Consider the following 114,911-nt stretch of genomic DNA (forward strand, 5'->3'; position numbering starts at 1 on the left):
ACGAAATCGAGATCGGTGGAGAACTGGCCGCGGAAGTCGATATCGCGAAGGCCGCCGAGATTGTGGAAGATGAACCATTCCGCCTTGGTGGCGCGCAGGATTTCCACCTGATCGTGCTGGAAACGCGCCGTCGCGAAGGCGAGGAAGCGGTGATAGTCCTGCACATGTCCTGGGCTCGGGAAGGTCGGGCCGAACTCGATGGGAAGCACGACCTGACCGAAATCGTCATAGGCCGTCGCCCAGAAATCGCCGCCCCAGGCGAAATTGAGCTTGTCGATCGTCCCGTATTTATCGGCGAGAAAGGCCTGGAACTCCGAAAGTGTCGCCGGGGAGAAGGATTCCGGCATGCTGGTATTCAGCTCGTTGTCGGTCTGCCAGCCAATGACATGCGGATTGTCCCGATAGTGCTCCGCCATCGCCTTGGTAATGCGCTTGCTGTGCTCGCGGAACACCGGGCTTGCGGTATCGGCATGCTGGCGCGAGCCATGGCTCATCGTCCGGCCGTTGCCATCGACGCGAAGGATTTCGGGATGGGCGGCCGTCAGCCAGCGCGGCGGCGTCGCCGTCGGGGTGCACACGATGGTGTCGATGCCATGACGCGCCAGCACGGCGATTGCACGGTCGAAAAGATCGAAATCGAAGGTGCCGAGCTTTGGCTCGAAGAGATGCCATGCGAACTCACCGAGACGCGCGACATTGAAGCCGGCCTCGGCCATGCGCTTGGCATCGCGCTCCCAATAGCTCTCGTCGACATGTTCCGGATAATGCGGCGCGCCCACAAGAAACCTGTCGGTCTTGATGGTCCGCCATACGGAAAGGTCGTTCTTACTGCTCTTCACTGACACGGTATCAGGCTCCTGAACTGTTATTTGTCGAGAATTGGCTTGCGGACGGTGATGGTCCGCTCGTCCTGGGTGGAAAACAGGTAGATCTCGCGCGGGTCGATGCTGAGGCTGACCGATGCATCGGCATTGATGCCGGCGACATGGCCAACCTGCACGGTGATGTTGCCGGTGCCGCTTTCGGAACTGACACATTGCAGCTCGCCGGCATCGATATAGAGGATGGTCTCGCGACCCAGATGCTCGACAAGACCGACACGGCCGGCAATCGCCGCACCGGCCGGCCGAGCATCCGCGACCGCGATATTCTCCGGCCGGATACCGAGCGTCAGCTTTGCACCCTTCTCGACCGACGAACCGGCCGCCAATTCGACGGCTACGGGCGCCAGACCCGGGGCGGAAACCGTAGCCGAATTTCCTGTGACCTGATCGACCGTGACGGGAAAGAAGTTCATCCGCGGCGCGCCAAGGAAGCCGGCAACGAAGAGGTTGGTCGGGTTGCGATAGAGCTCCAGCGGCGAGCCCACCTGCTCGATGAGGCCGCGATTGAGAACGACGATGCGGCTCGCCATCGTCATGGCTTCGACCTGATCGTGGGTCACATAGACCATGGTCGCTCCGAGTTCGGCATGCAAGCCGCTCAACTCGACACGCATCTGCGTGCGAAGTGCCGCATCCAGATTGGACAGCGGTTCGTCGAACAGGAAGACATCCGGCGAGCGGGTGATGGCGCGGCCGATCGCGACACGCTGGCGCTGGCCGCCGGAAAGCTGTTTCGGCCGCTTGTCGAGCTGATCGGTTATCCTGAGGATCTTCGCGGCGCGTGCCACGGCGGCATCGATCTCCGCCTTCGGCCTTTTTGCCATGCGCAGACCGAAACCCATATTCTCGGCGACCGTCATATGCGGGTAGAGCGCGTAGGACTGGAACACCATGGCGATGCCGCGATCGCCGGGCTCGGCCGTGCTGACATCGCGGCCGTTGATCATGATCTGGCCGGAAGAGATCGTTTCCAGCCCGGCGATCGACTTCAGCAGCGTGGACTTGCCGCAGCCTGATGGTCCGACCATGACGATGAATTCACCCTGCTCGACCGAGAGATCGATGCCGCGCAGCGCATGATAGGCGCCGTAATTCTTGTTGACGTGACGAAGTTCGAGACTGGTCATGCTTCAGGGCTCTCAAGGAATGGATTGGCATGAGGAACGGCGGCGGGGATGGCGGACAGATCGCTCATCCCTTCACCGCGCCCATGGTGAGACCGGCGATGAAATGCCGTTGCATGAGGAAGAACATCACGACCGGAGGCACCGCGACGACGATCGTGCCGGCAGAAATCAGGTTCCAGGCCGAAACCCATTCGCCGCGCAGATTGGCAAGCCCAGCCGTCACCGGCTTCACCGTATCGCTGACCGTCAGCACCACGGCCCAGAAATAGTCGTTCCAGACGAAGGTGAAGATCAGGATGGCGAGGGCGGCCAGTGCCGGCCGCACCAGGGGTACCACCACGTGAATGAGCGTCTGGAAGGGCGTCGCGCCCTCCGCCCTCGCCGCCTGGAACAACTCGTCCGGCAGAGCGGCAATGAAATTGCGCATGAATAGCGTCGCAAAGCCCGTCTGGAAGGCGATGTGGAAAATGACCAGCGCTGCCGTGGTGTCGTAGAGGCCGATACGCACCATCAGGTCGCGCACGGGGATCATCATGATCTGATAGGGCAGGAAATTGCCGCCGACGAACAGGGCGAAAACCAGCATGTTGCCGCGAAAGCGATAGCGCGCCAGGACGAAGCCGGCGAGCGTGCTCAGGATCAGCACGCCGATGACGGCGGGTATGGTGATCGTCAGGCTATTGAGGAAATAGCGCGCCATCGGTGTCTGGGTGAAGACGGAGGTGTAATTATCCACCAGGCCGAATTGCGTCGGCCAGCCCCAGAGATTGCCGCCCATCACATCCTGCGTCGAGCGGAACGACGTCAGGATGATGGCAAAGAGCGGGCACAGCCAGAGGATCAGGATGGCGAGCACGGCGATGAAATAGAAGCGGCGACGCCAGATGGCATCTTCAGGGATCGGGCGCGGATACATCAGGCCCCTCTTTCTTCGATGCGAACGATGCGCGTGAGATACCAGACGATGAACACCGCCATGATCACGAACAGGACCGAGGCGATCGCCGCGCCATAGCCGAAGCGATAGGAGAAGATCGACTGTTCGAACATCTGGTAGGCCAGCACTTCGGAGGAGCCGAAGGGGCCGCCCTGCGTCATGACCGAGACCATGTCGAAGGATCGAAGCGCGCCGACGACGGTGACCGCAATGGCGATGAAGGTGACCTGTGTCAGCTGCGGCAGGACGATATGGCGCAACATGTTCCAGCCTCTTGCACCGTCGACCCGTCCGGCTCCGATCAACTCCTCGCTGAGGCTGTTGAGACCGGCGAGATAGAGCACCATGCAGAAGGCGATCTGCGGCCAGAGCGCTGCGATGACGATCGCAAAGGTGACGAAGTGCTCGTCGGAGAGAACCGCCGGCGCGGCCGCGCCGAAAAAGCCGAAGATCAGGGCGAGCAATCCGAGTTGCGGTGTATAGACCCAGGTAAAGACGACGCCGACAGCGACCGAGGCGAGCACCAGCGGAATGAAGAAGAGCGACTTCATCAGCCGCATGCCGCGGATCTTCTGATTGACGAGCAGTGCGATCGCCAGCCCGATGGGCGGCGCCGCCATGAACATGACCAGCCAGATCACATTGTTCTTCAGCGAGACGTAGAATTGCGGGTCGTTGAACAGCTCGACATAATTGCCGAAGCCGATCCAGACCATCGGGCTGAAGCCGTCCCAATCGTGCAAGCTGATCCAGAGGCTTTCCACAGCCGACCACAGGATCACGACGGAGAAGAGAACGGCCGCGGGCAAAATCAGCAAAGTCGGGGTGAGCCACCAGCGATGGCGGCGCCAGAACGTCATCATTTTGTTCTCTTTCGGTATGGGGAGGCGGAGCAACGGCCCCGCCTCCCGGTCGCTGGGAGGAAGGCTAGATCTTGTAGATACGCTTACGCGTACCCTCGAGCCGCTGCAGAATGGCGTTGCGCCGTTCGGGCTTTGCCATGAATTCCTGGAAGCCGACGAGCCCGGCCTGGGCCATGTCGGGATCGCTGTCGCGGTCGTAATATTGCGATGTGCCCTGCACCGTCTTCAGCGCCTCGACTGCGGCATTGACCAGCGGGTCCTTGCTTGGCGGCAGGTCGTTGCGCGGCGGCACGTTGCCGCCGGGTACCAGATAAGGGCCGAGATTTTCGGGGCGATAGAAATAGGCGAGGAACTCGCGCGCGCCCTGCTTGTTCTTGGCATTGGCCGGGATATGCACCGAATTCAGCGAAAATTCCTCGAAACGGCCGACCTTCGGATCGATCGTCGGGAAGGGCGCGAATGCGAGCTGATCGAGATCCTCCTTCGGAAAGGTGGAGCGCACGAAAGCGCCGAGATTCATCATGCCCGCCTTCTTCTGCGACAGCAGAGCACCCGCCTCCTGCCAGCCGAACGAGGTGTTGTTCGGCGTGAAGAAATCCTGCTTGATCAGGGTCTCCCAATTGTCGAATACCGGCTTCAGCGCCGGGTCGAGATAGCTCATCTCGCCATTCATCAGCGCCATGTGCTTGTCGAGACCGTTGATGCGCAGGTTCATCTGGTCGAACCAACCGGCCGCCGGCCACAATTCCTTTGTGCCCATGGCGATCGGCGTCAGGTTGGCGCTCTTGCACTTGGCGCCGAAAGCCAGGAAATCATCCCAACTCGTCGGAACCGTCGCTCCAAGCTGACTAAAGACATCCTTGCGGTAGAACATGCCCCAAAGCGTGCCGCCGGTCGGCAGCCCATACTGCTTGCCGTCGACGGTAACTGAGCCCGCGGCCGGGCCGAGCACGTCCTTGTATTTCTCCTTTTCGAAGAGATCGGAGATATCATCGAACAGGCCGCGCTTGACGAAGGCGCGCATGCGGTTTCCCGAAAACCAGAAGCAGATATCGGGCGCGCCGGCGACCAGATAGTTGCGGATCGCCGTTTTGTGCGCCTCGTGATCCATGTTGTTGACCACGACCTTGACGCCGGCCTGCTTGCCGAAATCGTCGGCGATCTTGCGCAGGATCGCCAATGCATCGGCGTTGTTTTCGTCCGAAATGATGTTGACGTCCTGGGCCTGCGCGATGGCGGGCATCGGAAAACCGGTGAGCGCTGCGACGGACGCCGCCCCTGCACCCTTCAAAAAGACACGCCGGCTCGCCGGCCTTCCAAGCAAATTGAAAGTCATTTGAAACTCCTCCCGTTGTGACGTCCACCCTCACCCCTGCTCAGCCAGCCGTACGAACACGCGGCGGGCGCCCCTCCTGCCCTCCCACGCACGGTCGCAACAAACCTGCCGCGGCAATGCATTTGCATCGCCCGGAACTTTCGGTTCGAGAAACCTTGTCCTATTGCTGACTTCTTCGTGCTTGCGCACGAGCCGGATGTTGATCGACGGGTGAAGTTATGCATAAGTCTGAAACGGACGCAATAATTAATTTACAAAATTAAGAAAGAGAAATCGTGAAACTGAAAGGCGACCAGAGCACGTCGCGAGCCCTGAACCGGCGGCTCATCCTGAACCTTCTGAGGCAGGAGGGGCCGAAAAGCCGCGCCGAAATAGCGACGATCACCGGTCTTAGCCCGGCCGCCGTCACCTTCGTCATTGCCGATCTGATCGAGGAAGGACACGTCACCGAAGGCAAGGCGGTGGCCGGGCTTTCGGGCCGGCGGCCCATACCCGTCGAGATCAACTACACCAACGGGTTGGCGATCGGCTTCAAGCTGATGGTCGGCTCCGTGGAATGCGTCGTGACCGATCTGGCAACCAACCCGCTTGCCTCCTGTCGACTGACCCTTATCGATAACGAGCCGGAGAATGTAGCGAAGACGCTGGCCGAAGCCGTGCCCATGCTCGTTGAAGCCGCAGGGCGCCCGCAAGCGCGACTGGCAGGAGTCGGTATTTCCGTGCCCGGTGTCATCGACAACGGTCAGGCCATCTGCGTGCGCAGCTTTCGTTTCAAATGGAACAACGTGCCCCTCGCATCGATGGTGGCGCAAAGGGTCAAGGTGCCCGTCTGGCTCGAGGACGATACGAACGCCTATGCCATCGCCCAACAGCTTTTCGGCCTCGGGCGGCAATATCGCGATATGGCCGTCCTCGCCATCGGTGTCGGCATCAGCTGCGCGCTGATCGTCGATGGAAAGCTCTACCGGGGTGCCCATGGCGCGGCCGGTAAATTCGGCCACACCTTGCATGAGGAGAACGGGCGGCTTTGCGAATGCGGCAAGCGCGGTTGCCTGATGGCCTATTATTCGGAGCCTGCCATGCTGCGCACCTGGCGCGAGGCGACCAGGCGTGACGACAGCCAAAACCTCTCCGATATGCTGGAGGCCGCCAGAGCCGGCGATGCAGAGGTCAGCAGGATCCTTGGCGAGGCAGGTGCCGGGATCGGCAAGGCGCTTGCCAACCTCGTCAACATCACCGACCCTGAGGTGATCGTTGTTGGAGGCGAGGCGGTTTCATTCGGCGATGCTCTTTTCGACCCTCTGAAATCAAGCATGGCTGCCCGCACCTTTTTTGCCTCACCACCGCTGCTGCCCGATTGGGAAGACAATTCCTGGGCACGTGGTGCAGCCGCCCTCGTCACCCAGAAATTCTTCGACTTCGAGACATCCGGCGGGACGATGGGGAGCAGTGACGCTGACACGACCACGTCGGCGGCATAGAAAACGGTGATCGCCGCCATGCTTGCTGGCAACAGAAAGCGAGCACGCACCCCCAACGGTTCGGTCTTGCATCGCCAGCCCTTTCACGCGACAAACGCCAGATGAGCGCCCCTACAGTCCATCCCTTCGCCTTCGACCCCACCTACGGCATGCAGCTAAAGCAGTTGCTGGCCATCATGCCGCCGGAGGCGCCTGTTGGTTTCGACGATTTCTGGCGGAAGCGCTACAGCGCGGCAATTGCCGTCGATCCGCAACCGAAGCTTCGCCGCAGTAAATTGCGCCATGACAACTGGCACGTCTTCAACGTCAGCTACACATCGACAGGCTCGTTTCAAATCAACGGCTGGCTTCTCATTCCCCGCCAAGGCCAGGTGCGGCGCGGCCTTGTCGTCGGACATGGCTATGGCGGGAGAGACCAGCCCGATCTTGATCTGCCGCTGGAGGAGACAGCGGTGCTGTTCCCCTGTTTCCGCGGCCTGTCCCTCAGTGCCTGCCCGCAACTTCCACCGGATGCGGCCGAACACGTCCTCAGCGGTATCGAAAATCGCGATACCTATGTCATCGGCGGCTGCGTCGAAGATCTCTGGCTCGCCGTATCGACACTTGAGACACTCTATCCCTGGATTGCCGGTCAAATCGGCTACAGCGGCATCAGCTTCGGCGGCGGCATCGGGGCTCTGGCAATTCCCTTCGATGCGCGCATCGACAGCGGCCATCTGGTCGTCCCGACCTTCGGGCATCGGCAGCTTTGGCTGACGCTGCCAACGGTCGGCAGCGCCCAGTCCGTCCAGGCCTATCAGGAGAAGCATGGAAGCGTGTTCGAGACTTTGCGTTTCTTCGATGCAGCAATCGCTGCAAGCCGCATCAACGTGCCGATGCTCGTAGCCCCTGCCCTTTTCGATCCCGCCGTGGCGCCGCCCTGCCAGTTCGCCGTCGCAAATGCGCTACAGAAATTTAACGAAATATTCATTCTGGATGCCGGCCATTTCGACTATGCTGGCATGGACGAGCAGAATGCACGTCTGCGTGACAAGGTGGGGCGACTTTTCAAGGTGTCATGAACCGGGAATATCTGCGCTGGTACAGCCCACGGCTGGATCGAGACATGGAGCTGCTGGTCTTCGGCCATGCCGGCGCCAAAGTGCTGATGTTTCCCACGAGGGATGGACGTTTCTGGCAATATGAGCAGATCGGGATCGTTGCCAGCCTTGCGGAAAAATTGAACGCCGGACATCTGCAGCTCTACTGCATCGAAGGGCTCGCCATGGAAACCTTCTATGGTTCCCATCGGCATCCGGCCGAGCGCATCCGCCGGCATGGGGCATACGAGGACTATATACTCAACGAAGTTCTGCCGCTTATGGCGCAAAAGAACCCGCATGAATGCACCATCGTCCATGGCTGCAGCCTCGGCGCCTTCCAGGCTGCCAGCCTGGTCTTCCGCTACCCTCACCTCTTCCGCAAGCTCGTCGCTTTTTCCGGTCGTTATGACCTGACGATGCAAATCGAATCCTTCGGCGATCTGTTCGACGGCTATTATGACGACGACATCTACTTTCATACGCCGACGCATTTCCTGCCGGGGCTGAATTGTGATTGGCAGCTGGAAAAGCTGCGACAGGTCGATATCGTCTTGACGATCGGCGATGCCGATCCTTTCCTGGACAACAATCGCCATTTGAGCCGGCTTCTGGCTGACAAGCAGGTCAGCCATCGATTGCATGTTTGGGACGGACGCGCGCACCGTGCCGGCGCGTGGCGCCGGATGGCACCGCTCTACATTTGAGCACGGCCCCCCAAGGCTTGATCAGCAATTGCTGTGAATGAACCTAGATCAGACCAACGGGGATGGGTCTGATCACCTTGCGCGCGCCATAGTCACGCTCATGCGATTTGCGGTGCTGTTGCTCGTGGCTTGTGGAGAAGTCGATAAGAATGCGCTCCACCATGCCATCCGGATAGGTTCCGGTGTCGTCGGTCTCTACCTCCGACTGTGCAGTGACGATCTTCAAATTCATCTCGATTCCTCCGGCTTGGCACGGAAACCCTTGATTCCATGGTTTGTTCCACTAGTATCCGCACAATTGTTAAAAAATTAACTACGTCCGTTAATCAAATCGGGCGCTGCGGTATCGAACTTGAACGGCTCGCCGGATTGGAACATTGTTGCAATCTTGGCGTTCAATCTCCAACTGGATTGGAGGGCTTGATGTATCGATCCAAATCGCCCAGCACACGGCGCCGGTTGCAGCCGCCAATGCAATTCTCATCGACTTCGACCTCTTTCGGTTCCAGATCCTGTTAGGGATTCCGGCCGCGCCTTTGCATGCCTTCGATCAATCACTGTCAAATCGGCGGATAGACTGGAGCAGATCATGGCCATTCTCATAACATCGATCATTCTGGCGCTTATCGGGCTCGCGCTCGGCGGCGGCGGGCTTTGGCTTGTGCTGCTCGGCGGCAGCTTCTTCTACCTTCTCGCCGGCATCGCCTTTCTCGCGACGGCGATTTTGCTCTCCATGCGCAAGGTGGCCGCGCTCTGGCTCTATGCGATTTTCGTAATCGCCGCGCTTGGCTGGGCCATATGGGAGGTGGGGTTCGACTGGTGGCAGCTCGGTCCGCGCGGCGGACTGATCATCCTGATCGGACTATGGCTGCTGACACCATGGATCCGGCGCCCACTGGGGTTTCGCAGCCTTGATGGTGTCCACTATGGGGCCAATCCCTGGCCGCTCGCGATACCCCTGATCATCGCCGTTCTCATTGCAGTTTATTCCATGACGACCGACCCTCACGACCTCTCAGGCGATCTGCCGACGACGGTTGTGGCGAACGCTCCCGTGGGAGGCAATGTGCCGAATGGCGAATGGCATCAATATGGCCGCACATCTTTCGGCCAGCGCTATTCGCCGCTCGACCAGATCAATGCGCGGAATGTCGCCACCCTCAAGGAAGTGTGGCGTTACCAGACCGGCGACGTGAAACGCCCGGACGATATTGGCGAGACAACCTATCAGGTCACGCCGCTCAAGGTCGGCGACACGCTGTTCCTGTGCACGCCGCACAGCCTGGCGATTGCGATCGATGCCAAGGACGGCAAGGAAAAATGGCGTTACGATGCGAATGCCGGGATGAACCCCAATCGTCAGCATCAGACCTGCCGCGGCGTCTCCTACTATCACGACAAGACCGTCACCGCCGGAGCGCCTTGCGCCGACCGCGTCTACCTGCCGACCTCCGACGCCCGGCTGATCGCCCTTGACGCAGCCAATGGCAAGGTCTGCCCGAGCTTCGCCGATCAGGGCACGCTCCATCTCGAAACCGGCATGAAATACAATCCGGCCGGTTACTACTATTCCACATCGCCGCCCGTCATCGTCGCAGACAAGATCATCATCGGCGGCGCGGTCAACGACAACTATTCGACGCAGGAGCAATCCGGCGTCATCCGCGCCTTCGACGCCAGGACCGGCGCACTGCTCTGGAACTGGGATTCGGGCAACCCCGACCAAACGGCACCCCTGCCCGCCGGGCAGACCTATACCACCAATTCGCCGAACAGCTGGTCGATCTCCAGTGCCGATGAAGCGCTCGGCATGGTCTATATCCCGCTTGGCAACCAAACGCCCGATCAGCTGGGCATGGGACGCAGCGCCAATGTCGAGCGCTTCTCCTCATCGATGGTCGCGCTGGACATCAACACGGGCCAGCTCAAATGGGTGCAACAATTCGTCCATCACGATCTCTGGGACATGGACGTACCGGCGCAGCCCGTGCTCTTCGACCTGACAAAGGCCGATGGCTCCGTGATCCCCGCGCTCGTCGCCTCGACCAAACAGGGCGATCTATACGTCCTCGATCGTCGCACTGGCGCTGCGATCATTCCCTTTAAGGAAATCCCCGCGCCTGGCGGCACCATTCCGGAGGATCACGCCTCTCCAACGCAGCCGATCTCGGATCTGACCTTTTCGCCGCCTCCATTGCAGGAAAAGGATATGTGGGGCGTCTCGCTGTTCGATCAGCTTGCCTGCCGCATTTCCTTCCATCGACATCAGTATGAAGGTCGATACACGCCCCCGTCGCTGCGTGGCTCCATCATCTATCCCGGCAATTTCGGCACTTTCAACTGGGGCAGCGTCGCCGTCGACCCGGAACGCCAAATCATGTTCGGCATGCCGACGTACCTGGCCTTCACGTCGCGGCTCGTGCCGCGCGCCGAGATCCCGCCGAAGGGAGCGGGGGACAAGGGCAGCGAGCAGGGCTTGAACCGCAACGAAGGCTCTCCTTACGGCGTCTATATGGGGCCGTTTCTCGGGCCACTCGGCATTCCCTGCCAGGCGCCGCCCTGGGGCTACGTCGCCGGCGTCGACCTGAAGACCGGCAAGATCGCCTACAAGCACAAGAACGGCACCATCTACGACATGACGCCGCTGCCGCTGCCCATCAAGGTCGGCGTTCCCGGTATCGGCGGACCGATCGTCACCAAGGGCGGCGTTGCTTTCCTGGCTGCGGCCGTGGACGATTATCTGCGGGCCTACGACGTGACAAGCGGCAAGCAGCTCTGGCAGGCGCGCCTGCCGGCGGGCGGCCAGGCAACGCCGATGACCTACACCGCCAGCGACAATAAACAATATGTCGTCATGGTGGCCGGTGGTCATGGCTCCGTCGGCACCAAGCCGGGCGACTACGTCATCGGCTACACCCTGCCATGAGTTGACCTTGAAACGGGCGGGCCTGCTCGCCCCCTTTCACCTGAAGCTTGCAGTCAGTTCTTCGAAGAGCGGACGCGGCTCGACGTGCCATTGCCTTCGGAACTCGCAGGGGGCTCCTCCCATCCGAAGACGCTACGGCCGCCATAGGACGAAGATCTGTCGAATTCGCCGGCGATGATCTCCTTGAGATCGGGTCCGGTGACATATCGCTCCAGAACTCGGGACTGATCGTCCAGGCGCTTCAGCGCAGCCAGTTCTTCGTCGCGCCCAAGACGCCCCTTCTTCACCGCGGATTTCATCACGCTGATCGTCTCGTCATAGACCTTCAACGGAACTGGAAAAGGATGCCGATCCTTGCCGCCATGGGCGAGCGAAAAGCGTGCCGGATCGGAGAAGCGGCACGGTGCGCCATGAACGACTTCGGCGACCATCGCCAATGCCTTCACCGTCCGTGCGCCAACGCCAGGCGTCAACAGCAGCTCCTCGAAATCCACTGGACCGCGATCGGCAGCCGCCGCGAGATTTCCATGCAAACGCCGCATGTTCACATCCTCCTGGCGCACGTCGTGATGTGCGGGCATGATGAGATGCGGCAACATCGGTTGCGCATCGTGTTTTCTACTTGCTGGAGCTTGTCCTTCCAGCGCATTGAATTCACGGATAATTTTATCTGGACCCAGTGAAGTGAGGAGATCCAGTTGCCCATTGCGGGAGCGCTCGGCGCGACGATCGGCAAGATTGATGATCTCACCCTGCTCCCTTCCCTCGATTGCCGCATGGGGAGAATCGAGAAAGCTCGTTAGCCCTTCGGACAGCCAGTGATACCGGCGCGCCTGGCGCCGATCGCCGTTCATTCCCTGCTGGACAACAACCCATTTGCCGTCGTCCGCCACGATGAACCCGTGCAGATAGAGATCAAAGCCATCCTGCAAGGCCGCACTATCGACTTTTGCAATCAATCGGCTGGTGGTGGCAAGCGATGTGCCGTCGATGCCCACGCGATCGCCGATATCAACCAATTCACCCGGCGTCTTCCGTGAATGCGAGCCGCGGCCGCCGCAGACATGGATCCCAAGCTCGCCGGAAAGCGGTGTCAGGCCGCGTTTCAACGCGCCGAGGACGCTGGTCGTGATGCCGGAGGAATGCCAGTCCATGCCCATGACAGCGCCGAAGGACTGGAACCAGAAGGGATTGGCGAGCCGGCGGAACAACTCATCGCGTCCGTAATGCTGCACGATCGCCTCGGTGATCACGGCGCCCAGGCGCGTCATCCGGTCTCCCAGCCAGCGCGGCACGCGGCCGCCATGCAAGGGAAGATCAGCCTTTCCAGTTCTGTGTGCCAAGTTCATCACCCACGATCTTCGGAAAGCTGAATGTAGTGCGAACGGCCGATTTGCGCCATCCGCACCGTCTTTTATCGAGCCCCACCGGATCCGGGACCGCCTTGCCCGACGAGCGTCAATCGTGGGCGGGATCTTCCCCTGATTATTGACAGTCAGATGGCACTCAAGAGCGATTGCGCAGCAGATAGGAGCGCATTGCCGTAATGCCTTCATCGATATTGGAGCGGCCGAAACCTATGCGGAATCGATCGTTCGGCGTCGAGTTGAGATCCGAGCGGTAAAGGCTGGCGGGCAACAGCAGCACGCCGGACCGTTCCACCAGATCATGCGCAAAATTCTCCACGCCGTCCGTCCCCTTGTAGCGCGGATAGCAGACGCAGCCGCCATCGGGCGTGTACCAATCGAACAGATCCTCGAACTCGGCAAACAGCGCCTTCAACTTTACCAGATTGGAGGCGATCAGCCGGTTGTTGCGGTCGAGGATCTTGTCGGCATTGAGCAAGGCGATTTTCGCCAGGCTTTCGCTCGGGCCGGCATTGCAGATGGAGAGATAGTGTTTCATCCGCTCCATCTTCGAAATCACCCCGTGATCGCGGCAGGCGATCCAGCCGATGCGCAGGCCCGGCAGTCCATAGGCTTTCGACATCACGCCCAGCGACAGGCCCCGCTCATAGGCGTCGGCCGCCGCCGGCAATACCGGTTTGCCTTCAACGGTCAGGCCGCGATAGACTTCGTCGCTGAAGAGCCAGATGCCATGCCGGCGGCAGAGATCCACCAGCGCATCGAACCGCTCCCTTTCAAGGACCTTGCCTGTGGGATTGTGCGGGAAATTGATCGAAATCAGCTTGGTATTCGGCCGGATTGCCGCGCTGACCGCGTCGATATCGAGCGACCAGCCGTCATGCGGATCAAGCGCCACGGCAGAGACGTCGCAGATGCTCAACGGTATCGTTTCGGACGATTGGTAATTGGGTGTCACGACGATCGCATGGTCGCCCTTTTCGAGAAGCGCATGCATGGCGATGTAGATGCCCTCCTCCGCTCCGGCGAAGCAAAGGATATCCGCTCGCTGCATCTGCAGATGCAGGCCGGCGATGATGTCGCGCAGTGCCGGATCACCGAAGGTCTCCGTATAGCCAAGCCATAGGTTCTCATGAGTTTGTCGCTGCTCCGGCGTCGCCATATCAAGCAGCTCCGCCATCGTCATACTCTGCGCGTCGGAGGCGGTCATGTGATAGCGCGCGCTGAACTCCCACCTCGAAAAATAGGTCTCGAGCTTGAAATCTGGCAGCAGCGGCATGGTGCATTTCTCCCACATCTATGGTGACCGGTACCGGTTGGCACCAACTCCCTACGGCCGCAAAACTAGAAGCGAGTTGACAAATTGTCAAATACAGAGTTTTTGTCTATTCCCTTAGCTGGAGTGCAGCGATGCCAGGAAAGACAGCCTCGAACATGCATGGATCGACTGCAAGCGAGGACATTATGGTCTTCGCGCCCATTGCCGAGGCGGTGGCGACCTTGCTCAAGCCACATGCAGAAGTCGTCATCCACGATCTGAGAACGCAGACGATCGCCTATATCGCCAACAACCTGTCGCGGCGCGAAGTCGGCGGCTCGTCGCTTGCAGAGTTGAAAGATATTGGGTCTTTGGGCGCAGATGTCATCGGTCCTTATCGGAAGACGAATTTCGACGGGCGCCAACTCAAGTCCATCACCTCAGTGCTGCGGAACACGGCCGGCGAGCCGTTCGGACTGCTATGCATCAATTTCGATATAGCACCGATCGAAGCGGCACGGGACGCGCTGAACCTCCTGGCGGCATTTCAGGGTGCCGGGGCGCAGCCATCCGCGCTTTTCCGCGCCGATTGGCAGGAGACGGTCAATGCCGCGATCGCGGATTTTCTCGGTGAACGGGGGCTGGCCGCCTCCGCACTCGCCAGGGAAGACCACGCCGCCCTCGTCGAGATGCTGGAACAGGAGGGCTACTTTTCCATCCGCAATCTGGTCCCCTATCTCGCCCGGTTGCTCGGCATTTCACGGGCAACCGTCTACAAGCATCTGCGCGAGGCTCGACAAAAGAAGCTGCAGACGACGAACGCCTGAGGCGCCTGTGGCGCTCGGTGGCCGAACGGTGATGGCGAACTCAGGCCGATGCGGAGATTGGAGCAAAATCGCTCATCGCGCCGGAAAAGGACTTCGGTAGGGGCGAGGCATAGGAGCTGCGTTTGCTGGTTGAGAGGCCGAGTGAAACGAGCGCTTCGGCCTGTTTGACCGCCGCGGCCACGCCGTCCACCACCGGGACGCCGTAGATCTCCTGCAATTCCCGCGCAAGATCCGTCATGCCGGCACAGCCGAGCACGATCGCCTCCGCACCGTCATCGGTGAGCGCGCGTTCGATTTCCGCCCGTAATTTTCCGATCGCGCCGGAAGACGCATTCTCAAGTTCCAGAACCGGGATATCGGAAGCGCGCACCCTGGCGCGACCACCCATGCCATAACGCTGGACGAGGTTATCGATCAGGATCCGCGACCGCTCCAGCGTGGTCACCACGCTGAATCGTTGCGCCAGGAAAGCAGCCGTTGCGACGGCCGATTCGCAGAGCCCGACAACCGGAACATCGCAAAACATGCGTGCCGCCTCGAGGCCGGTATCATCGAAACAGCAGATGATCGCGGCATCGTAGCCTGCGGCCTGCCGTTCCTTCAGTTCGCGCAGCAGGCCGGGCACGGCAAGGGCTCCATCATAATAGCCTTCGATGGAGGCCGGCCCCATCTGCGAGGTGGCGGCGATGATTTCGGTGCCAGAGGCTGCGACCGCGCGGGCCGCTATCGCCGCCTTTTCGGTCATGGAGGCGGTCGTATTCGGATTGATAAGCAATAGGCGCATGATCTCAGCTCTTCTTGGCCTGACGGCGGCCAAGCATGGTCATAATTGCGAGCGCCAGGAGAATGATGGTGAAGGAGAAGAGCGTCGTCACCGTTCCGAGCGCATAGAGCACCGGCGTCGTGACGTTCGTCGTCATCCCGTAGATTTCGAGGGGCAAAGTGTTGTAGGTGCCCGACGTCATCAAAGTACGGGCGAATTCGTCATAGGACAGCGTGAAGCCGAACAGGCCGACGCCGATCAGGCTCGGCGCGATCATCGGCAGCACGACATGGCGGAAGGTCTGCCACGACGTGGCGCCCAGGTCCCGCGCAGCTTCTTCATATGCTGGCGAGAAGCGGTTGAAGACGGCGAACATGATCAGCACGCCGAAGGGCAAGGTCCAGGTCAGATGCGCGCCGAAGGCCGAGGAATACCAGGCGGGGGCAAGACCGCCCTGCTGGAAGACCACGCCGATGCCGAGCGAGATGATGATCGACGGCACCACGAGGCTCGCGACCGTGGCATAGAACAGAAATGTCGATCCGCGGAACCGGCGGCGAAAAGCAAGGCCTGCCAACAGCGAGACGACGACGGTCACGATCATCACCATGATGCCGAGGATCAGGGATCGCTGGAACGAGGCGCCGAAATCGCCGACCGCCTGCTTCTCGAAGAGATTGGCGAACCAATGCAGCGACACCCCGTTCAACGGAAAGGTCAGGCCGCCATCGGGCCCCTGGAAGGACAGGATGACGATCGCCGACAGCGGGCCGTAAAGGAACAGCACGAAAATGGTGAAGAAGATCGCCAGGACATAAAATTCCAGGCTGCGCTTTTCGTGGTTCATCTCAAAGCTCCTTGCGGATATCGACGATGCGCAGGATGGCGGCAACCATCAGCAGCACGACGACGAGTAGGACCACGGCATTGGCGGCCGCAGCCGGATATTGCAGCAGCGACATCTGGTTCTTCATCATCAGGGCGATGGACGCGCTCTGGCCGCCGGACATCACCTGCACGGTCGAAAAATCCGCCATGACGAGGGTGACGACGAAGATGCTGCCGATCGCCATGCCAGGCTTGGCAAGCGGGATCACCACGTTCCACAGCACCTGCCATCCGCTGGCTCCGGCGTCGCGAGCGGCCTCGAACAGCGAGCGATCGATGCGCATCAGCGTGTTGAAGATCGGCGTCACCATGAACAGCGTATAGAGGTGCACCATGGCCAGCACGACGGCGAAATCCGAATAGAGCAGCCATTCGATCGGCTTCGGTATGAGGCCCAGCTCGATCAACGTCGAATTGACCAGCCCGTTGCGCCCGAGCACCGGGATCCACGAGATCATGCGGATGATGTTCGATGTCATGAACGGCACGGTGCAGACGAGAAAGAGGATCATCTGGGTCGATGTGCGGCGGATGTGGAAAGCGAGGAAATACGCGACCCAGAAGCCGATGAATAGTGTCAGGCCCCAGACAATGACGGTGAATTTCAATGTGTTGAGGTAGGTTTTCCAAGTAACCCATGAACCTAGCGTGTCGGTGTAGTTCGTGGTCAGGAAGGCGGGATAGAGGCCGGCGAAATCATAGTCCCAGAAACTGACCACGCCGATCATCGCGATCGGCAACAGGAAGAAGAAGCCGAGGATCAGAAAGAGCGGCGTTGCCTGGAGATAGGAAACGAGCCCCAGGGGCACGCGAAAGCTGCGCCCTGATTTTACTGTTGCTTGGTCCGTTTCTGATGAAGCGATCGTCGCCATGGCCCGGTTTCTCCGTTAGCGGCTTCCTCCCCCCAACTTGGGCGGGGAGAGGATTTGATGGGTAGAGGCGGTACCGATTAGGCCGCGATGAATTCGTTCCAGCGGCGGACCATGTAGCGGTCTTCGTCCATGACCGAGTTCCAGCAAGCAACCGCACCCATGCGGGCCTCGAAGGAACCGCCGTCGCGAACGGCGCCGGCCTTCTCCATGACCTTGCCTTCCGGAGACAGAATATCGCCCTGCGCCGGCTTGCCTTCGATCCAGTAGCCCCATTCGTCGGCCGACATGAAGCCCTTGGCGGTTTCCATGCAGGCGGAATAGTAGCCCTGGCGGTTGAGGTAGCCGCCGACCCAGCCGGACGTGTACCAGTTGATGTATTCATAGGCGGCGTCGAGCTGCGCGCCCTTCAGATGCGAGGCGAGGCCGAGACCGCCGCCCCAGGCGCGATAGCCTTCCTTGAGCGGCTGGAAGGTGCAGGCGATGCCCTTCGAGCGAACGGCAGCGACAGCCGGCGACCACATCGACTGGATGACGACTTCGCCTGAGGCCATCAGGTTGACGCTTTCGTCGAAGGACTTCCAGAACGCGCGGAACTGGCCTTCACCCTTGGTTTTGATCAGGAAATCGATCGTCTTGTCGATTTCCGCCTTCGTCATGTTGCCCTTGTTGGCATATTTGATCTTGCCGGCGGCTTCCATGATCATTGCGGCATCCATGATGCCGATCGACGGGATGTTGAGGATGGCGGTCTTGCCCTTGAAGGCCGGGTCGAGAATGTCGGCCCAGCTGGTGATCGGACGGCCTGTCAAGTCGGGACGAATGCCGAGCGTGTCGGCGTTATAGATGGTCGGAACCATCGTCATCCACTGCGTCGGCTCCTTGGCGAATTTCTTGGAACCCTGGCCTTCGACGAAGCCGACCGTGTGCGGCGCCGTGCCCTGAGCGATGACGCTGTCCGGCTTCAGCTTGCCGTTGATAAAGAGCGGTACGATCTTGTCGTAATATTTCAGCTTCTTGACATCCATCGGCTGCAGGACGCCGACCGGGAACACCTTCTTGGCGATCCAGTATTCGATGTCGGCGATGTCGTAGCTGTTCGGCTGCGTGACGGCGCGCTGGGCAGCAGCGTCGGAATCGGTCGCGGTCATCTCCAGCGTGATGCCGAGATCAGCCTTGCACTTCTCGGCGATGGCATTGATGTTCGAAACGCCGGTGCCGAACTGGCGCAGCGTGATGTTCGACTGCGCCCAGATGGTCGGAAAGCCGGTGATGAGGCCGGAGCCTGCGATGGCGCCGGCGGCAGCCGCGCCGGTCTTCAGCAATGAACGGCGGGAAATGCCCTTTGCTGCCTTGGTAGTCTTCGTTTCAGTGGTCATGTCAGTTCCCCTTTTGTGATGCTCAGGATTCATGCGGAAATGCGACCGAGGAGGATGGCATCCTCCATGCCCCAACTCAGAGAGACGGCATCGCCGACCGATAGGAATTTGGCGGCGCTATCGTCGTTGCTTGCGATAACGGTGAAATCGTCGCTGCCGGCGCCGATGACGGTGATCTTCACCGTCGCGCCGCGGTATTCGATGTTGGAGACGACGCCATTGAAGCCGAGGCCCTTTTCGGCGGATTGCGAAAGGCGGACGCGATCGGTGCGGATACCGAAGTCGACCGGCTCTCCGACCTGGCGACCGGCGCCCCGCACGGAAAAGCTTTGTCCTTCCGGCGCGGTCATGGTGATGATGCCGTCATCGCTCGCCGTCACCCGGCCGGACAGCACATTGTGGTCGCCCATGAAGCGCGCAACGAAGGCAGTCGCGGGACGCTCGAAAACCTCTCGCGGCGAAGCCGCCTGCTCGATGCGACCGTCGTTCATGATGACCATGATGTCGGCAAGCGCCATCGCCTCTTCCTGGCTGTGCGTGACATGGACGAAGGTGATGCCCAGCGTCTTCTGCAGCTTTTTCAGCTCGGCGCGCATGCGAATCTTCAGGAACGGATCGAGCGCCGACAAGGGCTCGTCCAGCAGCAACGCCTCGGGATCGGTGATCAGGGCGCGAGCGAGCGCCACGCGCTGTTGCTGGCCGCCCGAAAGCTGAGCCGGACGGCGGGTCGCATAGGCTTCCATCTGCATGAGCTTCAGCATTTCGAGCGCCTTGGCGCGACGCTCCTCCTTGGCGACACCTTTCATCTTCAGGCTGAAGGCGACGTTGTCGATGAGATCGAGATGCGGAAACAGCGCGTAGGACTGGAACATCATCGCCGTGCCGCGCTTGGCAGGCGGAAAATCGGTGACGACGATATTTCCCAGCCGGACATCGCCCGACGAAATGCTTTCATGCCCCGCGATCATGCGCAGGGTCGATGTCTTGCCGCAGCCGGACGGGCCGAGAAAGCAGCAATAAGACCCTGCCGGTATTTTGAGGCTGATCGCATGCACCGCCGTCGTCGTACCGTAGACCTTCGAAACGGACGCTATATCTATCTCTGCCGCTTTCGACATCATCTTCCCCTTTTGTCTGGGAAAGACAGTGCATCAATCGTGCCAGTTTTGCTGCGCCGCACTAACTGTTTGCGATCTTTGTATTTTTATAGAGATCTAAAATAAACACCCTTCACGAGGCAATCGACCGTCTGCACATGAAATAGGCTATTGTCCTCGATAAGTGCAGATAATTGTATACGATTTGACTTTATTTATGCATCAAATTCCGTTTAACTTTTGCAGCAAACCACGATATCATTTCTCCGATAATCAGGTATGCGATTTCATGAATTCTCAAGCAGACGCGCTGCAGGCGCCCGGCGACTCCACGGAAAACGGTGCACAACAGATCCGCGATGCCCTTCGCGAGGCAATCGTCGAGCGCAGACTCTCGCCCGGTACGAAACTATCCGAGAGCGATGTGGGCAGCCTGTTCAATGTCAGCCGCACACTGGCGCGCGCCGCCCTGCAGGCTCTTTCCTATGAGGGTCTCGTCAGCGTCGAGAAGAACAGAGGTGCCTTTGTCGCGTACCCTTCCCCCGATGAGGCCAGACAGATCTTCGCGGCTCGCCGTCTGGTGGAGCCCGGCATTCTCAAATCTGCGGCCGAACGTATCACGCCGGCTCAGCTCAAGCACCTGAGGCAGCTCCTCATGGAAGAAGGGCGGCTGATGAGCGAGCGTGGTCAATCCGCTCGTCGCGCCGAGATCAAGGCATCAGGCGATTTCCATCTGATGCTGGCTTCGATTTCCGGCAACCTCATCATGCAGCGTTTCATGGAAGAGCTGGTCGCGCGCTCCTCGCTGGTGATCGCACTCTACGGCCAGTCGAGCGCCTCGAGCTGTGGCCATGCTGAACATGGCGACATCATCACCGCGCTCGAGCGCAAGGATATCGATACGGCCTGTCATCTGATGCTTCATCATATCGCGCATATCGAAGCCGATCTCGATCTGCGCGAGCGCAAGAGTTTTGGCCTGAAGGAAGCCTTCGAGCGCTAAGGGGTCGCCCATATCGGAGCGGCATCCGAACGATTGAGTTTCAGCAGTGAAGGAGAAAGATTTGAGCGCGATCGAGACGCTTTTTACCCGAGCCAAGCTCGCCGACGGCGCGATAAAGGACATCGGCGTTACTGACGGACGCATCGTTTCGATCGAGCCGGCAGGATCGGCAGTCACAGCGGGCGAGATCGTCGAACTCGAAGGCGCGTTGGTCGTTCCCGGTTTTGTCGAGGGACATATCCATCTCGATACAAGTTTTTATGGCGACGCCTGGATACCGCACAAGCCCTGCACCAATGGCTTCGACGTCCACGAACGCGTCGCATTTCAGGCTGAGAACATGGCGCAGGCAGCGCCCATGGACGTGCGGGCGAGGAACCAGCTCGACCTCTGCATCGCCAATGGCAGCACGCATATGCGCAGCCATGTCATGGTCGACGGCTCCGTTGGGCTGAAATCGCTCGAAACCGTGCTCGCCGTGCGTGAGGAATATCGCGGACTGATCGATATCCAGCTTGTCGCCTTCCCGCAAAGCGGCATTCTGAAGAGCCCCGGCACGCCGCAACTCATGGACGAAGCGGTCGCGATGGGTGCCGACCTCGTCGGCGGCCTTGATCCGGCAAGCTTCGACCGCGATGTCGAGAAGCATCTCGACGTCGTTTTCGGTATTGCCGAAAAGCATGGCGTCGATGTCGATATTCACCTCCATGATGGCGGCACGCTCGGCCTGTTCACCATCGAGCAGATCTGCGCCCGCACGCACGCCCTTTCCATGGGCGGACATGTCGCCGTCAGCCATGCCTATGGCCTCGGTGATCTCTCAAGCGAGGCGGCAAAGCGCGCCGCTACTCTCATTGCCGAGAGCGGCGTTTCCATCATGACCAATGCGCCGGGCAATCACGCCTTCCCGCCAGTCGCCGTACTTCGCGCAGCAGGCGTTACCGTCTTCAGCGGCAGCGACAACATTCGTGACTCCTGGTGGCCCTATGGCGATGGCGATATGCTCGGACGCGCGATGATGATCGGCTATCGCTCCGGCTTCTATACCGATGACGAGCTGAGAGCCGCCTTCGACATCGTTACCGAAAGCGGTGCCAAGGCGCTGCGCCTTGAAGACTATGGCTTGCGCGTCGGCGCGAAAGCCGATTTTGTGACGTTGAAGGCCGAGCATGTGCCCGAGGCGGTCGTCGCGGTTCCGAAAGGGCGTTGCGTTTACAAGGCCGGCAAGCTCGTCGCCAGAGACGGTGCCGTCCTGCGGAACTGACAAAGCACCGGCATTCAGCTTGCGAAAATAAGGTAGCCCGATGCTCGACCTGGTGATTTCTAATGTTCGTATCGCCAACCGCGAGGGCTGCTTCGACATCGGCATCAGGGACGGCAGGATTGCCGCAATCGAACATGCCTTGGCAACCGATGCACCGCGGCAGGATATGTGCGGCTGCCTCGCCTTTGGCGGCTTCGTCGATAGCCATATCCATCTCGACAAGGCCTGCATTCTCGATCGCTGCCTGATATGCGAGGGAACGCTGGAGGAAGCGGTCCGTGAGACTGCCAAAGCAAAAGCCGGCTTCACAACCGAGGACGTCTACGCACGCGCGGCCCGTGTCGTCGAAAATGCCATCCTGAACGGTACGACAGCGATGCGGACCTTCGTGGAGGTCGACCCTCGTGCCGGCTTTCGTTCGCTGGACGCGATCAGGCAGATCAGGCGCTCCTATGCCTGGGCGATCGATATTCAGATCTGTGCCTTTGCCCAGGAGGGCCTTACGAACGAGCCTGAAACGACGGACATGCTGGATCGCGCGCTCACCGACGGGGCGGATCTCATCGGCGGCTGTCCCTATACCGATCCCGATCCCCAGGCTCATATCACCAGGATTTTCGATCTGGCCGAGCGCCATGGTGTCGACGTCGATTTCCATCTCGATTTCGATCTCAATCCGTCAGGCTCCGCGATCCCGGCGGTCGTGGCGGAAACCAAGCGGCGGGGCTATGGCGGCCGTGTTTCCATTGGCCATGCGACCAAGCTTTCGGCCATGTCGACACAGGCGGCTAGCGAGCTTGCCGCGCATCTTGCCGATGCCGGGATAGCCGTGACGGTGCTACCAGCAACGGATCTCTTCCTGCTCGGCCGTGACAGGGATCATCTTATCCCGCGCGGCCTCGCTCCGGCGATGCTGCTTACGGGCAGCGGCGTCACCGTGACGGCGGCGACAAACAATGTTCTCAATCCCTTCACTCCTTACGGCGACGCCTCGCTTGGCCGCATGGCCAATCTCTTCGCTAATGTGGCGCAGCTCTCGCGGGATGAAGATATCGGCAGGGCATTCGACATGGTTACGGTCAATGCCGCCCTCCTGATGCGACGCAACTATGGTCTGGAACCGGGCGCAACCGCGGATATAGTAGTAGCGGACGCTGCCGATCCACTATCGATGATCCGAGAAATCCGCCAGCCCATAGCCGGCTGGAAGAACGGCAAGCAGACGTTCGTACGGCCGCAGCCGCGCCTGTTGCGTCCTGCAAGCTAGGCCACGAATGGGGCCTCACCCGCCTATCGCTTCAACTCCCGCTCGAATTTCTCGATCTGCTGCAAGACCCATGGATCGTCGGCGGAATACTGAATCGTCTCGGCCTCCAGCCGCCGCTGGCGACGACGCCTAATCCAGTCGATGAAAGCGAGAAGCAGCCGCATGCGTATATCCAAGTCTTTCAGTATCTGCGAGGCCCGACAACCAGGCGTAAGCCGCAAGGAAGTCGGGCCTCGACAACCGCAAGGCGTTGCGGCAACTATCTATTTGCCCGCGCCTAAATGAACGGTAGCTGAACACATTTACACGGAAAGATGGTTTTCTTCTCGGCCTTCGCATCCATAGGGAAGCTCGACGAGCTACAACCTATGCTCTGAAGAAGCCAAAAGCAGCCGGCATCAGCGACATGGTTCAGGGATGAAAAGCTTTTTTATGCGAGCGTACCGCTATTGCCCAATCTGACCTAGCCGAGCAGAATGACCACCGATAAACAACGCCACGTCGCTTCCGATTTCCCCGGAGCGGCACAAGCTTGGCCTCGCCTTTGCGAGGCCTTTTTCTTTTTGGCAGAGATGTTGCTACCGGCGCGGCTCGCCGCCCGGTGCATAGACCGTGTCCTGTTCGAAACGGAAGACGGCGCCGCAGCGGCAACGCATCATATGCTTGCGCGGGTCGGGCGACGGCCGTTCGGTGGAGAAACCGCGGGGCATCTCATCGATCTTGAAATCGCGGCTGGGTGCCCGACGGTTGTCGGTCTCGGAAACCTCGGCAAAACCGGCGTGCCCGCATCTCGCACATTCCAGCTTCCGTGAATATCGATCTCGCGCGGCCATTCTCTTCCAACTCGGGGACTCACATTGGGCCCTTTCTATCAGCGCTATCAGCACTCTTGAAGACCGCGCGATCTCGCTGTCCCGCCTTCTTCCAATCGATCCGGTCAATCTTGATGCCGAACACAGAAAAATTCGGCTTACCGGAAAAAGAGATTGACCTGATGGCAGATGTCAGACCAATTTATCGACCCATGATCAAGACGATGCTCACACCCCTTCCCTCCATCGACCGGACGCAGCAAGTCATCGACGCGCTGTCGACCTTCATCGAGTCGTCGAAACTCCGAGCGGGCGACCGGTTGCCCACGGAGCGCGAGTTGATGGCGGCGCTTTCCGTTGGGCGCTCGACCATCCGGGAGGTGCTCACCTATTTCCAGGCTCTGGGTGTCATGGAAACCCGCAAGGGCAGCGGCACCTATCTGCTGAAGCCTGTTTCCAAGGGCACCATCCACATGCCCCTGTCGCTCGACCCGCCGCATCTGCGCGATGCTCTGCTGCAGACGCTGGAGGTTCGTCGCGGCATCGAATGCGAGGCCGGCATGGTGGCGGCCAGGAAACGCACCGTCGAGGACATCGTCATCATCGAGCAGAAGCTTAACGAGATGGAACGCGTCCACATGGCCAAGGGCACGTCTGGACCTGAGGATCTCGCCTTTCACCTGGCAGTCTACGACGCCACGCACAATCCGTTGTTCAAGCAACTGCTCGAACAGATGCGCGAAACCTTCGAGCGCTTCTGGTCTCATCCATTCGACCGGCAGGACTTCGCCCGCCGATCCTTTCCCTTTCACCGCACCCTGTTCAACGCGATCGTCGACCAGGATCCCGAAGCGGCGCGCGCCGAAACACTGAGAATTCTCGACGTCGTCGAGGAAGACATCAAGGAAATGTCCAAATGACTGACGGGCTAGAGCCGTTCGATCTTGCGTCCCTCATAACAGCCCACGACGAAGGCAATTTCGCCGAGGCCGTGGTGCCGCCGATCTTTCAGACATCGTTGTTCACCTTCTCCAGCTATGACGAGATGATCGCCTCCTATCGCGGCGAGAAGGTGCGGCCGATCTATACGCGCGGCCTCAACCCGACCGTGCGTATGTTCGAGGAAATGCTGGCTAAGCTCGAAGGCGGCGAGGATGCGCTCGGATTCGCAAGCGGCATGGCGGCGATCTCGTCCGCCGTGCTGAGCTTCGTCGAGCCGGGCGACCGGATCGTGGCGGTCAAGCATGTCTATCCCGATGCCTTCCGTCTCTTCGGCACGGTTCTGAAGCGCATGAAGGTCGAAGTGACCTATGTCGACGGCCGCGATGAGGAAGCCGTCGCCAAGGCCCTGCCCGGCGCCAAGGTCTTCTATATGGAGAGCCCGACGAGCTGGGTCATGGAAGCGCACGATGTCGGCGCTCTCGCAGCCCTCGCCAAGAAGCACGGCGTCGTCTCGATGATCGACAACAGCTGGGCCACCCCCTATTTCCAGCGGCCCTTGAAGCTCGGCGTCGATCTCGTCATCCATTCCGCCTCCAAATATCTCGGCGGCCACAGCGATGTGGTGGCGGGCGTGGTGGCCGGCTCGAAGGAGATGATCGCGCGGCTGAAAGCCGAAGCCTATCCCTATCTCGGCGGCAAGCTCTCGCCCTTCGATGCCTGGCTCCTGATCCGCGGCCTTCGCACCCTGCCGATCCGCATGAAGGCACATGAAGCCGCGGCGATGACGATTGCCAAGCGGCTGCAGGAACTCGACGTCGTCGAGCAGGTCTGCCATCCGGGCCTTGCCAATCGGTTGCCTTCCGGCCTCAACGGCACGTCTGGCCTGTTTTCCTTCATCTTCCGTGAAGGCGTGGATATCCGCACCTTCGCCGACCGTCTCAGGCTCTTCAAACTGGGCGTTAGCTGGGGCGGGCATGAGAGCCTGATCGTGCCTGGCGAAGTCGTGCTGCAGCAAAAGGCGCAGCCGAATTCCGCCCACACCTTCGGCATCAATCCACGCTCCGTGCGGCTCCATATCGGCCTCGAAGGAACCGAGGCGCTGTGGAGAGAACTCGAGGAGGCGATCGCCGCCGCCTCGTGACGTCAGCAACCCAAAAGGAAAACCTAAAAAGGGGGAACCAAGCATGAAAAGACTGATAACCGCAGCACTCTTCACCGCCATGATGACCGGCACGGCCTTTGCCGACACGACGCTGAAGCTCGTCGAAGTGATCACCAGCCCGGAGCGCACCGAGACGCTGAAGTCGATCGTCGCCCAGTTCGAAGCAGCCAATCCCGGCACCAAGGTCGATATCATCTCGCTGCCCTGGAACGAAGCCTTCCAGAAGTTCGCGACCATGGTCTCTGCCGGCGACACGCCCGACGTCATGGAAATGCCGGACACTTGGCTTTCGCTCTATGGTAACAACGGCATGCTCGAAAGCCTCGAACCTTACCTGGCGAAGTGGGATCACACGAAGGAACTGACGCCGCGCGCACTCCAGCTCGGCCGCGACGTGAAGAACACCGCCTATATGCTGCCCTACGGCTTCTACCTGCGCGCCATGTTCTACAACAAGAAGCTTCTGAAGGACGCCGGCGTCAGCGAGCCGCCGAAGACGTTGGACGATTTCGTCAAGGCTTCCGAAGCGGTTTCGAAGCTGCCGGGCAAATATGGCTACTGCATGCGCGGCGGGCCGGGCGGCCTGAACGGCTGGATGATCTTTGCCGCCTCCATGGCCGGCGACAACAAATACTTCAAGGATGACGGCACCTCGACGATGAACAGCCCGGGCTGGGCCAAGGGCATCGAATGGATGGTCGATCTCTACAAGAAGGGCCTGGCGCCGAAGGATAGCGTCAACTGGGGCTTCAACGAAGTCGTTGCCGGCTTCTATTCCGGCACCTGCGCCTTCCTCGACCAGGACCCGGACGCCCTGATTGCTGTCGCCGAGCGCATGAAAAAGGATGATTTCGGCGTTGCGCCGCTGCCGAAGGGACCGGACGGAAAATCCTTCCCGACCATCGGCTATGGCGGCTGGTCGATGTTCTCCACCAGCCAGAACAAGGATCTCTCCTGGAAGCTGATCGCAACGCTCGAGGGGCCGGAAGGCAACCTCACCTGGAACAAGAAGATTGGCGCCCTGCCGGCCTATACGGCGGCGGAGAAGGATCCCTTCTATGCCGGTGACCAGTTCAAGGGCTGGTTCCAGGAACTGGCCGACAAGGACACTGTTCCGACAGTGATGCCAACCTACCTTGAGGAATTCGCCTTCTTCAAGGATTCGCTCGCCATCAAGACCTCGCAGCAGGCGCTGCTCGGCGATATCTCCGCGAAGGATCTTGCCGATCAGTGGGCAGACTATCTGACCAAGGCGCAGCAGAAGTTCCTTGCCAAGAAATAATCCACATATCCGGCGGCGGAGCGATCCGCCGCCGCTCTTGCCCACCTGAAACAGACGGCGTCCGAACGCCGCGAACGGGAACTCTTGCAGATGACTTCGATCACCGACACGCTCGACAGGCGTCACGACCAAAGGCCGTGGCTGAAACGCCTAGCCGACGCCTCGGAGCCTTATCTCTACAGCGCCCCTGCCCTCATCCTCATCATAGCCGTGATGCTGGTGCCGCTGGCGATCGGCATTTCCTACGCATTTCGCGATATCCAATTGCTCAATCCATTTTCGGGCGGCTTCATCGGCCTGCAGCACTTCCGCGACCTCTCCAAGGATGCAGCCTTCTACGGCGCGCTGAAGAACACGCTCTGGTGGACCGGCGCATCCGTCGTGCTGCAATTCATCTTCGGGCTGATCCTCGCCCTTTTGCTCGACAAGCCCTTCCTCGGCAGGTCGATCGTGCAGGCGCTGGTGTTCCTGCCTTGGGCGGTTCCCTCGTTCCTGGCCGGCCTCAACTGGTCATGGCTCTTCAATCCCGTCATAGGCCCGATCCCGCATTGGCTTTACGCCATGGGGTTGATGAGCGAGCCGGGTAACATTCTTTCCGATCCGCACTATGCGATGTGGGGGCCGATCATCGCCAATGTCTGGTGGGGCATCCCCTTCTTTGCGATCACGCTGCTGGCCGCGCTTCAGGCAATCCCGCGCGATCTCTATGAAGCGGCCTCCATCGATGGCGCCGGCTGGTTCGAGCGCTTCCGCTCTATCACGCTTCCCTTCCTCGCGCCGACCATCGCCATCACGGTACTCCTGCGTACGGTCTGGGTTTCCAATTTCGCCGACCTGATCGTCGTCATGACGGGCGGCGGACCGGCCGACCGCACGCAGATCGTCGCGAGCTACATCTTCACGCAGGCCTTCAGGCGGCTGGACTTCGGTTATGCCTCGGCCATCGCGTTGGTGCTGCTGGTCCTGCTGCTTGCCTATTCCATGCTGATCATCCTGCTGCGGCAGACCCTGCTGAACAAGGATTGAGCCATGAGACGATCCGTTCTCCCGACTATCGCGCATCGCCTGGCGATCCTCTGCTACGTCGTCTTCGCGCTCTTCCCGCTCTTCTGGCTGCTGAAGGTCTCGGTGACGCCGAACGACCTGCTCTATACGGAAGGCGTGCGCATGTGGCCCTCGCGCACGACATGGGAACACTATGCTTTCGTGCTGCAGCACAGCGACTTCCCGACATTCTTCAAGAACAGCCTGATCGTCTCGGGCTCGACGGCGATTGCGGTGACCATCTGCGCTTCGCTGTCCGGCTATGCGCTCTCGCGCTTCAACTTCCGCGCCAAGTACTGGATCGTGGCGCTGATGCTGCTCACCCAGATGTTTCCGCTGGTCATGCTGGTGGCGCCGATCTTCAAGATCCTGACGCCGCTGCATCTGACAAATAGTCTCACCGGCCTCGTCGTCGTCTACACGGCCTTCAACGTGCCCTTCGCCACCTTCCTGATGCAGTCCTTCTTCGACGGCATTCCGAAGGATCTGGAAGAGGCTGCCATGATCGACGGCGCGACCCAGTTTATCGCCTTCCGGCAGATCATCCTGCCGCTGACGCTGCCCGGCATCGCCGCGACGCTCGGTTTCGTCTTCACGGCCGCCTGGAGTGAGCTGCTCTTCGCGCTCATGCTGATCAACGGCAATCAGGCCGCGACCTTCCCGGTCGGGCTTCTCACCTTCGTCTCGAAATTCTCGGTGGATTTCGGGCAGATGATGGCAGCGGGCGTCATGGCGCTCATTCCGGCCGCACTCTTCTTCCTGCTCATCCAACGCTATCTCGTGCAGGGCCTGACGGCCGGCGCGGTCAAGGGTTAGTCACATGGCATCGATCGATATCCAGAACGTCAAGAAGGCCTACGGCCATGTGCAGGTGCTGCACGACATCGATCTGAGGATCAAGGATGGGGAGTTCGTCGTCCTCGTCGGCCCATCGGGATGCGGCAAGTCGACCCTGCTCAGAATGATCGCCGGCTTGGAGGACATCAGCGGCGGCGAGATCCGTATCGCCGAGAAGCGCGTCAACGAGCTGCATCCGAAGGACCGTGACATCGCCATGGTCTTCCAGTCCTACGCGCTCTATCCGCATATGAATGTCGCCGGCAACATGAGCTACAGCCTGCGACTTCGGAAGATGGCGAAGGAGAGTATCGCGAAAGCGGTCGCGGCAGCTGCCGCGAAGCTCGGCCTCGATCCCCTGCTTGAGCGCCGCCCGAAGGCGCTTTCCGGCGGCCAGCGTCAGCGCGTCGCCATGGGACGCGCCATCGTGCGCCAGCCGAAAGCCTTCCTCTTCGACGAGCCGCTGTCGAACCTCGACGCCCGTCTGCGCGAACAGATGCGGGCCGAAATCAAGAAATTGCATGGCGACCTGAAAGCGACATCGATCTACGTCACCCACGATCAGATCGAGGCGATGACGCTGGCGGACCGGATTGTCGCCATGCATGGCGGGGTGGTCCAGCAGGTCGGGAGCCCCCTTGAGCTCTACGACCGCCCCGCCAACCTCTTCGTTGCCGGCTTCATCGGCTCACCCGGCATGAATTTTCTCGATGCGACCTATGAAACGGGCAGCATGAAGCTGAAGGACGGCACCGTCGTGCCGCTACCGGCGCCGCTAAACTTGCGGTCAGGCGTCAGGGCGACCCTCGGCATCCGGCCTGAGCATGTCGTCCTCTCTTCGGATCAGTCCGATATGGCCGCCAATGTCGAGCTTCTCGAGCCTACGGGTTTCGGCATCATCCTGCACCTTTCTCTGCATGGCCTGCCGTTCAAGGTGTTCACGCTGGATCGCAGTGCGTTGAGCGCCGGTACCCAGGTGAATGTCGCCTTTCCGCCGCAGCATCTGCACGTCTTCGATGAAGAGGGAAAAAGAGCGACCTAAGCGACGACTTTTTTCCTCGCCGGAGCCAAACAGCGCAAACTGATAGAACTTTGACGCGCGCGCGGCTATCTTTTAATGTCGCAGAAGTTTCATTCAAGTACGACACTATGCTCTTCCTAAAATAGACCAGGGAGGATGTCATGCCGCTTAACAATTACGCCGTGCTCAAAGGCAGACCCATCAACAATCGCCTGGCGACCGGCTCGAGCCCGCATTATCAGGTGCTCGTTTCGGAAAATGGAACGCTGTATCGCATCGCGGTCAATGTGCGTTCGCAGGACGGAAGCGAGGTCGAATTCCTCGTGCGGGACCGCTTTGAACATCCAATCACGGCACAGCTGGCCGAGCTGCCGGAAGGATTGCACCCGACGCCCAGCCAACCCGGTGGCGTCGCGCTCGATTTCATTCGCGGCAATCTCATGCAGCCCTGGGAACTGAAACCGCTTCCGATTTCGGCGGCAGGCCCCGACAACGATCTCAACGAAAAGATCGATAGTTACATTCAGCGCGCCATGTCGGACGAACAGGCGATGATCTATGCCTTTGGCGAGACCTGGGGACCGGAGAATAACAAGGCGGATCAATATTTCGGCTTCAAACCCGGCCGCGGCATTCATGACATCCATTTCAATCAGGGCAATCCGGGCGGAAAATACGCCTCTCAGAACGGTCCATGGCAGGACGGCGGCCTGATACTGGAGTTTCCTCGCGAGCAGCAATGGGTCGCGATCTTCATGAAATTCCAGACGCAGGCGTGGCATTCGGACGACACGGACGGGTCCGTCATCGTCGCGCCGAGCCGGGATCATCCGAACCTGCCGCATGCGCCGGTCGACCGTGATGCCATCCCGACCTTCGATGTACCGGACGGGCTGGTGCGCATCATCGCCGCCTATGTCAACGACGTTAAGACGCCCGAACGCGAAACCGTCACGCTGCTGAATACCGCCGATGTGCCCGTCGATCTCACCGGCTGGCAAATCAAGGACAAGCAGAAGAACGCAATGCCGCTCGCAGGTTCGATTGCTGCCGGCGCGACGCAGGTTGTCGAAATCCACCCTCCCGTTGCACTCTCAAACAAGGGCGGGATCATCACCCTGCTCAATGCGCAGGGCATCAAGGTCCACGGTGTCTCCTATACCAAGGATCAGGCTAAGCAGCCGGGACGTACTATTCCGTTCCAGGCGTGAGCACGGCTCATACGTTCTTCAGGCATTTCCCGGCGTTAGTTCCCTTCGGAGCGCCGGGGTCGCCTGCCATCAGGAAAATGGTTCGGTCGGCCCCTTGGACGGCTGGGTGAACCAACGCGGACCATCCGCCGTCATGTGGATATGGTCCTCGAGCCGGATACCGAATTTCTGCGGAAAGACGATCATCGGCTCGTTCGAGAAGCACATGCCGGCAGCAAGCGTCGTCGCATTGCCGCGCACGATATAGGGCTCCTCATGGATTTCCAGCCCGAGGCCGTGGCCGGCGCGGTGCGGCAGTCCTGGCAGCTTATAGTCCGGCCCCAGGGAATATCTGGCAAGCACGGCACGAGCAGCATCATCCAGACTTGAGCAGGTTGCGCCCAGCTTTGCGGCATCGAAAACGGCCTGCTGCGCATCGCGCTCGATCGCCCAGGCCTGTTCGAAGGCGCTGTCGCCTGTCTTCAGCTTGTAGGTTCGCGTCAGGTCGGAGTGATAGCCGTCGATGCGGCAACCGGTGTCCACGAGAATGACATCGTCTTCGCCGAGCGTCTGGTCACCATTGGCGCCATGCGGGAGTGACGTTGCCTCGCCAAAGGACACGATGCAGAAAGTCGAGCCGCCATGGGCGCCCGCCTCCCGATGCCGCCGGTCGATGAATTCCACCACCTCGGAGGCGCGGATTCCCGGCTTGAGCAAGGCATGCGCTTGCTTGTGCACATCGAGCGTCAGGTTCATCGCATAGTGAATGAGCGCGATCTCAGCAGGCGATTTGATCCGGCGAAGGCTATTGATGATCGGCCCGCCGTTCGTCAGCCTTTCAGTCCCGAGCTTGGCCGCCAGAGCGTGATAGAAGAAAAGCGGCATGCTGTCGTCAAGTGCCAGAACACCGGCATCGCCGAGCAGACGTGCGATCAGCGCGGCACTGCTTTCCTCCTCCTGCCATTCGAGAATTTCGGCAGGCAGCCGCGGCAAGGTTTCGACGCGGCTGCGCTCGAAGCCGGGGACGATGTAATAAAGCTCGGTCGGCGTGACCAACGCCCCGAGGAACCGTTCGCTCGCGTGCCAGACAAGCCCGGTGAAATAGCGCAGGCTCTCGCTCGGTCCGATCAGCATGCCGGCCAGGCCTTGTGCATCGAGTAGCCGGCGAAGCCTTGAAAGGCGCTCCTGCCTTTCCTCCTGGGTGATCCGGGGTACGGGATGCTGCCACGACATGTTTTCAACTCTCCTCAATGATCCCAGGCGAATGCGCTTTGGTGCCATATACAATGATATCGACACTAGCGACCCTGTAGGCAAAATGTCGACAGATAAAATGCAGTCATTACCGGCCGCTTGCGTGGCCGGCTTTCAGCCCAGTTTGACCGCCACTGGCCTATCCATGTCACGGGCGACATAATCCTGGATCTGTCGGACGATCTGGGCGGCGTGATCGATCGCGAGCTTATCGGCTTGCTCGACATCGCCGGCCTCGATCGCGGCGATCATCTCTTCATGCTCATCGACATATTGACGCGGCAGGCGGTCATCGAAGGTGGAATAATAGAGCCGCAGGATGCGTCGCCCTTCGTCGAGCAGGCGCGTGAAAAATGTCGTGTAGTAGGGGTTGCCGGCGAGCTCGGCGATGGCGACGTGAAACTCGCGGTTCGCCTCGATCATCGCAAAGGCATCGCGCGCAAGCACGGCGTCGGCGAAATCCTTCTGATGGGCGCGAATGGTTCGCATGATGGCTGCATCGCGTCTCTGCGCCGCGCCACGCGTCGTCACCCGATACATCAGCGTGAGCGCCTCGAAATAGGTGGGAAGGCCGGCGAAATCGATCGTGGCGACGATGGTGTTCCTGTTCGGAAGCGTCGTTACCAGTCCGTCGGCGGCAAGGCGAAGCAGCGCCTCGCGCACCGGCGTCCTCGACATGCCGAAACGCTCCGAAAGCCGCACCTCGTCGAGCGGGCTTCCTGGCTCGAGAGCCATGGACAATATCTCCCGCCGCAGCGTCACATAGACGCTCTGCGTGCCGGACCCCCGCACCCGCACATTTTCCGCATCACTCTGCATTCGGATACCCCTCGCAGCCAAGGCTCCAATATTGCCTTTTCACATGCCCCGGCAAGGCCGGCCACCACTTGTTAAACTTTCATGCCACGCTTCTTGAGCTTTGTCGACAGTTTGTATATAAGACCTTCATCTCCAATGAGGATCGAACGATGACGACAGGATGGAAGGGCGTATTTCCCGCCGTAACGACGCAATTCAAGGAAGATCTTTCCGTTGATATCCCCGAAACGCAGCGCGTTCAGGACGCGCTCGTCAACGATGGCGTCAACGGCTTGATCGTCATGGGAACATGCGGCGAGAACAATTCGCTCGACCCCGAGGAAAAGCGCACCATTCTCAAGGCCGCCGTCGAGGTGGTCAACGGTCGAGTGCCTGTGGTCACGGGCGTCTCCGAACTCGATACGCGCCGGGCAGTCGCCTACGCCCGCGATGCCGAGAAGCTCGGCGCCGACGGCCTGATGCTGCTGCCGGCAATGGTCTATGTGCCGAAGCCTGAAGAACTGATCACGCATTTCCGCGCTGTTGCGCAAGCGACCTCGCTGCCGATCATGCTCTACAACAATCCGCCCGCCTACCGCGTCAACATCGGCGCCGATGTGCTGCAGGCGCTTGCCGACGTGCCGAACATCAAGGCCGTCAAGGAGAGCGCGCCGGATCCGCGCCGCTTCACGGATCTCATTAATGCTTTCGGTGATCGCTTTGATATCTTTGCAGGTTTGGACGATGTCGCGCTTGAGGGCCTGATGCTCGGCGCCAAGGGCTGGGTCTCCGGCCTGACGAGCGCCTTCCCGCAGGAATCGGTGCAACTGGTTGCCGCCGCCGAGCGTGGCGATTGGGAGGAAGCACGCAAGATCTATCGCTGGTTCATGCCGCTCCTGCATCTCGATGCCGAGCATGATCTCGTGCAGTCCATCAAGCTTGCCGAGCAGATCATGGGCCGTGGCTCGGAGCGCGTCCGTATGCCGCGCCTGCCGCTTTCCGGAGCCCGTCGCGCCGAGGTTACCGCGATGGTCGAAAAGGCAGCGGCCACCCGCCCGTCGAAGGTTCGTACCGCCGCCTGATTTTGAACGCCGGCGACCGCTGCGACAGCGGTTGCCGGCTGCCTCCCCCTGCGGCGACACGATCGGCCCTGTTCGATCGCTAAATTATCTGACAGCGCGGACGCCGTGGGAGTGGTTGACTGCCTCCATCGAAACCAACGGTGGAGGATCACCATGCAAAGCCCCAGCATCACAATTTCATCCGCGCGCATTCGTGTCGGCCTCAAGGTTCGGCGCACGCCCCTCTCTGCCATTGCAGCCGTCGCGCGGCTGCTGATGCACAAGATGAATGAACGGCGCAATCGAAACGCACTTCTGGAGCTCTCCGACGATCAGCTGAAGGATATCGGGCTTTCACGCGGTCAAGCGGGAAGCGACGTTCATGTTTACAGCCGCTACTAAAAAGCCGGCGCGAGATGTGTTAGGCTCGGGCAGCGGAGCCCTACGGCTCGATGGGGATTGCGGTATGTCACAAATTTCGACGGCTCTGCTGCTGAAGACGAAAACCGTCATGATCCGCGATGTCGTCTGCAATGGCGAATGCCGACACAAGAGCGACGAGGAATGCGCTCACAAGACAAGCCTCGTCTACCCCTATCGCGGCGTCTTCAAGCGGCATGTCGGCCAGAATGACGTTGTCGCCGAGGCCAATCAGGTCATCTTCTTCAACGGCGGACAGGACTACAGGATCAGTCATCCGGTCGAGGGTGGCGATTCCTGTCTCGATCTGGCGATCGACGAGGCTGTACTCCAAGAGCTTGCGCCGAAGGAACAGGTGCAGGCCGGCGAAGGCGTCGTCTTCCGCCGCCAACGCCGTCGCGTCGACCCGCGCGCGCAGGCGCTCGTCGCCCTTCTTCGCCACGGCCTGAGCCGCAACATAGCCGAAAGCCTCGAGGGCGAGACCTTGGCTCTGACCCTGGTGCGCCGCTCGCTTGGCGAGCGCACCTCACATGCGGCCGGTGCCAGCTTCGGCCGGCAGAAGCTTGTCGATCGGGCGAAGCTCGTCCTGTCTTCCGATCTCGCCCGGCGATGGACGCTCGCAGAGATCGCCAAGGAGGTCGGTGTCTCGCCGGTTTACCTCACGCAGGTCTTCCAGCAGGTCGAAGCCATGCCGCTCTATCGCTATCAATTGCGGCTGCGGCTGGCCCGCGCGCTCGACCTTCTTGGCCGGTACGACGACCTGACCATGCTCGGCCTCGATCTCGGCTTTTCCAGCCACAGCCATTTCAGCGCCGCCTTCAAGCAGACCTATGGCCTGACACCCGCCGAATTCCAGCGCTCGGCGCAGCTGAAACCGAAGCGCTACATCAGTCGCTAAAGATTCCGACAGCGCCGATAGGGCCAACGGTGCTCTCATGACCCTGCCCCGATCGGGGGATCATTCAGGAAAGGGTTATGAGATGAAGAGAACCACATGCGCCGCTTGCGACCGCGAATTGGGTGCAGAGACCATCAAGGTCAACCTCGGCGGCAAGTCGGTCGAGGTCTGCTGCGAGGAGTGCGCCGCTGCACTCAGGGAAGCCGATCAGTCAACCTCGGCTGCGTTGAGCACCAAGGAATAGAGATGCGACCGAAGCGCCTCGAGCCGCGCTTTCATCGGGCCATCATCATGGAAAGAGCCGCGCCCAAGGTGCGGCTCTTTCCATGATGATTTAAAGGAAAATATAGCTACCAGGCGCGACGGACCGCAGATTTCGCCCCCTGCGTGTCCTCCGCAGGAAAGTTGTAAAGAATTGTTGCCACCGCGCTCCCAGCAAACTTCGTTCGCAACATTCCTTCGCCAAGAAACATTCGGAAATATCGGGACCTATTGCATTCATACGGCCTCGCTAGCCTCAGCATCAGTAAATCGTAATGAAGGTACTGATCATGAGGCAACGACACATCGTCGCAACTTTGTTGATAACAGCCATCGGCGGCGTTGCCGTTTCCGCGCTCGCCGCCGAGCCGGCTGCCACGCCCGATACGCAGAAGCCCCCAGGCATCGAGGCGGCGCAACCCATGCCGGGCCGCATGATGCCGGGCGGCTGGCCCTGCCCGGGCCCGCATCCCGAAGGGCCGATGATGGCCTTCGGCGCCGGCATGCCCATGCCGCCAAACGAGCCGCCCGGCGGCTTCCATCATGGGCCGGATCCGGCTCTCGAGCTTGCGGGCAAGCTGTCGGCCATGGAAACGCTGATCGGCATTCACAGCGCCCAGCTCGATGCCTGGCGGGACTACACCAGCGCGCTGTCGGATTTTCTGGCTTTTCCGAAACATCGTCCACCCGGCCCGCCGCTCCCGGATGACGCTGCTGCGTCGCAGCCCGATCACGACGCCGACAAGCAGAAGGAACTCTTTGGCGAACTCGTCGCCGATCACGCGCTGGATAGCGCCGCCAAGGCAACCGTCCTCAAGGACAAGGCCGTCGCCCTGCGCAACGTCCTGACCGCCGATCAACTTGCAAAGCTTGAGGATGCGGAACGATCCCTCGTTCCAGGCCCTCACGCATTCCGCTGATAGACGATCGAGGATTCGACCAGGGAACATCCGACTGCATAGTCACAACAGACCATTTCCTCTCCGCCTCCAACCGATCGAGATTCCCCCCGGACGCCCTCGTCGATTGGAAGGAGCGGCCCCTCAAAGGGCCGAATGGTCCGGGAACGCCCCGCCCGGCGTTCCCGGACCAATGACGCGTGAGCTTCATCGTCCCTTCCCGCAGAAGGAAAGCCGATTGCCTCCTCAAATGGTCCGCCTTCCGTCCGAGCCAGAACCGAGGCCGGCGCACATGATCCATGAACAGGGATAGACATCTTGCCGATATGTTCGCCTTCAAACACAGGGTTGTCGAATATTGCTGCTGCCATCGCACTCGCCGTGACGTTGACAAGCTGTGTCGTTGGCCCGGACTACCGCACGCCTGGCCTTGCCGTGCCGTCGCACTGGGGCAGCAAGGCCGGAACCAAGCCTGCGAAGGCGCCGCAATTGTCCCAATGGTGGAAGCAGCTCAAGGACCCAACGCTCGATGCACTGATCGAGGAGGCGATAGCCGGCAATCTCGACGTCGCGACTGCCAAGGCAAAGATCCGCGAAGCGCGCGCCACCTATCGCGAGCAGAGAGGCGCTTTGCTGCCGACAGCCGAGGGAACCGCATCGGCAACTCGCACGCGCACGTCAGCCGCGGCAGGCGGCGCGACCGATGCTACCTTCTCCACGTTATATGATGGAGGTTTCGACGCCAGCTGGGAGCTCGATCTCTTCGGTGGCAACAAGCGCGCAGCCGAAGCGGCAAAATATGGCGTCGATGCAGCCGACGAGGAGTTGCGCGACACGATGCTGACCCTTATCGGCGATGTCGCTTCCTATTATGTGCAGGCACGCGAATATCAGGCGCTGCGCGATCTGGCCAAGCGCACCGCCGTCTCGCAGCGCAAGAGCGCCGCCCTCACCCATGCCGAATATCTGGCGGGCAGTGCCACCGCTGTCGACACCGCCAAGGCAGACGCTCTGGCGAGCAGCACCGAAGCCGATATTCCGGCCTACGAAATCTCCTACGCCCAAGCTGTTCATCGTCTCGGCGTACTGCTGGGTAGGCCGCCGGCGGCACTTGAGGAGAGGCTCAAGGCCAGCGCTCCCATTCCCAGCCCCAAGATGAGCGTCTCGACGGGCATTCCCGCCGATATCCTCGTCTCACGACCCGACGTCCGGCTGGCCGAACGGCAACTTGCGCAATATACGGCCAAGATCGGCAAGGCCGAGGCCAATCGCTATCCATCCATTTCGCTGACGGGAGACATCTCCTCGTCCGCCGCCAGCGTCGGCGACCTTGCCAAGAGATCCTCCATCGGATGGTCGCTCGGTCCTTCGCTGACCGTGCCGATCTTCCAGGGCGGCCAGCTCAAAGCGGCGGTCGACGTCGCCAAGGCCGAGCGCGATCAATATTTCATCGCCTACCAATCAGCCGTGCTTTCGGCGATGGAAGACGTCGAGAATGCCGTCGTATCGCTCACCCAGGAGCGATTGAAATACGGCAAGCTCGTCTCCTCCAGCAGCTCCTACAACCGTGCTTCGGATTTGTCGCGTACACTCAACAAGGCTGGCGTTACCGACTTTCTCGACGTGCTCGACGCCGAACGCTCGCTCTACAGCGCCGAGGAAGCCGTCATTCAGAGTCGTGCATCGATCGCCACCGACTATATCTCGCTCAACAAGGCGCTCGGCGGCGGCTGGGACGGTGATGTCGACGTCTCCAAACCCGCGGTGGTCGATACCGACACCGGTCCACATTTGACGATGGCCAAATAATCACATGCTGAACACCCTAGACCGAGAAGCACCGGCGACCATCAATCCGAAACAAACCGCAGAAGCAGTCCCTGCGAGATCCCCCTCACGCCGAGGCTTCAAACCGATGCGGCTAGCATTTGTGATTTTGCTCCTGCTCGCCGCTATTGGCCTCATCCTCTTCTGGTACGGCTTTTTCGACCGGCAGACATCATCCGCCATTACCGCACCGGTGACACGCGGCGATGTCGAAGAAGCCGTGCTTGCCTCCGGCACGTTCAAGCCAGTCAAGCTGGTCGCAGTCGGCGCGCAGGTCTCGGGGCGCATTACCGCGCTCGATGTGAAGCTCGGCGATGCCGTGAAGAAGGACACATTGATCGCCGAGATCGACTCGACGACGCAGAGCAACGACCTCAAAATCGCGCAGGCCTCGCTTGCCAACGTCAGGGCGCAGCGTCAGGAGAGCGAGGCCGACCTTGCCAATGCGCGGCTGACCCTCATCCGCCAGCAGACCGTCTTTCGCAACCAGGCCGGCTCCAAGGCCGATCTGGACAGCGCGGAAGCCAGCGTTAAGAAGATCACGGCGCAGATCGCCGCTCTCGATGCGCAGATCACCTCGGCGGAGGTAGCGGTGGAAACGGCGCAGGCCAACCTCTCCTATACGCGCATAACCGCGCCGATGGACGGCACCGTGCTCGCGATCGTCAATCAGCAGGGCCAGACGGTGAATGCGGCGCAATCGGCGCCGACCATCGTCATTCTCGGACAACTCGATACAATGATCGTTCGCACCGAGATATCGGAAGCCGATGTCGTCAAGGTCAAGGTCGGGCAGCCGGTCTATTTCACCATTCTCGGCGATCCCGTCACCCGCCACGACGCCGTGCTGCAATCGATCGAACCGGCGCCGGAATCGATCACCAGCGATAGCAGCGTCACATCCTCTTCCACCACGACATCGTCTAGCAGCAGCACGACGTCATCCTCGTCGTCTTCGGCGATCTACTACAACGGCGTCTTCGCCGTGCCGAACCACGACAATCATTTCCGCACCTATATGTCCGCCGAAGTGCACATCGTCCTCGGCCAGGCCAGGAGCGTGCTGACCATTCCATCCTCCGCGCTCGGTGCAAGGCTGGCCGACGGTTCCTACAGCGTTCAGGTCGTCGATCAAAATGGCAAGCAGAATTCCAGAAAGGTTATGGTCGGCCTCAACAATAATGTCACGGCCGAGATCCAGTCCGGCCTGTCGGAGGGCGAGAGCGTCGTGATCGGCGAGGCCATCGCTGCGACGACGACGAACAGCAACAATGGCGGGCCGCCGCCGATGGGGTTCTGAACCATGGCTTTCCCGATCATAGAACTGCAGGGCGTGCGCCGGGAATACCAGTCGGGCGAGCGCACCATCGCCGTATTGCAGGACATCGATCTGTCCATCGACGAAGGTGAGATGGTGGCTATCGTCGGCCCTTCCGGTTCCGGCAAATCGACATTGATGAACATCATCGGCCTGCTCGATCGCCCGACCGACGGAACCTATGCGATCGCCGGCGCGCAGACGCATCGCCTCGACAACGACGCGCTTTCCAGGCTGCGGCGAGAGCATTTCGGCTTCATCTTCCAGCGCTATCATCTGCTTTCGGAGTTGACCGCGATCGGCAATATCGAAGTGCCGGCAATCTATGCCGGGCAACCGGGCGAGGCGAGACGGGTGCGCGCGGCCGCACTTCTCGAACGCCTGGGCATGGCCGAAAGGGCAGGACATCGGCCAGGCCAGCTTTCCGGTGGCCAGCAGCAGCGCGTCTCGATAGCGCGCGCGCTGATGAACAACGGCAATGTCATTCTCGCCGACGAGCCGACCGGGGCGCTGGACCGACAAAGCGGCGAAGAGGTACTGCGCATCCTTGGCGAGCTGCACGCCGAAGGCCATACGGTCGTGATCGTCACCCACGACATGAATGTGGCCGCCCGCGCCGATCGCATCATCGAAATCTCCGATGGCCGGATCGTTGCCGATAGGCGCACGCGGGAGGAAACTCCCCGGCTTCGCACAGCGGTCGCCAAGGCCGGTTTCGGCAAATCCAGCTGGCGCGAGATGTCTGGCCGACTGGCCGAAGCCTTTTTCATGGCGATGCTTGCACTTAAGGCCCACCGGCTGCGCACCTTCCTCACAATGCTCGGCATCATCATCGGTATCGCCTCGGTCGTCAGCGTCATCGCGCTTGGCGAGGGATCGCAACGCAAGGTCCTGGCAAACATCAACAGCCTTGGCACGAACACGCTGGAGATTTTCCCCGGCAAAAGCTTCGGCGATATGCGGTCGGGGCGCATAAAGACCCTGGTCGTCGCGGACGCCGACGCGCTGGCGAAGCTCACTTATGTCGCAGCCGTCACACCGACTGTCTCGACGAGCAGTACCGTGCGCTTCGGCTCAACGGAAGCAAATGCGCTGATCAACGGCGTTGGTGACGCCTATTTTACGGTGAAGGGATCAAAACTGGTCGCCGGCCGTCTGTTTGACGCTGACGGTATCAGGCTCATGGCGCAGGACGCCGTGATCGATCAGAACACCGCAACGACGCTGTTTACCGACAAAGGTCTCAACCCGATCGGGCAGACGATCTTCGTCGGCAAGGTGCCTGTGCGTGTCATCGGCGTCATTGCCTCCCAACAGGGCGGCTTCGGCTCCAGCGACAATCTTTCCGTCTATCTGCCCTATACCGGCGTGCAGGCGCGCTTCCTCGGCGATATGTCGCTGCGCAGCGTCACCGTACGCGTCGTGGACGATATCGAAAGCTCAACAGCCGAAGCGGCCGTGACGCAGTTCCTGGAGCGCCGCCACGGCACCAAGGATTTCTTCATTCTCAATACCGACGATATCCGCCAGACGATCACCACCACGACCAGGACAATGACCCTCCTCGTCTCGGCGATCGCCGTCATCTCGCTGCTTGTCGGCGGCATCGGCGTCATGAACATCATGCTCGTCTCGGTATCCGAGCGTATCGCGGAGATCGGCGTGCGCATGGCCGTCGGTGCAAGGCGCCAGGACATCCTGCAGCAGTTCCTGATCGAGGCCGTGCTGGTCTGCCTCCTCGGCGGCGCTTTCGGCATTGCCACAGCGCTCGGCTTCGGCGCCGCCTTCAATCATTTCGCGTCCAATTTCACATTGGTTTTTTCGGCGAGCTCGATCCTTCTCGCCTTCACGTGTTCGTGCGCCATCGGCCTCACCTTCGGGTACCTGCCGGCACGCAACGCCTCGCGGCTCGATCCGGTCGCAGCGCTTTCAAGAGACTGATTATCAAGGGAAATTTTAGGGTGCCCTCGGAGATAATCCGGCTTCGCCATTCGTGTTGGGGGCGTCATGGCGAAGCCGGTATGCGGGGCGATCAAAGCCTGCTCGAGCCAAGCTTGTGATCGACTGTGATACTACATCAGTCCGCGGCTCGAACATTTCTGAATGTTTCTGAAAGGAGGCATTTTCGAGAAATTTAGTGTCTCGGCTTTGCCAAAGGGCCGGCTTTATTTGGTAAGTTCTGTAACCTTATTATAATACTATCGTCCATTGAAACTTCCGAAAGTCTTACGCAAGTAAATCTTGTTTTTCTGCAAAACGCCAGTCGCAATCCGGCACTCGGTTCGAAAATGCGACCGAGTTGTGCCCACCGCGAAGACTTGGGCGAACCGGCATGGCTTAATTCGCGGATTTACCGTCGGCGCTCTTAAATGAAACTACCTGCTCAAGCCCCGTAGGCTGCCGGTTTCGCACGGTGATTTCGCCATCGAAGCGGGTGACGATCTCATGGGCAATGGCCATGCCGAGACCGGCACCGGGAAAGGATCTTTGCCTTGCTATGTCGATGCGGAAGAAAGGCTCGAACACCTGATTGAGCCGCTCCTCGGGGATGCCGGGACCGGTATCGATAATTCTGACCACCGCCTTGTTGCCGAGATGCGTCACGGTGACCGTTGCCGATTGGCCATGCGTGGCGGCATTGATGAGCAGATTCCGCAACGCCCTGGTGACCGCCAGCGGCCCCGCAGAGATCAGCGCAGGCTCCAGCTCGCCGCTTTTGACATTCATGTGGATCGCCTGAAGCTCCTCGACGATTTCCTCCACGGCCGTATCGAGCCTGACGCGCTCCAGGCTGTCCTTGGAAATCTCTTCCCTCACCAGGCCAATCGCGCTGTCGGCGATCCTGTCGAGCTCCTCGAGATCGGCGAGCCATTTGCGCCGCTCTTCATCGTCCTGGATGAACTCCGCCCGCAGACGCATCCGCGTCATCGGCGTCCTCAGATCATGCCCGGCAGCCGCCACGAGCCGCATCCGGCTTTCCGTGGAGGCCTTCACTCGGGCCGACAGGCCGTTGAGCGCCTGTGCGGTGACCCGAATTTCACCCGGACCGGTTTCCGGTATATGTGGGAGCGTGCCATCCGGGTTGACTTCGGCCACGGCCCGCTCCAGCAGGCGAAGTGGTTTCATGATCTTCGAAGCCGCGAAGATGGAAACCAGCACGCTGCCGATGATGATAAGGCCGAGCCATCCGACAAGAATCTTCCAGCCTCCCGGCGGTGGACCATGTTGCGGCATCGGCGTCACGAGCCAGCTGCCGTCGGAGAGCTTCAGCGACGCAATCATCTCGCCGGTCGATTGGCGCGATATGATCGCCTCGCGCATGCTGGAAATCCGAAGCAGCGCCTCGACTAGAAAGCGGGACAATTCCTCATCGCGCGGACCGTCGGCAGGCTTGGGAGCGACAATCAACCCCGCCGCGGCAGCCATGGCCCGGTCCTTCTCGGCGAAGGCGGCCAGAACGGCGAGTTGCCGTGCCTCCGGCTCGATCATCATGTCCGGCCTGGGTCCCCGCATGACAAGGCTTGCCACGAAAGACGATGAAATGACGACCAGAACGATAGCCGTCAGCAGGAGCAGCGCCAGACGCGCACCGAGGGATTTCATGGATCGCCCTTGACCGCCGTCACCGGTACGACGAGCTGATAGCCGCCATTGCGGACCGTTCGGAAGACCGGCTCCTCAGCGGTTTCGCCGAGCTTCCGGCGCAGCCGGCTCATCAGGACATCGATCGAGCGGTCGGCGGGATCGCGATCACGCCCCTGCGTCAGGTCGAGCAGCTGATCACGCGACAAAAGCCGCCCCGCCCGCTCGAGGAAGGTCTTGAGCAGATCGAATTCGGCGCCGGTCAGCGGGATCACTTCGCCATTCTCCCTGGTCACCCGGCGGAGCTGCGGATCAAGGGTCATATCAGCGAAAAGATACCGCCTTTGTTCAGGCTCGGAAGACATGTCCTCGTTGGTACGACGCAACACGGCACGAATGCGGGCAGCCAGCTCACGCGGATTGAACGGCTTGCCGAGATAATCGTCAGCGCCGATCTCGAGGCCGAGAATCCGGTCTATATCCTCCTTTAAGGCCGTCAGCAGAATGACCGGAACGCGCGGGCGCCTGTTGCGCAGGTCGCGGCAGAGATCGAGACCTGATCCGTCCGGCAGCATGACATCCAGAACAAGCAGATCGGGGGAGCGCCGATTGAGGGAATCATTGCAGCCGCGGAGGTCGCTTGCCGTCGACACGCGAAAGCCCTGCTCCTCGAGATACCGGCTCAGCAGCGAGCGAATCTCGTGGTCGTCATCGACGATTAAAATATCCGGTGCGGCGATAACAGTCATGGGCTTCATTCCGTTTCTCAACTCTTATACGAACTATCAACTCCATGAAAAGACGGGTTTTGCGGCGCCAATACGGAATTTCTCGCGCCGGAAATGTTGGTTTACAAAATTCCCGACAATAGAAATGTTCAGCAACAAAATCGCATTCATGACGGGGGAAAACGCCTCCGGTGAGATCATCCGCACAGCATATCACGGTTCGGAAAAGTACGATCGGCCGATAGTCACGGCAACGCGCGCTGGATCGGCGGGATCCTGGGCTCAAGGCATCACGCCGCGCGCAGCCATTCGACACTCCAGGCCGAAGCCGCCCTTCGATGGCGCCGCTGTCCATCATGACCCGAATTTCGATAGGCGCACGCGGATTGGTGACCTCGACGGGCACTGCCGCTTCGAAAGAGCCGGTACCCTGCGGGCAGACACGCAGCTTGCCAAGCAATTCCGCAGCATGAACTTCCACGGTGAAAATCTGGCCGTGGCAATCCTCGTCGACGTCGAAGAAGAATTTGGCGTTCCAGCGGCCGGTCGGCAGATGAAGCTAGGGGGGCCACAGATCAGGCAACGCGCGCGCCCGGTCGCGACCAATGGCGAACTGGTCGGCATCGCTGTCTGCTAGCCGAAGAGCATAAAATCGAACGATTTCAGGAAACGGTTGGCGACCATCTCGATCGCACGCGCACCGAACTTGCGGAGCGCCGAACTGCGCATGAACAAGGCCTTCAACGAGAACAGTCGCAGCGGCCTTCGAAATAGTCGAAGGGCGCACCCGTCAAGGTGCGCCCTGCTATCAAACTATGAAAAAAGTTGAAGGTGGAACCTGCAATGCAGCGGCTATTCGCCGAAGTTTTGCCGGATCAGCCTCAGCGCCAGCCTCTATTTCGACAATTTCCTCGCTCGTAAGCCCACAGGTTTCGGAGAGATCACCGATCGTGTAACCGATGGTTTCGCGAGACTGTCGAACGGCATCGGCGATTTCTTGATGGGGAACTGTAGAAGCCTTTGAACTATCGAGATTGTTCGGAGTAATGGACATGAAATTTCTCCTTCCAAAGTCCGCCGGCAAATCAAGTGCCGGGTGAAGGCGGCTGTTGCAGCCAAGCAGCATCTCGGCCTAAACACGCGGCCGAATGCTCGCTCAATATAGGCATCAATGCGGCACTGGCAAGCGTGGAAGCGCATAGCTGCCAATCCCACAGATCTCGGCTCGTCTGACGCCCTGGAAGGATGATCGGGAGCGTCACACGCTGTGGTCACAGCCCGACCGGGTATACAGCCGATCGACCGGCAATCCTCGCCGCTGCCGAGGTCCGTTCCGGCGGGCAAATTCGCCGAGGAGGTGACCTACCCCAGCGCCTGGCTGGCCAAACCGTAGGTCAGCGGCTTTCCATCGGCAGGCGGACGCCCGTCCCCGTGCAGCCAGACCTGTCGCAGCGACATGCTCGTGACGGTGTCGTGGATCGCAAGTCCGGATCGCATGAGAAATTGCGGGAATGGACCGGTCTGCTGGCGGGTATCGAGGCGCAGGAAGCCGCCGGCGCGTTCGGCGACATACGGTCGAACAACGGCAATCGCCTCTTCGTCGCCCATCGCCACCACGGGGCCGATCACATGGCCGCGCCCGAAGCGGCGACAGAGCGCAAAGGCTACCATATGGTCACCCTGGACAAGCGCCAATCCCTCCGAGATTGCGATGAGACGTTGCAACAGGAGCGTGCGGTCCGCGCCATAGGCGGCCAGATCCAATGCAGCGACCTCTGCCAGGTCGGCCTCGACGATCGGGCGCAGTCGCGTGCCCGGCGGCAAAAGCTCGGCAGGCGGCGCGATTGCCTCGCCTTGGCACTGGTAGACGACCTGCTCGGCATTAAAGCCGAGAGACTGATAGAGCCGCTTGGAGGAGCGGGTCGCGTTCAGTCCAAGTGGGCGCGAGCCGGTCTGCGCGATGATATGATCCATCATCCAGCGCCCCGTTCCCAGCGTCTGCAAACGCGGCGAGGTGATCACCATGCCGATGGTGGCGAAATACGGCCCGAAGTCGAAAAGCATGGCGGAGCCGAGCACACGACCGATCGAATCATGCGCCACGATCCCTTGACCCAGCTCGCGGACGATCTGCCAATCCTCCGCTCGATGCGGCCAGCTTACCGACAGCGACAGAGCATGCAGGGCATCGACATCGGCGTTTGCGATATCCCCCATGGTCAGCTCAAACGATTCCAGTTGGATCGAACTGGAATTAGTCATGACACTCCCCCATTCTCGCAGGCACATTAGAGGTGACCCGAATTGCTGCCGGGCTCGGTTTGAATTCACAATTTGCAGGCAACACTGCCTGTATCGGTTGTAGCGTCGCTTACGCAACAGAATGCGCTTGAGAGCCCCACAAATACGGAAGATTCCACCAAAGCTGCAACACTTTCAGCAGCCGGTGACATTGCGGCATATTATGTTGATGAAAGCCATCTTGGCGGCGCGGCTACGGGCAAATCAGGATATTCCAGTGATTGAAATGACTCCGGATCAGATTCTTGAACGGCTGGTGGCCTTTCCATCCGTCGTCGGCACGCCGAACCAGGCGATCGTCGGCTGGATTGCGGACTATCTCGAGCAGGCCGGCGCGCGCGTCACCCTGCTCGCCGGGCCGGAAGGTGATCGCTCCAATCTGTTCGCCACTGTCGGCCCGGCCGATCAGCCGGGCTATCTGCTTTCCGGCCACACGGATGTCGTGCCCGCGGGCGAACCAGGCTGGGCAAGCGATCCATTTTCGCTGCAGCGCGACGGCGAAAGGCTGACGGGACGCGGCACCAGCGACATGAAGGGCTTTCTCGCCTGTGCGCTCGCCGCCCTGCCGGCAATCGCACGGCGACCGCTCGAGCGCCCCCTGCATCTGGCGTTTTCCTATGATGAGGAGGCCGGATGCCGCGGCGTGCCGCACATGATCGCCAGGCTTCCCGATCTCTGCGCTCCGCCCTTGGGATGCATCATCGGCGAGCCGAGCGGCATGCGCGCCATTCGTGCCCATAAGGGCAAGGCGGCAGCCAGAGCCGCGATCGGCGGCCGCGCCGGTCATTCCTCGCGCCCGGATCTCGGCCTCAATGCCATCCACGCGATGGCAGAAATTCTCGACCAAGCCGTCACGACCGCCAGGCGTCTGACAAAGGGACCGTTCGACGAAAATTTCGAACCGCCCTATTCCTCTTTGCAGGTCGGCACCATCCACGGCGGGCAGGCCGTCAACGTCATTCCCGATCAATGCACGATCGAGCTGGAGGCCCGCGCTATCGAAGGTGTCGACCCGGTCGGTCTGCTCGCCGAAGTCGAAGCTTGTCTTACCACTTTGACGGATCGCGGCTTTACCGCCGGTTGGGAGGTGCTCAGCAGCTATCCCGCACTATCGCTGGCCGCCGATGCACCTCTGGCCGGGCTGATGGAAGAGCTGACCGGACAGACGCCACTTGCCGCCGTCAGCTACGGCACGGAGGCCGGCCTCTATCAGGCCGCAGGCATGCCTGCCATTATTTGCGGCCCGGGCGACATCGGCCGCGCGCATAAGGCCAATGAGTTCATCGAACTCGCTGAGCTCACGGCCTGCGTGCGGATGATCGAAGCGCTCGGGAATCGTCTGGCTCTGTAGGCCATCACGATTGCATCGCAAGACCGCAAAAATCCGCATCGTTATGCGGTCACGCGGCCCTATTTCGATGCATCCTGCCGTGAAGGGCACGGCAAGCTGGCTCAAGCAAACCCGAAGGAAAGCCATGGCCTTCTTATTCAATTCCGATGCCGAACGGGCCAAAATCTTCAAGGCCGCTTTCGCGCGCGAGCTGCCGGGCCTTCCTTTCATCACGGATGCTGAAAGCATCCACCCGGACGCTATCAAATATCTGATCACCTGGACTGCACCCGCCGACCTTGACCGTTATCGCAATCTGGAAATCCTGTTTTCCATCGGCGCCGGCGTCGACCAGTTCTCCCTTTCGGCCCTGCCCGAAAAGGTCAAGCTCGTGCGCATGGTCGAAGACGGCATCACCCGGATGATGCAGGAGTATGTGACGCTCGGGGTGCTCGCTATACATCGCGATCTTCCAGGCTATATCGAACAGCAGAGAGCGCAGAAATGGGCCGCCCGGCCCGTGCGCCAGGCGTCCGACCGGCGTGTCGGCGTGCTTGGCCTCGGCAATCTCGGTCTTGCCGTTCTTGAGCGCCTGTGCCCCTTCGGCTTCCCGCTTCGCGGCTGGAGCCGCTCTCCACGCAGTATCGAAGGGGTCACCTGCTATCACGGGGCCGATCAGTTGCCGGAGTTCCTGGCAGGCACCGATATCCTTGTCTGCCTTCTGCCGCTGACACCCGAAACGCAAGGCATCCTTAACGCCGATCTCTTTGCTGCCCTGCCGCCGGGGGCGGGCCTCGTGCACGCCGGTCGCGGCCCGCAACTCGATGCGGCAGCCCTGATCCGCGCGCTCGACGACGGTCATCTCTGCGGCGCTATCCTGGATGTCACCGACCCCGAACCGCTGCCGGCCGGGCATCCACTCTGGCATCACCCCAGGATCGTTCTGACGCCGCATGTCGCCAGCGTCACGCAGCCCGAGACTGCCGCAAATGCCGTCATCACCAACATCCGCCGCCACGAGAGCGGGCTAGAGCCCATCGGCCTCGTCGACCGCAGCCGCGGCTACTGATTACCCCTGAAAGGAACCGCATGTCCCTGCTGAAAGCCATCGATCCGACACCGACATTCGAGCCGAAGCAATCCAAGGCCCTCCCCGAGCGGCTGATTTCGGGCGATCCGTCCTTCAAGACCTGGGCGCAGGACAGCGCCCGCGACGGAACGGTCAATACCGGCATATGGGAAGCGACGCCGGGTGAGACCCGCTCGATCAAGGGAGAGACTTTCGAATTCTGCCATATCCTGCAGGGCGTTATCGAACTGACCGAGGACGGCGGCGCGCCGGTTACCTACCGCGCCGGCGACAGCTTCGTCATGAAACCGGGCTTCAAAGGCGTCTGGCGGACGATCGAGACCGTCCGCAAAATCTATGTCACCGTGACCGGATGACACGCGTTGCGGATCTTCCCGTTCTTGAAGCCGAACCAACCGTGCAGCTTCGCTGCGTGGCGCGCTTTCAGGCACCAAATCTTGCGCTGAAACATCGGGGACAAACGGGATATTCCGTCGCGACATCGCGGACGCACGACCGAAACTGCCACGGCACAGCCGTTAGACTTGCTGGAACCGCTGGCAAGGAAACACCATGACCCTCAGTTTCGACCCAGACTCCCTCGATCTTCCGAGCGGACATTTCATCGGCGGCCGCTATGTCGCGGCAAGCGGTGGCATAGACGTCCACCGGCCTTCGGATGGCGTCGCTTTCGCGCAATGCCCGATCGCGGGAAGGGACATAGTCGATCAGGCCGTGGACGCGGCCAATCAGGCCCTCAGGACAAGCGGCTGGGCCAGCCTTCGGCCGCGCGAGCGGACCAAAGCTTTGGTGCGATGGGCCGACCTCATCGAGGAAGAAGCCGTCACATTGGCGCGCCTCGAGGCCATATCCTCGACCCGGCCGGTCGGGCAGCTCATCGCCGGCGACATTGCCGTAACAGCCGAGCAGATCCGCTTCTTCGCGGAATTCGCCGACAAGGAAGGCAGCGATCTCGTGCCGACCGACGGCAACAGCCTCGGCATGATCATGACGGAACCCTATGGTGTCGTCGGCGCGATCACGCCCTGGAATTTTCCGATTTCCATGGCCGGATGGAAGATCGGGCCGGCACTTGCGGCCGGCAATGCCATCGTGCTGAAGCCATCCGAGATGACGCCTTTTTCGACGCTCCATATGGCCGAGCTTTCGGTGCGCGCCGGCATTCCCGCCGGCCTGATCAACATCGTGCTCGGCGACGGCCCGACGACGGGGGCTGCGATGACGGGCCATCCCGGCATCGGCAAGATCAGCTTCACCGGTTCGACCGCCGCAGGGTCGGCGATCATGGAGAATATCGCCCGCACGGGCATCAAGCCGATGACACTGGAGCTCGGCGGCAAGAGCCCGCAACTCGTCTTTGCCGATGCGGATATCGCGCTGGCAGCCGAAGCGATCGCCCGTAACATCCTTGCCAATGCCGGCCAGGCCTGCGTGGCCGGATCGCGGCTGATTGCCGAGCGCAGCATCGCCGCGCCGCTGGCCGAAGCGATCCTCGAGCATATGTCCAGGATCAAGCCGGGGCCGACCTGGGACGAGAACAGCCTCTACTCGCCCATCATCTCGGAACGCCAGATCGGACGTATCGACCGGATCGTCCAGGCCGCGATCGATGCCGGCGCGGAGTGCCTGACCGGTGGAACGCAATTGGATCGACCCGGCTATTTCTACGCGCCGACTCTGCTTGCGAGTGTCGATCAGGCCTCCCCCGCCGTCACGGAAGAAATCTTCGGCCCGGTGCTGACCTTGCAGACCTTCGAGGAGGAGGAAGAGGCTCTCGAGCTTGCCGATCACCCGATCTACGGACTTGCGGCGGGTCTCTTCACACGCGATCTTTCCCGCGCCATTCGCGTCACGCGCCGCCTGCAGGCCGGCACCGTCTGGGTCAATCGCTACGGGCGTTCGCGCGACCATATTCTGCCGACGGGCGGCTACAAGAGTTCCGGCATCGGCAAGGATCTCGGCCGCGACGCCTATCTTGCCAACCGCCGCAGCAAGTCCGTGCTGATCAACATCTGAGGAACCGACCATGAAGACCTACAGGATCGCGCTTATCCCTGGCGACGGTATCGGCAAGGATGTTATCGACGCGGCATGGCAAGTCTTGGAGAGAGTGGCCGATAAGACGGGCTTCGGGCTGGAGCCGACGAGCTTTCCCTGGTCCTGCGCCTACTACAAGGAAACCGGGGCAATGATGCCTGCCGACGGAATCGCGACGCTGCGCGGTTTCGACGCCATCCTGCTTGGCGCGGTCGGCTGGCCGGCCGAAGTGCCTGACTCCGTCTCGCTGCATGGCCTTCTTCTGCCGATCCGCAAGGCCTTCGAGCAATATGCCAATATCCGCCCTCACCGGCTGCTGCCGGGGGTCGAAGGGCCGTTGAAAGCCAAAGACTTCGACATTCTTTGCATCCGCGAGAATACCGAGGGCGAATATTCCGGCGCGGGTGGCCGCGTGCATCAGGGCACGGCGAACGAAGTCGCCGTCGAAACCTCGATCTTCACCCGCACGGGCGTGGAGCGCATCCTGCGCTTCGGCTTCGAGCAGGCGCGCATGCGGCGCGGCAAGCTCGCCTCCGTCACCAAATCGAATGCGCAGAAATATTCCATGGTGTTCTGGGACGAGATTACTGCCAAGGTCGCAGCCGACTATCCCGACGTCGCTGTCACCAGCTACCATATCGACGCCATGGCGGCGCGCATGGTGATGGCGCCGGAAAGCCTTGACGTCGTCGTCGCCTCCAATCTGTTCGGCGACATCCTGACGGACCTCGGCGCCGCGATCCAGGGCGGGCTCGGCTTTGCCGCCTCCGCCAATCTCAACCCGGACCGAACAGCGCCGTCGATGTTCGAGCCCGTGCACGGCTCCGCCCCGGATATCGCCCATCTCGGCATCGCCAATCCGATCGCCGCCATCTGGTCGGCCGCCATGATGCTGGAGCATCTCGGCGAGAAGACTGCCGCCGACGCGATCATGGACGCCATCGCGGCGGCGACGGCGGCCGGCATCGGCACGGCTCCAGGCAAAGACAAGACCGACACCATTACCGAGGCCGTGCTGAACGCACTTAGCTGAACGACAAGGACGCAAGACATGATCGATCTCAAGGACAAGAGCCTGTTTCGCCAGCAGGGCCTGATCGGAGGAACCTGGCTGGATGCGGCTTCCGGCAAGACGGTCGATGTCATCGACCCGGCCTCGCAGACGGCTGTGGGTACCGTTCCCGATATGGGCGAAACCGAGACGCGGGCGGCGATCGAAGCTGCCAATGCAGCCTTTCCCGCCTGGCGCGCGAAAACCCATGCCGAGCGGGCGCAACTGCTCGAAGCCTGGCACGATCTGATGATCGAGAACTGCGACGATCTCGGGCTGCTGCTGACAAGCGAACAGGGCAAGCCGCTCGCCGAGGCGCGTGGCGAAATCCGCTACGGCGCGTCTTTCGTCAAATGGTTCGCCGAGGAAGCTCGCCGCATCGGCGGCAGCACCATCCCCTCACCGACGCCAGATCGGCGGATCATCGTGTTGAAGGAGCCCGTTGGTGTCTGCGGCATCATCACGCCGTGGAACTTCCCGAACGCGATGATCACCCGCAAAGTCGCACCCGCCCTTGCCGCCGGCTGCACTGTCGTCATCAAGCCATCCGACTTCACGCCCTATTCGGCGCTGGCGCTTGGCGTGCTCGCCGAACGCGCCGGTATCCCCGCCGGCGTCATCAACATCGTCACTGGAATGCCAACAGAGATCGGCAACGAGCTGATGCGCAACGAGATAGTGCGCAAGATCTCCTTCACCGGCTCGACCCGTGTCGGCGCCCTGTTGATGCGGGGTGCGGCCGACAGCATCAAGCGCCTCAGCCTCGAACTCGGCGGCAATGCGCCCTTCATCGTCTTCGACGATGCCGATCTCGACCTCGCCGTCGAGGGCGCAATCGCCTCGAAATTCCGCAATGGCGGCCAGACCTGCGTCTGCTCCAACCGCATTCTGGTGCAGGACAAGGTCTATGACGTCTTTGCCGAAAAGCTTTCCGCCCGCGTTTCCGCCATGAAGGTCGGCCCCGGTACGCAAACGGGAATCGACATCGGGCCGATGATCAATGCAGCGGCCATCGACAAGATCGAGCGCCATGTCAGCGATGCCGTCGAGAAGGGTGCGACGATCATCGCCAAGGCTTCAAATCTGCCGGAGGGCCGCCAATACGCCGCCCCCATCGTCCTGTCGGGTGCCACCACCAACATGCTGCTGGCAAGCGAAGAGACCTTCGGCCCGGTCGCGCCGCTCTTCCGCTTCACGACCGACGAAGAGGCGATCGCCATCGCCAACGGCACGCCGTTCGGCCTTGCTGCCTATTTCTATACGCAAGGGCTCAAGCGTTCCTGGGCCATCGGCGAGGCGCTGGAATTCGGCATGGTCGGGCTGAATACGGGCGCGATCTCGACGGAAGTGGCCCCGTTCGGCGGCGTCAAGCAATCCGGTCTCGGACGCGAAGGCTCGCAGGCCGGCATAGAGGAATATCTCGAGATGAAGACCTTCCACATCGGCGGGCTTGCCTGAAAGTCGCGCCCAAGCCGACTTGCAGCACGGACATCGTTGCAGCTTTCTTGGCGACAGGAATTCACGCAGGCTTCGTGAGAAGGCCCCCGGCCAAGGCATGGAATGTCTCGATGGCCTTCGGCAGCACATGCTGCGGATCGTCGCTGGCGGCGACCCAGAGAGCTGCATTGAGCGCAGCGCCGCTGAGAAGCCGGGCGGCCGCCTCCGCGTCGACCGGCTTGAGGACCTTTTGGGCGATCAGACGCTCCACTGTCCGTCTGGTTGCTTGAAGACAGCTGCTTTGACTGGGCCACTTTGACGGATCACCCAATACTGCAGGTCCATCGAGCAGAACGATGCGTTGGACCTCCGGAACGAGCGCCATCTCGATATAAGCAGCGCCTTCGGCGAGCAGGCCCTTCCAATCATCGCCTGCTCGAACGCCGACCCCTTGAGCGCGTAACGCCATTTCCGAGTCGATCTGATCGACAACCGCCGCCAGAAGCCCGCGCTTGTCACCGAAATTATGGTAAAGCGCGCCCCGTGTCAGACCGACCTCGGCGGTCAGCTCGTCCATGGAAGCGGCCGAATACCCTTTTTCGGCGAAGGCCTTTCGTGCGGCCACGATCAACTTGGCCCGGTTCTCTTCCATCGTCTCGACGCGTCGCTTCGCCATCTTGCCCTCGATTTCATATACGCGTCGTATATTAATTTGACATACGGCGCGTATGTCGGCTATTTCAGATACGCAACGTATATCAGATGATCCGACAGCGTGTGAAGCTCCCGGATCGCGCTGCGCTCATCGACAGCCCGTCAACGTCTATGAAGAGAGATCGGAAATGACCAAGCGCGAAGCAATCTTCCCTGCCAACCGGCACGCCCTTTACGAGGAACACGGCTACTCGGCCGCCATCCGATCCGCTGACCTGCTTTTCGTGTCAGGACAGGTCGGCAGTCGTTCCGATGGAACGCCCGAACCTGATTTCCAACTTCAGGTCCAGTTGGCTTTCGAAAACCTCAAGGCAACACTGGATGCGGCAGGCTGCACGCTCGATGATATCGTTGATATAACGACGTTTCATACCGATCCTGAAAACCAGTTCCCAACGATCATGGCCGCCAAACAGAAGATTTTCAGCGCGCCGCCCTATCCGAACTGGACCGCGATCGGCGTGAACTGGCTCGCCGGCTTCGACTTCGAGATCAAGGTCATTGCCCGCATCCCTTCAAAGGCGTGATTCCGGCGATCCGCGGCTATTGAAAACGATCGAGGGTCTTGTAGTACATGCCGACGAGCGGCAGGAACCAGGGCTTGCCGAAATGCCCGGGAACGGCGGGCCATTCCAGCCCCTTGACCGGGTTGCGATCCGTCTTGCCCAGGATGGCGTCGGCTATGATCATGCCCATATGCGTCGCCATCTGCGCCCCATGGCCTGAATAGCCCATCGCATACCACAACCCGTCGACGTAGCCGGCGCGCGGGAACCGATCCTTGGTCATATCCACCAGGCCGCCCCAGCAATAATCGATCTCGACCTTGGCGAGATGCGGAAAGATCTCGGCAAGGCCGGCGCGCAGGATTTCGCCGCTCTTGGCATCCGACTGCTGATCGGAGGTCGCCGAGAACCTGGCCCTGCCGCCGAAGATGAGCCGGTTGTCTGGCGCAAGCCGGAAATAATTGCCGATATTGAGCGAGGTGACGCAGGTGCGGTTGCCCGGCATGGTCGCAGCAACCTCCGCCTCCGTCAGGGGTCGGGTGGCGATGATGAAACTGCCGACGGGCACGATCCGCCGGCGAAAATAGCCGAAGATCCCCGGGGTATAGGCGCCGGTCGCGAGCAGGACATTGTCGGCCGTAAGCTTGCCGCGCACCGTCGTCAACTCGTGCTTGTTGCCGTTGATTCGCCTGTCGATCACCGCCGCATTGTCATAGACCACCGCTCCATGGCGGACAGCCGCCTCTGCAAGCCCGACTGCGTAGCGCCCCATATGCATCATGGCGCTCTTCTTCGACAGCATCGCGCCGTGAAACGAAGCCGATCCGATTTCGGCCTTCAGGTCGCTTGACGTCAGGAGTGCCGTATCCGGATCGATCTCGCGGTGAACCGCCTCGAAATTTCTGGCGATACCTTCGAAATGAGCCGGCTTCGACGCAAGCTTGAGCTTGCCGGCACGGCGGAAATTGCAGTCGATCGCCTCTTCCTTGACGATCCGCTCGACCGTATCGACAGCATCGTCGAAGGCTCGATAAAGCGCCTTGGCCCGCTCAACCCCGAGCTCCGCCTTGGCAGCAATGAAGCTGTGAGCGATACCGTTGTTGAGATGACCACCATTGCGGCCGGAGGCGCCTGAACCGACCGTGTTCGCCTCCAGTACGACCACCTTGGCGCCGGCCTTTGCGAGCTGCCGTGCCGCGCCCAAGCCGGTAAAGCCGCCGCCGATCACCGCGACATCATAGTGACCTTCGATCGGCGCTGCACTCTGGCCGGCAAAACGCGGCGCGGTATCGTGCCAGTAGGACTTGAACTGCATTGCCGTCTCCCGTCAGAGCCCGAGAACGCCGGGCAGGCCGGAAATGTCCTTGATCTCGGCGTATTCATAATAAGGGTTTGCGGGCTCATGGCCACGATTGACCCAGACCTTGTGCTTGATGCCGAGATCATAAGCCGACATCAGATCGTAGCGGAAGGAGGAAGAGCAATGCATCACGTCCTCCGGATTGCAGCCGAGCATGTCGAACATGTATTCGAAGGCTTTGAAGCGCGGCTTGTAGGCATTGGCCTGCTGTGCCGTGAAAACTGCGTGGAACGGCGCGCCGAGCTTTTCGACATTGTGCATGATCTGCTCGTTCATGGCGTTCGACAGGATGACGAGCGGAATTTCCTTGGCGACCTTCGCAAGACCGGCCGGCACATCCGGATGCGGACCCCAGCTCGGAACGGTCTCGTAGATTGAGCGGGCATCTTCGGCGTGGAAGGCGACCCCGTTCCTGCGGCAGGTACGCTCGACGGCATTATGGATTACTTCATTATAAGGCTTCCAGTCACCGAGAATTTCGTCCAGCCGGTAGGCGGCGAAGTTCTTGATGAACCGCGCCATGCGCGGCTGATCGAGCTGCTCGCCATAGATCTTCTGGGCCGCCTCGGCCATCTGGAAGTTCGTCAGGGTGCCGTAGCAGTCGAAGGTAATGTATTTTGGCCGGAACGTCGTCATGTCCTTGATCCCTTGCAGAATGCCGTGCTGGCGCTGATCTCGCCCCATCATAGGCAGCCTTTCCCCATCGGTTCACCGCATTTGCGCCGTCGGGAAGCAGAATGTTCTGTATGCTTGTCCTGCTTTGGCAGAGAGTTGCGCGCCTGACGCCTCCAGGCCCGTCATCTCGCCCGGTCGCGCCGCGTTGCCGGCATAAGATGCGGCGGGCGTATCGACGGACGGTGAAAGATACTGCTGCGGCTTCGTCGTCAGGACGATCTTCTTTCCTTGTCGGTCTATCAAAGAGATAAAGCAACAGACGGGAGAAAAGGCCTGTGCAGGCATCCGCGATCGACGTTCGCCCCCTCGACCAATCCCATCTCCCATCAGCCCTTGCCCTGTCGCGCCAGGCGAGGTGGCCGCACCGACTCGAGGAGTGGCAAATGCTGCTCGAACTCAGCAGCGGCCTCGTGGCGATCGAAAATCAGAAAGTGGTCGCGACGATCTTCGTCACGCCCTACGGCGCCGACGTCGCGACAATCAACATGGTCATTGTCGACGAGGCCATGCGCGGGCGCGGCATCGGTCGGCGCATCATGCAGGCTGCTCTTGAGATCGTCGGAACCCGCGAGTGCCGGCTCGTGGCAACCGCCGAAGGCCTTCCGCTTTATCAAAGTCTCGGCTTCGAGAGGACAGGCGAGATCGTCCAGCATCAGGGGCCGTTGCGGGCCTGTATCGCGGCCGGGACGGTCGATCGTGCGACGTCGGCCGACTTCAACCACATCGTCGCTCTCGATCGTCTCGCCTATGGCGCGGACCGCACGGCGCTGCTGCAGGCATTGTTCCACACCGGTCGTCTAGCCGTCTTGCGCAAGACCGACGGCCTGCGCGGATATGCGGCGTTACGCGCCTTCGGGCGCGGCGAGCTCTGCGGCCCGGTCGTCGCGGAAACGGCGGCGGATGCCGAGGATCTGCTGAGCTTCCTGTTTGCGGCCCGACCCGGTGTCTTCATGCGCGTCGATACCGGGGCAGAAACCGGCCTTGCTCCATTTTTGCTCGAACACGGCCTTACCCATGTCGGCGGCGGCATTGCCATGCGCCGCGCCGCATCACCCGCTCCGTCAAACATTTTAAGCGTTCACACATTTGCCCTGGCGAGCCAAGCCCTGGGCTGAAGAGAGATATCATGCTGAGCAATTCCCTTGTCGAACTCGATCGCGCTCACCTCGTCCATCCGGTCGCCTCCTATCGCGGCCACGAGCGAGCCGGTGTGCGGGTCCTGAAATCCGCCAAAGGCGCTACCGTCACCGACGCGACGGGGCATCAGATGATCGACGGCTTCGCCGGTCTGTGGTGCGTCAACGCCGGATATGGCCATGAAAGCATCGTAGAGGCTGCCGCCCGCCAGATGCGCGAACTGCCCTATGCCACCGGCTATTTCGGCCTCGGCTCGGAGCCGGCCATCCGGCTTGCCGCCGAGCTGGCCGACCGTGCGCCGGGCGATCTCAACCACGTCTACTTCACGCTCGGAGGCTCGGATGCCATCGACAGCACGATCCGTTTCATCCGCTACTATTACCATTCGCTCAGCAAACCGGCGAAGGATCAGTTCATCTCGCTTGAGCAGGGCTATCATGGCTCCTCGACGGTGGGTGCCGGGCTAACGGCGCTGCCGATCTTCCATGCCGGTTTCGGTGTGCCGCTCGACTGGCAGCACAAGATTCCAACGCACTATGCCTATCGCAATCCCGTCGGCAGCGATCCGCAGGCGATCATAGCCGCCTCCGTCGCCGCGCTGCGCGCCAAGGTCGAGGAGATCGGCGCCGACCGAGCGGCAGCCTTCTATGTCGAGCCGATCCAGGGCTCCGGCGGCGTGCTCGTACCGCCGCCCGGCTGGATGAAGGCGATGCGTGACGTCTGCACCGAGCTCGACATCCTCTTCGTCGCTGATGAAGTGATCACCGGCTTCGGCCGCACCGGGCCGCTCTTTGCCTGCTCCGATGAAGACATCGTCCCCGACCTGATGACAACAGCCAAGGGTCTTACCTCCGGCTATGTACCGATGGGCGCCGTCTTCCTGTCGGAGCGCGTTTACCAGACGATCGCCGATGGTGCCGGGTCCGCGGCCATCGGCCATGGCTACACCTATTCCGCCCATCCCGTCAGCGCAGCGGTCGGCCTCGAAGTTCTGCGCCTCTATGAAAACGGCTTGCTGGAAAACGGTGTCAAGGCGGGCGCTCGCCTGATGGCCGGCCTGCACGAGCTGGCCGCGCATCCACTGGTCGGCGATGTACGCGGGCGCGGCATGCTGGCCGCCATCGAACTGGTCGTCGACAAGGAGCGCAAGACGCCGCTGCCCGCGGCCGCCGATCCCTCGCGCCGTATATTCGATCGTGCCTGGGACAATGGACTTGTCATCCGCGCCTTCGGCAACGGCGTGCTCGGCTATGCGCCGCCGCTCTGCTGCACCGATGCGGAAATCGACGCGATCATCGATCGTACGCGCAGGACGCTCGATCAGACGCTGGAAGATCCGGACGTTCGCGCGGCTCTTGCTTGAGCGCGGCGGCCGAAATACCGCTTTGCGCCCATATTCGCAATTTTGTGCCGCCACAGCTCCGCCATTCAGAGACTCCGGCAGGCCTTAACTGCGAAACTGGACGTGCTGCCACCCTCAGAGCCTAAAAAACGCGGATTTTGAGGAGATAGAACAAAACAAGCGGCAAGATCGGAACAGCATTTTCTTCTGCATTCAGTCGCGCGATCGAAATTGATGGCGCTCATTCGAGGACAGATACTTGGCCAAGAGCTTAGCGGATTTCAAATATTTCACCTTCGATGTCGTCGGAACGCTGATCGACTTCGAGGGCGGCATCAAGGAATGTCTGGCTGGGATCGCTGAAGAGGCAGGTGTCTCCGTCGATGGCGAAGAGGCGTTGGCACTCTATCGCGCTGCGCGCTATTCCGGCGACGCCGGTCTTTTTCCCGATGATCTCGTCCGCGTCTATATGGTCATTGCGCCGAAGCTCGGCTTGCCTGCCGAAGTGAAATTCGGTGAACGGCTGCGCGATTCCGCTGGCAATTGGAAAGGCTTTGCCGACAGTGCCGATGCGCTCCGCCGTCTGTCCAAGCGCTATCGGCTGATTGCCATGACGAATGCCCGCCGCTGGGCCTTCGAACATTTCTCCAAGGAACTCGGCAATCCGTTCTATGCGGCATTCACCGCTGATGACACCGGCACGGAAAAACCCGATCCGGCCTTCTTCGAGCAGGTCTTCGCCTTCGTCGGCAAGGAGCAAGCCTCGAAGGACGACATTCTGCACGTCGCCCAGAGCCAGTATCACGATATCGGCATATCCCGCCAACTCGGCATGACCAATTGCTGGATCGAGCGACGCCATGCCCAGAAGGGCTATGGCGGCACCATCGAACCTCAGGAATTCACAAAGCCCGATTATCATTTCACCTCCATGGCAGGACTTGCCGAAGCAGCGGAGGCAAGCAAGGCCGCCTGACGGAGTAACGACCCGATACTGAGCCCGCCAAAGACGGGACGACAACTCAACTTCAACAAAAAGGGGAACGCAATGAACGACAAGATCACGAATTGGACCAGCGCAGACGATGCCATGGTCGAAAATGCCATCCGCCGTGGCGCAACTCGCCGCGATCTCCTGCAAATGCTGCTCGCGGGCGGCATCGCCGCTGCGGCCGGCGGGGCGATCTTCGGTCGAGCCTCCGCCGCCTTCGCAGCAACCCCGGTCTCGGGCGGTTCGCTGAAGGCGGCCGGCTGGTCATCCTCGACCGCCGACACGCTCGATCCGGCCAAGGCATCGCTGTCGACGGATTATGTCCGCTGTTGTGCCTTCTACAATCGCCTCTCCTTCCTCGACAAGAATGGCGTCACGCAGATGGAACTCGCCGAAAGCATCGAAAGCGCCGATGCCAAGGTCTGGACCGTCAAGCTGCGCAAGGGCGTGAGCTTCCACAGCGGCAAGACCCTGTCTTCGGCCGACGTCGTCTATTCGCTGAAGCGCCATCTCGATCCGGCCGTCGGCTCGAAGGTCAATGCCATCGCCAAGCAGATGACAGGCTTCAAGGCTGTCGATCCGCTGACCGTCGAGATCACGCTCGTCAATCCGAATGCCGACCTCCCGACAATCCTTGCCATCCATCACTTCATGATCATTGCCGACGGCACGACGGATTTCAGCAAGGCCAATGGCACGGGCGCTTTCGTCTGCGAGACTTTCCAGCCAGGCGTCCGCTCCGTCGCCGTCAAGAACAAGAACTACTGGAAGCAAGGCGGCCCGCACCTCGATTCCTTCGAGTTCTTCGGGATCGAGGACGATTCCGCGCGCGTCAACGCACTCATGTCGGGCGACATACAGCTTGCCGCTTCCATCAACCCGCGCTCAATGCGGCTCCTGGACGGCCAAACGGGCGTGACGTTGTCGAAGACCACCTCCGGCAACTACACCGACCTCAACATGCGCCTCGACATGAACCCGGGCAGCAACAAGGACTTCGTTACCGGCGTCAAGTATCTGCTGAACCGCGAAGCGATCCAGAAGTCGGCCTTGCGCGGCCTCGCCGAAATCGGCAACGACCAGCCCGTGCCGCCATCCAGCATCTATCACAATGCCGATCTGAAGCCGAAGGCCTTCGATCCTGAAAAGGCGAAGTTCCACTTTCAGAAGTCGGGCCTCTTCGGCCAGTCCATCCCCGTTGTCGCCTCTGATGCAGCAACCTCTTCCATCGACATGGCGATGGTGTTGCAGCAGGCCGGCGCGGATATCGGCATGAAGTTCGATGTTCAACGTGTGCCCTCCGACGGATACTGGTCGAACTACTGGCTGAAGGCGCCGATGCATTTCGGCAATATCAATCCGCGTCCGACACCGGATATCCTGTTCTCCCTGCTCTATTCCTCCGATGCTCCGTGGAACGAGAGCCAGTACAAGTCCGCCAAGTTCGATAGCATGCTCATTGAGGCGCGCGGCTCGCTTGACCAGGCCAAGCGCAAGGCGATCTATGGCGAAATGCAGGTGATGATTGCCGAAGATGCGGGCACCGCTATCCCGGCCTATATCTCCAACGTCGACGCGATCTCCTCGAAGCTGCATGGGCTGGAAGCCAATCCGCTCGGCGGCATGATGGGTTACGCCTTTGCGGAATATGTCTGGCTCGATGCCTGATCCCTGCCTTCGTACCCGGCCGGTGGTGCTTCGGCGCCGCTTGTCGGGTACAATGCCGGGAAACTGGCACATCCGCTCTCGCGATGGGGATCCGTCATGAACCGCCACGTTCTTTATCTCGTGTTCGGCCGTGTGCTCGTGGCCCTCGTCACGCTGCTCATCGTCTCGTTCACGGTGTTTGCGGCGACATCGATGCTGCCGGGCGACGTCGCGCAGATCCTGCTCGGCCAGGCTGCCACTCCTGAAGCAGTCGCCGGCCTTCGCGCCGCCATGCATCTGAACGATCCGGCCATCCTGCGTTTCGTCCGCTGGCTTGCTGGCCTCGCCACCGGCGATCTCGGCATTTCCTATGCCAACAACATGCCGATCGCCGATCTGATCGGCTCGCGGCTTGGAAACTCCTTGAAACTGGCGGCGGCGACCACGCTGTTTTCCGTGCCGATCGCGCTCACCCTCGGCATTACGGCGGCGATGCTGCGCGGCTCGCTCTACGACCGCATCGTCACCATCATTTCGATCGGCGTCATCTCCGTGCCGGAATTCATGGTCGCCACCTCGGCCGTATTGATCTTCGCCGTCTATCTCAAATGGCTGCCGGCACTTGCCTTCGCCAACGAGATCCATTCCTTCGGGCAGATGCTGCGCGTCTTCGCGATGCCTGTCATCACGTTGAGTTTCGTCATATCGGCGCAGATGATCCGCATGACGCGTGCCGCCGTCATCGAGACGCTGAACACGCCCTATGTCGAAATGGCGCTGCTGAAGGGGGCGTCGCGCCGGCGCATGGTGCTGAAACATGCCTTGCCGAATGCGCTGGGACCGATCGTCAACGCGGTGGCGCTGTCGCTCTCCTATCTGCTGGGCGGCGTCATCATCGTTGAAACCATCTTCAACTATCCGGGCATCGCCAAGCTGATGGTCGATGCCGTCGCCACGCGCGACCTGCCGCTGATCCAGACCTGCGCGATGATCTTCTGCGTGGTCTATCTCCTGTTGATCACCATCGCCGACATCATCGCCATTATGTCCAATCCGAGGTTGCGCTGATCATGGCCCTTACCGCCTTCACTCCCCGCAAGCTCGGCTTTCGCTTCAACATCGTCGGCATGCTCGGCTTTGCAGTCATTCTGCTATGGGCATTGGTGGCGATCTTTGCACCGCTGATCATCCCCTATTCGATCGGCGATATCGTCGACTTCGATTATTTCGGACCGATATCGGCCAAGTTCTGGCTCGGAACGGATTATCTCGGCCGGGATATCCTGTCGCGTATTCTCATGGGTGCGCGCTACACGGTGGGCATCTCGCTTGCCGCCGTTTGCGTCTCCTGCGTCTCCGGCGTCGCGCTCGGCATGATCGCGGCCGTCATCGGCGGCTGGTTCGACAGCGTGCTCAGCCGCTTTCTCGATGCTTTGAATTCGATCCCGAGCAAGCTGTTCGGCCTCGTCGTCGTGGCTGGTGTCGGCTCCTCGATCCCAGTACTGATCCTGACGCTCGCCGTCATCTACACGCCAGGCGCCTATCGCTTTGCCCGCGCGCTGTCCGTCAATATCAACACCATGGATTTCATCACGGTGGCCCGCGCGCGCGGCGAAGGCACGCTCTATCTCATTCGTTCCGAAATCCTGCCGAATATTCTGGGGCCGGTCATGGCCGATCTCGGCCTGCGCTTCGTGTTCATCGTGCTGCTCCTGTCCGGCCTCTCCTTCCTCGGCCTCGGTGTGCAGCCGCCCAATGCCGATTGGGGTGCGCTGGTGCGTGAAAACATCGGCGGCCTGCCCTTCGGCGCGCCTGCGGTGATCTTTCCGAGCATCGCGATCGCCAGCCTGACGATCAGCGTCAACCTGCTGATCGACAACCTTCCCCAGAAGATCCGGGACCGGAGCAATTGATGGCCAAACTCGTCGAAATCCGCAACCTGAAGGTCGAGGCAAAGACCGATTCCGGCCGTCGCGTCGAGATCATCCGCGGCGTCAGCTTCGATATTCAGGAAGGCGAGATCGTCGCCCTGATCGGCGAAAGCGGTTCCGGCAAGACGACGATCGCCCTGACCCTGATGGGCTACGCTCGCCCTGGATGCCGGATCAGCGGCGGCGAGGTGCTGCTTGCAGGTAAGGACATGGCGAGCCTGTCCGAAAAAGCCAGAGCGAAGATCCGTGGCACGGAGGTTGCATACATACCGCAAAGTGCCGCGGCCGCCTTCAATCCGGCTCAGACCATCATGGAACAGGTGATCGAGATCACCCGCATTCATGATCTCATGCCGGTCGAAGACGCGAAAGCACGCGCCGTTGAGCTTTTCAAGGCGCTCAGCCTGCCCAATCCGGAGACGATCGGCGCGCGCTATCCGCACCAGGTATCCGGCGGGCAGTTGCAGCGGCTATCGGCGGCAATGGCGTTGATCGGCAATCCGAAGCTCGTGATCTTCGACGAGCCAACGACTGCGCTCGATGTGACGACACAGATCGAAGTGCTCAAGGCTTTCAAATCGGTCATGAAGACCGGCGGCATCGCCGGCGTCTACGTATCGCATGATCTCGCCGTCGTCGCCCAGGTGGCCGACAGGATCGTCGTGCTGAAGGGCGGCGAAATCCAGGAAATTGGCACGACCGAGCAGATCCTTTCCTCGCCTTCCCATCCCTACACGCGGGAACTGCTGGCCGCGTTTGAGCCCAAGCTCTACGCCTCGCCGGCGCAAGCAACCGCCGACAAGACGCCCGCCCTGCTCGAGGTCACGGATATCGTGGCGGGATACGGCCCGATCCAGCCGAACGGCCTGCCGACGGCGGTCGCGCTCAAATCCGTGAGCGTCAGGCTGGAAGCCGGCCACAATCTCGGCATCATCGGCGAGTCCGGCTGCGGAAAGTCGACGCTTGCCCGCGTCATCGCCGGGATACTGCCGCCGATCTCGGGAGATATCGTCTTCGACGGCAAACAGCTCGCCGCCGACGCCAGGTATCGCCGGCGCGAAGAGCTGCGCAGGCTGCAGATCGTCTTCCAGTTCGCCGACACAGCGCTCAATCCGGCCAAATCGATCGGAGATATTCTTGGTCGGCCGCTTGCTTTCTATGGCAACCCAAGCGCCAGGCAGCGCGAAGCCCGCATCGAGCAGCTGCTCGACATGGTGCATCTGCCGGCAGCCATCAAACACCGCCGTCCAGCCGAACTGTCAGGCGGTCAGAAGCAGCGCGTCAATCTGGCCCGCGCCTTGGCGGCCGAGCCGAAGATCATTCTCTGCGATGAGATTACCTCGGCCCTCGATACGGTCGTGGCGGCCGCCATCATCGATCTCCTCAAGGAGCTGCAGCGCGAGCTCGGCCTGTCCTATGTCTTCATCAGCCATGATCTTTCGACCGTGCAGGCGATCTGCGACGAGATCATCGTGATGTATGCGGGCGAGAAGATCGAGCAGCTTTCCTCCGCCGATCTCGCCGGCGGCGCCAAGCACCCCTATTCGAAATTGCTGTTCTCCTCGGTGCCGAAGCTCGACACGGGCTGGCTCGACGGCCTGCAGCAGGACGACGAGTTGATCCGGGCTTTCGCGAGCCGCTGAGATTTGCGAGTTAGACTAACGGCTCAACGCCGGTCAGACCGGAAACAGGCTTGTTAGCGGCATATGCGCCTTGACGATCGGCGATTTCAGCACGACGAAGCTGAAATATTTGTCGATGCCGATCTCCATATCGATCAGCCGCTCCATCGTCGTCTGGTATTCGGCAATGCCGGCGGTAACGAATTTCACCAGATAGTCGTAACCGCCGGAAACCAGATGGCATTCCACCACCGAATCCACCTTCTCGACCGCCGCCAGAAAGCGGGCGAAATCGATCTGGCGATGGTTCTTCAGCGTCACTTCCGTAAAGACGGTCAGTGTCTGCCCGAGCTTGGCGATGTTGATCTGGGCGGAATAGCCGGAGATATAGCCCTCGGACTGCAGCTTCTTGACCCGCATCAGGCAGGGGCTGGGCGAGAGATTGACCAGCTCGGCCAGTTCGACATTGGTGATACGGCCGTTCTTCTGCAGTTCGTAGAGGATCTTGATATCGATCCGGTCGAGTTTCATCGGCACGCTCCGGTTTGCGGATGGCAGAATGGCTGCCTTGCGGAATAATCTTTCGTCATTTTAGGCCGAAAGGCTCGCTTAGCAAGCGGAATCGGGCATGTATACCTCGATATAACGACATGAAATCCGTGCTTTAACAGAAGAATTCGTAGTCTTGGCACTGCACAGAAGGAAATGCTGTCTGATTGCGATCTGCAGCATTTGCGGACGAAAAGCTCGATTACAATGCTGGTCTGCGAACGGAGATTGCCATGCCCGCCCCCCTTCTTCACATCGAGACCACACCGACGCTGCCCGAGACGGCGGATGCGGTGGTCATCGGCGGCGGCATCGTCGGCGTCTTCTCCGCCTATTACCTTGCACGCCGCGGCATGAAAGTCGCACTTGTCGAGAAGGGACGGATCGGCGCGGAACAATCCAGCCGGAACTGGGGCTGGTGCCGGCAGCAGAACCGGGATGCTCGCGAGCTGCCGATGGCGACCAAGAGCCTGGCGCTTTGGGACGCATTCGCTGAAGAGAGCGGCGAGGACGCCGGCTTTCGCCGCTGCGGCCTGCTCTATCTCAGCGACAATGATGCGGAACTGGCCGGCTGGGCACGCTGGGGCGAGTTTGCCCGTGGCGTCGGCGTCACCACCCATATGCTCGACAGCAAGAAAGCCAGCGAATTCGGCGCGGCGACCGGCAAGGCCTGGAAAGGCGGCGTCTTTTCGCCGACCGACGGCACCGCCGATCCCTCTCGCGCCGCCCCCGTTGTCGCCCGCGCCATCATGGCGCTCGGCGGCAGCGTGCATCAGATGTGCGCGGCCCGTGGTCTGGAAACCACAGGTGGCCGCGTCAGCGCCGTGGTCACGGAAGCGGGGATCATCCGCACCGAAACCGTCGTCATGGCGGGCGGAGCCTGGGCATCGTCCTTCTGCCGGCAGCTGGGTGTTCGTTTTCCGCAGGCAGCCATCCGATCCTCGATCCTGTCCGTCGCGCCCGGAGCCAAGAGCCTTCCGGCAGCCCTCCATACGGCCGCCGTCTCGGCGACGAGACGAAGCGACGGCGGCTATACGCTCGCCATCAGCGGCAAGGCCCGCGTCGACCCCACCCTGCAGCAGCTTCGCTTTGCCCGCTATTTCGTGCCGATGTTCGCCCGTCGCTGGAAAAGCCTGGCGCCGGGAGGCATGGAGGGATTGAAGGGCGGCCACGAGACCCTTTCGCACTGGCGGCTCGATCGGCCGACGCCGATGGAGCGCAACCGCATCCTCGATCCGCGCCCCGACCGCAAGCAGATCGACCTGACGCTTGCGCGGGCACGCACACTTCTTCCCTCCCTGGTTCATGCCCCCGTTTCGGCCGCATGGGCCGGCTATATCGACAGCACGCCGGATGGCGTGCCCGCGATCGGCGAGATAGCTGCAATCCCCGGCCTGATCCTGGCGGCAGGCTTCAGCGGCCACGGTTTCGGAATTGGCCCCGGTGCCGGACACCTTGTTGCCGACCTCGTTACGGGTGCGACGCCGATCGTCGACCCCAAGCCCTATTATCCGGATCGCCTGAACCGCTCCGCCTGGGGAAAAGTTGCCGATTTCTGACGGGCGGCGAGCCTCAGCCTGAGGGATAGGCGCATTTCTCGCGCCAGGCGACGGGCGTCATATCGGTGACGCGGCGAAACTCGCGGTTGAAATTCGATTTGGTCTGGAAGCCGGCCTCAAGCATGACTTCGGTCACCGGCCGATCGGTTTCAACAAGAAGACGGCAGGCCTCGGCAATGCGGTAGTCATTGACATATTGCGAGACGTTCTTGGCCATCCGGCGATTGATGGCGCCCGAGATGCGGCGAGACGGTATGCCGGCTCTGCGGGCAAGGCGCTCGAGATTGAGATTGGCGTCGCGATAAAGCTTCTTCTCACCCATCAGCGCCTCGATGCGGGTAATCGTTTCTGCGTCTTCCGCCGTATCCGGAACCGGCGCAACGTCGACAATATCTCTCACGGTCGAATTCCGGCTGGCCGCGGCTGCTGCCATGCCGAGCATGAACAGGCCGAGAAGATTGGCGATGCTGAGGATCTTGCCGACATGAGCGCCCTGGGTCCATTCGAAATCGAACATGACAAGCGCGTCGATCCCCGCCGAAAAGCTCAGCGTCGCCGCCGCAAAGACGAAGGCTCGATGGGTCGGCTGAGCCGTCTCGAAGGAAGCAAGCGGCAGCACGTCGGGGCCGGCGCGCATCAGCCAGAGCAAGGCGCTGGCATAGCCGAGATAGATCAGTATCATCGCGATATCGATCGCCTCGGGCCAGATAATGATCAGCAGCGCGATGATCGCAGGCGGGAAACCATAGAGACCGATGCGCTCGGACCAGCGGCGCGGGCCAGCGGCACCGAGGTGCATGACACCTGCGACAACCAGTGACGGCATGATCGTCGCGAGCGCAAGCGTCAGGCGGCCGACGACCGGTAGATCGTAACCCCAGCGCAAGCCGACAAGGACCGACTGCACGCAGCAGAGTGCCAGCAGCACGAGGAAAGGTCGGTTGGTGGCCATGCCGTCATCCCGCCGCAGCATTGCCAGAAGCAGCAGCAGAAGCAGCAACGCGACGACGAACGGCAACGGCACGAACAGCATGAGACCCCTTCCACGATCATTCGTGATCGGCCGCCACTATGACGTGACTCGCGACCTCAGGCGATCCAGATCGCGATCCGGGACGTCCTGAATCGTGATCGAGGTCGCATCCGCTGACTTGTACGGCGATGTTGGCGACGCAACAAGCTGGAGACCGCGATGAGCGCCGACGCAAACATGGCTACCCGACTTCGTTCCCTGGCAATCGATCGCCCCGAGAGCCCGCCCGCCAGCGCTGCGGCAAGCCGACGGCTCGCAATCCGCAGCCTCATTCTGGCGAGCGCGATCGCGATACCGGCAGCCATCGTCTGCCTGCCATCGAAGCTCGCCATCGATAAACCGGTAAAGTACTCGTCTTCGATCGCGACCAGTTCCGTATCGCCTGCGACGGCAGACACATCATCGCGGAATGGAGACACCGTCACAGCCGTACCCATCGCCAGCCTTCCCCAGGCCGTGATCGGCTCCGGCTATGTCGTCGCCGGGCGCATGATCACCTTGCGGCCCGAGGTTGGCGGTAAGGTCGTCTCCCTGCCACTGGATGTCGGGGATCATTTCATTGCCGGTCAAGTCATTGCAGGGCTCGATACGACGACGAGCGAGATCGAGCTGAAGATCTCAAGGTCACAGGCCGCCGCCGCCCTCATTGCCGTGCAGCGCAACCAGATTTCGCTCGCAAAGGCGCAAAGGACCCTGGCACGCACCAGGCAACTCGCCGATCGCGGCGCGGCGTCCCAGAGCAACCTCGACACGGACGAACTTGCCGTTCTGCAGTTATCCAATGATCTCGACAGCGCAAGACAGGCAGCCGAGACCGCGCGGCTTCAGGTGGAGAGGCAGGAAAACACCATATCGCTCCATCGCATCGTCGCTCCTTTCGATGGCGTCATCGTTGCCCGGCTGGCTGGTCTTGGAGACATGGTCGCCTCGGGGACGGACGGCGGCGGGCCCAGAGATGGCATTGCGACGCTTCTCGATCCGGCTTCGCTGGCCATCGACGTCGATATCGCCCAATCCAACGCCGCACGTATTGAGGCTGGCCAGGCTGCGATCGCCGTTCTCGACGCCTTTCCCGACCGGCAATTCACGATGCGCGTGACAACGATCGTACCCGTTGCGTCGATGCAGAAAGGCACCGTGACCGCGCGTCTCGAATTCCTGACGGCGCCTTCGGGCGTGCTGCCGAACATGGCGGCGAAAGTGACGCTGAACCCACCGAGCCTTCAGGCGAAGGCGGACGAGAAAGGAAACTGAGATGGACGGCATTTTGATCAGCAACGTGCGCAAGAACTACCGGCTCGGACGCAACACCGTGACGATCTTTTCCGATCTGACCATGACGATTGCGCCGGGCGATTTTGTCGCCATCGTCGGACCGTCCGGGTCGGGAAAATCGACACTATTGAACCTGATCGGCGGCATCGATCGCCCGGACCGAGGCGAGATCGATTTCGAGCATGCCCGCCTCAGCCGGATGAGCGAAAGTGCATTGGCGAGATGGCGCGCGGCCAATGTCGGCTTCGTGTTTCAGTTCTACAATCTGATGCCGATGCTGACGGCGGAACAGAATGTCGAGCTGCCGCTGCTGTTGACGAGCCTCAGTGCGCGCCAGCGTCGCGAACGGGTCGAGACGCTTCTGTCCATGCTCGGCCTTGCCGACCGGCGACGGCATCTGCCTTCGGAGCTTTCCGGCGGCCAGCAGCAGCGCGTCGGCATCGCCCGCGCACTGGCAAGCGATCCGAAACTGTTGCTCTGCGACGAGCCGACAGGCGATCTCGATCGTGAATCCGCCGACGAAGTGCTCACCATGCTGCGCATCCTCAATACCGAGCTTGGCAAGACGATCGTCATGGTGACGCATGACGCCGCCGCCGCCCATTCTGCCCGGCGTCAACTGCGGTTGGACAAGGGCAAATTCATCGAAGCGGAGGCTGCGTAACCGCCATGCATCGCTTGACGTTCATTCGCCGCGGCATGACGCGCAGACCGGTGCGCAGCGCGCTGCTGATCACCAGCATCGCCATCGCCTTCTTCATTTATCTCGTGCTGACGAGCTTCGAGCGTGGCTTCCTTGGCGGCGAGGTCGAGTCCGAGCGGCTCGTCGTCAGCAACAAGATCGGGGGTGCCCTACCCCTGCCGATCAGCTATTACGACAAGATCCTCGCCCTGCCTGGGATTGCCAGCGCAACCTACATGGCGCGCAGCCGCGCAACCTATCGCACCCCAAGCAATTTTCTGGGGCTGACGGCGGTGGAACCCGACAGTTTCCCCGCCTTCATCGGCGACGAGTACGATATCTCCGCCGAGACTCTCGCCCGCTTCCGCCAAACCCGCAACGGCGTCATTGTCGGGCGAAGCATCGCCACCCAGGAAGGCTGGGTGGTCGGGCAGAAAATCACGCTGAACACGTCAAGTTTCTTCAGGGCCGATGGCAGTTCGGACTTCGAGTTCGAGATTGCCGGCATATTGGATGGCCGAAAATCCGCCGATACGCATTTTGTGATGGCGCGCTACGACTACATCAATTCGGAGCGCGGCGTCGATCGCGATACCGTCAGCAACTTCGGCGTCCTGCCAAGGAGCGGCGCGCATGCCGACGACGTCATCAAAGCAGTCGATACGCTCTTTGCCAATTCCGCCTATCAGACCCGGACGCGAACCGAGGCTGAATTCATGAGGGATTTCATCGCGCAGTTTGCCGATATAGCGACCATCGTGCGGCTGGTGGTCGGCGTCGCTTTCGTCACCATTCTGATGATCGTCGCCAATACCATGGTCTTCGCTATTCGCGAGCGAACGAAGGAAATCGGCCTGTTAAAGGTGCTGGGCTTCTCGCGCCGCTTCATTCTCGGCAATGTGCTCGCCGAGACATTCAGTCTGTTTGCAGCCGGCCTTGCCCTTGCGGTCTGCCTTGCCTATGCCGCGATCATCCTGCTGCGGGAGCCGCTGCACACGGTCGTGCCGGACATGTCGCTTGCCCCTGCAACCGTGCTGCAGGCCATCGGCCTATCCGCCGTTCTGGCGGCTGCGACTGCCGTAATACCGGCTTACGGCGCCATGCGAGCGCCTCCCCACGCAGCCCTGAGAGAGAAGTGACGACGATGACGACTATCATCAACCAGATCCTTGCCCTTACCGCATCCAATCTGAAATCGCTCCATCGCCGCAAATGGATGTCGTTGTCCCTGGTGTTTTCGGTCGCCATGGTCGTGACCGTTCTGCTCGGCTTCCTGGCAATGTCGAACGGCTTCCGGCTATCCCTCATGCAGGCAGGTTCCCCGGACATCGCCATCGGCCTTGGCAAGGGTGCCGCAACGGAGCTCGGGAGCCGGATCGACATCTCGCAACTTCACTATCTGGACGGTGCAGGCGGTTTCGCGACCAATGCCAAAGGCGTGGCGCTGATATCGCCGGAAATGGTCGTGCCCGTCGATATCCAGCATAAATCCGGTGTTTCTTCCGCCACGTTGTCCCTGCGCGGCATCGGTCCATTTGGCCTCGATGTGCGACCGAACGTGCGCATCGTCAGCGGCCGCACATTCACACCCGGCACCAGCGAGATCGTTGTCGGCCGCCGGCTCAGTCTCGATTACAAGGGGCTCGACATCGGCGAGAAACTGACGCTCGGCACATCGAAATGGACGGTCGTCGGCATCTTCGACGCGGGCGGATCTGCTTTCGAATCCGAAATGCTGGGCGACCTTGGCGTGGTCCAGACGCTGTTCGACCGGCCCAACCAGATTCAGAGCATCCGTGTGAAACTCGCTTCGCCGCAGGCCTTGCCCGCCCTGCAATCCATGGCGGCCGGCATGCCGCAGATCGCATTGACGCTGCGCTCGGAGCAGGACTATTTCGCAGCGCTCGCCGAACGCACGTCGAAGCTCATCCTTTTGCTCGGCTGGCCGCTCGCCGTCATAATGGCTGTGGGCGCTGCAGTTGGCGCTATGACCACCATGTCCAGCTCCGTGTCGGATCGCAGCACCGAGATTGCCACGGCGCGGGCGATCGGCTTCAGCCGGCGTGCCGCCTTTGCCAGCACCTGGATCGAAGCGATGATCCTGACGGCGCTGGGCTGCCTGAGCGGCATCGCCATTTCCTATCTCGTGCTCAACGGTTGGAGCGCATCGACGATAAGCCTCGATCGCACGCAGATCGGATTCCAGCTGATCCTTTCGCCTCCCCTCATTGGCAAGGCCGCAGTGCTGGCGCTGGCCATCGGCGCGATCGGCGGCGCCGTTCCCGCCATCGCCGCCACTCGGATCCCCTTGCGATTGGCGATGAGCGGCAGAACATGAACCGCAATGCGAGCACACCGCTCGGCTATCTCTTTGCCTTTGCCTTGGATATTTTTCGTTCGGCTGCGAGCAGAAGGCCCTTGAGTTCCGGTTCGCGCACACGGCTCGCCGCTTCGATGAAGGAAACCCATTCGCTGCGGCGCTGGCCACGTTCGGGAAAGTCCTGGAAAATCTGTGCGACCTCGAGCAGATGCAGCTCGACCACGCAAGGAACGTCCTTGCCGTCGTCAAGCTGCTTTACATAGGTGAAATAGCCGAAAGGCTTCTTCTTTACCTTTCCGCGCACGCCGGCTTCCTCAAACGCCTCGATGGCCGCTACCTCATGCGGCTTCTTGCCCTTGATCGGCCAGCCTTTGGGAACAACCCAACGGCCACTTTCGCGGCTGGTGACGACCAGAACTTCCGGTGCATCGCGCTCGGCAGACTTTCTGTAGCAGATGGCTGCATATTGCTCATAGGCGCGGCCGCGAAACAGCGCATCGGTATGGGAGGCGAGTTCGGACAGAAAGCTCCCCGAACGCTTCAAGGCTTTTTCCTGCGCTGAGATGGAAGATGCCATGCCCTCGGCTACCCGTAATAATGTCGCCAGAAGCAAGGCCAGCCCAAAGCCGGTCGGCGCGCGCTCACAAAGATTTTCTGCGACACGCTGCTCTCCTGTCCTGCATGCGACTCTGCCGAAATTCCCAACTCTCAACCCCATGCTGTGAGCCGTTGGCGTGACAGTTTTATGAAGATGGCTGTTAATTGATATGGCGAGCCGCGCAGCGATCGTCGGTCTGCGCCTGATGTGACAATGCGGCCACGCAAACTGAAAACGGCCCCGTGGAGGAGCCGTTTTACATTGTGGAGGATTGGCAAAAGCCTATTCGGCCGCCTGCAGCGCCGGCACCTCGATCTCTTCACTCAATTGCCCGGCCATGGCCGCGGCGAACTTCGTTTGATCGAGCTCGTTCTCCCAGCGGGCAACGACGATGGTGGCCACCGCGTTGCCGACGAAGTTGGTCAGCGCGCGGCATTCCGACATGAAGCGGTCGATGCCGAGGATCAGGGCCATGCCGGCGATCGGAACCGAAGGCACGACTGCAAGCGTGGCGGCAAGTGTGATGAAGCCCGCGCCGGTAATGCCGGCCGCACCCTTCGAGCTCAGCATGGCCACGAGCAACAGCAGGATCTGGTCACCAAGCGCCAGCGGCGTATCGGTCGCCTGCGCAATGAAGAGCGCCGCCAGCGTCATGTAGATGTTGGTGCCATCGAGATTGAAGGAATAACCCGTCGGAATGACGAGGCCGACGACGGAGCGCTTGCAGCCCGCGCGTTCCATCTTGTTCATCAGGCCGGGCAATGCGGCTTCCGACGAGGAAGTACCAAGCACCAGCAGCAGCTCTTCCTTGATATAGCGGATGAGCGCCAGGATCGAGAAGCCGTTGTAGCGTGCGACGGCGCCGAGCACGACGAGCACGAAAAAGATGGACGTCAGATAGAAGGTGCCGATCAGGAACGCCAGGTTGGCGATCGCGCCGATACCATATTTGCCGATCGTAAAGGCCATGGCACCGAAGGCACCGATGGGAGCGAACTTCATCAGCAGCGCAACCATGCGGAAGATCGGCGTGGTCAGTGCCTGCAGGAAGTCGGTAACCGGGCGGCCGCGTTCGCCGGCGGCGCCGAGCGCGATACCGAAGACCACCGAGAAGAACAGCACCTGGAGAATATCGCCCTTGGCAAAGGCGCCGACGATCGTATCCGGGATGATGTTCATCAGGAAGCCGACGACCGAGGCATCATGGGCCTGCGCCGCATAATTGGTAACGGCCTTGGTATCCAGGGTTGCAGGATTGATGTGCATGCCAGCACCCGGCTGCACGACGTTGGCAACGATGAGGCCGACGATAAGCGCCAAAGTCGAGAAGGTCAGGAAGTAGATGAACGCCTTGCCGACGACACGACCGAACTTCTTCAGGTCCGACATACCGGCGATACCGGTCGTGACCGTGAGGAAAATAACGGGCGCAATGACCATGCGCACCAGCTTGATGAAGGCATCGCCGAGCGGCTGCAGCGATGTGCCGAGCTGCGGATAATAATGGCCGAGCAGGATGCCAGCAGCAATGGCGGTCAGAACCTGCACATAAAGATGCCGGTAAAAGGGAAGTTTCGCGCGCGTTTCGGCGGCAGCGATGGGAGCAATCATGATGTCCTCCTTTAAGCCCAACCGATTTCTCGGCCCTCCGGGCGACGACTAGAATTCAACAGCCTCCGACTGTTAGGCTTTTCACTGCAACGAGCGTGCCAAATGGGAGGACCAGAAGTAACTATTTGATTTTTCAAGATTTAAGAATCCGCCGCGATAACACCCCTCACAACATGTGCGAAAATCCGCACATCTCGAATTGCGGCGCGCGCGAAATCGTGCACAATATGAGGAATGCTGCAGCGCCCGACCACGGAACGATTTCTGACGCCAGAGCAACTTGGCCGCCGCTCCCGCCGGGTCTGGTTTGTCTTTGCGTTCTTATGCGCAGCCGTCATCGCAGCCGCCTTGTACGGCGCCAGCTTCTACGGCCGCCTCTCCGCCATCGAAACTTTGCAGAGGCAAGGACATACGGATGCGAACCTCAAAGTGGCTCTCTTGCGGGCGGTGCTTGAGCGACCCCGTGCGCTGCCCCTATTGTTGGCCGACGATCAGCAGGTGCGCGATGCGCTTGCCGGGCGACAGGCCGATGATGTCGCCGCCCTTGACCGCAAACTGGAAAGCCTGGTCTCTGGAACGAGCGCCGCGGTTCTCTATGTCACCGGCCGAGATGGCGTCGCGATGGCCTCCAGCAACTGGCGAGAGCCGCTGAGCTTCGTCGGCAACGACTATTCGTTCCGAGACTACTTCCGCAAAGCCATGGAGACGGGAACTGCGGAACACTACGCGCTTGGCAACGTCAGCAATCGTCCCGGCCTCTATATCTCCCGGCGCGTCGGTGACGCCGATTCCGCGCTCGGCGTCGTCGTGGTCAAGATGGAGTTCGACCAGCTGGAGGCCGATTGGAGCGAGACCGGACGCCCGGCCTATGTCACCGACGAGCGTGGCGTCGTCCTGATTACCAGCCTGCCCTCCTGGCGTTTCATGACGACAGCACCATTTTCGCGTGAAGAGGCCGCGACCATCCGCAAGAGCCTGCAATTCGGCGCAGCGCCCCTTTCGCCGCTGCCGATCAGCCGTCCGCAAGCAGTAGGGCCGGATGCGGCCATTGTACGCGCCGTTTTGCCCGGCAGCAGCGCCGCCGAGTATCTGCGGCTGACGACCACGATCCCATCGACACCCTGGCAGCTCGGCTATCTGATCCCGACCGATCAGGCGGTCGCATCCTCCGTAAGGGAGACACGCTTTCTCACCTTGACCGTCCTGCTGCCGATCCTGGCGTTCGCCGCTTTTCTCCTGCGCCGCCGCGACGTCTCCGCCATGCAGATCGCCGTCAACAGAATCGCCCGCGAGGAGTTGGAGCGGCGCGTTCTGGAGCGCACCGAGGATCTCAGTCGCGCCCGCGACCGTCTGGAAGCGGAAATTGCCGACCATCGTGCAACGGAGGCGAAGCTCCAGGGCGTGCAACAGGATCTCGTGCAGGCCAACCGTCTCGCCATTCTCGGCCAGGTCGCCGCCGGCGTCGCCCATGAGATCAACCAGCCTGTCGCGACGATCCGCGCTTACGCGGAGAATGCACATATCTTCCTCGACAGGCAGCAGACGGCGCCGGTCAAGGACAATCTGTCCGCCATCGCGGCGCTGACGGAGCGCATCGGCGCCATCACCGAAGAGCTCAAGGCATTTGGCCGCAAGGGCAGGACAGCGCCGGAGCCGGTGGACCTCAGAAGCGCGATCGAAGGCGCGGTCATACTGCTGCGAAGCCGGTTCGCCGGCCATCTCGATGCTCTGAAGATCGAACTGCCGCCGGTGGGGCTCACCGTCGTCGGCACGCGGATCCGGCTGGAGCAAGTCCTGATCAACCTCTTTCAGAATGCCCTGGAAGCCCTCGAGGGCCAGGATCGGGCCAAAGTCGAGGTCTCGGTGCATGAGACATCCGATGATGTCGAAATTGTCGTCTCTGACAACGGCCCTGGCATTCCAGCGGCAATCCTCGACTCGCTGTTTACGCCGTTCAATACCTCGAAGGAAAAGGGTCTGGGCCTCGGCCTCGTCATTTCCAAGGATATCGTCGTCGACTATGGCGGCCACATCGAGGTCGAAAGCAACGCTGACGGCACCCGTTTCACCATCCATTTGCGCAGGGCCACGACATGAACGACAGTTCCCCGGTCTTTCTCATCGACGATGACAAGGATCTGTTGAAAGCGACGAAACAGACGCTTGAGCTCGCGGGCTTTGCCGTTTCCGCTTTCGCAGCAGCAGGCGATGCCCTCGCCGCCCTCGATCCCGGCTTCGCCGGGGTCGTCGTTTCCGATATCCGCATGCCGCAGATGGATGGGCAGGAGCTCTTCGCCCGCATCAGGGAGCGCGACGCCGATCTCCCCGTTATCCTGGTGACCGGTCACGGCGACATTCCGATGGCGGTGCAGGCGATCCAGGACGGCGCCTACGATTTCATCGCCAAACCCTTCGCCACGGACCGGCTGGTGCAGAGCGTGCGGCGTGCGGCCGAAAAGCGCCGGCTCGTGCTGGAAAACCGCTCGCTCCGCCTCGCCGCCGAACAGGCGCAGGGCGATCTGCCGCTGATCGGCCAGACCCCGGCCATCGAACGCCTGCGCCATACATTGCGGCAGATTGCCGATACGGATGTCGACGTGCTCGTGACAGGCGAAACGGGGAGCGGCAAGGAAGTCGTGGCAAGCCTGCTGCATCGCTGGAGCCGCCGCGCGAAGGGCAATTTCGTCGCGCTCAATTGCGGTGCCTTGCCCGAAACCGTGATCGAGAGCGAACTCTTCGGCCACGAGCCGGGCGCATTCACCGGCGCGCAGAAGAAGCGCGTCGGACGTATCGAGCATGCAAGCTCGGGAACGCTGTTTCTCGACGAGATCGAGAGCATGCCGCCGGCGATACAGGTGCAGATGCTGCGTGTGCTTGAAATGCGCGAGGTGACCCCGCTCGGCACGAACGAGGTGCGCCCCGTCGACCTGCGCGTGGTGGCGGCGGCGAAAGTCGATCTCGGTGATCCCAGCCAGCGCGGTGATTTTCGCGAAGATCTCTATTATCGCCTCAACGTCGTCACCCTCTCCATTCCGCCACTGCGCGAGCGACGCGACGATATCCCCCTGCTGTTCGGCTATTTCGCGGAGCGTGCCGCCAGCCGTTTCAAACGCGATGCGCCGGCCATTTCCGCCGCCGTGCGCCGCCATTTGCAGCAGCACGATTGGCCGGGAAACGTTCGCGAACTGGCGCATTTCGCGGAACGTTTCGTGCTCGGTCTCGAGACGACGGCAATGCCGAAATCGGGCGACGCGCCTGCCACGGATTCCGGACTATCGCTGCCCACCCGGGTCGAGCGCTATGAGGCGGAACTCATTCGCGAGACGCTGTCGCAAAACAATGGCGACGTCCGCCGCACCATCGAAGCGCTCGGCATCCCCAGAAAGACCTTCTACGACAAGCTGCAGCGGCACGGCATCGTCAGGGGCGAATTCGCCGGCTTTGACGGGGATGACCGGCGGAGCTCATAGGCCGCCTGGCGGATGACAGGCTATGCGCTTGCGACCCGCATCGGCGCAACATCGCGCTTACCCGATTGCCGGGCCGCCATGTCGGCCGTTCGATCGAGAACCGTCATCGCCTCGGCAATCAAGCCGGCAAGCGCTTCGGTACTTTCGCAGGCCGCGACGATCAGCGGCGCACTCAGGCAGATTCTAAGCGCACTTGCCGGCATATCGCCAAAATCGGCACAACGAACGGGTTGACCGAGGCGCACCGCCGCCAACCCGCCCTGCTCGACGGCCAAGCCCTTGTAGACATCAGCGGTTTCCGTTGCCGTCAACAGGCCTTCATGGTGAGGATGGCACAGGTAGAAGGAGAAAATCGAAGGGATCTCATCCCAACGAAGAACTGACGTTTCCCCCCACAGATGGCTCCGATCCAACGGCCGGCTGTCCAGGAGTTCGAAGGCAGGATCGCTCCTGAGCCGGATGGTTACCGCTCCGGCGAAGGCGGAGAGAATCGCAATCACCTTCTCCTCGGGAAGACCGGCAAAGCGTTCGAGCTCGAACAGGGCCGCCTTCCAGCGCAACAATAGACCGAAATTGGCGCGATCCGGCAGCGATTCGCGTGCTGCCCAGCCTTCCGGCCACTCCGCCTTGCCGCAATAGTCGGCAAGTGCCGCCGGCACGGTGCGATGCCTGAAACGCTCCGAGATTGCCGGCGGGCACAATAGCGCGCCGCTGAAAATCGGCCCAGCCAGGAATTTCGAACCCGTCACCGCCACCATGAAATCACGGGCGAGATAGGCACGAATCGTTGCCGCCGACAGCCGGAACTGGCAGGCATCGATCATGATGTCGAGCACGGCGCCGAAACGCTCCTTCAGGCGCAGGACCGTTTCCAGGCTCGGCGCCAGCAAGCTGGTTTTCGACACGTCCGTCACGACAAGCAGGCACCGGAGGCCGGCCGCGCGGGCAAGCTCGATCAGCCCCCGCAGTTCCTCCTCGACCTCCTCGTCCGTGCGCAGGGAGCCGTCCTTGTTGCGGACGGCTACGGTCGTATTCCGCGTCGCCTCGCCGAGCTGCAGCTCCTCGCCCTTGGCGACGGCCCGTTCACTGCTGACACGGTTCATGAAATGCCGTCCGGACGAGGCAGTCATCACGCCGCTGCCCGTTTCGTTGCCCATCAGCGTGATCGTCATCAGCGCGCGGTCATCCTCGCGCGCCAGAAGTGCCGCGGCAAAGAGATGGATGTCAGTGCCCGAAGTCGCCAATATTGCATCGACGCGCGCCTGCCCCGCAGCCTGATTGAGGTCGAGCAGACGCAGCAGATCATGGCGAACCCTGCCAATCTCGCGCTCATAGATCTCCGTGGCCGAAGCACTTTCCATTTCGCGCAGCAGGTCGGCATAGTAGGCGCCGACCGTGGAAAACGCTGCGGCAGAAATGGTCGAGGCCGTTGACGAGCCGAAGGCGAGGTCGCGCGGACGAGGCGACGGGCCATGGCCATACATATTGAGGCCGGTAGCCTCATCGCAATCCAACCGCTCGTCGCCGCCCGAGATCAGACTTCTTAGAAGAGCCTCCTCTCCTTTGCCCGATCGCTGCAACGGCGCGCCTGCGGCCACGTTCCTGTCCAGGGCACGGTCGTCAACGATTTGCGGCATGGAGAAGCATTCCTCTGGCATCCTGTTCGGAACGCTTTGCATGGGTGCATCGCGCTCAAGTCTGCCGACAGAACCCTGCCAGCAGCCGCACATTAGGCCAAACAAGATGGAGCGAGGCTGACTTGCCGGGCATAATCACCCGGCATTCAGGACCGAACAAAACAAAAAACTCGCGGCTTTTGGGCCGCGAGCTCATGACGATCGAAAGTAAATGGAATGTCAGCCGGCGGGCGCGATCTTGTCCTGCGTCTTCGTGTCGAAATCGCTGGCGTCATGGCGCTCGCGCAGCTGTTCGGAAGGATCGCCGGACATGCGGTTGACCATGCGTCCGCGCTTGACGGTCGGTCGTGCGAATATCTGCTCCGCCCAACGCTGGACGTTCTTGTAATCCTGCACCTGCAGGAATTCGGCTGCTCCGTACTGCCAGCCCTTGGCCAGGCCGCCATACCATGGCCAGATTGCCATATCCGCGATCGTGTATTCGCTGCCGGCAATATATTCGCTTTCGGCCAGACGACGGTCGAGCACATCGAGTTCGCGCTTCACTTCCATGGCGAAACGATCGATCGCATATTCGATCTTCGTCGGAGCATAGGCGTAGAAATGGCCGAAACCGCCGCCGAGATAGGGCGCGCTGCCCATCTGCCAAAACAGCCAGGAGAAACATTCGGCTCGAGCCGGCTGTTCGGTCGGCAGGAAGGCGCCGAACTTTTCGGCGAGATAGGTCAGGATCGACGCCGATTCGAAGACGCGGATCGGCTTGGGGCCACTGCGGTCGAGCAAGGCGGGGATCTTCGAATTGGGATTGACCTCCACGAAACCGCTGCCGAACTGGTCGCCCTCGCCGATCTTGATCAGCCAGGCATCATATTCAGCGCCGCTATGACCAAGCGCCAGCAGCTCTTCGAGCATGATGGTGACCTTCACGCCATTCGGCGTTCCGAGCGAATAAAGCTGGAGGGGATGACGACCCACCGGCAATTCCTTTTCGTGGGTCGGCCCCGCGATCGGACGGTTGATATTGGCGAACTGGCCGCCATTCGCCTTGTTCCAGGTCCAGACTTTCGGCGGCGTGTATTCGGCAGAACCGGTCATGGGCATCCTCTCGTTTTCAGTGAATCGAATTGAGCGTGGTCATCGATGTAGCGCGCTACTTCTGTCGCACATAGTAGCGGCTGTTCATTTTTACGAGAGGAGCACGAGCTGCTTTTTGGATGGCCCTGGATAAAACGAAAAAAGCCTGCCGCGGGAGGAGGTGCGGCAGGCTTTCGACAATAAATGAACAGCGCACGGGAGGAGGAGTGGCGCTGTTCGCGCAGACGACCTTGGGAGGAGGAGTAGGGCGCCTGCAAAGCGAAGGGATGCGGGAGGAGGTGCATCGCTTCGATGAAAATCATAATACCTGGCTTTTGCTCACTTCATAGGCATTTATTTGCAAGGCAGTTATGCGCTATGCGAAAAGCGGAAAGCTCGACCGCATAACATTTCGGCATACAAAACAGTGACAGCCGTCATGCGGACAAAACAAAAGCGCCTGCCCGGGAGGAAGCAGGCGCTGGCAACATGCAGATTGCAGATCAGCGTTTCGAGCCGTTAGCCCGCGATGGCTGCACGGGCAACATTGCGGATTTCGCCGCGATCGATACCCAGGTCATGCAGTTCGCGCGTGGACATACGGCCCAATTCGGCGACCGTCTGACGGTACTTGCGCCAGTTGTTGAAAGAGCGTGCTACGTTCATGATGATCCCCTTTCCTCGGGCATTCGAAGCTGAGCTGCCGTCCTTGGCGCTCCATTCGCTTCGATGAGAAACATATAGTGGAAGCCCCTCGCCTTTTGCAGCGCCAAGGCTTCACTGCACCCATGCATAAAGTGCATGGGTTGATGCAGAACCTGCAAGGCTGTTCCGGCACGGCCCCCAATGTCTTTGCGATTTATTGATGACAGGGCAGCCTTTGTCTGCGAAAACAACGGCATTGAGAGACAGGGGCGTCTGCTATCCGGCAGGCTGAGAAGCACCCTTTGAACCTGAACCAGATCATGCTGGCGGAGGGAGTCGCTCGGGGTTCTGCAACATCCTATGCCGCCCCTCGCGTCTCGCCCGCCCGAAAGGGGCGATATGCAAGACCAAACCACTGCCGGCACTCTGTTCGGCGCCATGCGGGCGAATCCGCCGCTGGTGCAGTGCATCACCAATTTCGTCGCGATGAACATCGCCGCCAACGTGATGCTTGCCGCCGGCGCATCGCCGGCCATGGTCCATGCCGAGGAAGAAGCGGCCGAGTTCGCCGCCATCTCCGCCGCGCTGACGATCAATATCGGCACGCTGTCGGCCGAATGGCTTGTCGGCATGCTGTCGGCCGCGCAATCGGCAAGACAGGCCGGCAGGCCCTGGGTGCTCGATCCGGTCGCTCACTATGCGACCGCATTCCGGCGCAGGGCAGTCGCGCAATTGCTGGACCTGCAGCCGACGGTCATTCGCGGCAACGCGTCCGAGATCATCGCGCTCGCAGGAGGCATCAGCCACGGCCAGGGCGTCGATAGCCGCGATCCCGTCGAGCTGGCCGAGCAATCGGCCAGGCAACTCGCCGAACGACATGGATGCGTGGTTGCCGTGACCGGTGTCACCGATTTCGTGACCGATGGCCACAAGGCGCGACGCATAGAAGGCGGATCGCCGCTGATGCCGCAGGTCACGGCCCTCGGCTGCTCGCTGACCTGCCTGGTCGGGGCCTTTGTGGCGACTGCGCCCGATAATCCCTTCGATGCGACGGCGGCGGCCCTTGCCGTCTTTGCCGTTGCCGGGGAACAGGCGGGAACCGTCGCCGATGGGCCTGGCTCCTTTTCCTGGCGCTTCCTCGACGCGCTGGCCGCCCTCGATGCGGAAGCGCTCACCGCCAAAGCGAGGATCATGCTCGCATGAAAAACTTCGACCTTTCGCTTTATCTCGTTCTCGATCCGATACTCTGTGCGGATTTCGGCATGGTCGAGACAGCCCGTGCGGCGGTCGCCGGCGGTGCGACCATCGTGCAACTGCGTGACAAGCATGCTTCAACCGCAGCCATGATCGATACCGGCCTTTCGCTCAAGCGGGCGCTGGCCGGAAGCAACGCCCGCCTCATCGTCAATGACGATGTCGAGGCGGCCATCGCCATCGGCGCCGATGGCCTGCATATCGGGCAGGAAGATCTGGACGCCGAAACCGCCCGCCGTATGATTGGGCCGGAGATGATCCTCGGTCTCTCGGTGGAGACGGAAGCTCTGGCCTCGGCCGTCGATGCCGAGATCGTCGACTATGTTGGTGTCGGCCCCGTCTTTGCCACGCCGACCAAGCCCGACCACAAGCAGCCGATCGGCTTTGACGGCCTTGCCCGCATCATCAGGCTCTGCCCGGTTCCTGTCGTCGCCATCGGTGGTCTCAAGGCCGAACACACAGCCGATGTCCTTTCGGCCGGAGCGGACGGACTGGCGGTCGTCTCGGCAATCTGCGGCAAGGCCGATCCCGTAGCCGCCACGGCCCTTATCGCCGAAGCCGTCAAGGAGGCGCGCAGATGATCCGCAACGTTCTCTCCATCGCCGGCTCCGATCCTTCCGGCGGCGCCGGTATCCAGGCCGATCTCAAGGCCTTTTCGGCACGCGGCGTCTATGGAATGGCTGTCCTGACGGCATTGACTGCCCAGAATACGCAAGGCGTTTCCGGCGTCCATTCGGTGCCACCGCAATTTGTCGCCGATCAGATCGAAGCCATCTTTGCCGATATACGCGTCGATGCCGTCAAGATCGGCATGATCGCGAATGCTGGGATCGCCGAGGCCGTTGCCGACATTCTGGCGCGACATCGCGATGTTCCCATCGTGCTCGACCCGGTGATGATCGCCAAGGGCGGTGCCACCCTGCTTGCAGCGGATGCCGTTGACGTGCTCACCCGGCGGCTGTTGCCGCTGGCGACGGTGCTGACGCCGAACCTGCCGGAGGCGGCTGCCCTGCTGCATGAAGCCGAGGCGAAAAGCCGCGAAGACATGGCGTGTCAGGCGCACGCTCTAGCCGATCTCGGCACGGCGGCAGTCCTCGTGAAGGGCGGCCATCTCGAAGGTGATGAAAGTCCGGACATATTGGCAAGCGCTGACACCCTCACCTGGTTCGAAGCCGAGCGGTTGCCGACGAAGAACACGCATGGAACCGGCTGCACGCTGTCCAGCGCAATTGCGGCCGAGATCGCCAAGGGCTTGCCGCTGCCGCAAGCCGTTGCCTCCGCCAAACAGTACCTCGCAGGCGCGGTTGCAGCCGCAGGGCAGCTTTCGGTCGGCAGCGGCCATGGCCCTGTCCAGCATTTCTACGCGCTTTGGTCTGACATGGAAGGAATATCGAAGTGAACCTGCCCCTCAACGAACAAGTCGTCATCGTCTCTGGCGCCGGACGCGGTTTCGGCGCCGCGATCGCAGCAGCCTTTGCCCGCGAAGGCGCCAAAGTTGCCGTCAACTACCGCACCAGCCGGGAGCCGGCGGAGGCGCTTGCAGCACGGCTTGGCGACCACGCAAAGGCGTTTCGGGCCGACATCCGCAGCCTCGACGAAACAAAACAACTCGTGGCAGACGTGACGGCCCATTTCGGAGCCCCGACCACGATCGTCCACAATGCGCTCGCCGATTTCAGCTTCAATGGCGACGCGCGTTCGAAGTTGGACGCACTGAGTTGGGCCGAAATGGCAACGCAGCTCGAAACCGCTCTGCAGGGTGCACTCAACCTGATACAGGCGGCGCGGCCGGCGATGGCGGCGGCGGGCTTTGGCCGCATCGTTACGATCGGCACCAACCTCTTCCAGAATCCGGTCGTGCCCTATCACGATTACACGGCGGCCAAGGCGGCGCTGCTGTCGCTGACGCGGACGGCCGCCGCCGAACTTGGCCCGCTCGGAATTACCATCAACATGGTCTCCGGCGGCCTGCTGCGCACCACGGATGCCAGCAGCGCCACGCCCGAAGCGGTCTTCGACATCATCGCAGCGAACACGCCGCTGCGCCGTGTCACTACGCCTGAGGAAGCTGCCGACACGGTTCTATTCTTCGCAAGCCCCTGGGCGCGCGCCGTCACCGGACAGAACCTGATCGTCGATGGCGGGCTTGTCTTCGGATAATGATCCGCAGCGAAGCGGCGCGCCGGCCGGCGATCAGAACTCCACTTCCAGTTCGATGATCTCGTCCGGCTCAGCCACGGCCCCTTCGGTCCACTCCCGCATCAGCGGCCAGGCAAGCACCGTCTCGACATAAGCGGCCAGTCTCGGTTCCAGCTCCACTGCATATGTGCGGAAGCGCGTGCAGACCGGCGCATACATCGCATCGGCGACGGTCGGCGCCTTTCCGAACAACCAGGGACCGCCGCTGGCGTCGAGGCAGTCTGTCCAGATCGTCTTCACCCGCTCCACATCGGGGCGTGCGCCCGAAAATATCTTGAAGCTCGCATGCCGCGCCTTGAGATTCATCGGCAGGGCCGAGCGCAGATTATGGAAGCCGGAGTGCATCTCGCCGGAGACGGAGCGGCAGAGAGCACGGGCAACCCGCTCAGTGGGCCATAGCCCCGCCTTCGGAGCGATTTCGCTCAGATAGTCCGCGATCGCCAGCGTGTCCCACACGGTGACATCCTCATGGGTCAGTCGCGGCACGAGAACCGATGGCGATAGAAGAAGAAGCTCCTGGCGGGCCTCATCGTTCATTTCCACCAGCATTTCGGTGAAATCCAGGCCGGCCATGCGGCATAGCAGCCAGCCACGCAGCGACCAGGAGGAATAGTTCTTCGAGGAAATCGTCAGTGTCGCCTGCGTCATCGCGATCCAATCCGTGCCGGACAAATAATGGTCTGCCATAACAATCTTCTCGCATAGCGCGGCATATTGCACTAGCTTTTTTGCACTGCCGCATTTCTCTGGCAGTGCGGGAGACGTCGGCCATGCTCTATCAAGCCTATCAATTCCAGGATGATCTCATTGCGCCCCTGCGCGATCTGGCGCGGCGCCTGCAAATATTCTCTGCGCCGATGTTCTGGGGACCGGCTGGCGAGATGGCGCAGCACTTTTCTGCCGCGCTGGAAATGATCTCCCGCTACGAGATCACCCACAAGCGGCCCGACTTTGCCATCGACGTCGTCAGGGTGGGAAATCGCGATGTACCCATAACCATTGAAACCACGCTCGATCTGCCCTTCGGCAAGCTTCTGCGCTTTGCCGCCGATATCGATACACCGCGACCGAGGATCCTCGTGGTCGCGCCGCTTTCCGGCCATTTCTCCACGCTCCTGCGCGGCACGGTGAAAACCCTGCTTCGCGACCACGATGTCTACATAACCGACTGGGCGAACGCCCGCGATGTGCCTGTCTCCGCCGGACTTTTCGGCATGGACGATTATGTGGACTACATCATCCGCTTCCTGGAGAAGATCGGCCCAGGCGGGCACGTCCTTGCCGTCTGTCAGCCCTGCGTGCAGGTACTGGCGGCGGTTGCCGTCATGTCGGAAGACGGGCATCCGGCGACGCCTCGGACCATGACCTTGATGGCGGGTCCGATCGATCCGCGCGAAAGCCCGACCGAGGTCAACGAGCTTGCCGTGTCCAAGTCGCTCGCCTGGTTCGAAAATTCGCTCATCAGCAATGTGCCGTGGCGCTATTCGGGCGGCGGCCGACGTGTCTATCCTGGCTTCCTGCAGCTCGTTGCCTTCATGGCCATGAACATGCAGCGCCATCAGGACGCCCATCGCAAGCTCTACGAGCATCTGGCCAAGGGCGAGACGGCCGAGGCCGCCAAGATCAAGACCTTTTATGACGAGTATTTTGCCGTACTCGACATGACCGAGGAATTCTATATCGAGACCATCGACCGGGTGTTCCAGAAAGCCGAGCTGGCGACGGGAGATTTTACCTATCGTGGCCAAAAGGTCGATCCCGGCATGATCCGCAAGACGGCTCTTTTAACGGTCGAGGGCGGACGCGACGACATCTGCGCCCTCGGCCAGACCTCGGCCGCACACGATCTCTGTCGATCGCTGCGGCCACATCTGAAACGGCACCATCTTCAGGCCAATGTCGGACACTACGGTGTATTCAACGGCCGCCGCTGGGAAACGGAAATCTATCCCATCGTCCGGAACATGATCCTCGCGATGGAATAGCGCAGCCGCTCAAGCCCAACCCAGGGTCAGAACGCCGAAGAGAATGACGACGCCCAGCACGATGCGGTAGATCACGAAGGGCCAGGTGGAGAAGCGTTCCAGGAAGCGCATCAAGCCCCAGATCGCCACGAAGGACGAGATGCTGCCGACAATAAGCCCGACGAGCAGCACCGACCACGCCTCCATTGGAATATGAGCCTTGTAGAGCGTGAACAGCTCCTTCAGCCCGGCAAGAGCGATGGCGGGAAGTCCGAGCAGGAATGAAAACCGCGCCGCTTCGTCGCGCTTCAGGCCAAGGAAGAGGGCGCCTGTCAGCGTGGAGCCCGAACGAGAGACCCCTGGAACGAGGGCGCCGACCTGAGTGATGCCGACGAACAGGGCATCCATCAGGGTCATCTGCTCCATGTCCTTCGTATGTCGGCTGTAGAGTTCCGCGACGGCCAGAAGAATGCCCATGACGAGACAGGCGAGACCGATGACCCAGAGGCTGCGAAACGACGTGCCGCAGGCATTGAGCGAAGACGATAGCAGCAGGCCGGCAATGACGATCGGGATGGTGGCGATGATGATGGCAATCGCAAGCCGCATCGCGGGCGAGCGCCAATCTCTCTGCCTTATGGCATCGAGCGATCCGAAGGTGACATAGCGGACATCACTCCAGAAATAGGAGATGATCGCCGCCAGCGCGGCAAGCTGCATCGCCGCCGAGAACGCCGAGCCCGGATCCTGCCAGCCAAGCAAGGCCGGCACCAGGCGCATGTGGGCCGTCGAGGAGACCGGCAGCAGCTCCGTCAGCCCCTGCACGACGCCCAGAAAAGCTATTTTGGCATAACCCAGGGCGACGAAGCCCGTGTCCACGCCCTGCGTACAAACATCAGCCACGTTTCGATATCCTCAGTTCTTAAGTGGGGGGCTTAGCGCCGGAAGGGCGCAATGAACTTTGCTGCGAAACAGTTTTCCGACGTGTTATCGGTGGCACATGTCGAATGCATTACCGATCTCGCGCTCAGAATCGGGGCGACGATAGTCGGGCAGGCTGAACCCTATCTGAAATTGTCAGCTTTATTTTCCAAAGTCTGATGGAATTCTAGCTATCGTCCTCGGGCAGCGACTGCATGTAGCGGATGATGCCATAAAACACGACGCAAAGGACGACGGCGCCGATCACATGATGAAGACCATGCAGAATGTTGTGATGATGCCTGACCAGCAGGGAAAGCAGATTATAAAAAGCTATGGCGAGCACCGTCATGACGGGAGCCAGGACAAACGCCATGTTCCGATGAATAAAATTGATCATCACGCACCTCTTCTACATTTCGGCAGATACCACGAAGATTGAGGAGAAATTACGACAAATATACAGGCCCACACGAACCGTAAATGGCGGGCGTCCTGAAGAAAAAGCGCCTATTTGGTATAAAGGGCGCGCGACCGCTCCAGATGCTTCAATACCGCCGCCTCCGCGCCATCCGCATCGTTTTCGGCGAGCCGTCCAAGGATTTCCTCGTGCTCGACCAGGGTGAACTTTTCCTTGCCCGTCCAGATCAGCATGTCCGTATGGTAGGTCTTCAGCCAGGCCAGCATGGCTTCGCTGACGGCTGCGAAAATCGGGTTGCCGGAAATCTGCGCGATGCGCGTATGAAACTGCATGTCGGCTGAAATGAACTCCTCGGCATGACCGAGAAAGGCGCGCTGCCGTTCGATGATCTCCTGGAGATCGGCGATATCCTTTTCGGTTGCGCGCACCGCTGCCTCGCGCGCCATGCCGCGCTCGAAGAAAATGCGGGCGCTCTTCAAATGCTCCAGCGAATCCGTCGATTGCGACAGCATGATTTTCGCCGTCAGATCGACCTGCCGGAAGAGTGACTTGGCGGTGAGTTGCAACACTTTTGCCCGCTCACCATGGGAAATGTTCACCAACCCCATATTGGCAAGTGCCTGCATCGCCTCGCGAATCGCCGGACGCCCAACGCCGAAACGCTCCATAAGGACGCGCTCGGATGGCATTTCGTCGCCCGGCTTGAGTTCTCCCGATGTAATCAACCGTTCAAGCCGATCAAATACTTCGTCGGACAGCTTTCGACGTACAATTTGTTCTACTGGCTGGCCCATGGAACCCCGCTTGCTCAAAGCTTTTCTTTCCTTATGCATTTTTGCCTGCCGTCGAGAAAGCCCATACGGAACAGCCTGCCGGCTAACGAGCAAAAAAATCGTTGCAGAAGTTGGGATACTCATTATACCACTTCACCAGTTTACGCCACGCGAAAATCGTCGGCGAAAGGAGCAGTCAGTCCCTATGACCATCACCATCACCTACCGTATCGAAACGTCAGGCAACATCGAGGCGATGGCCCGCAAGATTGCCAGCGATCAATCGACCGGCACGTTCGTGGCGGTGCCTGGCGAGACGGAAGAGCTCAAATCGCGGGTGGCCGCCCGCGTTACGGCGATCCGCCCGCTTGCCGACGCCGAGCGACCGACATGGCCGGAAGTTGCCGAAGGTCACGGCCGCATCCGCCGTGCCGATGTCGATATCGCCTTTCCGCTCGATGCGATCGGCACCGATATTTCGGCGTTGATGACCATCACTATCGGCGGCGTCTACTCGATCAAGGGCATGACCGGCATCCGCGTCGTCGACATGAAGCTGCCGCAAGCCTTTCGCGACGCTCATCCAGGACCGCAATTCGGCGTAGCCGGCAGCCTGCGGCTGACCGGCGTCAGCGGTCGTCCGATCATCGGCACCATCGTCAAGCCGGCACTCGGCCTGCGGCCGAAGGAAACGGCTGACCTGGTCGGCGAATTGATCGGCTCTGGCGTCGATTTCATCAAGGACGACGAGAAGCTGATGAGCCCCGCCTACTCGCCGCTAAAAGAGCGCGTCGAGGCGATCATGCCGCTCATCCTCGATCACGAGCAGAAGACCGGCAAGAAGGTGATGTACGCCTTCGGCATTTCGCACGCCGATCCCGACGAGATGATGCGCAACCATGATCTCGTGCTGAAGGCCGGCGGCAATTGCGCCGTTGTCAACATCAATTCCATCGGCTTCGGCGGCATGAGCTTCCTGCGCAAGCGCTCCGGCCTGGTGCTGCACGCGCATCGCAACGGCTGGGACGTCTTGACCCGGCACCCCGGCGCCGGCATGGATTTCAAGGTCTATCAGCAGTTCTGGCGTCTGCTCGGCGTCGACCAGTTCCAGATCAATGGCATCAGGGTCAAATATTGGGAGCCCGACGACAGTTTCGTCGAATCCTTCAAGGCCATCAGCACGCCGCTCTTCGATCCATCCGACTGTCCGCTCCCTGTGGCGGGTTCCGGTCAGTGGGGAGGCCAGGCTCCGGAAACCTATCGGCGCACCGGCCGGACCACGGATCTTCTCTATCTTTGCGGCGGTGGCATTGTCAGCCATCCGTTCGGGACTGCGGCCGGCGTTAGGGCCATCCAGCAGGCCTGGCAGGCAGCTGTTGCTGACATCCCGCTTGATGATTACGCCAAGAACCATCCGGAGCTTGCCGCCTCGATCGCAAAATTCAGTGACGGCAAGGACGCCTGACAGCAATGCCCAATCTTCTTCTCAGCTATTATGGCGACGACTTCACTGGCTCGACCGATGTCATGGAGGCGCTTGCTTCCAACGGTGTCCCGACCGTGCTGTTTCTCGGCATTCCGAGCGCAGCCATGCTGGAGCGTTTCAAGGATTGCCGCGCCATCGGTGTCGCAGGCACCAGCCGCAGCGAGACGCCGGAATGGATGGACGAGCATCTGACGCCGGCGTTCGCATGGCTGAAAAGCCAGGGCGCCGGGATCTGCCACTACAAGGTCTGCTCAACCTTCGATTCCAGTCCGAAGGTCGGGAATATCGGCAGGGCGATCGAGATCGGAAAGATGCTCTTCAACCAGCCTGTCGTACCGGTCATCGTCGGCGCGCCGCAGCTCAAACGCTATACAGCCTTCGGTCACCTCTTTGCCGCCTATCAAGGCCGGGTCTTCCGCATCGACCGCCATCCGGTGATGAGCCGGCATCCGGTCACGCCGATGGACGAGGCCGATCTTACCGTGCATCTGAGCAAGCAGACCTCCCTCCCCGTCAGCCTTGCTGATCTCGTGACCATCGTGGCGGCAGACGCGGACGAGCGGATCGACAGGCTTGTAAAGGGAGATGACGGCATCCTCCTCATGGATGTTGACAGCACGGAAACGCAGGCAGCCGCAGGCCGTCAGCTATGGCGCCTTAAAAACAAGGGCGGCTCCTTCGTCGCCGGCTCCTCAGGCGTCGAATATGCCCTTCTGAACGCCTGGCGCGACGAAGGATTGATCGGACCGAAGCCAGACTTCCAGCAGCCTGGCAAAGTCGAACGTCTCGCGGTCGTCTCAGGCAGCGTATCGCCGACGACCGAACGCCAGATCCGCCGCGCGGTGGCCGACGGCTTCGACGGTATCGGCGTCGATCCGCTTGAGCTGGTCGGCGAAGACGCCGAACGCGCCCTGGAGAAGGCAGCCAATGCCGGCATTGCGAGCCTGAAGGAAGGCCGCAGCGTCATTCTCCATACGGCACTTGGCCCCTCGGCCGACCGGGGTGGCGATATCGATCGAATTCCCGGCGCGCGGCACCGCCTCGGGCAGGCCCTCGGCATTCTTCTACGGCGGCTGATCGAACAGGAAGGTCTCGGCCGTGCCGTCATCGCCGGCGGCGATACGTCAAGCCACGCATTGCAAGAACTGCGCGTCGATGCACTGACCACCTTGCTGCCATTGCCGCAGACGCCGGGATCGCCGCTCTGCACTGCGCACGGCAACCACGCACCGACCAACGGTCTGCAGATCGCACTCAAGGGCGGCCAAGTCGGAACCGATGATTACTTTGCGCAGATCCGCGATGGGAGAAGCTCGTAGCCCGCATGCCATTTTTTGACTTAGCCAATGGCATACTCATTGACTCATCATACCACTTACGATACCACGCCTTGAAAGCAAACGAGGTATTATCATGACTGCAATTGCTCTTTTCGGTGCTGGCGGCAAAATGGGCTACCGGCTCGCCAAGAATCTGAAAGGCTCGCGTTTCGACGTGCGCCACGTCGAGGTCGGCGACGCCGGCAAAGCGCGGCTGAAGAATGACCTTGCCATCGATTGCGTACCGGCGGAGGTAGCACTCGACGGCGCCGATGTGGTCATTCTTGCAGTTCCGGATACGGCGATCGGCAAGGTCGCCGCCGGCATCGTCGACAAGCTCAAGCCCGGAACGATGGTCGTCGCTCTCGACGCCGCCGCCCCCTTTGCGGGCCATCTGCCGCAGCGCGAGGATCTCACTTATTTCGTCACCCATCCATGCCACCCGCCGATCTTCAACGACGAGACGGACATGCAGGCCAAGAAGGACCATTTCGGTGGCCTGTTTGCCAAGCAGCACATCGTCTCGGCCCTGATGCAGGGGCCGGAGACCGCCTATGCGCTCGGCGAGGAAATCGCCAAGGTCATCTGGGCACCCGTCATGCGCTCGCACCGCGTGACCGTCGAGCAGATGGCGATGCTGGAACCGGGCCTTTCCGAGACGGTTTGCGCCTCGCTGCTCGTCGTCATGCGTCAGGCCATGGATGAATGTGTTTCCCGCGGCGTTCCGGCAGAAGCTGCCCGCGACTTCCTGCTCGGCCATATGAATGTTCTCGGTGCCGTGATCTTCAAGGAAGTCGACGGCGTCTTCTCCGACGCCTGCAACAAGGCAATCGAGTTCGGCATCCCCGCCCTGATGCGCGACGACTGGAAGAAGGTTTTCGAACCGCAGGAGATCGCCGAAAGCATCCGGCGCATCACCTGAGGAGATCCTGGGGAGGGCGTCAGTCCTCCCTTCATCACCTTGTCGGGAACGGTGTTTGTTTCGTATTTGGGAGGAGACCATGAAACTGAGTGACATTCATGCGAATGGCACAGGCTGGCTGAAATGACAGAGCTCGGGGGCGCGTTGATCGGTTGCGGCTTCTTCGCAGTCAATCAGATGCACGCATGGCGAGACGTCAAAGGTGCCCATATCGTTGCGATCTGCGATCGCGATCCGGAGCGACTGAAGATCGTCGGCGAGCAGTTCGGCATCGAACGGCGCTATACGGATGCGGCCGCGCTCTTTGCCGACGGAGGCTTCGATTTCGTCGATATCGCGACGACGGTGCAGAGCCACCGTACCCTGGTCGAAATGGCAGCCGCGCACAAGATCCCGGCAATCTGCCAGAAACCCTTCGCAAAGACGCTTGATGATGCCAAGGCGATGGTCGATGCCTGCTCCCGAGCCGGTATTCCCCTCATGGTGCATGAGAATTTCCGCTGGCAGACACCCATTCAGGCCGTGAAGAACGTCCTGCTATCGGGCACGATCGGTGAGCCCTTCTGGGGCCGCTTTTCCTTCCGCTCAGGCTACGATGTCTTTTCCGGCCAACCCTATCTCGCCGAAGGCGAGCGTTTCATCATCGAGGATCTCGGCATCCATACGCTCGATATCGCCCGCTTCATTCTCGGCGATGTCACTTCGCTCACAGCCCGCACGAAGCGGGTCAATCCGAAGATTAGGGGTGAGGATGTCGCGACCATCCTGTTAGACCACGAAAGCGGTGCGACATCGATCGTCGATGTCAGCTATGCTACCAGGCTCGCAATCGAACCCTTCCCGGAAACGCTGATCGAGCTCGACGGCCCGAAGGGAACGATCCGGCTTTCGCAAGGCTATCGCCTCGAAGTCAACGGCCCCGACGGCATGACCGTCTCTGATGCTTCGCCGCGGCTTTTATCCTGGGCTTCGCGCCCCTGGCACAACATCCAGGAGAGCGTGCTGGCGATCCAGCAGCACTGGGCCGACCGTCTGGCGGATGGCGGCGAGACCTCCACGTCCGGGGCCGATAATCTCAAGACTTTCGCGCTTGTCGAGGCGGCTTATGAGAGTGCCGCCAGCGGTCGCGCCGTCGATATCCGGACAATGCTGCGATGACGACCGGGATCGACCCGTTTCAGCTCTATGGAACGCGCGAGACGGACACGCCGCCGGTGCGGCTGACCGCCGGCAGGCTGGCTGTCGACTTCAAGGACGGCAATCTGCGTACCATCAGCTACGACGGCGCTGAAGTGCTGCGCGCGGTTTCCTATCTTGTCCGCGACCGCGATTGGGGCACTTACGCCCCGTCTATCAGCGACCTACAAATTGATCAGCGTCCGGACGCCTTCGCCGTCAGCTATGTCGCGCGCTGTGCCGGACCTGGCGACACGGAGCTTGCAATTGATGTGCGGATCACCGCTCAGGCGGGTGAACCTCTGATCTTGGAGGCCGAAGCCCTTTCTCGAACCGGCTTCGAGACGAACCGCTGCGGCTTCTGCATTCTCCATCCGATCGTCGGCGTCGCGGGCATGCCGGTTTCGATCGAGCATGTCGATGGCCCCAGCGAGGAGACGCAGTTTCCCGATCTCATCGCGCCGTGGCAGCCTTTCAAAGACATGCGCGCGATCACACACCGCGTGACCCCAAGCGTGACGGCAGAATGCCGCATGGAGGGCGACATCTTTGAAATGGAGGATCAGCGCAACTGGTCGGATGCGTCCTACAAGACTTATGTCCGTCCCCTCGCCTTGCCCTGGCCTTATCGCATATCGGCGGGTGAGCCCATTCGGCAGCGGATCGTTCTCAGTATCCGCGATAGGGGGCACCCATCGATCGCTCCAACATCGCGTTCCGCAGAAAATGGCTCCATCACACTTTCGAGCGGTAGCAGAAGCGGCGTCATGCCCCCGGTCGGGCTTATCATCACGCCGCAGGAAGCGAAGGCAACGCTTGCGGCCCGCGACAGGCTTGCCGAGATCGGCCCGCAGGAACTGCTGTTCCATTTCGATCCCGACGCCGGCCATGGTGCCGATGCCTTCAAATCCTTCGCTGCCGTCGCCGCGCTTCATTCCAGCGGCTCGACGCTGGAAATTGCATTACCCTGTCGACAAACACCGCTTGCCGAAGCAACGCAGATCGCGAGCCGGATGCAAGCGGCCGGTTTCAATCCCGATGCGATCGTCATTTCTCCCTCTATCGACCGACAATCGACACCACCGGGCAGCGAATGGCCGGAATGCCCACCGCTGGAAGAGGTCTATGCCGCCGCACATGCAGCCTTTCCCGGCATGCGTCTCGGCGGCGGGATGCTGAGCTATTTCACAGAGCTCAATCGCAAGCGGGTTCCAGCCGGTCCGCTCGATTTCATTACGCATTGCACCAATCCGATCGTGCATGCGGCAGACGATCTCAGCGTCATGCAGACGCTTGAGGCATTGCCGTTCATTACGCGCTCCGTGCGCGCCATCTACGGCAACAAGCCCTATCGCATCGGCCCTTCGACCATACCCATGCGCCAAAACCCCTATGGCAGCCGCACGATGGACAATCCGGATGGCGGACGCATCGCCATGGCCAACACCGATCCCCGGCACAACGCCCGTTTCGGCGAAGCCTTCGCTTTCGGCTATGCCGCCCGCGTACTCGATGTCGGATTGGAATGCCTGACGCTCTCCGCACTGACCGGACCTTTCGGCCTTATCGCCGGCAAGAACGAACCGTCCCCGGCCGGCGCCACCCGCCCGATCTTCAACTCGGTCGCGACGCTGGCCCGCCTTGCCGGCAGCCAATGGCGCGAATGCATATCGTCCGACCCGACCTCAGTGCTTGCTTTCGTCACCGCGCGAACCGGCGAGCGGCGGCAACTGCATCTGGTCAACATTACCCCCGCACCGCGCCGGATCGAACTTGGACCCTTCCGTTCCGTTGACCAGCCCAAAAGCGATGCCCTCACGCTCGGAGCCTACGCGGTCACTTCAGCGACTTTGACGGATTGACGTGAACCCGCAGACGCGCATGTTAGTCCCAACAATCGCAGTGATTTGGGAGGACCGGCGTGAAGACGAAGAAACTGATCAACGAGGGTGCGGCCGCCGTCGACGAGATGCTGGCCGGCATTCTGGCAGCCCATCCCCGCCACCTTCGCGCTCTGGAAGGGTCGCCCCGTTCGATCGTCGCCAAGCATGGGCCGCGGCCCGGCAAGGTCGGCATGGTCATCGGCGGCGGCTCGGGACATGAGCCGAGCTTCCTTGGTTTCGTTGGCAAGGGACTTGCCGATGCAGCCGCGATCGGCAACGTCTTCGCCTCGCCGCCGCCCGACCCCATCATCGAATGCGCCAAGGCCGTCGACGGCGGCGTCGGCGTGCTGTTCCTCTATGGCAACTATGCCGGCGACGTCATGAATTTCGACATGGCGGCCGAGATGCTTGCCATGGATGATGTGGAGGTACGCACCGTCGTCACGACCGATGATATTGCTTCTGCCCCGCCGGAGCAGAAGGAGCGCCGGCGCGGTGTTGCCGGCAACGTCTTCGTCTTCAAGGCGGCAGGTGCGGCTTGCGATATGATGTATGGCTTCGACGAGGTCGAACGCGTTGCGCGATGGGCCAATGAGCGGACTTTTACGATGGGCGTCGCGCTTTCTCCCTGCTCCCTGCCGCAGACCCGGAAACCCAATTTCGAACTCGGGGCCGATGAAATGGAGATCGGCATGGGCATTCACGGCGAGCCGGGCGTTGCGCGCGGCCCGCTGAAGCCGGCGGATGAGGTAACGAGCGAGCTGGTCGGTAAGATCCTTCACGAAATGAAGCCCGCCCGCGGCGACCGCGTTGCCGTGCTCATCAATTCGCTGGGCTCGACGCCCCTCATGGAGCTCTACATCCTGATGCGCAAGGTGAAGATGATGCTCGATGAAGCGGGCCTGGTCATCCATTTGTCGCTGGTCGGCAATTACTGCACCTCGCTGGAAATGGCCGGCGCCTCGATCACGCTGATGCATCTCGATGACGAACTCCAGCGACTGATCGATCACCCCTGCGATTGCGCCATGTTCCGCTCCGGTGAGGCCCTGCAATGACGACTGTGACGGTTGAGGATCTGAAATCGCTGTTTACCCGCATCGCCGAGGCGATGACGCGCGAAAAGGATCGCCTATGCGAGCTGGACGGCTTAATCGGCGACGCCGACCATGGTATCGCCATGGAACTCGGATTTGCCGCTGCAGCCAAAGCAGTTTCAGGGCTGGATGCAACGACGGTCGATCCGACGCTCGTGTTCAACACGGCCGCCAAATCCTTTCTCAATGCTGTCGGCGCCTCTTCCGGACCGCTCTACGCAACCGCGCTGATACGCGCCGGCGCATCAGCGAAGGGAAAGTCATCGCTGAACGACGACGATATGGTCGAGATCTTCACGGCTTTCGCCAAGGGGATTCAGGACAGAGGCAAGGCGGAGGTCGGCGAAAAGACGATGGTCGACGCATGGGCGCCTGCCGCGATAGCCTGCCGAGCCGCGCGTGACCGAGGCCAGCCGCTTGCCGCTTGCCTGACCGCCGCCTTGGAGGCTGGGAAAGCGGGAGCCGACGCAACCAAGGAGATGATCGCCGCCAAAGGCCGCTCGTCCCGGCTTGGCGATCGCGCCTTGGGACACATGGATCCTGGAGCCGCTTCGGCGGTGGTGATCATAGCGTGCCTTCATATTCATTTCACGTCATAATGATGATGAGCTCATCATACCAGTTGACATGCTGATATCTATTTGCCAAAACCGCCCTCAGCTTAGCTCGGAGGAGGATTGAAGATGGCTATCAGTTGGAAATATGCGCGTTGGTTCGGCGCGGCTACGATTGCCGCGGCAGCTCTGGTGGGGACCAATGCCGCCGCGGAAGACCTGACGCTGTGGACGCTGAACTTCGACAATGGCGGCGCCAACACCGCCCTCAAGAAGGTGGCAAGCGACTTCGAAGCCGCCAATCCCGGCACTCATATCCAGATCGTCCAGCGTGGGGTCGATGAACACAAGACCGCCCTTCGCGTGGCGGCCGGTTCCAGCAAGGGTCCGGATATCTATTTCAGCTGGGCCGGTCTCGGTCTTGGCGGCGAATATGTGAAGGCCGGCCTGTCGCTGCCGCTGGACAAATATTACACCCAGTACAAGTGGAGCGACGAACTGCTTCCTTCGGCGGCCGCCTTTGCCGACCTCTATCCGGGCGGCAAGCACGGCGTTCCCTTCACCTTCAAGGGTGAGGCCATCTACTACAACAAGAAGCTCTTCCAAAAGGCCGGTATCACTCAGGAGCCGAAGACCTACGAAGAGCTGCTCGCCGACGCGGAGAAGCTCAAGGCTGCCGGAATTCCTGCCTTCACCTTCGGCGGCTCTGTCAACTGGCATGTGATGCGCCTGATGGACGTACTGCTCGAAACCAAATGCGGCGCCGACAAGCATGACGCGCTAATGGCCATGAAGACCGACTGGACCAAGGAGCCTTGCGCCACCGACGCCTTCACCGAATTCGCCAAATGGACCAGCGATTATACGCTGAAACCCTTCATGGGGATCAGCAACCAGCAGTCTTACACGCTGTTTGTCGCCGGCCGCGCCGCGATGATGCTGGAGGGCGACTGGCTTGTCAGCCAGCTGAGCGGCAGCGGCGTTAATCTCGACGATTACGGCATCGTGCCGTTCCCGACGAACACCAACCGGCTCTACGGCTTTGCCGAATACAACTACGTCAGCACCAAAAGCAAAAGCCCGGACCTTGCCGCCAAGTTCCTCGACTACTTCCTGTCGACCAAGGTCCAGCAGGATCTCGTCGGGCAGATCAGCTCGATCTCGGTCAACAAGAACGTTCAGTATGCCAACCAAAAGCCGCTCGAAGCAAAATGGCTGGATATCTTCAAGACCTACGGCAAGGTCTACATGAACGGCGACCAGGCCTTCCCGCTCGATGTCACGACGGAGTATTTCCGGGTGATCAACGATGTCGCGGCCGGCAACATCAAGCCGGCGGATGCGGCCAAGCAGCTGCAGACCTTCATCTCGGGCCGCACCTAATCTTCGAGGGAGGCCGCCGCCCCGATCACCGATCGCGGCGGACGGCTTCCCTCACCTTCGTGCCACGCGCCAGCCGTCGCCGGGAGCAATCAGAATGTCACTCCGAAACCGAACCCATGATCCCCGCGTCCAGGCGCTGATCCTGCTCGCTCCGGCCATGCTGATCTATGTGATCTTCGCACTGTATCCGATGCTGAACGTGGTGGTTCTGAGCTTCCAGAAGTGGAACGGGCTTGCCCCGCAACGCCCCTTCGTCGGTCTTGCAAATTATCAATATATCTTCACGCAGGACCCCGTCTTCTGGGTCGCCTTCAGGAACACGGTGATCTGGACGATCATGTGCGTGATCTTCCCGCCGATGGTGGGGCTTCTGCTGGCGCTCAGCCTCAACCAGAAGCTCTTCGTCCGCAACACATTCCGCGCCATCTTCTATTTGCCCGTCATCATCGCGCCGATCGCGGTCGCGACCATGTGGAAGTGGATGTATGATCCGTTCTTCGGCCTCTTCACCGAGATCCTGACCTCGATGGGGCTGCAGAGCTGGATACAGGACTGGCTCGGAGACAAGAGCGTTGCGCTCTACTCCGTCTTCGTCGCTTATCTCTGGCAGTCGGTCGGTTTCTCCATGGTCCTGTTTCTCGCCGGCCTGCAGAACGTCTCGCAGACGCTGGTCGAAGCTGCACGCATCGACGGCGCAGGTCGTTGGAACATCTTCAGATACGTCACGCTTCCCGCACTTCGCACGACGATCACCATCGTGCTGGTGCTGTCCGTAATCTCATCGCTCAAGGCTTTCGACATCGTTTATGGCCTGACCGGCGGTGGACCGGCGCAATCTACGCAGATGCTGGCGCTCTGGGCTTTCACGCAGGCGATGCAGATCTTCGATTTTGGCCGCGGCGCTGCGATCTCCGTCGTCCTGCTGCTGATCACCATCGCCGTCGTCATCCCCTATCTGCGCTGGACGCAAAAGCATGAGGAGGCCGAGCAATGACGGCAACATCGGCGACCTCCATGTCCGACGGCTTCGAGACCGTTGCTGTCGCAAAGCCCAAACGTGACCCGATCCTGATCGCGTTATGGATCACGCTGCTCGTCGTCGCGCTGATCTGGCTGGCGCCCTTCATTTTCATCCTCTTCACCTCGCTGAAGACGCAGGCAGCGGTTACCAGCACGGGGGCTTTCATGCCGCCGACCGATCCTGCCTTCGAGAATTATTCGAATGCCTGGGGACGCGGCAATTTCGCCAGCGCCTTCCTCAACAGCGCCATCATCACTGTCATCAAGGTGCCGCTCGGCCTCATCCTGTCGGCCATGGCGGCCTATGCTCTCGCCAAGATCCGCTTGCGATTTAGCAAACTGTTGCTGCTTCTCGTCGTCTTCGGCACCATGATCCCCTTTCAGGTTATGCTGGCGCCGCTGTTCACGCTCGTCAATTCGCTTGGCCTGATCGACACCTATCCCGGCGTCATCCTCCCCTATATCGCCTTTGGCGTGCCCTATCAGGTCTTCATCCTGCACGGCTTCTTCAAAGGCATCCCGAAGGAGCTTTCCGAGGCCGCACTGATCGATGGCGCCAGCCACTTCACCATTTTCCGCCGGATATTTCTGCCGGTCTGCCTACCAGTGCTCGCGGCCCTGCTGATCCTGGATTTCGTCTCGACATGGAATGAATTCGCCATGGCGCTGGTGCTGCTGCAGGACCAGCACATGTGGACGCTGCCGCTCGGGCTCATGTCCTTCCAGGGGCAGTTCTCCAACGATTACGGGCAGTTGAACGCGGCAATCGTCATGACCGTGCTGCCGGCAACCATCGTTTATCTGATCTTCCAGCGCTATTTCGTCTCCGGGCTCACCTCCGGCGCGGTCAAGGGCTGAACGGTCACATCATCCATACATATCGAGGAGAACATCATGTCCAACGCGTCCGTCGAAAAATGGGGTGTCTTCGAGGCGGCCTTCAACGGCCCTTCGGGCGGCAATCCCTATCTCGATGTGGCATTCGATGCCGTCTTCAGCCAGCACAGCCGCGAGATCCGCGTGCCGGGCTTCTATGACGGCGACGGCGTCTATCGCGTTCGCTTCATGCCGGACAATGAAGGCGAATGGTCGTTCCGCACGCGTTCGAAGAGTACAGAACTCGATGGCAAGACCGGCTCGTTCGTCGCCACCAAGCCTTCGGAGGGCAATCATGGCCCGGTGCGCGTGCGCAACAAATTCCATTTCGCCTATGCCGACGGCAAGCCTTTCCTGTCCTTCGGTACCACCTGCTATGCCTGGACGCACCAGCCGCTCGACATGCAGGCGCAAACGCTCGAGACCTTGAAGCAGGCCCGTTTCAACAAGATCCGCATGGGTGTGTTCCCCAAGGACTATCCCTACAACGTCAACGAACCGCTTTACCCCTGCTTCGAAAAGGGTACCGATGGCAAAGAAGATTTCGACAGGCCTAACCCGGTCCTCTTCCGCCATTTCGAAAAGCAGGTCGCAGCCCTGTGCGATCTCGGCATCGAAGCCGACATCATCATGTTCCATCCCTATGACCGCTGGGGCTATGCCGACATGTCGGCCGAGCAGGATTTCCGCTATGTCGCCTATCTCGCCGCCCGTCTTGCCGCCTATCGCAACGTCTGGTGGGCGCTTGCCAACGAATATGATTTCCTTCTCGACACCAAGCCGATGTCGCAGTGGGACCGCTACTTCCACATTCTCGAAGAGAACGATCCCTACGGTCACCTGAAATCCATCCACAACGGCGAGCAGACGATGAATTTCGATCATCGCAAGCCTTGGGTCACGCATACCTGCATCCAGAACTGGGATGTGAAGCGGACCCAGGAATGGCGCGACGCCTACGGCAAGCCCGTCGTCAACGACGAGCCGGAGTATGAAGGCAACATCATCCAGTCCTGGGGCAATCTGACCGCGCAGGAACTGGTCCATCGCTTCTGGATCACCATGACACGCGGCGGCTATGCCGGCCACGGCGAAACCTATTCGCATCCGGAAGACCTCATCTGGTGGGCCAAGGGCGGCGAGCTTCGCGGCGAGGCATGGAAGCGCATCGGCTTCCTGCGCGAGCTGCTGGAACAGGACGTCGTCAACGGCCTCGAGCCGATGGCGGGTACCGGCGAATGGCCCTGGACGCGCGTCTCCGGCGCTCGTGATGGCGATGTCAGCTACATCTATCTCGGTGAACACCAGCCGATCATCTGGTCGACGGGCCTGCCGAAGGACGGCACGGACTATGACGTCGACATCATCGACACATGGGAAATGACGATCAGGCCGGCCAAGAAGGTGGAGGCGCCGATCCCTCACCCGACACGGCACGGCGCGATCGTGCGCGGCGGCAAGGCGGATGCGGCTTTCGGCGTGGAATTACCGGGCAAGCCTTGTCAGGCGCTGCGTATCCGGAAGAAGCATTGATCCAAGGGAAGAATTTCATGTCCGGATTGACCATCAAGAACGTCAGGAAGTCCTACGGCGCCGTCAATATCATCCATGGCGTCGATGTCGAAATCTCGGACGGCGAATTCGTCATTCTTGTCGGGCCGTCGGGCTGTGGCAAGTCGACGCTGCTGCGCATGATCGCGGGACTCGAAGATATTACCGGCGGCGAGATCTCGATCGGCGGACGGGTCGTCAACGACCTGCCGCCGAAGGATCGCGACATCGCCATGGTGTTCCAGAACTACGCGCTCTACCCGCAGATGACGGTCGCGGAGAACATGGGCTTTGCGCTGCAGCTTGCCGGCGCCAAGCGCGCCGAGATCGACCGGAAGGTCGGCGAGGCCGCGAATATCCTCGGGTTGCAGCCGCTGCTGGGTCGCAAGCCGGCACATCTTTCCGGCGGTCAGCGCCAGCGCGTCGCCATGGGCCGCGCCATCGTGCGCGATCCGAAGGTCTTCCTCTTCGACGAACCGCTCTCCAATCTCGATGCCAAGCTGCGCGTGAAGATGCGCGCCGAGATCAAGGCCCTGCATCAACGCCTGAAGACAACGATCGTCTATGTCACGCACGACCAGATCGAAGCGATGACCATGGCCGACAAGATCGTCGTGCTGCAAGGCGGCAAGGTGGAACAGGTCGGCTCGCCGCTGGAGCTTTACGATCGTCCGAAAAATGTTTTTGTCGCGGGTTTTCTCGGCTCGCCGGCGATGAACTTCCTCGAAGGCCGGATCACCGGCGGCGCGACGCCGGCGCTCACCCTGCCGTCCGGAACCCGCATCCCGCTGGCGCACGTCCCGGCCCAGGCAGACGCCCGAGACATCATCCTCGGCATCCGTCCGGAAGACATAGCCTTTGCGAGCGATGACGGCATCGCCGCGACCGTGAGCGTGATCGAGCCGACCGGTTCCGAGACCCATGTCGCGCTTGATCTGGAAGGCAGGGAAATCACGTGGGTTATGAGGGAACGCGCCGAGCTTACGCCCGGCCAGATCGTGCAGATTTCCCTGAAGTCGCCGAACCTTCACTTCTTCGACAAGGTCACCCAGCAGCGGTTGTGAACTATCTGGGCCGCTGCGCGCGCATCATCGCGACGTGCGCTTGCGGGCGTCGCTCATGACCAGGAAGACCCGTTTGATGAACGCATCGCCGTCGAATTGCCGCGCAGCGCCCTCGGCAACATGTTCGGGGCGATCGAATATGAAGGCTTCGAGATTGACGACGGGCAATTTCAATCTGGTTCGCACCTCGCCGATCATTGCCGTATGCGTGATCACCAGCTGACAACCGTTCGGCTCGAACCATTCCTGGATACCGGTCGCCGGCATGGACGCCACCGTCAGCCCCTGCTCCGACAGAACAGAACCGATGCGGGAAGCAACCTGCTGATTATCCAGACAGATCAGCACATCGGTTTGGGACTGGGACGACGAATAGTCTGAAAGCATCGGGCGGCCTCTCGTTCAAGCTGGGGCGAATATACCGATTCGGATGTAACGCGGTATTATAAGTTGTTACATTTTGTTGCAGGACAGTGGCTGCCCTGAAAAGCGGTGTTTGTCCGCGAAAAATTACGCGGCAAATTTTAAAAATATGCCGCAACATAACCACACACACGCGATCCCGGAAGGCTGGTTTCCTACGCTCATCGAGCGTGGAAACAAAAAGGGCCTGCTTTGCGAGAGAACCGCGATGAGGAATCAAGCTGTGCCACAGGTGTGCGCGGCACGCTGATGGGTACGCGCCGCTTTCTCACCGGACGCCTCTGCATCTATGGGTCAGCTGTCTTGCCTGCAATGCCGCCTTCAGCCTCATCGGGGCCGGCCCCCGTCAGTTCATAATCTTCAATCTGCTGACATTGCCGGCATTTTCGGCGAGATCTTTTCAAGACACGTCCCTTCGGGCCGCTGAAAGCCGTCCGTCTCGCCGCAAAGCGAGCCAATCAGCGGCAGCCTGTAGACCGCTGATCGGATATCTGATGGACTTGCTCGTCGCATGCTACGCCATGACCGTGTTCGTCGACAATCTGGCGACGGGATCGAGTGTGCTCGGCAGCTTGCGCTGATGCCAAAGAATGCGGCCAGGCTATCTGGAAAAACGCTCCGGCCGGAAATCGGCCAGAAGCGGGTGGCGCTTGCCGGTCGCGATCTCGTCGGCAAGCAACTCGCCGGCAATCAGGCCGAGGGTCGCGCCGCTATGGCTGAAGGCGACGAAATAGCCCGGCAGCGCCTGCAGCTCTCCGAAGACCGGCTCGCCGTCGCCGGGAATGGGCTTGGGGCCGACGCCGTAATCGCCGATTTCGAGCTTCGGATTGCCCTCCAGCACCTTGGAGGCTTCCTGCAGCAGACCTTCGAGCGTCGAGGACTTGATGTCGTAACTGCCGTCCGCATTCACGATGACTTCCTCCTCGGACCACGCAGAATCCAGCGCGAAAGCACCATCCGGCGTGGGCCGGATGGCAACGCGGGGCGTATTGAGCACGGCCTTCAGCGGGTGATCGATCGGCTTCGTCCTGACCAGAAGCGCAATCGGCGTCCCATCGCCGATATGCTGGCCGGCCTCCGCGACGATCGCCGGCACCGCGCCGCCTGCGGCAAGCAGCACCGCATCGGCCTGCCAGCGGGTTCCGTTCGATGTGGTGACACCGCGGACACGGCCGTCCTCGACGTCGATCGTCGCGCGACCGGCATCGGTGACGATTTCACCGCCCAGCGCCACAAATTCCTCGGCGAGAACGCCGATCAGCAACGGCAGATCGACCCAGCCCTCGCCCGGATTGAAGATTGCGCCCTGCGGTGTCACCGAGCGCGCATCGACGCCCGGCGTCGTCCCGGCGATGTTTTCGGGGGCAAGCAATTGCGCGTGATAGCCAAGGTTACGCTCATAGTCGAAGACCGCGGCGATCTCGTTACCGGCATCGTCGGCATCCCAGGTCAGGCCGCCGTCGAAGCGCAGCCATGCGGCATCCGGATATTTGGCAGAAAGCGTGCGATAGCGATCGATACCGGCAAGACGCAGCCGATGATAGGCGTCGGAGCGACGACGCGACGAGTTGAGCCAGGCAAGCGAGCGGCCTGATGCACCGTTTGCCAGCGGGCCGTCGTTGATGATGGTCGTGCGAATACCGAGCCGCGCAAGATGAACCGCTGTTGAAACCCCGAAGATACCGCCGCCGACGACAATGACTTTCGAAGGACGAGTGGGAGCATGCATGTTGAGTAACCTTGTCTACAATGGATGTTGCGATCGAAAGGCTGCCGAAATTCTCGCCAGCCCTGCTTGTCAGAGAACCTCGGCGAGGAAGCGCTTCAGCCGCTCGCTTCGGGGATTGTCGAAGATCTGCCCAGGCGGGCCTGCCTCGACGATGCGGCCCTCGTCCATGAACACGACCTGATCGGCGACCTTGCGGGCAAATCCCATCTCGTGCGTGACGACAGCCATCGTCATGCCCTGACGTCCGAGATTGGCCATCAGATCGAGAACGCCCTTGACCAGTTCCGGATCGAGCGCGCTCGTGACCTCATCGAAGAGAATAACCTCGGGATCCATGGCGAGTGCGCGAGCGATCGCAACGCGCTGCTGCTGGCCGCCGGATAGGCTCGCCGGCCGGTGATCCTTGCGTCCGGCGAGACCGACCTCCGTCAGACGCATCTCGGCGATCCGACGTGCCTCGCCTTTCGGCATCCTCTTGATCTTGGTCAGCGACAGCATGACGTTTTCAAGCGCGGTATGATCGGGAAACAGATTGAAATGCTGGAACACCATGCCGACGCGACGACGCAGGCTTTCCGGCTTCATCGCCAGGATGCTTTCGCCGTCCAGCAGGATGTCGCCCCCCTTGGGTTCGACAAGCCTGTTAAGGCATCGCAGCAGTGTCGATTTGCCGGAGCCCGACGGGCCGATAATGCAAGTCACCGTGCCCTTGGCGATATCGAGGTCGACGCCCTTCAAGACATCGAGATCGCCATAGGACATGCTGAGATCGCTGACCTTGACGGCCCCCCCCGTGAAACGCGCCGCACCGGCACCGTTTGCGGGCTGCGTACCCGACGCCGCCGCCAGTTCAGTGACTTCGACAAGCCCGCTGGCGGCACCCGAGCCCTGACCCTGCCGCCCGAGGCGCAAACGCGCATCGATATAGTTGACAAGATGGGTGAGCGGAACGGTGATCACCAAATAGAAGACGCCTGCAAGTAGCAGCGGCGAGAGATTTCCGGTCACGACTGCCTGGTCCTGGCCGACGCGGAAGATCTCGCGCTCCGCCGCCAATAGCCCAAGAAAGTAGACCAGGCTCGAATCCTTGACGTTGCCGATGAACTGGTTGACGAGGGCCGGCAGGACGCGCCGCACGCCCTGCGGAATGATGATCAGCCGCATCCCTTGCCCGTAGCTCATGCTCAGCGCGCGGCAGGCCTCCATCTGGCCGCGTTCGACGCTTTGAATGCCGGAACGGAAAATCTCGCCGATATAGGCGCCTGCGATCAGGCTGAGCGCGATGATCCCTAACGGAAATGGCGACGGGCCGAAGAGGGCGCGGCCCATGCGTGCAAAGCCCTGACCGATGATCAGGATCGTCACGATTGCCGGCAGGCCGCGAAAGATGTCTGTATAAATGCGCGCTGGCAGGCGCAGCCATCGCGATTGCGAGATGCCCATCACCGCCAGCACCATTCCGATGACGACTCCGAGCACTGTGGAGGCCGCCGCCAGGATCAGCGTGTTCTTCAAACCGACGGTGATCATGCTCGGCAGGACTTCCGCCATCGCATCCCAATCAAGGAAGCTGCGGCGGAGATTTTCTAGCCAGTCCATTCAATTCCCCATGAAATTCTCGAGAGCAGGCGGATGCTCCGCCCGGCAAGCCGGGCGAAGCGCGGCCTTACTTCTTGGGAAGATACTGGTCCGGCATCGGCGAACCCGGGAACCACTTTTCGTAAAGCGTCTTCCAGGTGCCGTCCTGCATCGCGTCATGCAGCCCCTTGTTGAGCGCCACACGGAAGGCATCATTGCCCTTCTTGACGACGAATCCTGCCGGCGCGTCGAAGGACGGAATGTTCACGGCGATCTTCAGCGCGGGATAGCGTTCGCCATATTGCTTGGCGGCTTCATAATCGAGGAAATGCGCAGCGACGGTGCCATTGTTGAGTGCCGCGACCGCCGAATTATTGTCCGGGAACTTGACCAGGTCCGTTCCGGTAAAATTCTTCGTTGCATAGATCTCCTGCAAGGTGCCCTGCACGACGCCGAGGCGCTTGCCCTTGAGTCCGGCGGCGTCCTTGATTGCGGCGTCGGAGGTCAGAACCGAAAGATAGCCGGCAAGGTAACCGTCGGAGAAATCCACCGTCTTCTTGCGTGCCTCGGTGGTTCCGATCGCCGCGACGGCGACGTCGAAACGCTCATTGGCAACCGATGGCAGCAGGGCCGAGAACTCCTGGCCGGTGAAGGTCACCTTATCCTTCGGAAAGCCCATGCGCGAGACGACGTTGAGGAACAGTTCGATATCGAAGCCGCTGAACTGACCGTCGGCCGTGGTAAAGGCATAGGGCTTGGAGTCGCCCATGGTGCCGACGCTGATGACGTTCGGATCGATGAGATTATAGGGATTGTCGGCCGCGACAGCCGGGCCGACGCTTGCCGCGACGAGATAGGCCAGCACGCCCGCGCGCAAGGGCGCCGCGATGGCTGAGAAGATGCCAGATATTTTCATGTTCGTTCTCCGCTCTGAAAGGATGCTCTTATCGGCATTCATGCATTCTTCGCCCACACCCCTGATCGACTATCAAAAGGGATATCTGGACAAGAGACCGGTCTCAAATATAAAGAGACCGGTCTCACCAGATATTTGTTAACTTGAGATTGACCTCCCGTCAACAACTCTTGTAGTCGTCATCCCATGGAAGAACCGCTTGCTTCGAAACGCTCCGTTACCGTCGCCGATGTCGCCAGGGCGGCGAAGGTCTCGAAGGCCACTGCAGCGCGTGTTCTGGGCGGCTACGGCGTGGTCAGCGACAAGATTCGCGCGCAGGTGACGGCCGCGGCCGCAGCGCTCGAGTATCGCCCCAACGAACTCGCCCGCAGCATGACGACGGGTAAATCCGGCATCATCGGCGTGGTCGTCGGCGATATCGAGAACGCCTTCTTCAGCCTCGCCGTGCGCGGCATCAGCGACGTCGCCCGAATGGCCGGCTTCAATGTCATCATCGCAAATTCCGGAGAAGAGCTGGAGGCGGAGAAATCGGCGGTGGATCTGCTGATCGGCAAGCGCGTCGATGGCCTCATCGTCACGCCGGCGCGATGCGACCGAATGGAACACCTGCGGGACATACGCCGCGTCGGAGTGCCGCTTGTGCTGTTTGACCGAAGCATTCCGGAGCTTGGCGTCGACTCCGTGACCGGCGATGACTTCGACGCGGCCGCCACCGCCACACGCTACCTGCTCGACGCGGGGCATCGCCATATCGCTTATATATCGGCCATGGACGCCGCCGACGAGCGGCTTACCGACAGCCGCGAACTTTCCAACTCCGCAGTGCGCGAGCGCGTGGAAGGGGTGCTGAAAGCGCAGGCTGCCGCGGGAATTGAAGACCCGCAGCGCTATGTGCGGCTCGGCGCCACCGATCAGGCGCGTACGGATGCAGTCGTCAAACACCTGTTGCAAGAAATGCCGGTGCCGACCGCGCTCGTCGCATCCGACAGTCTCGTCGGCCTGAGGGTGTTCAAGTCGCTGCAAGCCCTCGGACTGTCCATACCCGCCGATATCTCGATGATTTCCTTCCTGGATGCCGATTGGACGACCGTCACCACGCCGCCAATCACCGTCGTCGACCAGCCGGTCTACGAGATGGGCAAGAAGGCAGCCGAAAGGCTGATTTCAAGACTGAACGGCAGGGACATGCCGGTCGAGCGCACCGCCGTCAAAACGAGCCTGATCAAGCGCGGATCGGTGGCCTCGCCGCCTCACAGCAGCGAGCAATAGCGCAGCGCATCATAAATGGCGGCATGGATATTGCGGCTCGCGATCGCATCGCCGATGCGGATCAGGTCGAATGCACCCGCTTCGTTTTTCGCCGGCAGCGGCGCACGACGCGCAATCAAGGCCGGATAGTCGATTGCGCCGAGGTTGCGCGACAGCGGCTTCAGCTCAAGGTAAAGCTCGTCATTAGCGACGGTGCCATGCTCGACCACGACCTGGGAAACACGGCGCTCCCACAGCGTCTGTTCGGAAAAATCAGACCCCAGAACCGCAACCAGCGCATTGCCGTCGCGGCGCACCGATTTCAGCCGCGTATTGATGGTGACCCGGACATTTTTCTCGGCGAAGGTCTTCGCATAGGGCACATGGTTCATGCCGCCCATTTCCGGCGCGAAGAAACGCTCTGGCGAGACAAGCTCCAGTTCGGCGCCGCTATTGGCGATGACCTCGGCGGCCGACATGCCCGGATGCCCGCCATTGTCGTCGTAGAGCAGGACCTGGCCCTCGGGCTTCACGGCGCCGGCCAGAATGTCCCATGAAGACGTGACAAGGCCATCGCCACCGTCGAGTTCGGGCGACTGTGCAATGCCACCTGTCGCCACGACGACGAGATCGGGCTCGAATGCCATCACCTCATCCGCCCCGGCATAGACGTCGTAATGGATCGTGACGCCGAGCCGCTCCAATTCGGACAGCCGCCAATCGATGATCCCGATCATCTCCCTGCGGCGCGGATTGCGGGTGAGGAGATTGACCTGACCGCCGGCCTTCCCGCTTGCTTCGAGCACATCAACCGTATGGCCGCGCTCGGCGAGGACACGAGCCGCCTCCAGACCGGCTGGGCCGGCACCGATGACAACGGCCTTCCGCGACACCGCTGCCCGTTCGATCTGATGCGGCATCTCGGCCTCGCGGCCGGTCGCCGCATTGTGAATACAGAGCGCTTCGCCGCCTTCATAGATGCGATCGAGACAGTAGGTCGCGCCGACGCAAGGGCGGATGCGCGCTTCCTGCCCCGACATCACCTTGTTGACGATATGCGGGTCGGCAATATGGGCGCGTGTCATGCCGACCATATCGAGCTTGCCCTCCGCAATTGCATGGCGGGCCGTCGCGACATCGCCGATGCGGGCAGCGTGAAAGACCGGGAACTTGGTCGCCGCCCTCACCTCGCCGGCAAAATCCAGATGCGGCGCCGACGCCATTCCCTGGATAGGGATGACGTTGTTGAGCGCTGCGTCGCTGTCGATATGGCCGCGAATGATGTTGAGAAAATCGATGTTGCCGGAGGTGGCGAGACGCCGCGCGATCTCGACGCCCTCCTCCCGCGAGAGCCCCTTCTCCCAATCCTCATCGGCCACGAGCCGGATACCGACGATGAAATCCTGTCCGACCGCCTTGCGGATCGCCTCGGTCATCATCATCGAAAAGCGCATGCGGTTTTCAAGCGAACCGCCGAACTCGTCCTCGCGCCTGTTCGTCGCCGGCGACCAGAACCCGTCGGTCAGATGGCCGTAGGCCTCGATCTCGATGCCATCGAGGCCGGCAGCCTGCATGCGCTGGGCGGCGGCGGCGAAATCGGCGATGATCCGCTCAATATCCCAGTCTTCGGCAGCCTTTGGAAAGGCGCGATGCGCCGGCTCGCGGATCGGCGACGGCGCCAGCACCGGCAGCCAGTCTCCCTTGTTCCAACCGGTGCGGCGGCCGAGATGGGTCAACTGGATCATCACGGCCGCACCGAATTCATGACAGTCGTCGGCAAGCTTCTTCAGCCATGGAACGATCTCGTCGCGATAGGCATGGAGATTGCCGAATGCCGGCGGCGAATCCGGCGAGACGACTGCCGAACCCGCCGTCATGGTCAGCGCGATGCCGCCCTTTGCTTTCTCCCGATGATAGAGCCTGTATCGATCCGTCGGCATGCCGTCTTCCGAATAAGCCGGCTCATGCGCCGTCGACATGATGCGGTTCTTCAGCGTGAGGTGCTTGAGTTGATAGGGCCGGAGCAAGGGATCGTTGGAGGTCATATCGCTTTCATCGCTTTTGTGAAATCGAGGCTCAAGCCGCTATCTTTGCCGAGACGAGGGCCGATGGCTATAGCCTATTCGGCGGGCACACGAGTACGGCGCCCATGTCGCAGATCGACAGCCGTGTGCCAGACGATCGTCGCGAAGATGATCGCCCCGCCGATGAATGTGGCAACGGACGGCGTCTCGGAGAAGAAAAGCCAGACCCAGAAAGGGGTCAGCACGATCTCCATCGAACTGATGAGGGCCGCATCGGCCGCGGGCATACGCCTGGACCCGAAAAGGAAGAGGACGAAGGCGAGTGCGAAATTCGTCGCCCCGAAGGCGGCCAGCAAAAGCCAGTTATAAACGTCCAACGAGCTTGTCGAGGCGAAAGGCACGAAGATCAAGAATGTCAGGAGCCCGCCGACAACGCTCGACGGCAGGATCGGAATGCTGCGATCCATGCGCGGGATGACGATGATAAGGGCGAAAGTGATTGTCATGCCGAGCGCCAGCAGATCGCCGACACCGGTACCACCACCGATCGAGGAGGCGACGATGACGGCAACACCGATGAGGCAGACGCCGCCGGCAATCAACGTCCGCTTCGCCACGCGCTCCTTCAGCATGGTCCAGCTAAGAAACGCGGCGATAAATGGCGCCGTCGCATAGATCATGGTCACATTTGCGACCGTGGTCATGTAAAGCGCGCCGATGAAGCAGGCCTGACTTATCATCTGGCAGGCGAGCATCGCCAGGCCCGCCGGATGAAAGATCGAGGCCCATTGGCGCCGTGAAAACCCACCTTCGAGGAAAAAGCTGGGAATCAGCAGGAACAGGCCGCCAAACAACGATCGCCAGGCGATCGCCGTCCAAATGTCCGTGGTGAGAAGGCGTGCGTAGATGCCGCTGCAGCTCCACGCAAGCATTGCCGTAGCCACAAGTACAACGCCCCTCTCATAATCGCTGGCAAAAGCGGAGCGGGTCGGGAACTGGAATGTCATGTAATGGACTCAGAAAGGAAACCGAAGGAACGCCTCCTGTGTGCGCCGATATTTGACATCAGGCAAACGAATAGTAGAGATAGTAGCTATCAGAAATATTTGTGATCTCCGATGCACGACCCTATCGAAAGCGATTTGCTCCGAACCTTCCTCGTCATCAGCGAGACATCGAATTTTTCCGTGGCCGCGCAGCGCATCGGCCGCACGCAGTCGGCCGTCAGCGCTCAGATCAAGCGCCTGGAGGAAACGATCGGCGAAACGTTGTTTGACAGAAATGCGCGAGGAGCGGTCCTGACCCGAGCGGGCAATCAGCTGCTTCCCTATGCCCAGAGGGTCATCGAGCTTCTGAACGAAGCAGCCGCGACCATTCGCACCAAGCCCCTTGATGGACCAGTGCGGATCGGAATTCCGGAAGAGTATAGCCAGACCATTCTGCCTGCGGCACTTGCCGCCTTTGCCGTCAGACATCCGGCTGTCGAAGTGACCGTTTCCTGCGACTATACCGCCCGAAACCTTGCAGCCCTGGAGAAGGACGAACTTGATCTGGCTGTCGTCTTCGACTGGAGCAATCAGACGACGGGCGAAATTCTCTGCATCGATCCCACCGTCTGGGTAACCTCACTGGTACATCGCCTGCACGAAGCGACACCGCTGCCAATTGCAGTCTACCGGAATTCGACGTGGTGTCGCGATTTCGCTCTGCGATCCCTAGAGCAAACGGGGCTGCGCTATCGCATCGCCTTCGTCGCCGACACGAGTTCAGGCCTGAAGAATGCCGTCTTGGCCGGCCTTGCCGTTTCGACGCTGTCGCGCAGCAATATTCCGCATGGATGCAGGGAGCTGACGAGCGAAGACGGCTTTCCTCCCGTCGATTCCTCCCGCGTCGTGCTTCGCCGCAATCCCTATCATTCGAGCGAGGCAATCCAGGAGCTTGCCGAGAGGGTGCGCGAAGCCTTTCAGCCTATGTCGGCTCTGCCGCAGCAGTGATACGGCCGCGCAGCCTGCGGCGCGTACCGGATGGGCTTTCGGAAAAGCTCGCCCTGTAGCTGCGGGAGAATGCCGAGGCCGAATTGAAGCCGGTTGCTGCCGCGATCTCGGCAAAGGAATCCTTCGTCTCGATCACCTTGCGTCGCGCCGCGTTTAGTCGAAGTGCCAGATAGTGCACATGCGGCGGCGCGCCGATGCTGTCCTGGAAAAGCGCCTGCAGATGGCGTGCGCTGATGCCGACGCGGCGGGCCAGGCGCGCCAGAACCAACGGCTGCTCGATATGGTCTTCCATCAGGCGGATGGCCTGCGCGACCCGCGGATCACGCATGCGCAGACCCGCGGTCGATGGGGAAAGCTCTGCCGCGCCTTGGGTGGAAGCCGGCTCATAGATGAACAGGCGGCTGACCTCGAGCGCCAGCGAATAGCCCTGCCGTCGACGGATGATTTCGAGCATCAGATCGACGGTCGGCAAAGAGCCGGCCGTGGTGATACGCTTCCCGTCGATCACGAAGCGGTCCTTGACGGCCTTCACCTGCGGATAGGCAAGCGCGAAATCGTCGAAATCTTCCCAATGGACGGCGGCAGAGACATTGTCGAGAAGACTCGCCTCGGCCAGCAGCCAGCTGCCGGATTCGATGCCCGCGATCATCGAACGATGGCGCGCGGTTTGCGACAATTGCATCTTCAGCGCCTGCGTGGCGCTGCGCCGCCAATTATAGCTGGCAAGCACGAAGAGTGGCGCCGTATCCGACATCGGCTTGAAACCGCCGGATGCCGGCACCGGAATGAGGCTTGTTGTTTCAACCGGCGAGCCGTCCAGCGTCAGCAGGCGCCAACGATAGATCTCTGCCCCGGAA

The 114,911-nt window shown here is 61.0% G+C and carries 106 protein-coding genes and 1 riboswitch (2 of these 107 cut by a window edge); of the genes, 64 read left to right on the plus strand and 42 right to left on the minus strand.

From position 1 onward, the window contains the following. The 5 genes from FHT29_RS17015 to FHT29_RS17035 all read right to left on the minus strand — a co-directional run. On the minus strand, positions 1-845 hold the beginning of the coding sequence (locus FHT29_RS17015; RefSeq protein WP_348644867.1) for a beta-galactosidase. Its footprint begins 1,297 nt before the window's first position; only the first 845 of its 2,142 coding nucleotides appear in the window; the start codon lies at positions 843-845; the stop codon falls past the left edge of the window. A gap of 20 nt (positions 846-865) precedes the next feature. Further along, entirely contained in the window at positions 866-2,011 is a 1,146-nt protein-coding gene (locus FHT29_RS17020) for an ABC transporter ATP-binding protein (RefSeq protein ID WP_168599900.1), read from the minus strand. Positions 2,012-2,075: 64 nt separating this feature from the next. Beyond that, the gene (locus FHT29_RS17025) at positions 2,076-2,927 is read right to left on the minus strand and encodes a carbohydrate ABC transporter permease (RefSeq protein WP_034510640.1); all 852 of its coding nucleotides are present in this window, start codon (positions 2,925-2,927) and stop codon (positions 2,076-2,078) included. After that, on the minus strand, positions 2,927-3,811 hold the full coding sequence (locus FHT29_RS17030; RefSeq protein ID WP_168599901.1) for a sugar ABC transporter permease: 885 nt from the start codon (positions 3,809-3,811) through the stop codon (positions 2,927-2,929). The genes FHT29_RS17025 and FHT29_RS17030 overlap by 1 nt, the downstream gene beginning before the upstream one ends. 64 nt (positions 3,812-3,875) lie before the next feature. Further along, a complete protein-coding gene (locus FHT29_RS17035) occupies positions 3,876-5,147 on the minus strand; it encodes an ABC transporter substrate-binding protein (RefSeq protein ID WP_168599902.1) in 1,272 nt (423 codons plus the stop codon). 275 nt (positions 5,148-5,422) lie between these two features. Here FHT29_RS17035 and FHT29_RS17040 point away from each other — a divergent pair, with 275 nt between their 5' ends. The 3 genes from FHT29_RS17040 to FHT29_RS17050 all read left to right on the plus strand — a co-directional run bounded on the left by FHT29_RS17040 (position 5,423) and on the right by FHT29_RS17050 (position 8,414). Next, positions 5,423-6,628, plus strand: a complete 1,206-nt coding sequence (locus tag FHT29_RS17040; RefSeq protein WP_047560136.1) for an ROK family transcriptional regulator — start codon at positions 5,423-5,425, stop codon at positions 6,626-6,628. Between the two features lie 101 nt (positions 6,629-6,729). Continuing rightward, positions 6,730-7,689 (plus strand): acetylxylan esterase, encoded by a 960-nt coding sequence (locus FHT29_RS17045; protein ID WP_037197512.1) that lies wholly within the window; start codon positions 6,730-6,732, stop codon positions 7,687-7,689. After that, positions 7,686-8,414, plus strand: coding sequence for an alpha/beta hydrolase-fold protein (locus tag FHT29_RS17050; RefSeq protein ID WP_037197511.1), 729 nt, complete (start codon positions 7,686-7,688; stop codon positions 8,412-8,414). Before FHT29_RS17045 ends, FHT29_RS17050 begins: the two co-directional genes overlap by 4 nt. 43 nt (positions 8,415-8,457) lie before the next feature. Here FHT29_RS17050 and FHT29_RS17055 read toward each other — a convergent pair whose 3' ends face one another. Next, positions 8,458-8,646, minus strand: coding sequence for a hypothetical protein (locus tag FHT29_RS17055; RefSeq protein ID WP_037197510.1), 189 nt, complete (start codon positions 8,644-8,646; stop codon positions 8,458-8,460). 357 nt (positions 8,647-9,003) lie between these two features. On the opposite strand from FHT29_RS17055, the gene FHT29_RS17060 reads away from it, so the two are divergent. Continuing rightward, positions 9,004-11,340 (plus strand): glucose/quinate/shikimate family membrane-bound PQQ-dependent dehydrogenase, encoded by a 2,337-nt coding sequence (locus FHT29_RS17060; protein ID WP_037197509.1) that lies wholly within the window; start codon positions 9,004-9,006, stop codon positions 11,338-11,340. A 53-nt stretch (positions 11,341-11,393) separates the two neighbouring features. Here the strand turns inward: FHT29_RS17060 and FHT29_RS17065 are convergent, their stop codons facing one another. Both FHT29_RS17065 and FHT29_RS17070 read right to left on the minus strand, forming a co-directional pair. Beyond that, positions 11,394-12,683 carry a DUF763 domain-containing protein gene (locus tag FHT29_RS17065; protein ID WP_051963589.1) on the minus strand — a complete coding sequence of 430 codons (1,290 nt, stop codon included), beginning with the start codon at positions 12,681-12,683 and terminating at the stop codon, positions 11,394-11,396. Positions 12,684-12,846: 163 nt separating this feature from the next. Next, positions 12,847-13,983, minus strand: coding sequence for an aminotransferase class I/II-fold pyridoxal phosphate-dependent enzyme (locus FHT29_RS17070; protein ID WP_168599903.1), 1,137 nt, complete (start codon positions 13,981-13,983; stop codon positions 12,847-12,849). Between the two features lie 131 nt (positions 13,984-14,114). On the opposite strand from FHT29_RS17070, the gene FHT29_RS17075 reads away from it, so the two are divergent. Next, positions 14,115-14,789 carry a PAS domain-containing protein gene (locus FHT29_RS17075; protein ID WP_081938739.1) on the plus strand — a complete coding sequence of 225 codons (675 nt, stop codon included), beginning with the start codon at positions 14,115-14,117 and terminating at the stop codon, positions 14,787-14,789. A gap of 40 nt (positions 14,790-14,829) precedes the next feature. Here the strand turns inward: FHT29_RS17075 and FHT29_RS17080 are convergent, their stop codons facing one another. The 5 genes from FHT29_RS17080 to FHT29_RS17100 all read right to left on the minus strand — a co-directional run bounded on the left by FHT29_RS17080 (position 14,830) and on the right by FHT29_RS17100 (position 19,806). Further along, on the minus strand, positions 14,830-15,573 hold the full coding sequence (locus FHT29_RS17080) for an aspartate/glutamate racemase family protein (protein ID WP_047560145.1): 744 nt from the start codon (positions 15,571-15,573) through the stop codon (positions 14,830-14,832). A gap of 4 nt (positions 15,574-15,577) precedes the next feature. After that, positions 15,578-16,399, minus strand: a complete 822-nt coding sequence (locus FHT29_RS17085) for an ABC transporter permease (protein WP_047560148.1) — start codon at positions 16,397-16,399, stop codon at positions 15,578-15,580. A gap of 1 nt (position 16,400) precedes the next feature. After that, positions 16,401-17,312, minus strand: a complete 912-nt coding sequence (locus FHT29_RS17090) for an ABC transporter permease (RefSeq protein ID WP_168599904.1) — start codon at positions 17,310-17,312, stop codon at positions 16,401-16,403. Between the two features lie 77 nt (positions 17,313-17,389). Continuing rightward, positions 17,390-18,688, minus strand: coding sequence for a PotD/PotF family extracellular solute-binding protein (locus FHT29_RS17095; RefSeq protein ID WP_037197500.1), 1,299 nt, complete (start codon positions 18,686-18,688; stop codon positions 17,390-17,392). Between the two features lie 29 nt (positions 18,689-18,717). Continuing rightward, positions 18,718-19,806 carry an ABC transporter ATP-binding protein gene (locus FHT29_RS17100; protein WP_037197499.1) on the minus strand — a complete coding sequence of 363 codons (1,089 nt, stop codon included), beginning with the start codon at positions 19,804-19,806 and terminating at the stop codon, positions 18,718-18,720. A gap of 268 nt (positions 19,807-20,074) precedes the next feature. On the opposite strand from FHT29_RS17100, the gene FHT29_RS17105 reads away from it, so the two are divergent. From FHT29_RS17105 to FHT29_RS17115, 3 genes are all read left to right on the plus strand, one after another. Further along, positions 20,075-20,788: a GntR family transcriptional regulator gene (locus tag FHT29_RS17105; RefSeq protein ID WP_047560154.1), complete on the plus strand. Its 714-nt coding sequence runs from the start codon at positions 20,075-20,077 to the stop codon at positions 20,786-20,788. 61 nt (positions 20,789-20,849) lie between these two features. Then, positions 20,850-22,052, plus strand: coding sequence for an amidohydrolase family protein (locus FHT29_RS17110; RefSeq protein ID WP_047560281.1), 1,203 nt, complete (start codon positions 20,850-20,852; stop codon positions 22,050-22,052). A 40-nt stretch (positions 22,053-22,092) separates the two neighbouring features. Beyond that, on the plus strand, positions 22,093-23,319 hold the full coding sequence (locus tag FHT29_RS17115) for an amidohydrolase family protein (protein ID WP_047560157.1): 1,227 nt from the start codon (positions 22,093-22,095) through the stop codon (positions 23,317-23,319). 23 nt (positions 23,320-23,342) lie between these two features. On the opposite strand, the gene FHT29_RS17120 is transcribed toward FHT29_RS17115, so the two are convergent. Together FHT29_RS17120 and FHT29_RS34945 are read right to left on the minus strand one after the other, a co-directional pair. Then, positions 23,343-23,483 carry a hypothetical protein gene (locus tag FHT29_RS17120; protein WP_168599905.1) on the minus strand — a complete coding sequence of 47 codons (141 nt, stop codon included), beginning with the start codon at positions 23,481-23,483 and terminating at the stop codon, positions 23,343-23,345. Between the two features lie 414 nt (positions 23,484-23,897). Next, positions 23,898-24,029, minus strand: a complete 132-nt coding sequence (locus FHT29_RS34945) for a hypothetical protein (RefSeq protein WP_281408374.1) — start codon at positions 24,027-24,029, stop codon at positions 23,898-23,900. A 284-nt stretch (positions 24,030-24,313) separates the two neighbouring features. Here FHT29_RS34945 and FHT29_RS17130 point away from each other — a divergent pair, with 284 nt between their 5' ends. From FHT29_RS17130 to FHT29_RS17160, 7 genes are all read left to right on the plus strand, one after another. Further along, positions 24,314-25,051, plus strand: coding sequence for a FadR/GntR family transcriptional regulator (locus FHT29_RS17130; protein ID WP_047560284.1), 738 nt, complete (start codon positions 24,314-24,316; stop codon positions 25,049-25,051). Next, on the plus strand, positions 25,048-26,214 hold the full coding sequence (locus FHT29_RS17135) for a PLP-dependent transferase (RefSeq protein ID WP_047560163.1): 1,167 nt from the start codon (positions 25,048-25,050) through the stop codon (positions 26,212-26,214). Before FHT29_RS17130 ends, FHT29_RS17135 begins: the two co-directional genes overlap by 4 nt. A 43-nt stretch (positions 26,215-26,257) precedes the next feature. Then, positions 26,258-27,517, plus strand: coding sequence for a sugar ABC transporter substrate-binding protein (locus FHT29_RS17140; protein ID WP_047560166.1), 1,260 nt, complete (start codon positions 26,258-26,260; stop codon positions 27,515-27,517). 90 nt (positions 27,518-27,607) lie between these two features. Next, on the plus strand, positions 27,608-28,543 hold the full coding sequence (locus FHT29_RS17145; RefSeq protein ID WP_037197490.1) for a sugar ABC transporter permease: 936 nt from the start codon (positions 27,608-27,610) through the stop codon (positions 28,541-28,543). 3 nt (positions 28,544-28,546) lie between these two features. Beyond that, the gene (locus FHT29_RS17150) at positions 28,547-29,377 is read left to right on the plus strand and encodes a carbohydrate ABC transporter permease (protein WP_034510592.1); all 831 of its coding nucleotides are present in this window, start codon (positions 28,547-28,549) and stop codon (positions 29,375-29,377) included. 4 nt (positions 29,378-29,381) lie between these two features. After that, a complete protein-coding gene (ugpC, locus tag FHT29_RS17155) occupies positions 29,382-30,440 on the plus strand; it encodes a sn-glycerol-3-phosphate ABC transporter ATP-binding protein UgpC (RefSeq protein ID WP_037197488.1) in 1,059 nt (352 codons plus the stop codon). A 140-nt stretch (positions 30,441-30,580) separates the two neighbouring features. Beyond that, a complete protein-coding gene (locus FHT29_RS17160; RefSeq protein ID WP_047560169.1) occupies positions 30,581-31,630 on the plus strand; it encodes a DUF2278 family protein in 1,050 nt (349 codons plus the stop codon). Positions 31,631-31,699: 69 nt separating this feature from the next. On the opposite strand, the gene FHT29_RS17165 is transcribed toward FHT29_RS17160, so the two are convergent. Both FHT29_RS17165 and FHT29_RS17170 read right to left on the minus strand, forming a co-directional pair. Next, a complete protein-coding gene (locus FHT29_RS17165; protein ID WP_037197485.1) occupies positions 31,700-32,842 on the minus strand; it encodes a Xaa-Pro peptidase family protein in 1,143 nt (380 codons plus the stop codon). Positions 32,843-32,977: 135 nt separating this feature from the next. Continuing rightward, on the minus strand, positions 32,978-33,682 hold the full coding sequence (locus tag FHT29_RS17170) for a GntR family transcriptional regulator (protein ID WP_037197484.1): 705 nt from the start codon (positions 33,680-33,682) through the stop codon (positions 32,978-32,980). Between the two features lie 149 nt (positions 33,683-33,831). Here FHT29_RS17170 and FHT29_RS17175 point away from each other — a divergent pair, with 149 nt between their 5' ends. The 8 genes from FHT29_RS17175 (at position 33,832) to FHT29_RS17210 (ending at position 42,286) form a co-directional block, all read left to right on the plus strand. Then, entirely contained in the window at positions 33,832-34,743 is a 912-nt protein-coding gene (locus FHT29_RS17175) for a dihydrodipicolinate synthase family protein (protein ID WP_047560172.1), read from the plus strand. A 153-nt stretch (positions 34,744-34,896) separates the two neighbouring features. Beyond that, positions 34,897-35,124, plus strand: a complete 228-nt coding sequence (locus FHT29_RS17180) for a DUF1127 domain-containing protein (RefSeq protein ID WP_037197481.1) — start codon at positions 34,897-34,899, stop codon at positions 35,122-35,124. A 64-nt stretch (positions 35,125-35,188) separates the two neighbouring features. Then, complete coding sequence (locus FHT29_RS17185) at positions 35,189-36,040, plus strand: AraC family transcriptional regulator (protein ID WP_037197480.1); 852 nt, start codon at positions 35,189-35,191, stop codon at positions 36,038-36,040. 82 nt (positions 36,041-36,122) lie between these two features. Next, the gene (locus tag FHT29_RS17190) at positions 36,123-36,284 is read left to right on the plus strand and encodes a hypothetical protein (RefSeq protein WP_168599906.1); all 162 of its coding nucleotides are present in this window, start codon (positions 36,123-36,125) and stop codon (positions 36,282-36,284) included. A 307-nt stretch (positions 36,285-36,591) separates the two neighbouring features. Then, on the plus strand, positions 36,592-37,221 hold the full coding sequence (locus FHT29_RS17195) for a hypothetical protein (protein WP_047560287.1): 630 nt from the start codon (positions 36,592-36,594) through the stop codon (positions 37,219-37,221). A 327-nt stretch (positions 37,222-37,548) separates the two neighbouring features. Then, on the plus strand, positions 37,549-39,009 hold the full coding sequence (locus tag FHT29_RS17200; protein ID WP_167669605.1) for an efflux transporter outer membrane subunit: 1,461 nt from the start codon (positions 37,549-37,551) through the stop codon (positions 39,007-39,009). A 106-nt stretch (positions 39,010-39,115) separates the two neighbouring features. Next, positions 39,116-40,327, plus strand: a complete 1,212-nt coding sequence (locus FHT29_RS17205) for an efflux RND transporter periplasmic adaptor subunit (RefSeq protein ID WP_037197479.1) — start codon at positions 39,116-39,118, stop codon at positions 40,325-40,327. Positions 40,328-40,330: 3 nt separating this feature from the next. Next, positions 40,331-42,286 carry a MacB family efflux pump subunit gene (locus FHT29_RS17210; RefSeq protein ID WP_047560175.1) on the plus strand — a complete coding sequence of 652 codons (1,956 nt, stop codon included), beginning with the start codon at positions 40,331-40,333 and terminating at the stop codon, positions 42,284-42,286. 396 nt (positions 42,287-42,682) lie between these two features. Here the strand turns inward: FHT29_RS17210 and FHT29_RS17215 are convergent, their stop codons facing one another. Together FHT29_RS17215 and FHT29_RS17220 are read right to left on the minus strand one after the other, a co-directional pair. Then, positions 42,683-43,948 carry an ATP-binding protein gene (locus tag FHT29_RS17215; protein WP_037197476.1) on the minus strand — a complete coding sequence of 422 codons (1,266 nt, stop codon included), beginning with the start codon at positions 43,946-43,948 and terminating at the stop codon, positions 42,683-42,685. Further along, a complete protein-coding gene (locus FHT29_RS17220) occupies positions 43,945-44,676 on the minus strand; it encodes a response regulator transcription factor (RefSeq protein ID WP_037197569.1) in 732 nt (243 codons plus the stop codon). Before FHT29_RS17220 ends, FHT29_RS17215 begins: the two co-directional genes overlap by 4 nt. 124 nt (positions 44,677-44,800) lie before the next feature. Between FHT29_RS17220 and FHT29_RS17225 the strand changes: the two genes are divergently transcribed. Then, entirely contained in the window at positions 44,801-45,292 is a 492-nt protein-coding gene (locus FHT29_RS17225) for a hypothetical protein (protein ID WP_047560179.1), read from the plus strand. A gap of 171 nt (positions 45,293-45,463) precedes the next feature. Here the strand turns inward: FHT29_RS17225 and FHT29_RS17230 are convergent, their stop codons facing one another. Both FHT29_RS17230 and FHT29_RS17235 read right to left on the minus strand, forming a co-directional pair. Beyond that, positions 45,464-45,709, minus strand: coding sequence for a helix-turn-helix transcriptional regulator (locus FHT29_RS17230; protein WP_080760624.1), 246 nt, complete (start codon positions 45,707-45,709; stop codon positions 45,464-45,466). A gap of 308 nt (positions 45,710-46,017) precedes the next feature. Further along, complete coding sequence (locus FHT29_RS17235) at positions 46,018-46,917, minus strand: GNAT family N-acetyltransferase (protein ID WP_168599907.1); 900 nt, start codon at positions 46,915-46,917, stop codon at positions 46,018-46,020. A 265-nt stretch (positions 46,918-47,182) separates the two neighbouring features. Here FHT29_RS17235 and argE point away from each other — a divergent pair, with 265 nt between their 5' ends. From argE to FHT29_RS17265, 6 genes are all read left to right on the plus strand, one after another. Then, positions 47,183-48,307: an acetylornithine deacetylase gene (gene argE, locus FHT29_RS17240; RefSeq protein WP_210166105.1), complete on the plus strand. Its 1,125-nt coding sequence runs from the start codon at positions 47,183-47,185 to the stop codon at positions 48,305-48,307. 124 nt (positions 48,308-48,431) lie between these two features. Continuing rightward, positions 48,432-49,355 (plus strand): glyoxylate/hydroxypyruvate reductase A, encoded by a 924-nt coding sequence (locus FHT29_RS17245; protein ID WP_047560293.1) that lies wholly within the window; start codon positions 48,432-48,434, stop codon positions 49,353-49,355. A gap of 20 nt (positions 49,356-49,375) precedes the next feature. Continuing rightward, positions 49,376-49,732: a cupin domain-containing protein gene (locus FHT29_RS17250; protein ID WP_037197472.1), complete on the plus strand. Its 357-nt coding sequence runs from the start codon at positions 49,376-49,378 to the stop codon at positions 49,730-49,732. A gap of 196 nt (positions 49,733-49,928) precedes the next feature. Further along, entirely contained in the window at positions 49,929-51,392 is a 1,464-nt protein-coding gene (locus tag FHT29_RS17255; protein ID WP_047560185.1) for an aldehyde dehydrogenase family protein, read from the plus strand. A 10-nt stretch (positions 51,393-51,402) separates the two neighbouring features. Next, on the plus strand, positions 51,403-52,446 hold the full coding sequence (locus FHT29_RS17260) for a tartrate dehydrogenase (protein WP_047640794.1): 1,044 nt from the start codon (positions 51,403-51,405) through the stop codon (positions 52,444-52,446). An 18-nt stretch (positions 52,447-52,464) separates the two neighbouring features. Further along, on the plus strand, positions 52,465-53,922 hold the full coding sequence (locus tag FHT29_RS17265) for an NAD-dependent succinate-semialdehyde dehydrogenase (RefSeq protein WP_047640795.1): 1,458 nt from the start codon (positions 52,465-52,467) through the stop codon (positions 53,920-53,922). Between the two features lie 61 nt (positions 53,923-53,983). Here FHT29_RS17265 and FHT29_RS17270 read toward each other — a convergent pair whose 3' ends face one another. Next, on the minus strand, positions 53,984-54,577 hold the full coding sequence (locus FHT29_RS17270; RefSeq protein WP_047640796.1) for a TetR/AcrR family transcriptional regulator: 594 nt from the start codon (positions 54,575-54,577) through the stop codon (positions 53,984-53,986). Positions 54,578-54,743: 166 nt separating this feature from the next. On the opposite strand from FHT29_RS17270, the gene FHT29_RS17275 reads away from it, so the two are divergent. Then, positions 54,744-55,142, plus strand: coding sequence for a RidA family protein (locus FHT29_RS17275; protein ID WP_113085052.1), 399 nt, complete (start codon positions 54,744-54,746; stop codon positions 55,140-55,142). A 16-nt stretch (positions 55,143-55,158) separates the two neighbouring features. On the opposite strand, the gene FHT29_RS17280 is transcribed toward FHT29_RS17275, so the two are convergent. Further along, the gene (locus tag FHT29_RS17280; protein ID WP_168599908.1) at positions 55,159-56,436 is read right to left on the minus strand and encodes an FAD-binding oxidoreductase; all 1,278 of its coding nucleotides are present in this window, start codon (positions 56,434-56,436) and stop codon (positions 55,159-55,161) included. Positions 56,437-56,448: 12 nt separating this feature from the next. Beyond that, on the minus strand, positions 56,449-57,117 hold the full coding sequence (locus FHT29_RS17285; RefSeq protein ID WP_037197565.1) for a haloacid dehalogenase type II: 669 nt from the start codon (positions 57,115-57,117) through the stop codon (positions 56,449-56,451). Positions 57,118-57,431: 314 nt separating this feature from the next. Between FHT29_RS17285 and FHT29_RS17290 the strand changes: the two genes are divergently transcribed. The 7 genes from FHT29_RS17290 (at position 57,432) to FHT29_RS17320 (ending at position 65,847) form a co-directional block, all read left to right on the plus strand. After that, positions 57,432-58,271: a GNAT family N-acetyltransferase gene (locus FHT29_RS17290; protein ID WP_168599909.1), complete on the plus strand. Its 840-nt coding sequence runs from the start codon at positions 57,432-57,434 to the stop codon at positions 58,269-58,271. A gap of 11 nt (positions 58,272-58,282) precedes the next feature. Continuing rightward, positions 58,283-59,656 carry an aspartate aminotransferase family protein gene (locus tag FHT29_RS17295; RefSeq protein ID WP_168599910.1) on the plus strand — a complete coding sequence of 458 codons (1,374 nt, stop codon included), beginning with the start codon at positions 58,283-58,285 and terminating at the stop codon, positions 59,654-59,656. Positions 59,657-59,894: 238 nt separating this feature from the next. After that, positions 59,895-60,611 carry an HAD-IA family hydrolase gene (locus tag FHT29_RS17300; RefSeq protein ID WP_168598130.1) on the plus strand — a complete coding sequence of 239 codons (717 nt, stop codon included), beginning with the start codon at positions 59,895-59,897 and terminating at the stop codon, positions 60,609-60,611. A gap of 72 nt (positions 60,612-60,683) precedes the next feature. After that, positions 60,684-62,294, plus strand: a complete 1,611-nt coding sequence (locus tag FHT29_RS17305; protein WP_168599911.1) for an ABC transporter substrate-binding protein — start codon at positions 60,684-60,686, stop codon at positions 62,292-62,294. Positions 62,295-62,390: 96 nt separating this feature from the next. Next, entirely contained in the window at positions 62,391-63,341 is a 951-nt protein-coding gene (locus FHT29_RS17310; protein ID WP_037197456.1) for an ABC transporter permease, read from the plus strand. Between the two features lie 2 nt (positions 63,342-63,343). Continuing rightward, positions 63,344-64,186, plus strand: a complete 843-nt coding sequence (locus tag FHT29_RS17315; RefSeq protein ID WP_047560210.1) for an ABC transporter permease — start codon at positions 63,344-63,346, stop codon at positions 64,184-64,186. Further along, on the plus strand, positions 64,186-65,847 hold the full coding sequence (locus tag FHT29_RS17320; RefSeq protein WP_168599912.1) for an ABC transporter ATP-binding protein: 1,662 nt from the start codon (positions 64,186-64,188) through the stop codon (positions 65,845-65,847). Before FHT29_RS17315 ends, FHT29_RS17320 begins: the two co-directional genes overlap by 1 nt. A gap of 33 nt (positions 65,848-65,880) precedes the next feature. On the opposite strand, the gene FHT29_RS17325 is transcribed toward FHT29_RS17320, so the two are convergent. Further along, positions 65,881-66,357, minus strand: a complete 477-nt coding sequence (locus FHT29_RS17325) for an Lrp/AsnC family transcriptional regulator (RefSeq protein WP_034510479.1) — start codon at positions 66,355-66,357, stop codon at positions 65,881-65,883. Between the two features lie 251 nt (positions 66,358-66,608). Between FHT29_RS17325 and FHT29_RS17330 the strand changes: the two genes are divergently transcribed. Next, entirely contained in the window at positions 66,609-67,934 is a 1,326-nt protein-coding gene (locus FHT29_RS17330) for an FAD-binding oxidoreductase (RefSeq protein ID WP_168599913.1), read from the plus strand. Positions 67,935-67,947: 13 nt separating this feature from the next. On the opposite strand, the gene FHT29_RS17335 is transcribed toward FHT29_RS17330, so the two are convergent. Next, positions 67,948-68,967 carry an AraC family transcriptional regulator gene (locus tag FHT29_RS17335; protein WP_112442674.1) on the minus strand — a complete coding sequence of 340 codons (1,020 nt, stop codon included), beginning with the start codon at positions 68,965-68,967 and terminating at the stop codon, positions 67,948-67,950. 159 nt (positions 68,968-69,126) lie between these two features. On the opposite strand from FHT29_RS17335, the gene FHT29_RS17340 reads away from it, so the two are divergent. From FHT29_RS17340 to FHT29_RS17355, 4 genes are read left to right on the plus strand one after another with little or no spacing between them, the layout of a single operon-like run. Next, on the plus strand, positions 69,127-70,221 hold the full coding sequence (locus FHT29_RS17340) for an efflux RND transporter periplasmic adaptor subunit (RefSeq protein WP_168599914.1): 1,095 nt from the start codon (positions 69,127-69,129) through the stop codon (positions 70,219-70,221). A 1-nt stretch (position 70,222) separates the two neighbouring features. After that, complete coding sequence (locus FHT29_RS17345) at positions 70,223-70,906, plus strand: ABC transporter ATP-binding protein (protein ID WP_168599915.1); 684 nt, start codon at positions 70,223-70,225, stop codon at positions 70,904-70,906. Between the two features lie 5 nt (positions 70,907-70,911). After that, a complete protein-coding gene (locus tag FHT29_RS17350) occupies positions 70,912-72,063 on the plus strand; it encodes an FtsX-like permease family protein (RefSeq protein ID WP_168599916.1) in 1,152 nt (383 codons plus the stop codon). Between the two features lie 5 nt (positions 72,064-72,068). Next, positions 72,069-73,262: an FtsX-like permease family protein gene (locus FHT29_RS17355; protein ID WP_112442690.1), complete on the plus strand. Its 1,194-nt coding sequence runs from the start codon at positions 72,069-72,071 to the stop codon at positions 73,260-73,262. Between the two features lie 25 nt (positions 73,263-73,287). On the opposite strand, the gene FHT29_RS17360 is transcribed toward FHT29_RS17355, so the two are convergent. Beyond that, positions 73,288-73,788, minus strand: coding sequence for an NUDIX hydrolase (locus FHT29_RS17360; protein ID WP_312865301.1), 501 nt, complete (start codon positions 73,786-73,788; stop codon positions 73,288-73,290). Positions 73,789-74,124: 336 nt separating this feature from the next. Then, a complete protein-coding gene (locus tag FHT29_RS17365; RefSeq protein WP_037197446.1) occupies positions 74,125-75,453 on the minus strand; it encodes a dicarboxylate/amino acid:cation symporter in 1,329 nt (442 codons plus the stop codon). Between the two features lie 234 nt (positions 75,454-75,687). Between FHT29_RS17365 and FHT29_RS17370 the strand changes: the two genes are divergently transcribed. Together FHT29_RS17370 and FHT29_RS17375 are read left to right on the plus strand one after the other, a co-directional pair. Continuing rightward, positions 75,688-77,550: a sensor histidine kinase gene (locus FHT29_RS17370; RefSeq protein WP_047560230.1), complete on the plus strand. Its 1,863-nt coding sequence runs from the start codon at positions 75,688-75,690 to the stop codon at positions 77,548-77,550. Then, positions 77,547-78,923: a sigma-54 dependent transcriptional regulator gene (locus tag FHT29_RS17375; protein ID WP_037197444.1), complete on the plus strand. Its 1,377-nt coding sequence runs from the start codon at positions 77,547-77,549 to the stop codon at positions 78,921-78,923. The genes FHT29_RS17370 and FHT29_RS17375 overlap by 4 nt, the downstream gene beginning before the upstream one ends. Positions 78,924-78,943: 20 nt before the next feature. Here FHT29_RS17375 and FHT29_RS17380 read toward each other — a convergent pair whose 3' ends face one another. The 3 genes from FHT29_RS17380 to FHT29_RS17390 form a co-directional block, all read right to left on the minus strand. After that, a complete protein-coding gene (locus FHT29_RS17380) occupies positions 78,944-80,560 on the minus strand; it encodes a hypothetical protein (RefSeq protein ID WP_047640819.1) in 1,617 nt (538 codons plus the stop codon). Between the two features lie 219 nt (positions 80,561-80,779). Then, on the minus strand, positions 80,780-81,655 hold the full coding sequence (gene yghU / locus FHT29_RS17385) for a glutathione-dependent disulfide-bond oxidoreductase (RefSeq protein WP_037197562.1): 876 nt from the start codon (positions 81,653-81,655) through the stop codon (positions 80,780-80,782). Positions 81,656-82,153: 498 nt separating this feature from the next. Then, positions 82,154-82,300: a DUF1127 domain-containing protein gene (locus FHT29_RS17390; RefSeq protein WP_077468184.1), complete on the minus strand. Its 147-nt coding sequence runs from the start codon at positions 82,298-82,300 to the stop codon at positions 82,154-82,156. 234 nt (positions 82,301-82,534) lie between these two features. Next, a riboswitch (TPP riboswitch) is annotated at positions 82,535-82,631 on the plus strand. 47 nt (positions 82,632-82,678) lie between these two features. Between FHT29_RS17390 and thiM the strand changes: the two genes are divergently transcribed. The 4 genes from thiM to FHT29_RS17410 are packed head-to-tail and all read left to right on the plus strand — an operon-like array spanning position 82,679 to position 85,693. After that, positions 82,679-83,482, plus strand: a complete 804-nt coding sequence (thiM, locus tag FHT29_RS17395; protein ID WP_037197442.1) for a hydroxyethylthiazole kinase — start codon at positions 82,679-82,681, stop codon at positions 83,480-83,482. Beyond that, complete coding sequence (gene thiE, locus FHT29_RS17400) at positions 83,479-84,114, plus strand: thiamine phosphate synthase (protein ID WP_113102260.1); 636 nt, start codon at positions 83,479-83,481, stop codon at positions 84,112-84,114. The genes thiM and thiE overlap by 4 nt, the downstream gene beginning before the upstream one ends. Then, entirely contained in the window at positions 84,111-84,932 is an 822-nt protein-coding gene (gene thiD, locus FHT29_RS17405) for a bifunctional hydroxymethylpyrimidine kinase/phosphomethylpyrimidine kinase (protein WP_168599917.1), read from the plus strand. Before thiE ends, thiD begins: the two co-directional genes overlap by 4 nt. Continuing rightward, positions 84,929-85,693, plus strand: a complete 765-nt coding sequence (locus FHT29_RS17410) for a 3-oxoacyl-ACP reductase (RefSeq protein ID WP_168599918.1) — start codon at positions 84,929-84,931, stop codon at positions 85,691-85,693. The genes thiD and FHT29_RS17410 overlap by 4 nt, the downstream gene beginning before the upstream one ends. A 33-nt stretch (positions 85,694-85,726) precedes the next feature. Here FHT29_RS17410 and FHT29_RS17415 read toward each other — a convergent pair whose 3' ends face one another. Then, the gene (locus FHT29_RS17415) at positions 85,727-86,380 is read right to left on the minus strand and encodes a glutathione S-transferase (protein ID WP_037197561.1); all 654 of its coding nucleotides are present in this window, start codon (positions 86,378-86,380) and stop codon (positions 85,727-85,729) included. Positions 86,381-86,502: 122 nt separating this feature from the next. On the opposite strand from FHT29_RS17415, the gene phaZ reads away from it, so the two are divergent. Next, positions 86,503-87,717, plus strand: a complete 1,215-nt coding sequence (phaZ, locus tag FHT29_RS17420; RefSeq protein WP_047560247.1) for a polyhydroxyalkanoate depolymerase — start codon at positions 86,503-86,505, stop codon at positions 87,715-87,717. A gap of 9 nt (positions 87,718-87,726) precedes the next feature. Here the strand turns inward: phaZ and FHT29_RS17425 are convergent, their stop codons facing one another. The 3 genes from FHT29_RS17425 to FHT29_RS17435 form a co-directional block, all read right to left on the minus strand. Continuing rightward, entirely contained in the window at positions 87,727-88,599 is an 873-nt protein-coding gene (locus FHT29_RS17425) for an undecaprenyl-diphosphate phosphatase (RefSeq protein ID WP_037197435.1), read from the minus strand. Between the two features lie 205 nt (positions 88,600-88,804). Further along, positions 88,805-89,017, minus strand: coding sequence for a hypothetical protein (locus tag FHT29_RS17430; protein WP_047560250.1), 213 nt, complete (start codon positions 89,015-89,017; stop codon positions 88,805-88,807). A 110-nt stretch (positions 89,018-89,127) separates the two neighbouring features. Beyond that, the gene (locus FHT29_RS17435; protein ID WP_037197433.1) at positions 89,128-89,832 is read right to left on the minus strand and encodes a transcriptional regulator NanR; all 705 of its coding nucleotides are present in this window, start codon (positions 89,830-89,832) and stop codon (positions 89,128-89,130) included. A gap of 184 nt (positions 89,833-90,016) precedes the next feature. On the opposite strand from FHT29_RS17435, the gene oiaX reads away from it, so the two are divergent. The 12 genes from oiaX (at position 90,017) to ugpC (FHT29_RS17495) (ending at position 104,142) form a co-directional block, all read left to right on the plus strand. Beyond that, the gene (oiaX, locus tag FHT29_RS17440; RefSeq protein ID WP_168599919.1) at positions 90,017-91,276 is read left to right on the plus strand and encodes a 3-oxo-isoapionate-4-phosphate decarboxylase OiaX; all 1,260 of its coding nucleotides are present in this window, start codon (positions 90,017-90,019) and stop codon (positions 91,274-91,276) included. 5 nt (positions 91,277-91,281) lie between these two features. Next, positions 91,282-92,616 (plus strand): four-carbon acid sugar kinase family protein, encoded by a 1,335-nt coding sequence (locus FHT29_RS17445; protein ID WP_168599920.1) that lies wholly within the window; start codon positions 91,282-91,284, stop codon positions 92,614-92,616. A 94-nt stretch (positions 92,617-92,710) separates the two neighbouring features. Further along, complete coding sequence (locus tag FHT29_RS17450; RefSeq protein WP_168599921.1) at positions 92,711-93,538, plus strand: phosphogluconate dehydrogenase C-terminal domain-containing protein; 828 nt, start codon at positions 92,711-92,713, stop codon at positions 93,536-93,538. A 123-nt stretch (positions 93,539-93,661) separates the two neighbouring features. Continuing rightward, positions 93,662-94,696, plus strand: a complete 1,035-nt coding sequence (locus FHT29_RS17455) for a Gfo/Idh/MocA family oxidoreductase (protein WP_047561338.1) — start codon at positions 93,662-93,664, stop codon at positions 94,694-94,696. Continuing rightward, positions 94,693-96,576: a hypothetical protein gene (locus FHT29_RS17460; protein ID WP_047561341.1), complete on the plus strand. Its 1,884-nt coding sequence runs from the start codon at positions 94,693-94,695 to the stop codon at positions 96,574-96,576. The genes FHT29_RS17455 and FHT29_RS17460 overlap by 4 nt, the downstream gene beginning before the upstream one ends. A 59-nt stretch (positions 96,577-96,635) precedes the next feature. Beyond that, on the plus strand, positions 96,636-97,655 hold the full coding sequence (locus tag FHT29_RS17465; RefSeq protein WP_047561343.1) for a dihydroxyacetone kinase subunit DhaK: 1,020 nt from the start codon (positions 96,636-96,638) through the stop codon (positions 97,653-97,655). Next, positions 97,652-98,293: a dihydroxyacetone kinase subunit DhaL gene (dhaL, locus tag FHT29_RS17470; protein WP_047561345.1), complete on the plus strand. Its 642-nt coding sequence runs from the start codon at positions 97,652-97,654 to the stop codon at positions 98,291-98,293. The genes FHT29_RS17465 and dhaL overlap by 4 nt, the downstream gene beginning before the upstream one ends. An 84-nt stretch (positions 98,294-98,377) precedes the next feature. Then, positions 98,378-99,631 (plus strand): extracellular solute-binding protein, encoded by a 1,254-nt coding sequence (locus tag FHT29_RS17475; RefSeq protein ID WP_047561347.1) that lies wholly within the window; start codon positions 98,378-98,380, stop codon positions 99,629-99,631. A gap of 94 nt (positions 99,632-99,725) precedes the next feature. Then, complete coding sequence (locus FHT29_RS17480) at positions 99,726-100,625, plus strand: sugar ABC transporter permease (RefSeq protein ID WP_047561349.1); 900 nt, start codon at positions 99,726-99,728, stop codon at positions 100,623-100,625. A 20-nt stretch (positions 100,626-100,645) separates the two neighbouring features. Beyond that, positions 100,646-101,509, plus strand: a complete 864-nt coding sequence (locus FHT29_RS17485; protein WP_174157205.1) for a carbohydrate ABC transporter permease — start codon at positions 100,646-100,648, stop codon at positions 101,507-101,509. 36 nt (positions 101,510-101,545) lie between these two features. Beyond that, positions 101,546-103,060 carry a DUF5060 domain-containing protein gene (locus FHT29_RS17490; RefSeq protein ID WP_168599922.1) on the plus strand — a complete coding sequence of 505 codons (1,515 nt, stop codon included), beginning with the start codon at positions 101,546-101,548 and terminating at the stop codon, positions 103,058-103,060. 17 nt (positions 103,061-103,077) lie between these two features. Continuing rightward, on the plus strand, positions 103,078-104,142 hold the full coding sequence (gene ugpC, locus FHT29_RS17495) for a sn-glycerol-3-phosphate ABC transporter ATP-binding protein UgpC (RefSeq protein WP_168599923.1): 1,065 nt from the start codon (positions 103,078-103,080) through the stop codon (positions 104,140-104,142). A 24-nt stretch (positions 104,143-104,166) separates the two neighbouring features. Here ugpC (FHT29_RS17495) and FHT29_RS17500 read toward each other — a convergent pair whose 3' ends face one another. The 4 genes from FHT29_RS17500 to FHT29_RS17515 form a co-directional block, all read right to left on the minus strand. Continuing rightward, the gene (locus tag FHT29_RS17500; RefSeq protein WP_037197418.1) at positions 104,167-104,529 is read right to left on the minus strand and encodes a hypothetical protein; all 363 of its coding nucleotides are present in this window, start codon (positions 104,527-104,529) and stop codon (positions 104,167-104,169) included. A gap of 637 nt (positions 104,530-105,166) precedes the next feature. After that, positions 105,167-106,294: an FAD-binding oxidoreductase gene (locus FHT29_RS17505; protein ID WP_047561356.1), complete on the minus strand. Its 1,128-nt coding sequence runs from the start codon at positions 106,292-106,294 to the stop codon at positions 105,167-105,169. A gap of 69 nt (positions 106,295-106,363) precedes the next feature. Further along, positions 106,364-107,893, minus strand: coding sequence for an amino acid ABC transporter permease/ATP-binding protein (locus FHT29_RS34950; RefSeq protein ID WP_168599924.1), 1,530 nt, complete (start codon positions 107,891-107,893; stop codon positions 106,364-106,366). Positions 107,894-107,960: 67 nt separating this feature from the next. After that, positions 107,961-108,788, minus strand: a complete 828-nt coding sequence (locus FHT29_RS17515) for an ABC transporter substrate-binding protein (protein ID WP_168599925.1) — start codon at positions 108,786-108,788, stop codon at positions 107,961-107,963. A gap of 186 nt (positions 108,789-108,974) precedes the next feature. Between FHT29_RS17515 and FHT29_RS17520 the strand changes: the two genes are divergently transcribed. Beyond that, positions 108,975-110,057 carry a LacI family DNA-binding transcriptional regulator gene (locus tag FHT29_RS17520; protein ID WP_037197411.1) on the plus strand — a complete coding sequence of 361 codons (1,083 nt, stop codon included), beginning with the start codon at positions 108,975-108,977 and terminating at the stop codon, positions 110,055-110,057. Here FHT29_RS17520 and FHT29_RS17525 read toward each other — a convergent pair. Then, positions 110,039-112,081, minus strand: a complete 2,043-nt coding sequence (locus FHT29_RS17525) for an NADH:flavin oxidoreductase (RefSeq protein ID WP_168599926.1) — start codon at positions 112,079-112,081, stop codon at positions 110,039-110,041. The two genes, FHT29_RS17520 and FHT29_RS17525, sit on opposite strands and share 19 nt — an antisense overlap. A gap of 74 nt (positions 112,082-112,155) precedes the next feature. Beyond that, the gene (locus FHT29_RS17530) at positions 112,156-113,067 is read right to left on the minus strand and encodes a DMT family transporter (protein ID WP_168599927.1); all 912 of its coding nucleotides are present in this window, start codon (positions 113,065-113,067) and stop codon (positions 112,156-112,158) included. 111 nt (positions 113,068-113,178) lie between these two features. Between FHT29_RS17530 and FHT29_RS17535 the strand changes: the two genes are divergently transcribed. Further along, entirely contained in the window at positions 113,179-114,054 is an 876-nt protein-coding gene (locus FHT29_RS17535) for a LysR substrate-binding domain-containing protein (RefSeq protein WP_047561362.1), read from the plus strand. On the opposite strand, the gene FHT29_RS17540 is transcribed toward FHT29_RS17535, so the two are convergent. Beyond that, a protein-coding gene (locus FHT29_RS17540; protein ID WP_037197560.1) for a GlxA family transcriptional regulator crosses the window boundary here: on the minus strand, positions 114,029-114,911 show its 3' portion. Its footprint extends 110 nt past the window's final position; the window shows 883 of its 993 coding nt (coding positions 111-993); its start codon lies off the right edge, out of view — the gene reads right to left on this strand; it ends in the stop codon at positions 114,029-114,031. The two genes, FHT29_RS17535 and FHT29_RS17540, sit on opposite strands and share 26 nt — an antisense overlap.

The sequence above is a fragment of the Rhizobium sp. SG741 genome, from assembly GCF_012275435.1.
Lineage (GTDB): Bacteria > Pseudomonadota > Alphaproteobacteria > Rhizobiales > Rhizobiaceae > Rhizobium > Rhizobium lusitanum.

Bases quoted from the DNA above. Each gene is read 5' to 3' on its own strand.
- FHT29_RS17415 (WP_037197561.1), bottom strand. From the start codon at position 86,380: ATGACGCAGGCGACACTGACGATTTCCTCGAAGAACTATTCCTCCTGG.
- FHT29_RS17295 (WP_168599910.1), top strand. From the start codon at position 58,283: ATGCTGAGCAATTCCCTTGTCGAACTCGATCGCGCTCACCTCGTCCAT.
- phaZ (WP_047560247.1), top strand. From the start codon at position 86,503: ATGCTCTATCAAGCCTATCAATTCCAGGATGATCTCATTGCGCCCCTG.
- FHT29_RS17035 (WP_168599902.1), bottom strand. From the start codon at position 5,147: ATGACTTTCAATTTGCTTGGAAGGCCGGCGAGCCGGCGTGTCTTTTTG.
- FHT29_RS17535 (WP_047561362.1), top strand. From the start codon at position 113,179: ATGCACGACCCTATCGAAAGCGATTTGCTCCGAACCTTCCTCGTCATC.
- FHT29_RS17340 (WP_168599914.1), top strand. From the start codon at position 69,127: ATGAGCGCCGACGCAAACATGGCTACCCGACTTCGTTCCCTGGCAATC.
- FHT29_RS17075 (WP_081938739.1), top strand. From the start codon at position 14,115: ATGCCAGGAAAGACAGCCTCGAACATGCATGGATCGACTGCAAGCGAG.
- FHT29_RS17210 (WP_047560175.1), top strand. From the start codon at position 40,331: ATGGCTTTCCCGATCATAGAACTGCAGGGCGTGCGCCGGGAATACCAG.
- thiE (WP_113102260.1), top strand. From the start codon at position 83,479: ATGAAAAACTTCGACCTTTCGCTTTATCTCGTTCTCGATCCGATACTC.
- FHT29_RS17390 (WP_077468184.1), bottom strand. From the start codon at position 82,300: ATGAACGTAGCACGCTCTTTCAACAACTGGCGCAAGTACCGTCAGACG.
- FHT29_RS17120 (WP_168599905.1), bottom strand. From the start codon at position 23,483: ATGCGGCTGCTTCTCGCTTTCATCGACTGGATTAGGCGTCGTCGCCAG.
- FHT29_RS17105 (WP_047560154.1), top strand. From the start codon at position 20,075: ATGAATTCTCAAGCAGACGCGCTGCAGGCGCCCGGCGACTCCACGGAA.
- FHT29_RS17505 (WP_047561356.1), bottom strand. From the start codon at position 106,294: ATGCATGCTCCCACTCGTCCTTCGAAAGTCATTGTCGTCGGCGGCGGT.
- FHT29_RS17305 (WP_168599911.1), top strand. From the start codon at position 60,684: ATGAACGACAAGATCACGAATTGGACCAGCGCAGACGATGCCATGGTC.
- FHT29_RS17055 (WP_037197510.1), bottom strand. From the start codon at position 8,646: ATGAATTTGAAGATCGTCACTGCACAGTCGGAGGTAGAGACCGACGAC.
- FHT29_RS17230 (WP_080760624.1), bottom strand. From the start codon at position 45,709: ATGTCCATTACTCCGAACAATCTCGATAGTTCAAAGGCTTCTACAGTT.
- FHT29_RS17095 (WP_037197500.1), bottom strand. From the start codon at position 18,688: ATGACCACTGAAACGAAGACTACCAAGGCAGCAAAGGGCATTTCCCGC.
- ugpC (WP_037197488.1), top strand. From the start codon at position 29,382: ATGGCATCGATCGATATCCAGAACGTCAAGAAGGCCTACGGCCATGTG.
- FHT29_RS17275 (WP_113085052.1), top strand. From the start codon at position 54,744: ATGACCAAGCGCGAAGCAATCTTCCCTGCCAACCGGCACGCCCTTTAC.
- FHT29_RS17175 (WP_047560172.1), top strand. From the start codon at position 33,832: ATGACGACAGGATGGAAGGGCGTATTTCCCGCCGTAACGACGCAATTC.
- FHT29_RS17100 (WP_037197499.1), bottom strand. From the start codon at position 19,806: ATGTCGAAAGCGGCAGAGATAGATATAGCGTCCGTTTCGAAGGTCTAC.
- FHT29_RS17030 (WP_168599901.1), bottom strand. From the start codon at position 3,811: ATGATGACGTTCTGGCGCCGCCATCGCTGGTGGCTCACCCCGACTTTG.
- argE (WP_210166105.1), top strand. From the start codon at position 47,183: ATGACTCCGGATCAGATTCTTGAACGGCTGGTGGCCTTTCCATCCGTC.
- FHT29_RS17445 (WP_168599920.1), top strand. From the start codon at position 91,282: ATGCCCAATCTTCTTCTCAGCTATTATGGCGACGACTTCACTGGCTCG.
- FHT29_RS17220 (WP_037197569.1), bottom strand. From the start codon at position 44,676: ATGACTGTTATCGCCGCACCGGATATTTTAATCGTCGATGACGACCAC.
- yghU (WP_037197562.1), bottom strand. From the start codon at position 81,655: ATGACCGGTTCTGCCGAATACACGCCGCCGAAAGTCTGGACCTGGAAC.
- FHT29_RS17455 (WP_047561338.1), top strand. From the start codon at position 93,662: ATGACAGAGCTCGGGGGCGCGTTGATCGGTTGCGGCTTCTTCGCAGTC.
- FHT29_RS17270 (WP_047640796.1), bottom strand. From the start codon at position 54,577: ATGGCGAAGCGACGCGTCGAGACGATGGAAGAGAACCGGGCCAAGTTG.
- FHT29_RS17315 (WP_047560210.1), top strand. From the start codon at position 63,344: ATGGCCCTTACCGCCTTCACTCCCCGCAAGCTCGGCTTTCGCTTCAAC.
- FHT29_RS34945 (WP_281408374.1), bottom strand. From the start codon at position 24,029: ATGCCCCGCGGTTTCTCCACCGAACGGCCGTCGCCCGACCCGCGCAAG.
- FHT29_RS17190 (WP_168599906.1), top strand. From the start codon at position 36,123: ATGAAGAGAACCACATGCGCCGCTTGCGACCGCGAATTGGGTGCAGAG.
- FHT29_RS17520 (WP_037197411.1), top strand. From the start codon at position 108,975: ATGGAAGAACCGCTTGCTTCGAAACGCTCCGTTACCGTCGCCGATGTC.
- FHT29_RS17185 (WP_037197480.1), top strand. From the start codon at position 35,189: ATGTCACAAATTTCGACGGCTCTGCTGCTGAAGACGAAAACCGTCATG.
- FHT29_RS17335 (WP_112442674.1), bottom strand. From the start codon at position 68,967: ATGCTGTTCGTGCCGTTGCCGTTCGTCGTCGCGTTGCTGCTTCTGCTG.
- FHT29_RS34950 (WP_168599924.1), bottom strand. From the start codon at position 107,893: ATGGACTGGCTAGAAAATCTCCGCCGCAGCTTCCTTGATTGGGATGCG.
- FHT29_RS17060 (WP_037197509.1), top strand. From the start codon at position 9,004: ATGGCCATTCTCATAACATCGATCATTCTGGCGCTTATCGGGCTCGCG.
- thiM (WP_037197442.1), top strand. From the start codon at position 82,679: ATGCAAGACCAAACCACTGCCGGCACTCTGTTCGGCGCCATGCGGGCG.
- FHT29_RS17480 (WP_047561349.1), top strand. From the start codon at position 99,726: ATGTCACTCCGAAACCGAACCCATGATCCCCGCGTCCAGGCGCTGATC.
- FHT29_RS17260 (WP_047640794.1), top strand. From the start codon at position 51,403: ATGAAGACCTACAGGATCGCGCTTATCCCTGGCGACGGTATCGGCAAG.
- FHT29_RS17245 (WP_047560293.1), top strand. From the start codon at position 48,432: ATGGCCTTCTTATTCAATTCCGATGCCGAACGGGCCAAAATCTTCAAG.
- FHT29_RS17025 (WP_034510640.1), bottom strand. From the start codon at position 2,927: ATGTATCCGCGCCCGATCCCTGAAGATGCCATCTGGCGTCGCCGCTTC.
- FHT29_RS17345 (WP_168599915.1), top strand. From the start codon at position 70,223: ATGGACGGCATTTTGATCAGCAACGTGCGCAAGAACTACCGGCTCGGA.
- FHT29_RS17375 (WP_037197444.1), top strand. From the start codon at position 77,547: ATGAACGACAGTTCCCCGGTCTTTCTCATCGACGATGACAAGGATCTG.
- FHT29_RS17250 (WP_037197472.1), top strand. From the start codon at position 49,376: ATGTCCCTGCTGAAAGCCATCGATCCGACACCGACATTCGAGCCGAAG.
- FHT29_RS17020 (WP_168599900.1), bottom strand. From the start codon at position 2,011: ATGACCAGTCTCGAACTTCGTCACGTCAACAAGAATTACGGCGCCTAT.
- FHT29_RS17090 (WP_168599904.1), bottom strand. From the start codon at position 17,312: ATGGCGACGATCGCTTCATCAGAAACGGACCAAGCAACAGTAAAATCA.
- FHT29_RS17085 (WP_047560148.1), bottom strand. From the start codon at position 16,399: ATGAACCACGAAAAGCGCAGCCTGGAATTTTATGTCCTGGCGATCTTC.
- FHT29_RS17195 (WP_047560287.1), top strand. From the start codon at position 36,592: ATGAGGCAACGACACATCGTCGCAACTTTGTTGATAACAGCCATCGGC.
- FHT29_RS17265 (WP_047640795.1), top strand. From the start codon at position 52,465: ATGATCGATCTCAAGGACAAGAGCCTGTTTCGCCAGCAGGGCCTGATC.
- FHT29_RS17525 (WP_168599926.1), bottom strand. From the start codon at position 112,081: ATGACCTCCAACGATCCCTTGCTCCGGCCCTATCAACTCAAGCACCTC.
- FHT29_RS17460 (WP_047561341.1), top strand. From the start codon at position 94,693: ATGACGACCGGGATCGACCCGTTTCAGCTCTATGGAACGCGCGAGACG.
- FHT29_RS17370 (WP_047560230.1), top strand. From the start codon at position 75,688: ATGCTGCAGCGCCCGACCACGGAACGATTTCTGACGCCAGAGCAACTT.
- FHT29_RS17150 (WP_034510592.1), top strand. From the start codon at position 28,547: ATGAGACGATCCGTTCTCCCGACTATCGCGCATCGCCTGGCGATCCTC.
- FHT29_RS17430 (WP_047560250.1), bottom strand. From the start codon at position 89,017: ATGATCAATTTTATTCATCGGAACATGGCGTTTGTCCTGGCTCCCGTC.
- FHT29_RS17325 (WP_034510479.1), bottom strand. From the start codon at position 66,357: ATGAAACTCGACCGGATCGATATCAAGATCCTCTACGAACTGCAGAAG.
- FHT29_RS17515 (WP_168599925.1), bottom strand. From the start codon at position 108,788: ATGAAAATATCTGGCATCTTCTCAGCCATCGCGGCGCCCTTGCGCGCG.
- FHT29_RS17435 (WP_037197433.1), bottom strand. From the start codon at position 89,832: ATGGGCCAGCCAGTAGAACAAATTGTACGTCGAAAGCTGTCCGACGAA.
- FHT29_RS17080 (WP_047560145.1), bottom strand. From the start codon at position 15,573: ATGCGCCTATTGCTTATCAATCCGAATACGACCGCCTCCATGACCGAA.
- FHT29_RS17285 (WP_037197565.1), bottom strand. From the start codon at position 57,117: ATGACGACGTTCCGGCCAAAATACATTACCTTCGACTGCTACGGCACC.
- FHT29_RS17160 (WP_047560169.1), top strand. From the start codon at position 30,581: ATGCCGCTTAACAATTACGCCGTGCTCAAAGGCAGACCCATCAACAAT.
- FHT29_RS17045 (WP_037197512.1), top strand. From the start codon at position 6,730: ATGAGCGCCCCTACAGTCCATCCCTTCGCCTTCGACCCCACCTACGGC.
- FHT29_RS17365 (WP_037197446.1), bottom strand. From the start codon at position 75,453: ATGATTGCTCCCATCGCTGCCGCCGAAACGCGCGCGAAACTTCCCTTT.
- FHT29_RS17140 (WP_047560166.1), top strand. From the start codon at position 26,258: ATGAAAAGACTGATAACCGCAGCACTCTTCACCGCCATGATGACCGGC.
- FHT29_RS17490 (WP_168599922.1), top strand. From the start codon at position 101,546: ATGTCCAACGCGTCCGTCGAAAAATGGGGTGTCTTCGAGGCGGCCTTC.
- FHT29_RS17165 (WP_037197485.1), bottom strand. From the start codon at position 32,842: ATGTCGTGGCAGCATCCCGTACCCCGGATCACCCAGGAGGAAAGGCAG.
- FHT29_RS17050 (WP_037197511.1), top strand. From the start codon at position 7,686: ATGAACCGGGAATATCTGCGCTGGTACAGCCCACGGCTGGATCGAGAC.
- FHT29_RS17225 (WP_047560179.1), top strand. From the start codon at position 44,801: ATGTTCAGCAACAAAATCGCATTCATGACGGGGGAAAACGCCTCCGGT.
- FHT29_RS17330 (WP_168599913.1), top strand. From the start codon at position 66,609: ATGCCCGCCCCCCTTCTTCACATCGAGACCACACCGACGCTGCCCGAG.
- FHT29_RS17145 (WP_037197490.1), top strand. From the start codon at position 27,608: ATGACTTCGATCACCGACACGCTCGACAGGCGTCACGACCAAAGGCCG.
- FHT29_RS17485 (WP_174157205.1), top strand. From the start codon at position 100,646: ATGTCCGACGGCTTCGAGACCGTTGCTGTCGCAAAGCCCAAACGTGAC.
- FHT29_RS17355 (WP_112442690.1), top strand. From the start codon at position 72,069: ATGACGACTATCATCAACCAGATCCTTGCCCTTACCGCATCCAATCTG.
- ugpC (WP_168599923.1), top strand. From the start codon at position 103,078: ATGTCCGGATTGACCATCAAGAACGTCAGGAAGTCCTACGGCGCCGTC.
- FHT29_RS17070 (WP_168599903.1), bottom strand. From the start codon at position 13,983: ATGCCGCTGCTGCCAGATTTCAAGCTCGAGACCTATTTTTCGAGGTGG.
- FHT29_RS17115 (WP_047560157.1), top strand. From the start codon at position 22,093: ATGCTCGACCTGGTGATTTCTAATGTTCGTATCGCCAACCGCGAGGGC.
- FHT29_RS17450 (WP_168599921.1), top strand. From the start codon at position 92,711: ATGACTGCAATTGCTCTTTTCGGTGCTGGCGGCAAAATGGGCTACCGG.
- FHT29_RS17235 (WP_168599907.1), bottom strand. From the start codon at position 46,917: ATGACTAATTCCAGTTCGATCCAACTGGAATCGTTTGAGCTGACCATG.
- FHT29_RS17280 (WP_168599908.1), bottom strand. From the start codon at position 56,436: ATGCAGTTCAAGTCCTACTGGCACGATACCGCGCCGCGTTTTGCCGGC.
- FHT29_RS17475 (WP_047561347.1), top strand. From the start codon at position 98,378: ATGGCTATCAGTTGGAAATATGCGCGTTGGTTCGGCGCGGCTACGATT.
- FHT29_RS17130 (WP_047560284.1), top strand. From the start codon at position 24,314: ATGGCAGATGTCAGACCAATTTATCGACCCATGATCAAGACGATGCTC.
- FHT29_RS17320 (WP_168599912.1), top strand. From the start codon at position 64,186: ATGGCCAAACTCGTCGAAATCCGCAACCTGAAGGTCGAGGCAAAGACC.
- dhaL (WP_047561345.1), top strand. From the start codon at position 97,652: ATGACGACTGTGACGGTTGAGGATCTGAAATCGCTGTTTACCCGCATC.
- FHT29_RS17500 (WP_037197418.1), bottom strand. From the start codon at position 104,529: ATGCTTTCAGACTATTCGTCGTCCCAGTCCCAAACCGATGTGCTGATC.
- FHT29_RS17180 (WP_037197481.1), top strand. From the start codon at position 34,897: ATGCAAAGCCCCAGCATCACAATTTCATCCGCGCGCATTCGTGTCGGC.
- FHT29_RS17135 (WP_047560163.1), top strand. From the start codon at position 25,048: ATGACTGACGGGCTAGAGCCGTTCGATCTTGCGTCCCTCATAACAGCC.
- thiD (WP_168599917.1), top strand. From the start codon at position 84,111: ATGATCCGCAACGTTCTCTCCATCGCCGGCTCCGATCCTTCCGGCGGC.
- FHT29_RS17255 (WP_047560185.1), top strand. From the start codon at position 49,929: ATGACCCTCAGTTTCGACCCAGACTCCCTCGATCTTCCGAGCGGACAT.
- oiaX (WP_168599919.1), top strand. From the start codon at position 90,017: ATGACCATCACCATCACCTACCGTATCGAAACGTCAGGCAACATCGAG.
- FHT29_RS17205 (WP_037197479.1), top strand. From the start codon at position 39,116: ATGCGGCTAGCATTTGTGATTTTGCTCCTGCTCGCCGCTATTGGCCTC.
- FHT29_RS17530 (WP_168599927.1), bottom strand. From the start codon at position 113,067: ATGACATTCCAGTTCCCGACCCGCTCCGCTTTTGCCAGCGATTATGAG.
- FHT29_RS17380 (WP_047640819.1), bottom strand. From the start codon at position 80,560: ATGCCGCAAATCGTTGACGACCGTGCCCTGGACAGGAACGTGGCCGCA.
- FHT29_RS17170 (WP_037197484.1), bottom strand. From the start codon at position 33,682: ATGCAGAGTGATGCGGAAAATGTGCGGGTGCGGGGGTCCGGCACGCAG.
- FHT29_RS17310 (WP_037197456.1), top strand. From the start codon at position 62,391: ATGAACCGCCACGTTCTTTATCTCGTGTTCGGCCGTGTGCTCGTGGCC.
- FHT29_RS17350 (WP_168599916.1), top strand. From the start codon at position 70,912: ATGCATCGCTTGACGTTCATTCGCCGCGGCATGACGCGCAGACCGGTG.
- FHT29_RS17215 (WP_037197476.1), bottom strand. From the start codon at position 43,948: ATGAAATCCCTCGGTGCGCGTCTGGCGCTGCTCCTGCTGACGGCTATC.